Origin of the sequence: Companilactobacillus sp. FL22-1, from assembly GCF_043951805.1 — a bacterium.
In the GTDB taxonomy this organism is placed as follows: Bacteria; Bacillota; Bacilli; order Lactobacillales; family Lactobacillaceae; genus Companilactobacillus.
Window position 1 is genome coordinate 173,015 of record NZ_JBINJY010000002.1, and the last position, 108,040, is coordinate 281,054.

The window sequence follows — 108,040 nt, forward strand, 5'->3', positions numbered from 1 at the left end:
TAATAATTCTCCCCAGCTAATGGCATAAGTATTGGCCGAATCATTGTGGATTTCCTCAGGATCGACCAGTTTGGTGGGCTTACGAAGTCGGTCTAGTTCCTCTTTAAGTGTCGTGGGGACGGCTTGCAACTGAACTTCAGCTTTATCCGAATGCCCAGCTGTTTCAATTTCTAGTTCAGTCAGATTGAATGGTTTGAGGAAGAACCACTGATTAGTAGTGATATTTTGAATTCGATCATAAGGCACATGATTGACTTTTTTTTCGAAGATACCAGATATGACGATAATCTCGTTAGTCGTGATCTGATAAGTGAACATCAGGTATCTCAAAAAAGTTATTAATAAAATAATTAGAGCAATTGCAATAATAATCAGCATTATCCAATTCTTGGCTTTAGTATTGATGATTCCTAAAATGGATAAGGCGATAGGAAAAATAGCGTCTTTAAAGGCATTGTAGAAAAAGAAAATTAAGGCGATAGGATGCAGGTGCACAGCTTTAGAGGTCATTTTGTGCCTCCTGTGCTAGTTTCATTTCAATTCTTTGAGGTTATCAGCTTGTGATGTCGCTAGACCGTCGATGTTACTGGAGCCAGCTGCAGTTACGATCTCGATTTTTTGCAAATCTTTGAGGCGTAAAATGGGACCTTGTTTCAAAGTAACGTTTTGAACTCTAGCAATCGGAATGATTGTCTGTTTGCGGAAAAAGAACCCGTGATGTAATTCTACCCGCGTTTCATCAATGAGATAAGTCCAGAAATTCCAATGATAATGAACTAAGGCCAACTTGACTAATAATGTGATGATAGAAATAATCAATAAGCCACTAAAAATCCAGGTCAGTGGCTGTTTCATGGTTGTCGGAGCTAAAACTTTCCAAATAAAGATCCCCACAGTAACAAGTAATAAAAAGAAAAAGTCGATCAACGCGTTAATGCGCCAAATAAATTTTATCTCACTCGGTAATTTTTCGATTTGATTCATAACTTTCTCCCAGATAATGTAGCCGTTTTGGTTAATTCTATCAAACAGCTGCTAGTCAAAGCAAAGATACTTGGTAGATGAGCATTAAAACATTATTCTTTACCAAAGAACTCTATAATGTAGATATTAACTACTTTTGAGAGACGAGTGGAGGTATTTAAATGGAGAAATTTGATACGATCATTATCGGTGCAGGACCTGCTGGTTTAGCTGCAGCTTACGATTTGAAGGCTAGTGGGCAAAAGGTAGCTGTCGTAGAAAACAATCTTTGGGGTGGAACTTGTCCTAACCGTGGCTGCGATCCTAAGAAAGTTTTGCTAAGTGGCGTTGAAGCAAGAGATCGAATGATTCAGTTGCAAGGAAAAGGTTTCACCGAAGTTCCATATGTCGATTGGAAAAAATTGGAAGCTTTCAAAGAAACGTTTACCGATCCGGTATCAGCTGGAAGTCGGGCTGGGATTGTCAAAGCGGGTATTACAGCACTTGATGGTCAACCTAAATTTACTTCCAAAAATACTCTCAAGCTCAATGGCCAAGCTGACTATCAAGCTGATAAATTTATCATTGCGACTGGTCAACGTCCAAGTTATTTGAATATTGCTGGTAAAGAACATCTTTTGTCGAGTACCGATTTTCTGTCACTCAAGGCAATGCCAGAGGATATTACCATCATTGGGGCAGGATATATTGCATTTGAATTAGCTACGATTGCTAATGCTACTGGTGCAAAAGTTCATATCATTCATCACAATAACCGCCCATTAAAAGAGTTTGATCAAGACTATGTCCAGGAACTAGTCAAGCAATTAGAAAATAAAGGGATTGACTTTAATTTTAATGTTGATACTAAATCTATCGAACAACAAGCAGATGGACAGTATGCAATCAAAGCCGATGACTTTGAATTAGTGACTGACCTGGTAATCGGTGCGACTGGCCGGATTCCCAACGCCGATTTCTTAGATTTAGAAAAAGCTGGCGTCGAGTATTCCCGTCATGGAATTGAAGTGAATGCGCGGTTACAAACGACTAATGAAAATATTTATGCAATCGGGGATGTCGTGGCGACAAAGCAACCTAAATTGACACCAGTTGGTGGATTTGAGGCTAATTATGTCAGTGATATTTTAACTGACAAAACTGATAAGGACTTGGAGTTGCCACTGATTCCGACAGTTGTCTACGGCAGTCCTAAGTTAGCAAAAGTAGGAGTTCAAGAGAGCAAAAATGTGATTGATCAAGATGTTACAAGTTGGTTCACGTACAGTCATACCAATAAACCTAAGGCAAAGGTCAGAATCGTTTTAAATGATCAAAAACAAATTATCGGTGCAACCTTGTTAAGCAATGAGGCTGACAATTTGATCAACCTCTTGACAATGGCCATCAAACAACGGATGACGCATGCAGATGTAATAAAAGAAATCATGGCATATCCAACTGCTGCTTCTGATTTGGAATATTTAATTTAAAAAGTATAGTAAAATGATCGTGATAAATTATCACGATCATTTTTTTAGGAGCAAGGTTATGTATCGTCACGAGAAAATTACCACCAAAGGTTTGCCAATGGAGTTTGTCATTCATACTGAGCATTTGAAAAGCCAAAATATTTTGCGCCACTGGCACCATGCATTGGAGATTGACTATCTTGTGAGCGGCAGAGCAAAATTTGTTGTCAGTGGACAAGAAATCGTGGCAAATTCAGGTGATCTGGTGATCATAAATTCCAACGAAATTCATTCGGTGCAGCCATTATATTCCAAGCAAGATACGCTAGCTTTGACCTATTTACTGCCATATGATTTTTTAAAAGCGGAATTAAAAAATTACGATAATGAGTGGTTTACTGTCGATCAGAATGTATCAGCAATAGTGAAAGATGATTTATTCAATTATTATCGAGACTACTTAGCTACTCAAAAAGGTCAAGAATTGTTATTGAAGAGTGATATTTATCGAATCATTTATGATTTACAACATTATTTGGCAACAGATCGGTCTCAAGTACTCAATATTCCAACTTTGCCAACCCTCCATAAATTGTCACAAGTTATTGCTTTTGTTGATCAAAATAGTGCCGAAAAATTGACCCTTAAACAAATTGCTCGAAAGGTTAATCTCAGTGAAGGATACTTATCTCGAGCTTTTAATAAACAGATGGGGACTAGCGTAATGGCGTATGTTAACTTGATTCGATTAAAAAATGCTTTTGAAATGCTGACAAACTCGAAAAGAGATATTGAGACTATTTCAGATTTAACGGGTTTTGCTAATCCTAAGTCATTTCGTAAAATCTTCGTGAAAGTTTATAAAACGACACCGGGTAAGTATCGTAGAAATTTGCAAAGGTCAAAAAACGACCTAAAATAGGTTTGGATAAAACGCTTACAATCAGTGTTGAAATTGTATTATTTACTTGTTCTTAAGCAAAACTATTGAGCTTTTAATGGAGGAAGATAAATTGTTAAATACAAAATTGACACTTATGCCTAAAGAAAAGGTTATTAATGCAGACTATCAAATGAAACTAGTTCCAGGATATACCGATGAGGGAAAGCTTTCCGCACAGTCTAAAAAGGAACTGGAAGCTATGATCAAACCAAGTAACGGCGGCTTTGAATCAAACGATTCTGGTGAGGTATCAGTCGAAAGTATTCGAGCCGCCATGGGCTACAAAGAGGCAAGGCACACTAATCAGAATCAGTTAAAGATTGTTAATACCGAATATGAAAAAATCAAGGTAAGAACTTATGTCCAAACTCAATTGGTAAAGCAAATTCTACCAACAATAGTTTTCATGCATGGCGGTGGTTTCTTTGGCGGTAGTCTGGATAATGTTGAACTTCCTTGCGAAGCTTTAGCAGATTATGGAGCAGTTAGGGTCGTTTCGGTGGATTATAGTCTAGCTCCAGAACATCCATATCCACAAAATCTGCTAGATTGTTATCAAGTTTTGAATTATTTAGGTCAACACAAATCTGATTTGGGAATCAGTGACTTGATCGCTATGGGCGACTCAGCTGGTGGAAATCTAACTTATGGTTTGTCGTTGCTTGACCGTCGACTAGGCAGTAATTATCTTGATAAAGCAATTGCTCTTTATCCTGTAACGTATCAAGGCGATAATAAACTACGTCGACAAGAGTTCGATTCCCCCGAACCACTGATTGGTCAAGAGAATCCAGCAGATATTAGAACTTTTGTTAATAATTTTAATAGCAGCAACAATTTGATTAACCAATGGTATTTAAGGGATAGCGATAAAGAAAGCATCTACATCTCGCCTTTGAATGCACCGGAAGACCTATTGAAAAAGATGCCAAAAACGCTCTTTATGGTCGGAGAGTTTGATCCTTTAAGACTTCAAGGCGAGGCCTTTTATAATAAGATGAAATTAGCTGGTGGCGATATCACTTATATTCGTTATAACGGTATGACGCATGCCTTTATGGACAAAGTGGGTGATTTCATTCAAGCCGACGATGCTTTGATGGAAGCATTAAAGTTTATTTTGAATTGATGTTTATGTTATTATGATGAACGAAAAAAACGATGGCCACTTTTGGTCATCGCTTTTTTTGCAACTTAAAGTTAATTAATCTTCTTGGTAACCGTTCAAATGTTTTGATTTGAAGTTCCAGGCATCGCTGATCACTTTTTCAACATCATCATATTTTGGTTGCCATTTCAAAATGGTTCTGGCCTTTGTCGAGTCGGCAATTAAAGTACTTGGATCACCAGGACGTCTTGGACCAATTTTGGCGGGAATCTCTTTTCCAGTAGCTTTGCGAGCAGCCTCAAGGATTTCCTTGTTGGAGAATCCATTTGAAGAACCGAGATTGAAGACATTGCTGTCATTACCTGAACGTAAGTATTCCATAGCCAAGCGGTGTGCTTCAGCTAAGTCTTCTACGTGAACGTAATCACGGACATTGGTACCATCTTTAGTGTCATAGTCATCGCCAAAAATCGTCAACTCATCTCTTTGACCAGCAGCTACTTGTAAAACAACTGGAATCAAGTGAGTTTCAGGGTTGTGGTCTTCACCGATTGAGCCATCAGGTTTAGCTCCACCAACATTGAAGTAACGTAAAGCTACGAATTTGATACCATAGGCGACATCGCACCAGTGCATGATCTTTTCCATAGCCAATTTACTTTCACCGTAAGGATTAGTTGGGACAGTTGGATCAGTTTCTTTGATAGGGATTTGTTTAGGCTCACCATAAGTAGCCGCCGTTGAAGAGAAGACGATGTGTTTAACACCGAAATTATGCATAACTTGTAACAAAGTTATCATGCCATAAGTGTTATTATCGAAGTACTTTAAAGGATCTTTCATTGATTCAGGAACAATTGAGAAAGCAGCAAAATGAATTACATCAGTGATGGATTCGTTTTGGAAAAGCTTGATCAAAAACTCTTTATCACGAACGTCTCCTTCATAGAACTTGGCCTTACTGTTGATGGCTTGAACATGACCTGTTGACAGATTATCTGCTACAATGACGTCGTAGCCTAGTTCACATAGATGGTCGACTGTATGTGAACCGATGTAGCCGGCACCACCTAAAACAAGAATACTCATAAAAATACCTCCAGATTCGTTTATACTTCTATATCTATGATTCTATTATAGCGTATGTTAGGGTGTTCCAATTTAGTAAAGTTAGTAAATATTGATTTAAATATTGATTTAACTTTTATAACAAAAAGTTTTAAAATTAAAATTATATATAAATACATTGAAACGGAATGAAAAACATGAAGAAATTCTTTTCAATTTTTGGCACAGTTCTCTTAATTCTAGTAGCATTGGCTTTGATTTTTAATCAGCCAATCAAAGAATTTGCAGTTCAGAGGATTGCCAACCAGAACCTAAACTCACTGACCGCCAAAAAGGCCGCTGAGAATGCTAAAAAGAGTGGGGAGTTCGACTTTAAAAAAGTTAAACCGATCTCGGCTACCCAAGTAGCAAAAGCTTCCGTCAACAATGACGCCGCTGTAATTGGCAAAATGGCTGTCCCATCAGTTGGTTTGAAGTTACCAATTGTCGTTGGGTTAAGTGACGATGCACTCTCAACTGGTGGTGGCACGATGAAGGAAAATGAGAAGATGGGGAAGTCAAATTATGCTTTAGCAGGGCATTATATGACTAGTAAAGGCGCTTTATTTTCTCCACTGGAAAACGCTAAAATCGATGACTTAGCATACATCACCGATATGAAACGTGTTTATGTCTATAAGATATTCTATAAACAAATCGTACCGCCAACCGCCGTTTATTTACTTGATGACGTAAAAGGTACGCCACTGTTGACCTTGATTACTTGTGCTGATGGTGGGACGAACCGCTGGGCTCTGCAAGGTACGCTTGTTTCAACCCAGCCAGCCAATAAAAAGACTTTAGCAGTCTTTTCTTAATAATTGCTTAAAAGAAACCTTGCTTCTGATCATTTGTAATTTCTTTTTAAATGATGAGCAAGGCTTTTTTTTTCGGCTCAAAAATTGCTATAATTAACTAATTGTTAGTAGGTGATGGATTGACTTTAATAAATTGGGAAAAGCGAAAGAATCCCACAGAAGAAGAAATAAAGAAATTTTCAACTGAGAATCACGTTGATCCAATAGTAGGGGAATTACTGTTGGAACGTGAAATAACTGATCCAACGGCGATTGCAACCTTTTTACATAGTGATGCGACCGAACTGCAAGATCCTTTTTTATTGCACGATATGGATAAGGCCTTAGAGCTGATCGATGAAGCAGTTGAGTCAGAGGCCAAAATTGCTATTTACGGCGATTATGACGCTGATAGTGTAACTAGTACTTCAATTATGAAATTGACCTTGCAAAAGCTTGGTGCGAAGCCAATATTTTACATTCCAGATCGTTTCAAAGATGGATATGGTCCTAATATGGCCCGTTACCAGTTCTTGGCTGATCAAGGCATCGATTTACTGATCACAGTCGATAATGGTGTTGGTGGCAAAGATGAAATCAAGTATTTAAAAGATCAAGGTATCAAAGTGATTGTGACTGACCATCATGATTTACCAGCAGAATTACCAGAAGCTGACGCGATTGTTCATCCATCGATACCAGGTTCAGAATATATTTGTCCTTATCTATCAGGTGCCGGAGTAGCTTTTAAGATTGCTGACGCTTTGTTGGGTGATGAAGCCTTAGAATTGATTGATTTAGCCGCAATTGGGACTGTCGCTGACGCAGTGGCCTTAAAAGGTGAAAACCGTGTGATTGTGACTGAAGGGTTGAAACAGATGCAAAAGAACCATCACGTTGGTTTAACGGCACTGTTGAAAAAATGCAAAGTTAAGCTCAGTGATGTCAATGAGGAAGATATTGGCTTTAAAATTGCCCCTCGAATCAATGCTTTAGGCCGATTAGAGAATGCTTCGTCCGGAGTTGAACTGCTGACCACTGGGGATGAATCGTTTGCTAAAGAGATCGTTGATGAAACTGAAGAGATCAACCTGCGACGTCAACAATTGGTTCAGAGTGCCTTTAATGACGCTCAAGCGCAAATTGCTGCTCAAAAAGAGCATGATATCATCGTTTTAAAAGGAAATGGCTGGCATCAAGGTGTCCTAGGAATCGTAGCAAGTAAGACGATGGACCAAGAGAATAAGCCGGTTTTAGCCACACAGTTTGATGATAATAGCGGAGTTATGAAAGGTTCTGGCCGCAGTCCGGAAGGATTCAATTTATTTACAGCGCTGAATAAGTATCATGATTTATTCACAGCGTTTGGAGGACATGCTCAAGCGTGTGGTTTTTCGATTGAAGAAAGCCAACTGGATAAGTTAACCGAAGCCTTGCAAGCTGAACCGAAGAATCAAGGTTTTGATCCCCAAGCTCCAGTTATTAAAAATTACGATTTGGACTTAAAGATTGCCGACTTAAATTTTGATTTGATTAAAAAAATTCGCCAATTGGCTCCCTTTGGTATGGGTAATCCTAAGCCAGTTATTAAGTTACAAAATGTAGAACTGGAACAGCCTCAAGCAATTGGTAAAGATGGAACTCATTTGAAGGTTAATGTGTCTGACAATCATAACCAAGTCAACGCCATTGGCTTTGGAATGTTTCAAAAGCGGGCCGAAATGAGCAGTCCCTTATGTGATGTCTATGGAGAACTAGGAATCAACGAATGGGCTGGTCGCAAAAATTTACAATTGATGCTTGATGACTTCCAAGTTTCACCACAAGCACAAGTAATTACCGATTTGAAAGAAGTTTATCTAGATTATCGTAATAAGCGCCTTTCGACGGCTATTTTGAATCGATTTGACTGTATTGTCTTTTTTAATGATGTTTACTATGAGGCTGCCAAACGCTCGAAGGTAACAGCCCAGTTGATCAAAGCCGATGAAGAGTGTACTGGAAAAAATATTTTGATCTATGACCGACCTCATAGTCTGGATTTGTTCCAAAACTTTATTAAACAAAATAAAACAGAACACACGGCTTTATTTTTCCATACTGATTTGACACAACGGTATCTAAAACCTGATATGTTAAAGATGAAGAAACTTTTGAAATACCTATATAGCCATCAGAATATTACGATGGAAGGGATGGATTTAGTCGCAAATTTCTTAAATTTAGAAAAAGTCGACGTAGATTTCTATTTAAAAGTGTTTTTTGAGTTAAATTTTGTTAAAATGGTAAATGGCTTTGTTGAAAAGGCAAATGCTTCACAACAACGCGAATTGATTGAATCTCCGACTTACTTGAAGAGATTACAACGCAATGATGTGGAAAAAATATTAATTGAATCCAACTTTGACGATCTCCTATCTTGGATGAGTGATTACGATTGCCATGGTTAGGTTGAATGGGGAATTTATAAAAATGGATATTGATTTTAAGAAATATGTTGCTAATGTTCAAGATTTTCCAGAACCTGGTGTACTATTTCGAGATATTTCACCATTGATGGCTGATGGTAAAGCTTACGCTGCAGCAACCGATAAGATTGTTGAATATGCCAAGAGTCGTGGTGCAGAAATGATTGCAGGACCAGAAGCACGTGGCTTCATAGTTGGTTGTCCCGTTGCTTATAAGATGGGAATTGGTTTTGCACCAGCTCGTAAAAAAGGTAAGCTGCCTCGTGAAACAGTTTCTGTTTCATATGACTTGGAATATGGTCAGGCTTCACTTTACATGCAAAAAGATGCCATCAAACCAGGACAAAAAGTTTTAGTTGTCGATGATTTAATGGCCACAGGTGGTACATTAGCTGCCACAATCAAGTTGATCGAAAAATTAGGTGGAATCGTAGTTGGAACAGCCTTTTTGATCGAATTGACTGATTTACATGGTCGTGACAAAATAAAAGGGTATGACATGTTTACTCTGATGCAATATTAATTTAAAATAGATTTGTAGCAATACAAATCTTTATTATGGAGAGTTGGCAGAGTGGTAATGCATCGGACTCGAAATCCGACGAACCTGTTTTATAGCAGGCGCGCAGGTTCAAATCCTGTACTCTCCTTAAGTATTTACGATAAACCTTGATATATCAATGGCTATGAAAATAGAGTGCACATATTGTGCACTCTATTTTTGCTTTACCAATATAAGTATTTTTTTCGGGCTTGGGTATTAAGGTTATCATCATTCTTTAATTTCTTTATTGCCAAAAAATTTGTCGATTTGTTTACTGGTCTGTGTTTACCATTGAGCGGTTAAATTGGTGACATTAGGTAGTCTATATATTTTGGTCCAATCGTCAAAATATCCTTTGAAAACAGTACTACCAAAATCAGTAGATTGATTAGCAGTTTTATTCAATTCATTAAAGTTCAGCTTCTTTTTTTATTTTGAATCCTGCTTTTTATTTAAAGCGACGGTTATTATGAATATCAAAATAGCTGGTTCTAATTTGCCATGTTTTACCACGCTTAGTAATAGATGCCATTGTAAATTTTTCCAGTATGCTATACTAAAGGGGCTAAAAAAGCGTAAAAGTCCAATCTAGTATAGATTTCGTTTAAGCTATATCCCGTTTACTTTAGTCGGTTGGGGGGTATGGCTTTTTCATTTTGTCTTTTTAATTTAGTTTAAAAGTCATTGATCCAAGTTTTTTACCTGTAACCATATTTTCAGCCGTTAGTTTAACTGGAGTTGTAGTGTCATCAAGCTCATAAGATACAGCCATTTCAACTGTTCCACCAACTTTGATTTTTTCAGATTGGCTGTCAATAAACTTTTCATCTGGCAGACTACCAACGTTTAATTCATTGACAGAATCCTTATTGTTATCCTGAACAGCTTTAAAGATTGAAATCCAAGAGGTATTTGGATCCAAGTCTTTGGCCTTCTTATTATGAACCTTGAACCAAAAAGCCAAAACTGGTTTTTCGCCATACTCATTACCAGTTTCGCCTGGTTGAATCACTTTTGTTTGCGTGATTGTAATGTTGTAATCCTTTGTAACTAACTTGTTGTTCTTGAAATATGTAGTTGCTTTCTTTTTAACAGCGACGGTTTTTGTATCATCAGACGATTTAGATGAAGTACTGTTGCCACTAGAACAACCAACTAATGTTGAAGCTAAAAGTATAGTTAATCCCGTTAATGCTAAACTTTTGGTTTTCATAGTTTCCCCCAAAGAATATATTTCAGCTTTTTTTGTCATCAGTGTTTGGACATTTTCACTATAACTTATTCGTGGTTAAACCATTGTTGAGATTGAATCGATAACCTTAGTAGGTAACACTAATTCCAAGTTTAATACGATACGAGACTGTAGCTTTCCACATATATATTTCAGACACTTCAAAAAATCAGTAATATCTCAAGATATAGTAATACCAGTCTTGTAGTAAGCAATGATACCATCTAAATTGACAATCAAGCGATATCCATAATCATGGTAATTACGTTACTGAATTAAATCATCGGGGGTTTATATTTACTGATATTTCCGGCGGTAGTAGTAACATGTCCGATTTTTTCAGCAACGTTATGAAGAGGGTATGGTTAAAGTTACGACGATTGGTTAATAATCCTATATTGACAACTGTGAGGACATCTACCTCCTTGGTATTGTGTTGGTGTATATGAAATTAGTTTTAGATTCGTATTTTGTAATCGTTCTGTCAAGTCTATTTATATATGATCATCAATTTTTATATTATCTTTTGTAATAAAGTCAATGTATTCTGTTATTTTTCTAATTGTAAAAATATCAATGTATTTTACAATTGGGGGTTTACATTGTGTATTAGTCTTAAAAATTTTAGTGAAATTCATTATCAGTCTCGGTTGTGCTGTAAGTAGACGGTGTAACCACCAGTATCGTAAGATTTGTCAGTTGTTGAATATTCAAAGGGGGTTCCGTCATTTAAGTATACAGTTTGAGTGACTTTAAAAATGGGATCATCTTCAGCACAATTTAGGTATTTCATGTCTTCTTCAGTAGGTTTTGCAGCTGAAAAATTTCGATAGGCTGCACCGATAGTTAAATTTAGATTTTTTTGGATATATTCATAGATTGAGGAGTGTAGAACATCTTCGGTAATACCTGGAATAATATTAACGGGCATTTTTGTATATTCTAATCCCAGTGGTTTATCATCAACAATTCTCAATCTTTTTAAATCATAAATTGCATCTGTTGCCTTGATTTTTAATTTGGCTTGTTCATTTTCGTCTGGATATCGTAAGTTAAATTGTATTATTTTGCTTTTAACTTTGTGTTTGTCTCCAAAAAGACGTGTTGTACCAACATATTGATCCATTCCGATATTCATATTGGCAAGACTATCTGCATTTCCTTTAACAAAAGTTGCAGACCCCTGTTGACTGTAAACAAATCCACGTGACTTAAGAATTGCTAAAGATTTCTGCAAAGTCATCCGACTTGTAGAATATTCTTTGGCCATTTTTTTTTGGTCTGGCAGTGGTTCTCCGGACGGATAATATCCGGATTTTATTTTCTTTATAATATCGTTAGCAATGTCTTGATATTTGGACATGGTTCATTCAACCTCAGCTTTATTAATACTTCTATAATACACAACTTAGGCAAGTTTGAAAACTTGATAATTCAAATCAAGAATGTGGGTTTATAAGTCAAATGAAAGCGTGTACACTGTGTCTTGTAAAAGGAGGAGATATTAAAATGAATGAATTGAGAAAAGACTTTTTATGGGGTAACTCAACATCCAGTATGCAAACTGAAGGTGCTTATAACGAGGGTGGTAAAGGGAAATCTGTTTATGATATTCGTGGAGCATCACCCGATGCTTCTGATTGGAAGGTTGCCATTGATGAATACCATCGTTATCCAGAAGATATCAAATTAATGAAAGATATGGGAATGAACTGCTATAGATTCCAAATTTCATGGAGTCGTGTTAATCCTGAAGGCGATGGTGAATTTAATGAAAAAGGTATCAAATTCTATGATGATTTAATCAATGAACTATTGGCCAATGATATTGAACCCATGATTTGCTTATACCACTTTGATATGCCTTTACATCTAGCACAAAAGTATAACGGATTTGTTAGTCAGCATGTAGTCGACTCATTCATTCGTTTCGGAAAAGAAATGCTTAAACGTTTTGGTAATCGAGTTAAGTATTGGATCACATTTAATGAGCAAAATCTTTATAGTGTTCCTGAAGCGTTTAAAATCAGTGGGTACAAGGGAGATAATTCAATTCGTGACCTTTATCAAATTCAACAACACGTTTTCCTTTGTCACGCTGCTATTGCTAATGAAATACATGAAAATTATCCAAATCTTCAAATTGGCGGTATGTTGGCTTATCAAGAGGTTTACCCAGCTACAGCTTTACCTACTGATGTTTCAGCAACACGAAAATTCCTAGAGTTTGCTGATAATAACTTGATACGTCTATTTACTGAGGGAAAGTATTCCACTGAAGTAGTACATTATATGAAAATGCATCATCTTGAGGATATTTTAGATCCTGAGGAAATGGAGATCATCTCAAAGACTACAAGTGATTTTATTAGTTTCAGCTATTATTCAACTTCAACGATTGACAGTACTTTGATACCTATTAATACATGTCCAAATTTTTTTGCCATAGAAGGGCATAAACCAAATCCATATCTTTTAACTAACGAGTGGGATTGGCAAATTGATCCCGAAGGATTCAGAACTGTTTTGACTACGATTTATAATGAGACACACTTACCAGTCTTCCCAATTGAAAATGGTATTGGTGTTAGTGAAAATTGGGATGGAAAGAATCCTATCCAGGATGATTATAGAATTAAGTATCATCGTGATCATATTCAGGCGATGAAGGATGCTGTTAGGATTGATGGAATTGATGTTTTAGGTTATCTCGGTTGGGGATTGATCGATATTCCTAGTTCTCAAGGTAATATGGAAAAGCGTTATGGGATGGTTTATGTAAATCGTGGTAATCATGATTTGCGCGATATGAAACGTGTCCCAAAGGAGAGTTTCAATTGGTTTAAAGAAGTTATTAAATCCAATGGAAATGTCCTCTAAAATTATAAAATGGAGCAAATAATTGTACTTGCGTAACTTGTTTCAGAAGATAGGGGGAAATAAGAATGGAAGATACACGGAATAAAGGACAAAAGTTTTTAGATAAATTTGCTGCCGTGTCCGCTCGGATTGGTTCAGAAGTTCATCTAAGATCATTAAGAGATGCTTTTGCAGTTATTATGCCATTGTTCATTTTGGCGGGTGTAGGTGTTTTAATTAACAATGTTGTATTTCCAAAAGTAGCAAGTGGAACAACCTTAGCTAATTTACAAATATGGGGTACTTTAATTTCTAACGGTACTTTGAATATTGCGGGGTTAATGTTAGCCCCAGCCATCGGATATTGTTTAGCACGAAATAAGAGTTACAGTAATCCAATTGCAGCGGCAATCATTTCATTAGCTAGTTTAATCATGACAATGCCAATAACTTTGAATGTTATTCCTACAGGCGCTAAAAAAGCCGTTGATATCACTGGTGCATTGTCATTTGCCAACCTTGGGACAACAGGGATGTTCAGTGGAATTATTGTTGGACTTTTAGCTACCGAACTATTTATCAAACTATCAACTGTTAAACGTCTTCAAATCAATTTGGGTGATAACATCCCACCTGCAGTGTCATCCTCATTTAATTCATTGATTCCAGCTATTTTAACGGCCAGCATCTTTGCTTTGATTGCAACTTTATTAGCAGTTTTTGGGAATACTGATTTGGTTACTCTGATTACAAATGTGATTCAAGAACCATTACGTAAAGTTAATACTAGTTTATTTGGAATGTTGTTTATCTATTCAATTGGTAATTTTCTCTTTACTTTAGGTATTCACCAAACAGTTATTAATGGAACCTTGCTCGATCCAGTACTTTTGATTAACATGAATAAAAACACAGCAGCCTTTGCTGCGGGACATCAAGCTCCATATATTTTAACTAATACTTTCCGTGATACCTTTGGAATGATGGGTGGAACCGGTTCAACCATTTGTTTGTTAATCGCTATCTTCCTCTTTTCAAAGCAGAAATCGGGTCGTGAACTTGGAAAATTAGCTGTTGCACCAGGATTATTTAATATTAATGAACCCGTGATATTTGGTTATCCAATTGTCTTCAATATTCCAATGATGATTCCATTTGTTTTGACACCAGTTATTGGAATTTTGATTGCTTACTTTGCAACTGCTGTTGGATTGATGAATCGAGTGGTGGTTATGGTACCTTGGACTACACCACCATTGTTGTCAGCATATTTAGCCACAGCTGGTGATTGGAGAGCGGTTATTGTTCAAATAATTACAATTATTATTGGTGTTTTCTTCTATTTACCATTTATGAAGATCAGTGAACGTGTTCAAGCAAAACAAGCTGAACAATCTTTGGAATAAAAATATATAATATGAAGTTAAAATCGTATTTTTAATCTGAATATCCCTCATTAGTTTAGACATAGGCCAAAACTAATGAGGTTTTTTCAGTTGGTTAAATAGTAATTCTTTCCTTTTTATTCTCCCCTTAAAAAAATTCTTTACTATTTGAAAATTTTACGAATGTAATTCTTTTAGGCCTAGTTTAGAGTAGCTTCAATTGTACAATGATCAGTCTTTTAAAAGAACTTATTAATGATAGTGCATTGTATAATTGGTTTTTGCAAAACTATAAAAGCTTTTTTAAAACAGCATAAAAAAATCCTTTTTGGTTGTCAGATAAAAATGTATTATTTCATCTGACAACCAAAAAAGGATTATCGCAAAATTGTTTTTTTTAACAAATTCAACAAAGATAATAATTCAATCACTGAGTAAAATATATCAAGACAAGGTCTAATTGTTTTGCTTCCAAGTGAAATCTTTATTTTCCAAATATTTTGATCTGCCAATATAGTTACCATTACAGAAAACTACGACTGCCAGGCCGTCCATATAAGTACTCTGATCGAAATTTTTGATCTTATCCGCAATTCTAATGGTAAAAAGTTGAGCTTCGGAAACAACGGTATGTTTTTTCTTGGCTGACAAATTATTGAAACTTTCCGTTACGTATATTTCAACTTGTTTGTTCTGTAAATAGTGAATACTTTTAATAAATTGAGACCATTTTTCGTGGTCTTTTTTTTGTTGAAGTTTTAAATCGTAAAGTTGTTGACTAAGACTCTGATTAATCTTTTTAAGTTTAGCGTAGACTGGATCAAATTTTTCATTGGTAGTTGCAGCTTGAACCGTAACTGTTTGCCAAGGGTATGAGCTGCAGAACATCATGATTAAACAAAAGCATACTGCAATCCCTGTAAATTTCTTTTTCATTAATACTCTCCTAAATATTTGAGTTCAGTATAGCTAATCAGAGTAGTTGATGCCATCCGAATTTAGTATGCACAAATATTTATTAAGTAAAAAGATAATATAAAAAGACCATTCATTAAGATGGTCTTTTTATCAGAAAAGGGATAATGCGATTGAATAGATTTTTCTAGTTTTTATATATAAATATCCCTAAGACAAATATATCACACAATAAATATTCCGAAAAGCCTGTCAGAATAAAAAAACCACTACCGGGTAAGTAGTGGAATTGTTAGAAGGGTTATCTATAGAAGAATAGTACTAATGAGAATTTTGGTTGTATTATTGCATATTTTGGGTTTCTTCTAACAAAACTTATTATATTACAACCTATACAAAATTAGTAGTATAAATTATAAAAAATATCAATGAAAGTGTTTTAACAATTTAAAAGAAATCGAGAAAAGATTTCCAATGATGTTTTATTTACTTTTTGGTTTGTTTTTTTAATGTATCTTGAGCTTTTAAGTCAATCAGATCCTTTCTTAATTTTCGATTTTCCTTTTCGATTTTATCCAATTTCAAAAGAATCTTATCTAACTTGTCTTCATTTTTTTTATCTTTTTCAGTTGTGACGTAATTCGTGATCGTACTGGTCAATGTTCCGATAAATCCAATTCCGACTAGCATCAAGGTCACAGCAGCGATACGTCCAATTAAGGTGCGTGGAGCCACGTCTCCATATCCAACGGTTGAGGCCGTCACGATTGCCCACCAAAACGAATTACTCAGCGATACACCTTCTGCCAGGGAATAGGTCAAGGCTGCTGTGATCAGAACAATTCCACAGATGATAACTAAATAAATGAATCCATTGATTTTCAAAAACTTTTTAGCGTTCTTTTGAAGTTTTCCAGCTGTGCCAATGAAACGTACTAGTGTGAAAAACTTGGCAAATCTTAAAACGTTGACGACACGAAAGATCCTAAAACCGTTAAAAATGGTATTGAAAGGTAAAATAGCTAACAAATCAACAATATTATGCTTAAAAAATTCGATTTTATTCTTGGCCAAATACAATCGTCCAAAATAATCAAATGCGAAGATCAATAAGGTGACAATGTCGATTTCAATGTAGGGCGAGCGGGAAATATCAAAACCTGGTAAGTAATTTAAGATCAGAATCGTCAATGACGCCAGTCCAGCTAAGACAATTACTACGTAATAACCATCTGAGTGTATAAATTTATGGAATTTTTGCATTTTTACCATTCCTATCGAGTTACTTTCTAATTTGTAATATAGCACGAACTAATAAATTTCAACCGTTTTTTGTTAAAAATTATCAAATCAGGAAGCAAATTAACATATTTGTTTTACGAAAACATAAACAACAAAACTACCCAAACCAATGTTTCAAACCGTCGCTGTTAGTCTAGAATCTGGCTGATGTGCTAAAATTACAATCATGAATGTTTTGGGGGAGGAGTCAAGCATGAAAAAAATCGTTACAGGTATTGTTGCCCATGTTGATGCTGGCAAAACTACATTATCAGAAGCCATGCTTTATCAATCTGGTGCCATTCGCAAGGTGGGACGAGTCGATAAAGGTGAGGCCTTCTTGGACCCAGATAAGTTGGAGAAAAAACGTGGTATTACTATTTTTTCTCATCAGGCCAATTTAACTTATCAGCAATTGCAATTGACTTTATTGGATACCCCAGGTCACGTTGACTTTTCTGCCCAGACGGAACAAGTTTTATCGGTACTTGATTATGCAATACTAGTTATTTCGGCGACTGATGGGGTTCAAGGATATACGAGAACGCTCTGGAATCTATTACAACGGTATCAAATTCCCACCTTTATTTTTGTAAACAAAGTCGATATTGATTCAGTCGATGCAGTCCATGTTTTGGACGATATTCAAAGTCAACTTTCTCCGGGCTGTATCGCTTTCAACAGTTTAGAATCTTCGGCAATGCCCACTGATTCTTTAGAAGAAATGGCAATTCAAGACGATGATGTTTTAGAGTCATTTTTGAACCAAGGGACTCTTACTGAAACGACTATTCAAAAATTGATTCAGGAACGAAAAGTTTATCCGGTCTACTTTGGGTCGGCCTTAAAGCTGATGGGTGTCAATGATTTTCTGAACGGATTAGAACAATGGACAGTTGAGTCCACGTTTGCGACTGATTTTTCGGCTAAGGTATTTAAGATCTCTCATGATGAAAAGAATGAACGTTTAACTTGGGTTCGGGTGACTGGTGGAGTATTGCCGAATAAAACGGTGCTGGTAAAAGATCAAAAAGCCAATCAATTGCGAGTTTATGATGGTGCTAAGTATGCCACTACCCCTGAGGCGACAACTGGGATGGTCTGTGCAATTACTGGGTTGAACGATACTTATCCTGGACAAGGTTTGGGAAAAGCCAAAGATAGTAATAAACCAGTGCTCCAGCCAGTCTTGACTTTTACCGTTGATCCTCAAGGAAATGATATCCAAGTATGTTTAAAGGCCTTAAGAGAGTTAGAAGATGAAGATCCGTTGTTACACGTTGTCTGGTCCAATCAATTGCAAGAAATAAGAGTTCAAATAATGGGTACGGTGCAACTAGAAGTTTTGCAACAAATTTTGTTGGACCGTTTCCAACTAGCGGTCGACTTTGATCAGGGCAGTATTCTTTATCAAGAAACAATTACCGATTCAATAGAAGGCGTAGGTCATTTTGAACCTTTGCGTCACTATTCAGAAGTTCACTTGTTGATGGAACCACTAGCTGCGGGCAGTGGCTTAGTCTTTGATTCCGATTGTAGTTTGGATACTTTAGCTAGTAATTGGCAACATCAAGTGTTGACTAATTTAGCCACTAAAGAGCATCTAGGAGTTTTGATTGGGGCTCCAATTACCGATATGAAAATAACTTTGATCAATGGCCGAGCCAGTAACGTTCATTCGGTAGGTGGAGATTTTCGAGAAGCAACTTGGCGGGCAGTTCGTCAGGGGTTGATGATGTTGAAACAACGTAATCAGTGTCAATTATTAGAGCCTTGGTATCGGTTCCGACTATTGGTTGATCAAGCACAAGTTGGTCGAGTAATGAATGATATTCAACAAATGAGTGGGACTTTCAATCCACCAGATTCTGCCACAGCTGATCAATTAGTTGAAATAACTGGTTTTGCGCCCGTTTCCGAAATGCAAGGGTATAGTCAAAAAGTTAATGCCTTTACTCACGGAATGGGCCAATTGGAATGTATTGTAGATGGTTATCGTCCTTGCCACAATGCCCAAGAAATTATCGATCGAACTGACTATCATCCCGTCGCTGATTTGGAAAATACGCCAGATTCTGTCTTTTGTGCCCATGGAGCAGGATACCCAGTTGCCTGGAATGACGTCCCACAAATGGCACATGTTGGTTATTCATATGCTCAAAAGTGATTCTGAACAAAAATTTTGCCTGGTTTCGATGTAAAAAATAATCCCAGTGAGTTTCACCAATTTTTGGTGATCCACTGGGATTTTCATTATTCTAGGCGACGATTAAAAGATTGATATCAGTGTGTTCGGAGACGTAGCGGGTAACTGAACCAACGAATACTCGGGTAAAAGGACTAGTACCCGTTTTACCCATAACGATTAGATCAATACCGTTCTCCTTAGGAAAATCTACCAAACGCTCCCTAGGTTCACCCTCTAGTAGTTGTACTTTGGCCTCTAAATTAGTAGCAGAGACCAAGTCAGCGGCTTTTTTCAAGTCACGTTGGGCAGCGGCTTGTAAATCTTTTGTTAGACCTGGAGCATATGAAACACCGACATTAATTGGCAAGTTGGCAGTGTTAACTACTGAAACCAAGTAAAGTTCAGCGTCGAAATGTTTTGCCAAATCGATTGCGGCATTTAAAGCATTATAAGCACTTTGACTTCCGTCAATGGCGACTAAAATCTTCTTATACATATCATGAACCCTCCTAATCTACTAATTAACCAAATTTTACCAATTTTCTGGCTGATTTGTTAATAAATATCCAAATAAATTAATAATATTTGTTATACTATTTCTTAAACAAGGACAATTTTTTAGGGGATTATTGTTATGCAAACTAGGGACAGATTGGAATTCATCAAGCAAGAATGCCAAATTCGCTCTGAATTACAGAAGATACAGTTTGCTCATTACTTTTCCAATAATTTTATGGAAAAAAATACGCAATATTTCTGTATTGAAGAATTCTTCGAAGCACTTGGCATTACAAGTCAGGCTGCATTGGAAAGATTGCCAATGGAAGTCTGGGAACGGCACGTACAAAAGACCACTGTTTTTGATTCTTGGCAGGAAATGCTCAATACGGCCGGCCAAGAGTTTGCTATGAAATATTATCATTAAAGTTCAAAAGCCGCTTGATTCAGTTTGGAATCAGACGGCTTTTATAATCTTCTTAAGATGATTCTTGGTGTTCTTTTTTCAACATCTCATCAACGGCATGTTCGTTATGAGCTAGCCAGCCACAAGCAGCAGCTGCAATGGCGCCAACGAGGTCGTCCAAGAAAACATTGATCTGACCAGTTGATTTGTCATTCAAATGACCTAAGATACCATGTTTTAACTTATCGACATAACCATAATTAGTGACCGAAACCGAACCGTAAAGACTGGCTAAGGTGATGGCCAAGTTCTCGTCGATTCCATAGGTTGACTCGTCAGTTTGCATGATACGTTGCATTGGTGCTGATAGTAAACCTTTTTCGGCTAGGATATCCAATTCAATTCCCGTCATGATTGCATTTTGAGCTTCACGTTTGTGGAGCACTTTGTTAATAGCGTGAATCGAAATTTCTTCATCTAATCCATCAATGTAGTCTTTTTCTAAAAAGATAACGATCTCGGCGATATCTTTTAACTCAACGCCACGTTCTTTTAAGTTTCTGATGATGTGTTCATAATATTGTCTATCTTGTTCTGCAAATGATACCAATTGAATTACTTCCTTCGTATTTATTTTTCGGAGTCCCATTCAGCCTTGAATTCATCAAGAAAATCGACCATATATTGATGTCTTTGTTCGGCAATACTTTTAGCTGTTGGGGTATTCATCATAGCAGTTAATTTCAATAATTTCTCGTAAAAATGATTAATAATAGTCTCGTTATTTAAATTACGGTACTCGGCCTTGGTAAAAGATTCTCTTGGAGAAATTTTTGGGTCGTAGATGACTTCGGAATTGGCTCCACCGTAATAAATAGCTCTAATAATACCGATTGCACCAATGGCATCTAAACGGTCGGCATCTTGGACGATTTGGCCAGCTAAGGAGAGCTTGGGTGGATTATCAGACAGCGACTTGCTAAAGGATAAGTTGTGGGAGATATACATTATTTCCTGGATCTGTGCTTCTGAAAGTCCGATTGATTGGAGAAATTGTTTGATTTCTTTCTCTAAAGCCGCTGGGTCAGCTACTAATTTATCGTCAGCTACATCATGCAAGTAGGCGGCTCCCAAGGTTATTAAATGATCAGCAGGTTCTGTTTTCAAGATTTTCTTGGCTGTCTTGATTACTCTTTGAATATGGTCAAAGTTGTGTCCGGTTTTGTCCGTGTGCATTTTCTGATAAGAAAAAGTCTTGATTGCCTCAATTTGTTCGGTTGGAGTCATTTCTTAATCCCTCTTTTAGTTAATAATTATATTGTGGCACAAATTGTATTATTTTAAAAATAATAGTAAATATTTGTTAGAATGGAACTGTATAAACAGACTGTTGCTGTTGGCAATTATTGACGGTTTGATTTATAATTAAAACAGAACTTAGGGAGGCCTAACAAATGAATTATATTAATAAAGAAATACCAGATTTCAATGTTGATGCATATCAACAAGGCGAATTGAAGCAATTCAAGAAGTCAGATTTGCTCGGTAAGTGGTCGATTATTTTCTTCTATCCGGCCGATTTTTCATTCGTTTGTCCAACAGAATTAAGTGATCTGCAAGATTCATATCAAGATTTTCAAGCTGCCGGTGCTGAGATCTATTCGGTATCAGTCGACAGTCAATTTGCACACATGTCATGGGCAGAGACGACCGATACGATTGGTAAGATCCAATACCCAATGTTATCTGACCAAAAACACCAATTAGCAGATTTCTTCAATGTGCTTGATGAGGATAGTGGTCAAGCTTATCGTGGGGTCTTTATCGTCGATCCTAAAGGTATTATCAAGTCATACACCGTTAATGCAATGGGAATTGGACGCAATGCTCAAGAAATTTTACGGACTTTGCAAGCAGCCCAATTCGTTGAAAAACATGGTGATAAAGTATGTCCAGCTAACTGGCATCCAGGGGAAGACACTTTGAAACCTGGAGCAGATTTAGTTGGTAAGATTTAATTTAACAATTTCTTGAACCTTCAAATATTTCCATAATTTTTAAAAAGAACTCTTTTGATTTCATTCCGGAATCGAAAGGGTTCTTTTGGTGTTATAGCGATACGGTTGGACCAATTTTTGTTCGTTATAACAATATGTTGTGTAGGAATTTAAAAAAAATCAATATCTTGTATCGAATGATAAATTCCTGTTTACTAGGGCAAGTAATCGCTTTCGTTCGATATGGCACCATTACATTCAAATCTGTCACGACCAAATTGGAGGAAATTGGTGGTATGATTTTAAATGTCGATTAAATTGATATTTCGAAATAAATCAATTTGAGGGATAAATAAAATTAATTGTTTTGGGATATGAATACCACAAGAAAATGTTCCAATTTCAATTTAAGAGGAGAAGAAACAAATGAGTATTTTCGATCCAAGATGGTATGTAGAGCAGATGAAACACTGGAGTTTCAGAAGTTACATGCTACTTATGTTTGGCTTGGGGGCCATTACTGCTTCAACACTAGCACATTCTATTACTGGTATCGCAATTTGGACTTGGTTAGCTGCCTGTTTAGGTTTTACTTGTACGATTGCCATTACTAATGCTAAACCATTGAACGGTGTTTTAGGTTTAGTTTCAGCCTTAATTTATATCTACGTTGCTATCAGTGCTAAAAACTTCTCAGATGTTGTTTTGCAACTTAGTTATATTATCTTATTAGATATTCCTGTTTTAATCAGTCCACAATGGGCTAAAGACGCCGAGAAACATATTCATGGTCTAACGGCGAAAAAGTGGTTCAATACAGCGGTGTTCTTTTTCGTTGCTTGGGGCTTGCTATATTTGATGGATACACATTTGTTTATCAGTCCTAGACCTGTTACTGACTCTGTTGCAGCAGCAATTGGCTTTACAGGTGCTCTTCTATGTACCTTACGTTTCCGTGAACAATATTATTTCTGGACAGCTCAAGGTATTATGTCAATCGTTCTTTGGGGAATTACTGCTACTCAAGGCGATGCCAGTCCAGTTATGTTCCTAACTTATATCATGTACTTTATGAACGATATAATTGCTTTCTTTGATTCACACATCCACTGGTTCCACAAAGATGCGACAGAGAATCGTTTACGTGATGAAAAACTTTCTCAAGAACAAGTTCAATAAGTCTTTTAGTTGCAATTAAATTACCTTTTAGCTTATGATGATTTAGCATTGATCAATAAGAATAGGGTAGTTTATTATGCATGTGAAAAAATTTGTAAAAGTAGCTCTGGGCGTTACGATCGGAGTCTTATTAGTCGCTGATTTGGGCGCTAGTGGCTATATGTTTAATTATGCTTTTAGCAAGAATGGCTATAGCAGCGAAGTTAAAAGTAAAATGAGCAAAAATAGTCTGTGGTTCGCTGACCAAAAGCAAGAGATATGGGAGCAGACGACTAAAGATAAAGTCAAATTGAAGGCACGTTATTTGCCGGCCAATCATCAAACTGCTAAGACCGTCGTTGTAATTCATGGTTTTGGTAGTGCTAGTAAGTATATGGGAACGTATGTCAAAATGTTTCACGATGCTGGCTATAACGTACTGGCACCGGATACTCGTTCGTTTGGGATGAGTGGCGGTAAATATGCCGGATACGGCTGGAAAGATCGAACCGATATGGCTGAATGGATCAATATGATCAATCAGAAGTTTGGTTCCAAGTCTGAAGTTGGTTTATTTGGTGTCAGTATGGGTGCTGCCACCGTTATGTATACCTTAGGTGAGAAGCCTAAGAACGTTAAGTTTGCGATTGAAGACTGTGGTTATTCAACTATTTCCGGTGAATTAGATTACCAACTAAAAGAAATGTTTAATTTACCAAGTTTTCCAATCGTACCGACGGCAAGTTTGTATGGAGATGCATTGGCCGGCTATAACTTTTATCAAGCTAGTACCAGGGAGACTCTGAAGAAGAGTAAAGTTCCATTATTCGTTATCCACGGGTCAAAAGATACTTTTGTTCCAACCAAGAATGCTTATCAAAACTATGATTATGCTAAAGGTCCTAAGAAACTTTGGATCGTAAAAGGTGCAGGTCATGCAGAGTCATTGAACGTTGCTGGACAAGAGTATATTACCAATGTGACCAATTACGCGAAGGAATATTTTCAAAAATAAAACCGAATAATTCAAATACCCCTTGATTCAGAAAATTGAATCGAGGGGTATTTTTACGTAGTTTGGTTAGGAATGCATAAGGTAAAACCTTATGAAACTTATTTTTGTTTGAGGATTTTTTCCAAGGGACTGCGAGGAATCGATTCTTTAGGTACTTTCTTCCAAGAGATCACTTGTTGATGCTTTTGATTAAAAGTCACTTCTAGAAAATTATCATTCTTGATGGGGCGGCCTAAGGCGCTGTCAAATTTTAATAGTTTTTCATTGCCATTTTTATCATAGCCGGCTTGCTTATAATCAAATTCATGATAATCATTACCTGAACTATCTTTTTCAATTATTTCTTTATATGATTTTCCAATATAAGTGTAATATGCATCACCACTATAATTAGGTAAATACCATAATTCATAAAGGGCTGCGGGTATTAATAAAATAATTATGGTTATGAAAACAATCCAGATTTTCTTTGTCATGACCATTCCTCCTAGCTTAATTGGAATAATATCACAACTAATTAGGGAGGAGTGCTAACGCTTTTGTAAGGTGTTTAACCTATTATAGGAAGAAATTTTCCTGATAATTGTCGATCGTATCATGATATTTGATGGTCAAATTCAACTGTTGTGCCTTTGATAAGTTGAAATAAAGTACTTGTTCAGCTAGAATTCTTTGAGGTTTCCAAGGTGAAATTAAGTCAGCTGGCAAGATCTCATCGATAATTACAGCTGCCTGACCGACATTTTTAATTGCCAGTTGCTGGTTACTTCGTTGACAAATCAAGTAAGGACGGGTGTTTTGGTACAAAATCTTATTGCGACGTTTTAGAGCATTAGCAATTTTGAATAGGGCAATGGAGCCTAAGATTACACCAACAATTAGACTGACGGCGATTACACAACTATTGATTATAAAGATTATTTGAGTGGCAGATTGCATCTTGATCACTTCCAAAATTTTTATTAATTTCAGTATTTCACATTTCAGTCAATCTTACAATTCCGTCACATGAAACTAACGGTTTAGTTATAGTTTGATTTTCTTATTTACAGCCGGGCACTTTCCCTAGATAATAGTAACCGATAGATGTCAGAGATATTTATCAAATAAAAAAAGTACATGCAATAGTTATGTTGACTCCGTAACTAAATATGTACCATTATGTAAGAGAATGTAATGGTATGTAAAAAAGCCTCTATATCAGACGATATAGGGGCCTTTTTGTCGTAATATTTTGATTCAAGTATGTAATGCCGTGTAAAAAATGTACCGATATGTAACTCTATGTTGTCACAATGTTGTCACGGTTATTCATTTTTATTATTCTCTAAATCATTAGAAATGTTATCCACCTTTTGCAATGCTTTTACCATTTTACTATCTGATTTATTTGTTGAGTGAAGATAGGTATTGATAGTTGTTTGCAAGTTTTTGTGTCCGAGACGTTTTTGAAGGTCTTTGAAAGTTAAATCATAATTATTGTCCAGGAGAAGTGTACCGTGTGTGTGACGGAATACATGTAGTGTAACGTTATGATCTAAATCAATGGCCACGTTTATTTTCTGTTGCCACCTTCTCCGAACTTCGAGAGAAAAATGGGATTTAGTTTTAGGATTCATAAAGATTAATTGATTGCTTAGATCATCGTTTGGATTATCCTTTTTTTGCTGTTTTTTCCATTCTTCTAAAATAGATAATGTGACAATCGGAAACTTATTTTTAAATGATGGTATTAAAATTATTAATGGAATTACAATGGCAAAGATAGCTATAGAAGAGTATTTACCTTTAGAATATACTTCAGGATCTATGTTTGAATAATCGGAGAAAATTATAATCTTTTTATTTGTGTATAATTAATCATGAAATCAATAATTGGGGGGACGTAATGAAAAAAATAGTTTCGAATATTATTGTACAATATGTGCAAAAGAAGAACTCCAACACATGGACGACAATTTTAAACCGAATGATTCAATAATGGTTTGTAAATTTTTTGCAATGGGGATTATAACTATTATGACATTTTTTGGAACATCTATTGGTGTAATGTATTCGGTCACTTCAGGTTATTTTCAAAAAAGTACAGGTAATAGAACTGCGGAATGGTCACATGCTTTTAATAATGAGACATCATTTTATATTAGTCAACTGCTGGGTGCATCTTTTGTTGCCCTTGTACTATTGGCAATTGTTACTGGAATTATTATTGCGATCCAAGAAGATGACAAGAAGAAGCATGACGTTATAAGAAAGGAATTACACAAAAGATATTTGATTGAATCTCATAGTGAATTAATTATGAAAAATGACAAAAAAATAGTTAGCAAAAAACTGCTAACTAGCAATATCTAATTTGTTCAACTCATAACCAACTGATTTTGAAATCGAACACCTTTGGTCACCTTTGACGTATTAAACCCTACATAGTAGGAAGGAACTCCCCCTATCACTGGTATTAATTGATTTTTCAAGCCTTTGTAAAATCAAAAATCAGTTAGTCCTAATCGTTGTTATATCATCGGTTAGAGTTTTTTTCTGTCTCAAAACCAATTACCCAGTGTTCTAGATATTTGTACGTTTTTTTTACAACTCTTCACACCTTTTAACTTCAAATGGAATATATCAATACATTCCAATTAAATATCAACATGAATCAGGATATAAAGGCTGATTTAAGTATAAATTATTAGGGGTTGTAATGAATCTTATAAGGAATATGCTAATTGTATAGGCTACGTATTATCTTTTGTTGGGAGAAACAATAATGTCCGAATGTCATTGTAAATGCAAACAAAAAGAAAGAAAGTATATTGATTATTCTGATGAAGAATTAAAATTGAAGCTAACTGTGAGTCCTATATCTTCGTATTATTTTTCGTTAGCAACCCTTGGATTGGCACTGGTGTTGGGAATTATAGGTTTTCTTAATTATATTCCCTCCAAACCAACTGCATACAAAATAATAAAGTATCAAAAATACTCTACGATTAAACCAATTGATGTTTCAAAATCAAGTGACGTGATAAGTAACGTATTACTTTTGTTTGTTATATTTGCAGTGGGGCTATTGTTATTAGTGGGAATATCTGTATATGTGGAAATGAAAAAAAGATCTGATATATTTTATGAAATACATCAAAGAGAACAAGATAAGAAGGACAAGTGCTGTAAATAACTGCAGTTAAATTTTTTATGAACAATATTTCAACTAAGAATAGGAAGAAACAGAACAGATTTATGCTTATGTTGTTACTGGTGTTGTCACGAAGAACTAATATCTCTTAAATCACTGATACAACTACGATTCAGTAATCCGTTCAGAACTCCGTAACTAGAATGACCGTCCGGAACGTCTGGACGGTTTTTTTGATTTCTGAGAACAACCTTGAGATAATCCTTTCGAGGTGATGAAATATGACAATATTTATGAAGATTTTACAACAAATTCCCAAAGATATTTATTTCCCTAATTTTTTGGAAAGTGCCTTATTAGTATCCTTAGTAGTCAGCCTGGTCCTGTTCGTAACAATTAAACTCTATGAACAACTCAAAAACCATTCAGCTTAATCAGAAGCTGAATGGCTTTTTTAAACTCGTTTAGTTTTGACCCAAGTATTTTGTCCAATCACTTGATGGTAAAGCGACATCAACAGGCTAAAGAAGAGAATAACGTAAACGTATGATACTAAAGCGATGGCTAAAAATAGGTGGCCAGCATGTAATCTTAAGTATGATACATCTGCCTTGTTAATAGTCAGATGATTTTTGTGAGTTAATCGTAATTCTCTTAGGTAAATCAGTGAGAAAATCGTTCCAAAGAATAGACCGATGATGGCTGAAGCAATTAACGCTACGACAATAAATTCAGGGTTTTTGTCATGGCTTAAAATCGAAGTAATGGTGAGATAAATAATACTGAAATCAGCGAGGAAATTTAAAACTGGATTGAAAAAGAAGAAGTAAGTATCCAGTTTTTGCGGTGTAGACATTTCCTTAGAAGTAACGATTCGCTTGAGGTATTTCCAACAATTCAAGCCCCCTTGTGCCCAACGAGATCTTTGAACAATCAACTTCTTAACGCTTAGTAAGGCTTCTTGGGAGACGTATGCCTCACCGATATAACGAATTTTTAGACCTTTTAATTCTAACTGCAAAGTTAATTCATAGTCTTCGAGTAAAGCGTTGCCCCAAGGGATGTAACCTAGTTTGGCAGTGACGGTGGAGTAGCGGAAAAATTGAGCATTGCCACATAGAGCAACCGCACCAATGTTTGATCTGAGGATCTGGGTTAGATGATTGATAATAAAAAATTCGATATCTTGGAACGTTTGCAAGACTCTTCGTGGCGACTTCATTTTGACTCTCAATTGAACAGCATCGGTGGTATTATCCAAAAAAGCTTCATTTAATTTGTCGAAACTATTAGGGCTTAAAACACCATCTGCATCAATTACACCAACGATACATTTGTTGGGATCAAGTTGCTGTTCTTGAATATAATTGGTGACAAAAGGCATGGCTGCGTTTAAAACATCCCCTTTGCCGGTTCTGGCGTTTGGTTTCTGACGCTGAATAATAGCTATTGAATTACCCAAAGCTTGAATCTGTTCCAAAGTATCGTCATCAGAATCGTCATCGATGGCAATAATTTGTTTTCTGCCAGGTAGATTGCTTAAATTTTTAAGGGTATTCTGAATAACTTTTCCTTCATTCAAGCAGGGGACAAGGATGAAATAAAAGAATTCATCAGTTGGAATATTCTGCGAGTTGGAGTTCTTTAGTTTATTTTTTGAAGGTTTTTGTTCGTTAAAATAGATGAGTAACATTAGGAAACATTGAATCATAAAAACCGCTGTTGCTAGCAAATAAAAAAACATATCTGACACCTCCTAGAAATTTTATCCAATACTGTTATATTTCTAGGGAATAATCAAATAATTTATGTAGGCATTTCGTCTTGAGAATATGAAGTAATTTATATGTTTTGAAATCGGTTAATATTGGTATAATTATATTGTGACTTATGGAGGGGGAAAAACATGACGACTTTAGTTGATGTGGCAAAAAGGGCGAATGTTTCAAAAATGACTGTTTCACGGGTAATTAATCATCCGGAAAAAGTCACTGATGAATTGAAGCAGATGGTCTATCAAGCAATGCGCGAGTTAGACTATCACCCCAACATGATAGCAAAGGCTTTGGTAAATAAAAGTACTCGGATTATCAAGCTTTGCATTTTGGAAGATATCGATACAACCGAGCCGTACTATATGAACTTGATGATTGGTATAGCCAAAACTTTAGATCTACACCAGTACTCGTTGCAGCTAGTCACAAGACGTAACTTTGATATTGGTAATTGCGATGGTTATATTATCACCGGTATGCGTGAAAAGGATGTTGATTGGATCAAGAAGTTGCAGAAGCCAGTGATTATGTTTGGCGAAAATCGTTATGGTTTTGATTATGTTGATACCAACAATAAAGCAGGTGCTTACAAGTTGGCCCAACTCGCCTTGGAAAAAGGTTATGATCGTCTGATCTATATCGGAATCGATTCGAAGGAATCCTTTGAATATTCTCGTGAAGCCGGTTATTTGCAGCAAGTTCAAGAAAAGCGAATGATGCCTGAATTGCATCGTTTTGGTAATCACAGTCATTTGGCAGAGGAATTTGTCGAACAGAATTGGGACAATATTACCGAGAACACAGCTTTTATCTGCGCCTCTGATCGGTTAGCAATCGGAATTGAACGTGGTGTCGTCCGTTGCGGCGGGAAAATTCCTGAAGAATTCGGAGTGACTGGATTTGACGGAGTTTTTCTAAATCAAGTCGCCTCGCCTAAAATTACGACAATCAAACAGTCGATTATCGAAATGGGCAGTGCTTGTGGTGAAAATCTGCTGGATAAGATCAACTCCAACGCCAGTCAAGGTTCGCTCGTCTTTGAACCTAAAATCAGTTTGGGCGGTACTTTACGAAAATAAACTGTTACCGATAACATACAATATAGCCTTGCTTAGGTGAGGCTTACTTTTTTATACTGGACTGTAAGGGTTTACACAAAGGGGGCAACTTGTTGTGAATTGGTATGATCAAGCAATTATTTACCAAATTTACCCCAAAAGTTTTCAAGATACCAATGATGATGGTATCGGGGACTTGCCTGGGGTTACAAAACATTTAAAGTACATCAAAGATATGGGATTCAATGCAATTTGGCTTAATCCAATCTTCGTATCTCCACAGATAGATAATGGTTATGACGTTTCTAACTATTTTGCGATTGATCCTATATTAGGGGATACGACCGATTTTTCAGAGCTGGTGTCAAAAGCTCATAAATTAGGTCTGCATATCATTTTGGACTTACCGATCAATCATACATCTGATCAACATCCTTGGTTTAAAGATGCTATCAATGACGCTCATAGTATCTTTAAGGATTATTACATTTGGCATGATGCAGTCGCTGGTCATGAGCCTAATAATTGGGGTTCATTTTTTGGAGGCAGTGTTTGGGAACAAAATCCTAACAATTCTCATGAGTATTTTTTTCACTTGTTTGACAAAAAGATGCCTGACTTGAACTGGAAAAATCCCGAAGTTCAAAAGTCGATTGCCGATATTGCTAAATTTTGGATCGACAAAGGTGTAGATGGATTCAGACTCGATGCTTTCATCCATATCGCCAAAGCCAATTTTGCACAAAATTCTTTGATCGCTAACGAAAAGTTTCCAATTGATGATACTTTTTATGCCAAGTTGCCAGCCGTTAAGGATTATATGAGCGGTTTTGTGAAAGAATTGAAACAATACAAATCTGATGTCTTTTTGTTCGGGGAAGCTTCTTCTGCCAAGGCTAGAGATGCGGCAGAGTATACTCGAAAAGATGGCAATGTTTGCGATGTAGTGGTCAACTCCGATAATTATGGGGAAGTCTTTGATGATAGTAATCCTGACATTCCTAGATTCTTCCAAGATCGGAAGTTGTCGTTAGATTCGTTGAAGCAAACCTATGTTGAATGGGAAAGTATCTTGAACGATGTCAGTTTACCAACTTTGACTTGGGGAAATCATGATATCAGTCGAGTGCTAGATCGTTTGAACCTGCCGATTGAAAATGAACGAGTCACTAAAATGTTAGCGACATTATTGTTCTTACAACGGGGTATACCAGTTATTTACTACGGGGAAGAAATTGGCATGCACGGGCTGAAATTTGCTAAAGTTGACGATTTTCAAGATCAAAGAGCAGAAGATTTGATCAAGAGTCTCCGCCAAAAGTCATATAAAGATGAAGAAATATTGCACTATTTGAATGGACAGGATGAAATGACTGCCCGTGGACCAATGCAATGGAATGCTACCAAATATCATGGTTTCTCCAATGTACAGCCATGGAATTGGGCACTAACTGATGAAAATAACGTTCATCAAGAAAAAAATCAGCCCGATAGCATTTTGAATTACTATCAGCAAGTTTTGAAGTTGAAAAAACATCGTTGCTTTACTAATGGTCAATATGAATTGTTGCTCACCGATCCGCAAGTATATGCCTACCTAATGGAGACAACAAATACAAAAGGTATCGTAGTAGCCAACTTTTCTGATCAAAAGAAGCAATTCAAACTGCCTAAAGCAGTTTGGAAAAAAGTATTAACTAATTCTGCGGTTAAACATGTCAATGAAACGCTTGAATTAGAACCTTGGGGTTGTTGTGTTTTAGAATCAAAAAAATAGTGGGGTGTTACAATGGCTAGTCAGACGGATATAAAACTCAGAAAAACGCAAATATACTGTATTTTCGTAAGAAATCATACCAAAAAAGGAACTTTGATGGCACTTGAGCCAGATTTGGATAGGATCAAGCAATTGGGAACCGACTATATTTGGCTCATGCCAATTTTCCCAATCGGTAAAAAAGATCGAAAAGGTAAGTTAGGCTCACCTTATTCCATTAAAGATTATCGGGCCATCGATCCTCAACTTGGTACTTGGCAAGACTTCCAAAAAATCGTTAAATCGATCCATGACCATGGGATGAAAGTGATGCTAGATATCGTTTATAATCATACTTCTCGTGATTCAGTTCTTTTACAAGTTCATCCAGAATGGTTCTTACATGACAAAGATGGCAATCTTTATAACAAGAATGAAGACTGGACCGACGTTGCCGAATTAGACTATTCACACCGGGCTTTGTGGAATTATCAAATCGAGACGTTGAAGCGTTATGCTAAAATCGTCGATGGTTTTAGATGCGATGTTGCGCCACAAGTTCCAATTGAATTTTGGAAAGAAGCTAGAAAAGAAGTCTGCAAGGTGAACCCTAAGACAGTCTGGTTAGCTGAATCTACAAGTAAAGACTATATCAAGGCCTTAGGTGAGAAAGGTTTCCACGTTTCTTCCGATGAAGAACTATACAGTGCCTTTGATATGACCTATGACTATGATATTGACCAAATTTGGCGTTCATACGTCAAAGGCGATATACCTTTGCAACAATATGTTGATGCCTTGAATAATCAAGTTAAGATTTATCCAAGCAACTATATTAAGATGCGTAATTTGGAGAATCATGATCAACCACGGGCCCACAGCATGTTTATTAATGAAAATGACATGTACAATTGGACTGCTTTTTCCGAATTCCAACAAGGTTCAACTCTAGTTTATGCTGGACAAGAATATGGCTTTAAACATACACCAAGCTTATTTGATTCTGATAAGTTGGATTGGGATAGTGCCAAGATGAATCTAAGCTCCCTGATCTTACGGATGCATCAATTGAGCCAAAGCGACATTGAAGTCAGTGGTAAATATCAAGTCGAAGCTCTAGAAAATGACACTGTCAAAGTAACTTATCGATTAGGCAACATTTATCGAATCGGTTTGTTTACCTTGAAGGGCATGTCAAATGATATATCAGTCGAGTTGCCAAGTGGCAGTTATACAAATATGTTGAACAGTTCCTTGATTGACGTCACAAATGGTATAGTTCATTTGGACTACGATCCAATCGTGATACAAGGGGCAATTGAATAAAATAATAAAAATTGGTCGATTCAATTTAGAATTGACCAATTTTTTTGTCCATTTTTTGATCAAAAGCAAAGCTGTTATCGGTAACATCAAGAAAGCGGTTGCAAACAGTCGGTTTTAGAAACATAATGGAAATCGTAATAAAGAAATATTATTTTTATTAGGGGGCTTTGGTAATGAAGAAGAACTTCTGGAAGCGTTTTGGAAAACGCGTGGGAGTTATTGCTTTGGCAGCCGGTGCAGCATTTATGTTGGCAGCCTGCAGTAACAGCTCATCCTCAGGTAAGGATGTCAAGATTACAATTCTTCAAGGAAAGGTTGAAAATAATAAGCAATTTAAACAAATTGCTAAAGAGTACGAAAAGAGCCATCCAAATGTAAAGATTGAAGTTACATCAATCGGTGGTGGTACTCAATACGATCCAGTTTTGAAGACCAGAATTTCATCTGGTAACGCACCAACAATCTTCAGTTTGGCTGGTCCAGCTGATGTAAAGCAATTTAAGGCTCACGAAGCTGATTTATCAGACACGAAAGCCGCAAAGGCAGCACAACCAGGAACATTGGATGCTGTTAAGAACGACCAAGGTAAGACCGTTGGACTACCATTCAACGTTGAGGGTTATGGATTTGTTTACAACAAGAAAGTCTTTGAAAAGGCTGGAATCGATCCAGAAAGTTTGACAACAGTTGACAAGTTGGAAGCAGCTGTTAAACAATTGGATGCTCAAAAGGATCAATTAGGTATTAAAGGTGTATTTGCACTTCCTGGTAAGGAAGCTTGGATTATGTCTGACCACTTGCTAAACCTTTATGTAGCTCAAGACTACAACGGTAATGCTCAAAAGCTTTACAAGTCAAAGACAATGGCATTTTCAAAGAATGCTGATATGAAGACAATGCTTGATCTTCAAAAAGATTACTCAATCAAGCCAGTTATGCAAATGGATTACTCAGCACAAGTTAACCAATACTTCTCACAAGGTAAGACAGCTATGATTCAACAAGGTGACTGGATTTACCCAACAGTTGAAGGTATTGATAAGAACTTTGCTAAGAACGATATTGGTATGATTCCAATTCCTGTACCTGGTGAAGAAGGCAAATTACCAGTTGGTACATCACTATATTGGGCTGTTAATAGTCAAAAGTCAGAAGCAGAACAAAAAGCTGCTAAGAACTTCCTAGATTGGCTATACACATCTAAAGCTGGTAAGAAAGATGTTGTTAATACATTGCACTTTGTTCCTGCATACAAGGGTTACGACAACTACAAGATGAAAGATCCATTGACATCAGTAGTATTCAAGTACTCACAAGAACACAAGACAACTGGCTGGGCATTCCCAGGATACACTGGTACTTCATGGGATCCAGACGTTGCACAACCAAATCTACAAAAGTACTTATCAGGCAAACAAAGCTGGGATAAGACAGTTCAAAATATGAAAGATGGTTGGGCAAAGCAACAAAAATCATCAAGTAATTAGATTTAACAAAAGAGGGCAATGAATATGAAAAACAAAAGTCTTTCATTCTGGTTATTTTTAACACCAACCCTCGTTGCGTTAGCTTTGGTTGTATTTATTCCCGTTCTTGAAGGTTTATTCTATTCATTTACTGATTGGGACGGTTTGAGATTCACCAAAGTAGTAGGATTTCAAAATTACATAACATTATTCCAAGATAAGGCGTTTATTAACGCCTTTTGGTTTACAGTGGGGTTTGTTATTGTCACTGTTATCATGCTTAACGTAATAGGCTTGGGACTAGCATTATTAGTTACACAAAAGTTTAAGGGAAATAATTTCTTACGTACCATTTTCTTCATGCCAAATATGATCGGTGGTTTGATCTTAGGTTTCATTTGGCAATTTATCTTCACACAAGGCTTCCAAGCATTAGGTGATGCCTTGCATATGAATTGGCTTCAAAACTGGTTGACCAATGAAACAACTGGTTTTTGGGGATTAGTTATTGTTACGGTATGGCAAATGAGTGGTTACATCATGATCATTTATATCGCCTATCTACAAAATATTCCTAATGAAATCATTGAAGCCGCAAAGATTGACGGAGCTTCAGCTTGGCAACGTTTCACAAAGATCACGTTCCCAATGATTGCTCCAGCATTCACAGTTTGCATGTTCTTGACTCTATCAAATGGGTTCAAGATTTACGATCAAAACTTGTCATTGACAAATGGTGGTCCATACAATTCAACACAAATGTTAGCTATGGATATTGTTAATACCGCTTATAACTCTGGTAACTTTGCTTTATCAGAAGCTAAAGCTATTATCTTCTTCATCATTGTTGCTGCTATTTCACTATTGCAAGTAGCCTACAACCGTAAGAGAGAGGAGGATCTCTAATGAATAAAAAAGGTAGAGTTGGATTAGGTATTCTCGGAGCTTTACTAGGAATTCTCTGGTTGTTCCCATTTTACTTGATCGTTACTAATTCATTCAAAACACCAAAAGGGATCTTCGCATCTGTTCTTTCGTTCCCACACCCAAGTACAGGCGATAACTACGTGAACTCGTTTAAAGCCTTGAACTTTATTGGTTCATTAACGAATTCATTCATTATCACTGTCTGCAGTGTATTGTTGATCATTCTTTGTTCATCAATGGCTGCATATGCATTACAAAGAAATCACAGCAAGTTGAGTGGCGGAATCCTAATGCTCTTTATCTCAGCTATGTTGATTCCATTCCAATCAGTTATGATTCCTTTGACTGCTAACTTTGGTGCTGTACACTTCTTGAACATGTGGGGCTTGGTAATCATGTATCTGGGCTTTGATGCCAGTTTGTCGGTCTTCTTATACCAAGGTACTTTATCAAGTATTCCTATTGCGATGGATGAATCAGCTGAAATTGAAGGAGCAAGTCGTTGGCAGATTTTCTCAAAAGTTATCTTCCCAATGCTTTCACCAATTACAGTTACAGTTGCTATTTTGAACATCATTGCGATCTGGAATGACTACTTATTGCCATCACTTGTTTTACCACAGGCGCAATACACAATTCCTCTTCAAATGTTCAATTTCTTCGGTGAATATACTAAGCAATGGCATCTAGCTTTGGCTGGTATCACACTTTCCATCATCCCTGTAATCATCTTTTATCTATTTGCTCAAAAATGGATTATCAAAGGTGTTACTGATGGTGCTGTTAAGTAGAAAAATAGAAAGGACGAACCGTTGTGATCAATTTAAAATCAAAAAATGGACAGAAACTGATTGCCAGTGGGAATTGGTTAATGTCACTCATTAGCATTAATTTCTCTTTCTTCCTATTAAACTTTTCGGTTATTTTGACCGCAATCGTGATGTCGAATCTAAATTTCTCGATTACGTACAGTATTTTGTTAGTGATTCTGTGGTTGATGATCTCAGTTTTCACAATTCCCGGATTGGTTGCTAGTTATGCGGCCGTCCAAGATTGGCAAACTAATGGAAGTGTTAGCTTTTTCAAATACTTTTTTATAAAATGGTTTGCTTTACAAAAAAACTATCTAATAAATTTTGGATTAGGTTTAGGCGCAGTCTTGTTCATCGTGTTGAATAAGTTGACGATTGGTAATCCACAGTGGCATATGGCAGTTTTGATCTTTACATTCGTATTTTTCATGCTGTTAGTAGCGACGGGATTTCAATTAGCAACTAATAAATTTTCCAACATCTTGACTCTATTCGTCGAAAAACCTTTACCAATAATTATCTCAGTAATAGTATTTTTAATCTTGATCTTAATGAATTTCGTTTTGCAATTGGCTTTTCTAAGCGTTATCTGTAGCGTATCGCTTCCAACGTACGTCTCTTATAGATTGCTTGGTGGTCAAGTAGCCAAAAAGGATTGACTATGGGTGTGGTGGACACATCTAGATTAGTAAGATTAAACTTATTTGTTAGCTGAAAGTCGAAAATTTTTAAGGAGCGTTAAAAATGGTAAAAATTAATTTGGAACACATTTACAAACGCTATCAAGGTAATACTGACTATTCGGTTAGTGACTTTAACCTGGACATTAAAGATGGTGAATTTATTGTCTTTGTTGGACCTTCCGGATGTGGTAAATCCACCACATTGCGTATGATAGCTGGTTTGGAAGACATCACAAAAGGTGACTTTAAGATGGATGACAAAGTCATGAACGATGTTTCTCCTAAAGATCGTGATATTGCGATGGTTTTCCAAAACTATGCTTTGTATCCACATATGAGCGTATTCGATAACATGGCTTTCGGATTGAATATTCGTAAGAATGATAAGGAAGATACTAAGAAACGTGTTGAAAATGCAGCCGAGATCTTGGGTCTAACACCTTATCTTCAACGTAAGCCAGCTGCTCTATCAGGTGGTCAAAGACAGCGTGTTGCTTTAGGACGTGCCATCGTTCGTGATGCAAACTTGTTCTTGCTTGATGAACCATTGTCAAACTTGGATGCTAAGTTGAGAGTACAAATGCGTACAGAAATTGCTCAATTGCACCAACGCTTGGGACGTAACTTCATCTATGTTACTCACGATCAAGTCGAAGCTATGACAATGGCCGACCGAATCGTTATCATGAGTGATGGTAAGATTCAACAAGTAGGTACTCCATCTGAACTATATAGTAAACCCGCTAACAAATTCGTAGCTGGATTCATTGGTTCACCTGCTACTAACTTCTTTGACGTTAAACTTGAAGACGGCAAGATTGTTAATGATCAAGGTCTAAATATTGCAGTACCTGAAGGCCAATATAAGGTTCTTGAAAAGAAAGGCTATGTTGGCAAGGAACTTACCTTTGGTATTCGTCCTGAAGACGTCCATGCCGAAGAAGTTGCTATTCAAACTTTCCCTGATGCTTTAATTAATGCTAAAATCCAAGTTTCTGAATTGTTAGGTGCGGAATCGATTCTTTATTCTAACCTAGGCGGAACCGACTTTATTGCCAAAGTCGATTCACGTGATCATCATAAACCTGGTGACGAAGTTCAAATGGCTTTTGAAATGACAAAAGCTCACTATTTTGACAAAGATACTGAAGAAACGATTCTTTAAAGATTTTGAAGGGTAATTAGGTATTTTTACCTAGTTACCTTTTTTTATAGGAGGTGTACTTAATGCAAAGGATTTTTGAAGTAGATCCTTGGAACGTTGTAACTCACAAGCTAGACAAAGAGAACAAACGTCTTCAAGAGAGTTTGACCAGCTTAGGAAATGGTTACATGGGGATGCGTGGTAATTTTGAAGAAGATTATTCGGGTGACAGTTTACCTGGAATTTATTTAGCCGGAATTTGGTACCCTGACAAGACTCGTGTCGGTTGGTGGAAAAATGGCTATCCAAAGTACTTCGGAAAGGTTATTAACGCAGTTAACTTCATTAAAATGAATTTCTTGATCGATGGATCAAAGCTTGATCTTTATACCGACGAGATTACCGATTTTACCCTTGATTTGAATATGAAGGATGCCACCTTGAATCGTTCATTCATTGTTGAAAAGAACGGCAAGAAGGTAAAATTCACTTTCGTAAGATTTCTCAGTGGTGCCCAAAAAGAATTATCAGTTCAAAAGGTAACCTTTGAAAACTTATCCGATTCTAATATTGATGTTAAAGTTACTTCATCTCTTGATGCCAATGTTAAGAATGAAGATGCTAATTATGATGAACATTTCTGGAATGTTTTAAATATCAATGAAAACACCTTGGTGGCAGAAACCAAGGAAAATAATTTTGGTACACCAAGATTTACTTCAGGAATGCAAGTCGGATATGTAACCAATTTATCCGAAAGTGACTATAATGTAGCTGATTTTGAAACAAGTAAGACTTTTGAGAAAGTGTTGAAACCTGCAGAAATAGGCACGATTGAGAAGCGGGTAGTTGTCTTAACTTCTCGTGATTACAAAGTTGTCGATGATATGCTTGATGCTTTAGAAGGTACATCAGCTAAAATCAGTCGAACTTCTTATGAAGATCTCTATGCAGCCCACGAAAATGTATGGGCAGAGCGTTGGAATCAGTCTGATATTAAGATCGACGGTGATGTTGATGCCCAACAAGGTATGCGTTTCAATCTCTTTGGTCTCTTTACAACTTATTCTGGTGATGATTCACGATTAAATATCGGACCTAAAGGCTTTACCGGTGAAAAATATGGTGGGGCAACATATTGGGATACTGAGGCATTTTGTATACCAGTATACTTAGGAGTTTCTAAGCCAGAAGTTGCAAGAAACTTATTGATGTATCGTTACAATCAACTTGATGGTGCCTACGTCAATGCTCAACAACAAGGTCTTAAAGGGGCATTATTCCCAATGGTAACGTTTAATGGTATCGAGTGCCATAACGAATGGGAAATCACTTTTGAAGAGATCCACCGTAATGGCGATATAGCGTTCGCAATTTATAATTACACCCGTTATACAGGCGACAAGTCCTTTGTCTTGAATGAAGGTAGCAAGATCTTAACGGAAATCTCTCGTTTCTGGGCAGATCGAGTTCACTTCAGTCAACGTAACGGTCAATACATGATTCATGGCGTTACGGGTCCAGATGAGTATGAAAATAACGTTGATAATAATTGGTACACTAATTTCTTAGCCAAATGGACTTTGAAATATACCTTGCAGACTTTGGATGAAGTTTCAGCTGATCAATCAAAGAAATTGGCTGTTTCTGATACTGAAAAGAAACACTGGCAAGATATTGTCGACAAAATGTACTTACCATACGATGAAGACTTGGGAATCTTTGTTCAACATGATGGTTTCTTGGACAAGGATATTCAACCAGTTAGTGCTATTCCAAAGGATCAATTGCCAATCAACCAGCATTGGTCATGGGATAAAATCTTGCGTTCTCCATACATCAAGCAAGGTGATGTTCTTCAAGGAATTTGGGACTTCATCGATGATTTCTCAGAGCGTGAAAAGAAACGTAATTTTGATTTCTACGAACCATTAACAGTTCATGAGTCAAGTCTTTCACCTGCAATTCACTCCGTTTTGGCAGCTGATTTACATTATGAAGAGAAAGCGGTTGCTTTATATGAGAGAACCGCTAGACTAGACTTAGACAATTATAATAATGACACTGCTGACGGTTTGCATATCACTTCGATGACTGGTGGTTGGCTAGCAATGGTTCAAGGTTTCGCCGGCATGAGAGTGCATGACGATGGCTCCTTAAGCTATAAACCATTCTTGCCAAAGAAATGGAACAGTTACTCATTTAGACAAGTCTTTAGAGGTCGTGTAATTGAGATCGAAGTCGATAATGCTGGACCACATTTCAAACTTATTTCTGGAGAACCACTAGAAATTAAAGTTTTTGATGAATCGCAACTGTTAAAATAATTGTAAAAATTCGAAGTGTCTGAAGATTGGATTCAGACACTTTTTTATCAAAGGGAGCTTACTAAACATGACTAAATTTGAACAAATTAAGGGATTCTTGTTTGACCTTGATGGTGTCATCGCGAATACTTCTGCTTATCATTCGATTGCTTGGCATCAATTGGCTGATAAGCTCGGAGTCACTTGGAGCGATGAATTGGCTAACAACTTAAAGGGTGTTGGCCGGATGAATTCTCTTAACTTAATTTTAAAGTATGGCAATAAAGAAAATGAATATACTGAGGAACAGAAAGAAGCTTTTGCCAAAGAGAAGAACGATAACTATTTGAAATTACTGGACCACTTAGATAAATCAGAGATTCTACCTGGTATGGAAGATTTCATTAAGGATTTATCGGATCATCACTACTTGATCTCTTTAGCATCATCTTCAAAGAATTCACCAATGGTCTTGGAGAAACTAGATTTAGCCAAGTACTTTGATGCAAAAGTCGATCCAGCTACTTTGAAACATGGTAAACCAGATCCAGAGATCTACACTCGGGCTGCAGAAGTTTTGAACTTGAAGCCAGAAGAGTGTATCGGAGTGGAAGACGCTTCAGCTGGTGTCAAATCTATCAATGGTTCTGGCGCTATCTCTTTGGGGATCGGTGATCCAAGAATTTTGAACGAAGCTGATTTGAATTTCAAAGATACTTCTGAAGTTACATTAACTAATATCAAGCGGGCTATGGATATGGATCTGCTTGAGAAAGCTGGGGTAGAGTCAAAATAGTAGTCGCAAAAACAATTTTTGGGGAAATTGCAGGACAACCTGTTTATCTCTACAAGCTAACAAATAAAAACCAGACGAGCATCAGTCTCTTAAATTTTGCTGCTACTTGGCAAGACTTTGAAGTGACTGAAGCTGGTCAAAAACGTTCTTTGATCGAAAAGTTCACAGATTTAAATGATTATATTCAAACACCCTACGAGGTCGGTAAAACGATCGGTCGAGTAGCTGGTCGAATCGGTCAAGCACAGTTTAATATCAATGGAACTGATTATCAGTTAACGCCTAATGACGGAGCCAATATTATCCACAGTGGTGATCAAGGATTACAAATGCAGCTGTTTGATGCAAAAGTAAATTCCGATAATTCGGTGACTTTTTCGCACACTGTCAAAGATGAAGATGACTTTCCTGGAACTTTGAAAGTTGAAGTCCAATATAGCCTGAACGATGACGATGAAGTCACTATCACTTATCGTGGTCAAACAGATCATGACACTTTGTTTAATCCTAGCTGTCACGTTTACTTCAACCTCGGGGCAGAAAGTATTAAGCAACAGCAATTGCAAATCAATTCCAAACGCTTTTTGGATATGGATGAGCATAAATTGCCAACCGGAAAAATCTTGTCAGCCACGAATGCTTATGACTTTAAGCACTTCAAAAAAATCGGTCAGGGTCTAAAGCAGCTCAAGCCGCTGGATAAAGATGAATTTGATAATGTTTATCTAGTTCATGATAAGGCCGCTACTTTGAAAGATGATCAGCGGGCAATCGACTTTTATACTGATCGTAACGGTTTGGTCATCTTCACTGCCAGTCCGACTGCGCAAAATGATAGTGGACATGATTTTAGTTCGATCGCCATGGAGTTGATGACGTTGCCAGATGCAATCAATCACGACGACTTCGGGAACACGATTCTTTTAGCAGGTCAAAAGGTGAGTTACACAAATAAATTCAAATATCGAAGATTAGATTAGAGGGATTTGATGCGAATTGAACATGTTGGGCTTTTTGTTAGAGACTTGGAAAAAACAGTTGAATTTTATCAAGAGTTTTTTCAAGCTCAAGCTTCCGATGAATATCACAATCCAGTGACGACTTTTTCATCACGATTTTTAACTTTTCCTGATGGAGCAAGGTTGGAGGTCGGTACTCGTGACGACTTGAACCGCCATCATGAGAAAGGTTATCCGTTAGGTTATATGCACATTGCCTTTTCACTAGGTTCAAAAGAAAAAGTTGATAGCTTAACTGAAAAGATTGAAAAAGCTGGTTACAAGCATCTTAGTGGTCCTAGGGTGACTGGTGATGGCTATTACGAAAGCGTCGTCTGTGATCCCGAGGGCAATCAAATTGAATTAACGGTTTAAAAAAATTTGCAGACATCTATGATACTTTAACTGCGATAATCCTTTTGTGGTCGTCAACTGAAATAAGATAATTTCAGCTGATACCATGAAAGGATTTTTTTAGTCTCGGTCAAATTTTCTGGTAAGACTTTTTCTAAGAATTGTAACTTAATAAAAAAGTACCCCGTAAAAGTCAGATTATTATCTAACATTTATGGGGTACTTCAAAACATTTATAAATTCGATAAGGCAATTTTATGCATCTTTTTCAGTTGCAAAATCTTCAAGCTTTTCTAATGAATCGATCATTGCCTGATAAATTTGAGGGGTTGATTCGTTAAAAAATAATTTATTTAAATCGTTATCGGAAAGAAATTGATTTCTAGGCAATTGTGAGGTCAAAGCGACGGTGAATGAAAACTTAGGATGAAATTGGCGCAGATGATAAAAAGTCCTTGCGGCGGCGTGATAGTCTAGCAAAGGATCATTTTTCAAGCATTGTCGTAACAAATTGTCATAAACATCACCGTAATGCAGGAGCCAAACTAAGAAGTCATTAGTTGAAACGTGTTCTAGTGTGATATCCTTTTTTGAATACTGATTGAGTTTGGTCAATATTTGATTATTTTGAAGCCAAGCTTTAAAAATCTGAAAGTAATTGTCAATCGCTTTATTTTCACCATTGCCAATGTGTTCTAAGCCAGCCAAAGCGTTCATTTGCGACAGCAGAGCAATTTTATTAAAATCGTGTATTTTCATCGAGGTACTCCCTTTGGATATTGCCTTTTAAATTATAAGTTTTTTTCTAACTTTTTCCAATCCTAATTTTAAGAAAAAAACACAAAAATAGTAAACGATTACAAATACTTTGTTACAATATAGAGGATAATTATTTAAAATAAATCGAGGAATAAAGTAATGCCAAAATATTTAGTGTTTATGGATTTAGATGGAACACTGCTAGCTGATCACAAAAATATTTCTGTTCGAACCAAACATACGATTGAGAGCTTACAGCAGCACGAGGTAACATTTTATATTTCGACCGGTCGGATGTATGAATTAGCCAAGATTACGCAACAGCTTTTGAATTCTAATGTTAAAATGATCACTTCAAATGGGGCGGTATTTGATGGCCCTAATGGACGTGAAGTGGTTAAAATGGGTAAAGCCGCTGTGGAGAAAGCTTTTGAGACCACGCAGCTGTATCAATTACCAATGATGTTATTTACACCCAGTAAAGCTTATTTCACGGAGAAAATTCCTCGCTTCATTGCACAAAATGCCGGTAACTTTGATGAAGCTTTCGGTTATCGAGAGTTGTATAGTTTGGTAGAATTACAAGAAGTTGAAGACCAAATAACGAATGGGGTCGTCTTGTCACGTGGTGATTTAACAGAACTAGCTGATGTCAAGGAAAAACTGCTAGCAAGTAAACTCTTACGTGTTTCCTCCTCGAGTGTGGATAATCTTGAAATGATCCCTTTGAGAACCGATAAAGGTTCGGCTGTGAAACGAATTCAACTAGAAAATGGAATTGATTCTGACCATACTTTTGTTTTCGGTGACGGCTTGAATGATGTTGGAATGATGAAGCAAGCCAAGTATTCGGTGGCAATGGGAAATGCGTTACCAGAGGTTAAAGAAATTGCCAATTTTGGAACTGATACAAATATTAATGATGGTTTAGCCAAATTTTTAGAGAATTTTTTTAAAGAAGAATTGTAAATAACCAATTTTTTATGACTGAAGATACGCTCGAATTCTAATCGCAGAATCGGCGTATTTTTTTTAAGGTCGATTGTTTTGTGAGTCAATTATTTTTCGATTGGAATTTTCTTGGACGATAAACTGATGAAACAAGGTAATAAATTGGGGGTTGGTCAACATGTCTGAATGTTCAGCGTTAGAGCCAGTCAAAGTGATCAGTGTGTACAGTTTGACTTGATTTTGGTAGATATATTTACCAGAATCAACGCTGCTCAAAGGAACGATTCCATCGTCGAAGTATTGCTTTGTACCGGCAACGGAGTAGTAACTCATATTGCTTGGCAGGTTTTGGCGTCCCTTGATCAGTTGATTGAGCATTTCAGTATGATTATCAGGGTTAGTTTCCTCAAAATTGAACGGAGCACCAATAGTCATCAAATGGTTGATTTGCAGGCCTGTCTCATCAAAGTAATCTTCGAGAAAATAAGTCCAGATCAAAGCACCATTTGAATGGCCGAAAGCGTCGAAACTATGAAATTGATATTTCTTCCTTAATTCGTTGAAAGCAATGTTGAACCAGACGACTTGTTTTTTGATATTGCTGAAGCCATCACCACTATTTTGAAAGCCAACTACGATGAAGGGATGTTGGTCGTGACTACGAATGCTGCCACTGTACGTAACCTGATTGTTGGTCTTAACAGTGATTTTTAAAACACTGTGATTTTCACCATACTTTTGATCGACTGCTTTGATCAAACCATCGAGACGGCTAGCATTAGAATCGCTTCCTGGAATCATTATAATTGGCGTCATGACTGCGTTATAACGCCCCGACAAGGCACTGACATTTTTCTTTGTCCAAATATATGAAGGTATTCCCAATAGTAAAAATATCAGGATTGCAATCAATAAGCTTTTTAAATTCTTATTCCGACGTGTTCTGTGCATTGATTTCGCCTTCTTCAAGACTATGACTTATTTAACAACTTGATTGTAACTTATCTGTCGAAAAATAATTCAAAAAAAGTATTTGAACCAATAGTTATTTTTGAGTATCAAACATCGAATCTTTTGTCGACACAATAAAAAAACTAGAGCTCTTTGAACTGATATCAATGTTCAGAAAGCCCTAGTTTTTTTAGCCTGGATATTTGTCCTGAGCTAGTTGTTTAAAATACAATTCGGCGGATCGAGTGATCAGATTTTCTTGTTCAATAAAGGATAAATCGGATCGCTCAATCGGAACTCGTCGTTTTTCATTACCCATAAACCGCTCAAAAGCGGGCATATCTTGGGCGTCGACCCAGTCGCCGGGCATATCGACTCCCAAGAAAAAGCCTGGCACATAACCGAACTTGTCAGCTAATTGCAACGCCTGTTCTTTAGTAAAAGAAGCTCTTTCGGAAACAATTTTTTCAACTTTGGCAACATCTTCGCCCAAATATCTTGCTACATCATCAAGACTGTGCAGGTCGGTCTTATTATCATTGAAGATATCATTGAATTTGGTTTGCATGTGATATTTATAAAATGGCATGATATTACCTCCTTTTTAAAAAGTAATTAGAGCGTATTTTAGTTTCAGTTTGAGTAAATGTACAGCATATTGGTTTAAAATTCGACTTTTGTCTAGCCACTGTTTTTTTTAATCGATCTTGCGTTTGGGATTCAAAAGATTCAACGGGTCGAATAAATCCTTGATTTGGTGTTGCAGCTGATCGACATCGCCGCCTAATTCGGCATAGTTCCACTGATTCTTTAACATCCCAACGGCATGTTCTCCAGAAATTGTCCCGCCTAATTCCAGCGTTTTTTGAAACATTTTTTTGAGGACGGTGATAACAGGTTCGGGAACTTCGGTAATTGAAGTTGACCAAACAATCGAAGGATGAACGTTGCCATCGCCAGCGTGTCCCGCCGTGTAGATTTTGAGATTATATTCCTGACTCAATTCTTGGATATAATCCATCAATGGTGCAAGTTGTGATAGGGGAACGGCCATATCTTCCATGATATGATTCGTCCCTTCAAAGATAGCTGGCAGCATATCTTGACGTAATTTTTGCAGTGCCGCTTGTTTTTGCTCATCGCTTGTCACAGTGATGTGCCCCGCGTGATGGTCGTTTAAAAGCTTTTGTATGACATCCATCGCTTCTGGAGTTCCATTATCCAATTTGAAAATCAACATTGAACCGTGATCTTTAGCATAGTCAGTTCCTTCGTACTTGTCTAAGGCAACGACAGTATTGGCATCGAGAGCTTCGAGCATCGTTGGGTAGACGCCAGAGATTCTAATGTCGGCCACGGCTTGCGCTAATGAGGTCATATTGTCGAAAAAGGCGATGCCCATAACTGAAGTACCTAGTGGAATTGGTAACAGCTTAACAGTTATTTCAGTGACGATCCCTAAAGTTCCTTCAGAACCAATGAATAGTTGAGTTAAATTGTAACCAAAAGCTTGCTTTAATGTTCGACCGCCTAATTTGATTTCACGGCCATCAGCTAGAACCACTTTGATACCTAAAACATTGTCTTTGGTGGCGCCATATTTAACCGTACTCATCCCGCCAGCATTGGTATTAATATTGCCACCGATTCCGGAAATTGGTTTTGAAGCCGGGTCGGGGGCGTAAAACATGCCTTGTTTTCTAGCAGCTTTATCCAGTTCACCGTTGATTACACCAGGTTCCACGACCGCTAGAGAATCAGCACGACTGATTTCTTTGATGTGATTCATACTAGCGACGGAAAGAATAAAGCTGTCTTTGATACCATCAGAGCCAATCACGGTACTGGTGGCTTGGTCTTGAGGCACGACTGGGATGTGAAATTTGCGGGCGGTCTTCAAAGTACCTTGAATATCTTTTACCGAATGTGCATCGATGACGGCTAAAGCCAGACCGCTATCATCATCGGTGAGATTTTTGTTAAAGGAATATTTTTTAAATCAGCTTCATCAGTCAAAATATGACCGTCTTGAATATTAGTTTGTAAATCTGCAATAACTTCCTGATGTGAAAAAGCACGAAAAATTGTCATATTATCACTTCCATAATTACTCACTTGATATCTGCGCCATCAGTTTAAGATGATATAAATAATTGTTCAAATAAAAGAAATGGTCTGACAAGCAATGAGAATTTTTTGACTCCCAAATTATGCCATTTTGTCATTTTTGATTAATTCCAAATAAGCAAGTTTATAGAATCTACCTCATGATCTGAAGTATACTGTCGACAAATACTAAATAATTTTTAGCAGAGGTGCAATCATGTCGATTGATACAAAAAAATTAGTCTTTGGATTGGATACCTTTGGTGATGTGGCTTTTAATGACGCTGATGGATCAAGAATGACTTCACGGCAATCACTTCAAAATATTTTGTCAGAAGGTCAGTTGGCAGACCAATTAGGAATTGATGTTCTGGCATTAGGCGAACATCATCGCGAAGAATATTCCATTTCTAGTCCAGAAATTATGTTGGCAGCTTTGGCTTCAACTACTCAACGAATAAAATTAAGTACCGGTGTGACCGTCCTCAGTTCTGATGATCCAGTTCGTATATACGAAAGGTTTGCCACACTAGATGGATTGTCTAATGGTCGGGCCCAGATAATGTTAGGTAGAGGTTCTTTTACAGAGTCATTTCCACTGTTTGGTTTCAACTTAGAAGATTACGATGAATTGTTTGAAGAAAAGTTGGCACTCTTCAATGACTTGATCACACAAGATACAGTCACTTCCGAAAGCAAATTTACCCAAAAGTTAGACAATGTCAGAGTTTATCCGCGAATTGAAGGACATCAGTTACCAGTTGCCATCGGCATTGGTGGCACGCCAGAGTCAGTTTTGAGAACCGCCAAATATAACTATGCTTTGATGATTGCAATCATAGGTGGCGAAGCAAGTCGGTTCAAGCCCTATATTGATTTGTATCATAAAGCGGTTGAAAAGTATGGCAATCAACCGCAACCAATTGGCGTTCATTCACATGGAATCATTACTGAGACTGATCAAGAAGCTTATGATATCGGCTGGGACTATATTAAGCAAAGCATGGACAAAGTAGGTCTTGATCGTGGCTGGCCAGCGATGACTAAAGAACGTTACGACTTTGAAGTCAATCAAGGTGCGTATTACGTGGGTTCAGTTGAAACTGTGGCGCAAAAAATTGCCAAAACTATTTCAGAGTTAGGAATTCAGCGTTTTGACCTAGTTTATGGTACCGGCGGTCAATTGGAAAGTGTACGTCGCAAAACGATTGAATTGTATGCCACAAAAGTTATTCCGAGAGTAAAGGAAATCTTGGTGCAGGAAAATGAGTAAACCAGTTATTGGAATTATTGGTGCGGGTAAATTAGGACTGACGTTGGCTAAATTAGCACTTGATTCTGGCTACGTGGTCAATATTGCTGGTTCTGGTCAACCTGAAAAAATCGAATTGGCCATCAGTGTCTTGGCACCTGGTGCTGTTGCTATGACGGTTGCAGAAGTATCTTAAAAGTCAAATATCGTTATCTTAGCGTTACCGTTGAGTAAATATCGCACACTTTCACCAACGCTTTTGAACGGAAAAATTGTAATCGATGCGATGAATTATTGGTGGGAAGTCGATGGTTCAACGAATACTTTTTATGATGAACAGACGACATCATCTGAGAATGTGCAAAAATATTTTTCGAAAAGTGTCGTCATTAAAGCTTTTAATCACATGGGATATCATGATCTCGCGGCGATGCCTCATCAAAAAAGAGTGATCGCCTATGCGGGAGATGATCAAGCGGCCTTAGAACAAGTCGCTGAATTGATCACTGACTTTGGTTTTGTGCCTTATTTATTAGGATCATTACATGAGACTACAGCATTACAACCAGGTGGAGTTTTATTTGGAGTTAATCAAGATCTAACTGGAGTTAAGAAATTATTAAAGCAATGAAATGATTTTGCTCAAGACTTTTTTGAAATTTTGTCTTGAGTTTTTTTATTTTTAAAACGCCAACATAAAGATATTGTTATTAACAAATAAATATGATAAACTCTTTCAGCTTTTATAAGTTGGAGAGGGGGGACTTTTATGGATAAGGAAAAAAGTCTGGTCGCTAATTGGCGGGGGAATATTTATTTGTTTTTGACGGGACAATTCTTGTCGGGAATCACCAGTATGGTCGTCCAGTATGCCATCATTTGGTATTTAACTAAGCAGACTGGCTCGGCAACTGTCTTGAGTATGTCAACTCTTTTGGGGATGTTGCCAATGATTCTCTTGAGTCCTTTAGTTGGTCCATATGTTGACCGAACTAACAAAAAGGCTTTGCTGATCGTACCTGATATTATTGCAGCAATTGTCGCAATAATTTTAGCTTTAGTGGGATTTTTGACAGCTGCATTTCCCATTTGGTTAGTTTTTATTTCGCTGGTGATTCGGGCTATCGCTCAAACTTTTCAGATGCCAACGATTCAGTCAATTTTACCAACTATGGTACCCAAAGAGCAGTTGACTAAGGTTAATGGACAATTGGGGATGGTTCAATCAGCTAACTATATTATTGCTCCAGCTTTAGGAGCCTTTCTATTCTCGATCATTTCGATGCCAGTATTGATTTTGTTCGACGTTTTAGGTGCAATTGTCGGCGTAAAGATAATTCTTTTCGTGAAAATCCCTGAGAATCCTCAAATTGACGAACCTGTTCATGTCTTGGCTGATGCAAAGTTTGGTTTGAAACAATTGCGGGCAAAAAAGGGACTTTGGTACATCACGCTGATGGGGACAGTCTTCACGTTACTGTTTATGCCGGCTGTCAGTATGTACCCCTTAATGACGATGTCATATTTTAAAGGGACAGTTGCACAGGCAGGATTGATTGAAATGATTTACTCTGTTGGTGCCTTGATTGGTGGCACGATCATCGGCTTTTTTGGTAATTGGTCAGATCGAATTAAACCAGTCTTATTGTCAATGGCAATTTTAGGTATAACGATGGGTGTCAGTGGTTTTTTGCCCCAGAATTATACTGGATTTCTGTGGTTCTTTGGACTGAATGCGCTTGCGGGCATTGCGGCACCATTTTTTAATACCTTATTGATGGCGATCATTCAACAGAGCTATCCCCCCGAACACTTAGGGCGGGTGTTAGGTATCATGAATTCCTTGATGAGTTTAGCCGGACCAGTCGGCTTGATTTTTGCTGGCCCTTTGGCTGATAAAATTGGTGTCAATAATCTGTTTGTTATTGCGGGCGTTGGTACGATCATCTGTGGAATTTTTGTCTTAGCCAATAAGACGACGCGAACTTATGATATTGAATTACAAAAATCAGACAAAATAAAAAGTGTTCATAATAAATAGAATTCAAAAATTCTAAATATTACGGAACACTTTTTTTGATGCATTATTTAGTGACTAATTGTTGCCGAATTCTCTTTTCTTCACCGACAGCAATCACTGCTAAGACGATGATACTTAAGACGACTGCCATGTAGAAGACGATAAAGGTATCGTTCCAGCCGTGTAAGTTTTGACCAAAAAGCGATAAGCCATTCGCCTTGGGATCAGCAATCGACGCAAAACCAACTTGCGCCATCAAATCACCAAAGATGTAAGCGAAGGTACCTGTTAGCCCATCGGAAACATTCAAGGCATTTTTAGGAACAAAGCTGATGACGGATACACCAATCAAGAGTTGTGGGCCGTAAATCAACATACCTAAGAAGAAGAGCGAAGTATTGATCATCACAGGTGTCGTTCCATAGCGGTAACCTAAAACGACAACAGCGGTCAGTGCTAGGCAGATAATTGAAACAACAGCTCGACGTCCCTTCAACAGATCAGAGAACCAACCCCAGACAACACTGCCGATGATACCGCCAAGTTGGAACAATAATAGGGTGTTGGCACCTTGAGCGACGGTAAAGTGTAATTGTTGAACGGTGTACAATGGAGCCCAGTTGACGATCCCGATTCTAACAACGTAGACAAACACATTGGCAATACAGAGCAACCAAACCCAAGGACTTTTCATAACGAATTTTTTGAAAATTTCCCATTTTCCCATTTGGGAAGCTGTTTGGTCAGCTTGAGAAATATTTTCGCCAAAAATCACTTCACTAGGGTCCCAGCCTAGTTCCTGCGGATCATCGGCACCAAAGAATAGTCCCCAAAAACCGATGATCAAGCCAATGATAGCAGGGAAGATGAACATTCCCCCGACGTTGCCACTAAAGAGATGATTAGCACCCCAAAGGGCAATAACTCCGGCTACCGCACCACCGAATTCGTGTGAAATATTCCAGATACCAATATAACGACCTCGAGTGGTGGTAGTAGTCCAACGTGAGATAGTTGACAACGAAGCTGAACCACCTGGTGATTGGAAGATACCATTCAGTGACCAAAGTACCAGAATCAAACCAACTGGAGCTTGATTCATCAATAAGGCTACCCCGATGATTAAAGTCATGATTGCAGCTAAAATCAACAAAAATGACATAAAGCGCTTTGTATTCTTACCGTCAACGATGTAACCTAAGACGGTTTTACCAATACCATATGCTAATGAGAAACCATAACCGATCCAACCTAGGGCAGTGGTTGAGATACCTTGTTTGACTAGCAAAGGTTGGGCGGCTGATAAGTTATTTCTGATCAAGTACATACAGAAGTAAACAAAGAAAACGACTGAAAATGATTTTAGAAATTCTTTCAACCAACGACTTTTTTGTTCATCGATTGAAAGTCCTAATTTAGCAGGTCGTTTTAAATCAAAATAATGTAACATGTAAAACATCCCCCTCAATAAACTTCACAATTTAAGTATAGGTCAAGGTGAGTAAAAGAAATCATTTCTTAAATATAATTAAATGAAAAAAATTGTAAAAATTTCACCGACCAGACTTAAACAATAATTATTATAAATTATCGAACCAGTTCGATAACAAGCTTTATTAGGAAAAAAATGGAGTTGATGAGCTTTAAAAAAGTGACTTTTTGGGGGAATAATTAAATAATTTAAAAATGATTCCTTAATTAAATTATTATTATCTAGTTCATATTTTTACTATTTTGTTACATTTTTGTTTCTAATATTACTTTTAATACACAGATGTGTGACTTTTAAACCAAATAAAAAAAATTGCCATATACTTTTCTCTGTTGCGTGGGCAACAAAAGGGAGAAGAGATTTATGGTTTTAAAAAGAAGGTTTATTGCGGCTTTGACCGCTATGATGGCATTAGTCTTCTTGTTCTGCGGGGTTACGACCGTAGAGGCTGCCAGAACCGATATGGTGGATGTTTCTAACTATAACGGTGATATGACGGTGGCTAATTTTCAAGATATGGCTAATAACTATGGGGTAAAAGCCGTCGTTACTAAGATTAGTGAAGGTACTTTCTTTAAGGATAGTACCGCCGCAAATAACATTGCTACAGCCCAAAAAGCTGGGCTTTATATCAATGGTTACCACTATGCTCATTACAGTTCAGTTGCTAGTGCGATTGCCGAAGCTGATTATGCAGCTAAAACAGCGCAAGCAGATGGTCTGCCTCAAGGTTCAGTCTTGGTGGCTGATGTAGAGAGTTCTGAACAAAGTGTCAGTTCTACTTCACAAAATGATGCTGATAATGCAGCCTTTATGAATGAGGTCGCTAAATACGGTTATCGTTCAACTATCTACACAATGGGTTCATGGGTCGGCAACGTTATGACGGTCAGTCAAGGTTGGATTGCTTCATATCCTTATGATGCAACTAATCAAAACTGGTACACGACTAACCATGGTTGGCAATGGTCGAGTTCGTATCAATTTAGCGGCAGTTACGGTAACTTTGACGTTTCTCAGCTTTATGATACGTTCTTTACTAGTTACCAATCACCAACGGGCAGTTCCACAGGTACCAACACTGACTCAGCTACGACTAACAACTCCAGTTCAACAACTGGTTCAACTACTTCAGTGATCAACGTGAAGAATACTTCAGGCAGTTTTGTACCACTAGTAGCGATTGGCAGCGATGGTTCAGTTGAAACTTTAAGCAATCGAGCTTTGGCTAATAACTCCTCTTGGCAAACTGACCAAACTAAGACAGTTAATGGCGTAACCTATTACCGTGTCGCTACGAATGAGTGGGTCGCCGCTCAATATTTGATCAATTCAGGATCGGCAACTGATAGTTCCAGCAATATGGACGTGATCAAAGTCAATAACAGTAGTTCCAGTTTTGTTCAATTAGTCGCTTTGCAAGCTGATGGCAGTATGACAACCATTTCTAACCGAGCTTTAGCTAATAATAGTTCCTGGGCAACTGACCAAACTAAAGTAGTCAATGGCGTAACCTATTATCGTGTTGCTACGAATGAATGGGTAGCTGCAAGTTATGTCGTCAAATAAAATATACATGAAATTATTCAAGCAAGCTGGATAACACGTCTAGCTTCCGAGCATTAATGTAAATAGAGCGGTAACTCAAAATCGAGTTGCCGCTTTATTTGTCGTCAGGAAAAAGTTGTACTTTTGTTCATAATATAAAAATAATTATGCCGTATTGTCTTTTTTCGACTGGAAAAATCCTTAATTCAAGCCCTAGTGCTATAATAAAAAAGCTTATCGAACAAATAGAATTATTTTGTGCTACGGAGGATTTCAATGCCGATTCATGTCAAACAGTTTAAAAAATTTCTCTTGCCCATTATCATTTTGCTATTTATCTGTACTATCGCCATTGGATCATCGCCACTATTTAAAACTAATCCGTGGTGTGATACGAATGCGATGTTCACGATGGGACGGGCGATGACACATGGCCTCGTTCCTTATCGAGATATCATTGATCAAAGAGGGCCACTGCTCTATTTACTTTTTGCCTTAGGATCATTGATCAAGAGTGATAATTTTTTGGGTATTTTTTTGATTCAAGTGGTTAATATTTTGATCGTTTATGCACTGACTTGGAGAATAGTTCAAGTGATGAAAATTAGAGTATTGCCAAGGCCTTGGTTAGCTTTAATAGGTCCAATGGTACTTCTATCTACCAGTGCTTACAGTTTTGGTGGCTCGCCGGAAGAATTTGCGTTTACTTCAATTCTGTATTTACTTCTGGTTGCGATTAAATTTAAACGTCTAAACGTGATTCCTGACAAGACTTTTTTCTGGCTGGGACTCAATCTAGGGATTATTTTTTGGAACAAGTATTCAATGATTGGTGCCTATGTCGTTTTTTTCGTAATTGTACTAATCTCTTTCTTAAGAAAAAAAGCGTTCAAAAAATTGTTGATAGTTACTGAGTGGTCATTAGCGGGATTTCTCTTAGTTACTGGCTTGATTTTGTTATATTTTGTAATTCACCATGCCTTAGCAGATGCCTTCAATATCTACTTTATCCAAAATATGACGCGGTACGGCTCTACAAATCAAACATTGTTAATGAAACTGTGGTCGTTGTTATTACTGATGGCTCAAGCAATTAAGGATCATCTGATTGTTGCGACGATTATCATGCTTGGTTGGGCTAAAAGTATTGCGGACAAGAAGTCAATTACAATAGAAGTGGCAATGTTTCTGGGATCAATACTATTCATTGCCGTGCAACATTGGGTCAATACTTATTACAATTTGGTTTGGATCGTTTTTTTGATTCCGGCCTTACTTAGATTCACAAGGTTGATTCCAAGAAAACTCAATCAAGGATTTGTAAAAACAATTGAATTGTTATTAGTCAGCGCCGTCATTTTTCTACCATTAATAAATAATGAAGATTTAGGAAAATTGATCGTCCTAGACAATCGTGTTTCGTTTAATTCTTTAGAACAATGGAAAGCTCAACCAAGGTTTGCTGAAGTGATGAAAAAAACGCAAGCACATCCAACTTTATTGATGATAAATGATTTAGATGAAGGCTTTTTCTTAGCAGCGGGGATCGTTCCAACTACTAAATATTGGCAACAGCTCAATATGTCATATTTGCAGTTGCCGGAAATGTATCAATCGTTTAAAAATTCGATGCGAGATAAGAAGACCGATTTTGTCATTGTTAAATTAAAAACTATGCCTGCTTCTGGGGCTGAAGCACTAAAGCAACAGATTGCTACTTTTGTCGAGCCACATTTGTATCGGACTTTAATGAAAAATTATCGAATTAAAGCCGTTGCTCAAAATAGTCCTGACGAATCATATGTGCTTTTATATCGAAAATAAGAAGCCGACTTAAAAAAATTTTCATAAAAAAATCCCAGTGGGTCAACCATCATTGATAAAACACGTTACATTGATGGTTAACTTCACTGGGATTTTTGCTTGTGTGGAGATTCAATAATAATTTACTTGAAACTTTTTTAACTCTTAAATTTATCTTCTTAGCAGATCTTGTCGCCAAGGCTGAGCATCTTTTCACGACGTTGTGCAGCTGTTTCTGGTTCAACGTTACGCCAGTCAACAACAGATAAGCCACCGTCAAGAATACCTGAATTGTCCTTTAGAGCTAGGGCATTGTGCCATACAGAGATGTTCAAGCCATTAGTCATCAAATCAGCATCGTTTTCAGATGTGTGTAAATCTAAACCGGCATTGTTTTCTAGGTCAATTGTGTAATTAGGATCTTCATCTTTTAGAATAACTAATTGGAACTTGTCGCCAATAGCACAGCTACCACCAAGGGAAGAGTACTTATTAGAGCCATCGTCAGTTGTTAAGATCATAATTGCATCTGTTGGAACATTTTTGTTTGCTAAATATGTTTGTGCTTCTGGTTTAATATCGATTTTCATGGTTAGAGGTCCTTTCCAATACAATATTTTAAAGTGTTTTGTGCAAAATCCTCTTGCACAAAACCTTTATTACATTATTTAATTTATACCCTTTAGAGAACATCTGCAACCATTCTGCTCACAATTTGAAATTATTATATTTCATTTTTGTTAAGTAAGAAAGTATATTGTGAATATATAAAAATGGTATTTACTATTTTATGAAAGCGTATTAGTATGAGGTTGTATTTAGATGTTATAAAGGGGAGGTTTGAACATGCAAACATACAAACGCCTGAACCGGACGTTGCTATGGATATTGGTGATTGCCTTTTCAATTTTGATTGCCGGGGGACTTTTGATTTTTAAGAATGAAGCTCCCAGACCTTCAAAGATTGTCAATGAATCGGGGCAGACAATCGTCACCAAAAAGCAACTGCTTTCTGGTCAAGCAATTTATGAAAAGTATGGTTTGACTGATTACGGAACTTATTTAGGGAATGGGACTTACTTTGGTCCAGATTATACAGCACAGTCACTCCATATCTATCTTTTAGGGATGAAGGAATACTATGCTCAGAAACAATTCAAGACTAATTTTTCTGCCTTGGATACGCAACAAAAGGCTGGTATTTCTGGCTTAGTTAAAAAGGAGATTCGTGTTAATCGGTATGACAAAAACGATGATCAGTTAGTTTTGACCGATGCTCAAGTGGCTGGATTAAAACACCTGACAGCTTATGATCGTCGACAATTTGTTAACAATCCTCACGAAGCAGGACTACCGGAAAACATGATTCACAATAACACCGATGATTTCATGTCACACGGTGATAAGATCGATCAATTATCGTACTTTTTCTTCTGGGGGGCTTGGTTGTCATCAACTAATCGTCCTGGACAAATTTATTCATATACTAACAATTGGCCATATGATTTAGATGCGGGCAACATTATGACTAGTCAGGCGATGATTTGGACCGCTTTGTCAGTCGCAATTTTGGTTGCTGGTGTCGGAATTGTTATTTTCATCTATAAGAAATATCATTTTGACATGCAATTCAATGAATCATATGCTGATATACCAGAAATTAGGACTGACGAACCAATCAGTGTTTCTCAACGAAAGACCGCTAAGTATTTCTTGATTGTCATGCTGATGTTTTTAGTCCAGATTTTACTGGGTGAATTAATGTCGCACTATTATGTTGAAGATAGTTTCTTTGGCTTGCAATTGCAGTACATTTGGCCATTTAACTTGGCTAAAACTTGGCATTTGCAACTAGTTATTTTCTGGATTGCTACCGCTTGGTTGGCAACAGGAATCTACATTACTCCACGAGTCTTGGGTCGAGAACCAAAACATCAAGGTGTCCTAGTTGATATCTTATTCTGGGCCTTGATTGTCGTTGTTGGTGGTTCAATGCTTGGTGAATGGGGTTCTACTTTAGGCATTATCAATAAAGACTGGTGGCTCTTTGGTCATTATGGCTGGGAATATGCTGAAATGGGTAAGTTCTGGCAAGTCTTGTTCATCATTGGGATGTTCTTGTGGATTGCCATTATGTGTCGTGGTTTTATCCCGGCAATCCGAATCAAGAAGAATTTGGATCGTTCAAGATTGTTGCAATTATTGATTATTGGTTCAATTGCTATTCCAGCTTTCTATTTGGCATCACTCTTCATTTTGCCAAACTCACACGTTACTTTCGCCGATTATTGGAGATGGTGGATCGTCCATCTATGGGTTGAAGGTATCTTTGAATCCTTTGCCGTAATCCTAATCGGTTACTTGATGGTCGATATGAAACTAACAACTATCAAATCGACTATTCGAGCTTTGTATTTCCAATTGATCCTCTTACTTGGAACTGGTGTTGTCGGAATGGGACATCACTATTTCTGGGAAGGAGATCATTCGATCTGGTTAGCTCTAGGTTCTTGTTTCTCCGCTTTGGAAGTAATCCCACTTTGTTTGTTAGTTTGGGAAGCATACACGCATTATCGGGTTTATAAAGATAGTCACAAAGACTTTCCATATAAAGGCACCTTTATGTTTCTTGTCTCAACCGGATTGTGGAATGCTTTAGGAGCCGGTGCATTAGGATTCTTGATCAATGCACCTGCAATCAACTATTTTGAACATGGTACTCAATGGACTTCCGCTCATGCTCACGGGTCAATGGCCGGGGTTTATGGCTTCTTCTCGGTAGCTATCATGCTATTTGCGATCAGACATCTGACAGTCAGTGATTTTTGGACTGAAAAAGTTGAGAAGTGGATCAAATGGGCATGTATCACCATGAATGTTGGTTTAGCTGGCATGGTCTTCATCACCTTGATGCCACTTGGTTTCTTACAGCTAAAAGATGCACTAGAGAACGGTTATTGGCATGCTAGACAGTTGAGCTTTTATCGGGCACCGCTTGAAAAAGGTTTGACCATTGCTCGGTCCGTCCCTGATGTTATTTTTACCGTCGGAGTGGTAATCTTATTAGTAGTATTCTTCAGAGCAATGTTCCATTTGAAGAAAGCTTCAAATAAGTTGAATCCGATTGATTACGATATTAAATAAAGAGGGAAAAGTTATGTCTGATACAAAAGAAAATCCATACTGTCATGCAGGTATGGAATGTCACACTGGTTGTCGTTGTGCAAGTAGCGATGGTATTTGTCACTGTCCAATGATCAGTGATGAAAAATGTGCCTGCAATGGCTACTGTGGAATGAAAAAATAATTGCTTTAAAGAGAGCAGGACAAAATACGTTTGCTTTTTAGCATCAATGTAAATAGAGAGGTAACTCGACTTGGGGTTGCCGCTCTATTTGTATTAAAAGCAAAAATAGTTATATCCAAGTTTCAGGAGGTAGAAATGTTAGCTGCTTATATTGATCAAACTGGCGATCTGGATGAAATAAAATTTGGTGAAATAGCTGATCCAATAATTAATGAACATGAAGTTTTAGTAGAAATTACGGCCGTTTCCGTCAACTTCGTCGATACTTTCGTTCGTTCAGGTGGTTTTCAAACGAAGTTGAATTTTCCATTCGTTTTAGGACGAGATGGTGTCGGTGTTGTCAAAGAAATCGGTCAAAAAGTGACAGATTTTCAAGTCGGTGACCTGGTCTGGACAAATAGTATGGGCTATGATGGCCGAGCCGGAACTGCCAGTCAATTGGTTGCTATTCCTAGTCAACGACTATTCAAGATTCCCAATCAAGTTGATCCAATTAAATTGGTTGCTGCAGTTCATTCGGCTGCGACAGCGGCAATTTTATTGACTGATATTTTAAAGGTTGAAGCTAAGAAAAATATTTTAATCGAGGGTGGCGCTGGTCACGTGGGAATTAAATTAGTTGAATTGGCTAAGAGTTTAAACTTACAAGTTGCTACGACTAGTAATACGAAAGATTTTGACAAATTCTCCTCTTTTGGTGCAGTAAAAGCTTATGATTACCACCAACCAATTTCTCAAATTAGTCAAAAGTTCGATTATATTGTCGATACTTCGGGCAATGTTGATTTACAGATGAATCTCAATCAGTTGAAATTAGGCGGGCAGATTGCTTTGATTACCGCTCCTAGTGATAATCAGTTTTCCTTTGATGTCCGTCAGATGTATACTCAAGATCAGGCCATCAAGGGCTTCGTCATTAGTCATGCCCCTTTGTCACAACTAAGAAAAGCTGCAAAGTTGTTAAATCAAGCTTTTGCTCAAGGTAAATTGCTCGATGATAAAATTGTCCAACTACCGATGGCCCAAATGAAACAAGCTCAAAGTATGTTATTGAATCATCAAACGGATGGTCAAAAGATCGTTTTAACTTGGAGATAATGATGAAAAAAATATATTTTCTCTGTACCGGTAATTCATGTCGGAGCCAAATGGCAGAAGGTTTTGCCAAACAACTCTTAGGGAATGACTGGCAAGTCGCTAGTGCGGGAATCGAAAGTCATGGGGTCAATCCCTTAGCCATCGAAGCAATGCAAGAAGTAGGAATTGATATTTCGACAAATAAATCGAAGCTGATCGATAATGACTATTTGCAACAATGTCAACTCGTAGTGACACTCTGTGGTGATGCAAAGGATCGTTGTCCAGTAACGCCAAAAACAGTTCGAAAATTGCACTGGCCTCTAGCTGACCCCGCACAAGCAAAAGGAACTAAGGCAGAAAAAATGTTAGTTTTTCGCCAAGTTCGGGATCAGATTGAAGCAAAAATCTCGCAATTAGCTCAAGAATTGAATCGCTAATAGATATAAAAAGTATCACAAAAAAGCAATCAGACTCCTCAATTGAGGATAGTTCTGATTGCTTTTTGACTTGATAAATATGTGTAAGACAGATTATTATCAGCAGATTTGATCGCCCAAGGTAACCATTTTATTGAGTCGTTCCTTTTCGGTTTCAGGTTTAACATTCCGCCAATCGATAATCGACAAGTTACTATCAAGGATACCGGTCTTGTCCCTTAAGGTGAGGGTATCGTGGTCAAAATCAATGGTTAGATTGTCACCAACTAGATATTCTTCAAATTTAGACATACTAAGTTGATAACCAGAGTCATTTTCGATCGTTAGATTAAAATTATCGTCGGGCTGATTTAAGATGATCAGCTGAAATTTGTCAGCTAAATCACAAGTAGCTCCGACACTTGAGTACTTGTTGGAACCATCGTCAGTAGTCAGAATAACAACGCTGCCAGTAGGAATTTTGTCGGCCAAAAATTGTTTAGCATTATCAGTAATTGTAATTTTCATAATAATACTCCTCTCTGAAAAAAGGTTTAGAAAAATTAACTCGTACAAAACTTATTACATCTTTAATTTAGTCTTGATTTAGTGCATTTGCAAGTCACTTGCTTGGATATTTTTAAATAAATCTAAAGCTTAATTAAATTCAATGAAAGTTATATTTTTTTTGAAATAATGGTTTTATAATTAGAACGTTCTGAGGAAGAGGGGGTAGATCAATGGATCGATTGTTGAAATTTACAACCTGGGTTTATGGTAGTAAAATGATGCGCATTATTCGTGATACTCTCAAGATGATGTTTCCAATTATCTTATTTGGGAGTTTTGCGGAAGTTTTGCAAGTCACTTTCTTAACACCGACAGGTTTCATGGCTGTCTTGTTCGGTATCACTAAGTGGTTGCCGTTTCACAAAGACTTAGCGTGGGGTATGGGGGTGATTTATCACTGTACGATCGATATGGTAGCAATTTATTCTGCCTATGGTTCGGCTTATTTCACGGCCAAAGTTTATGGACGTAAATCTTCAGCGGCTGGGGCGATGGGACTGTTAGCATTCTTAATTGTCGCTTATCAACCTAATCAAGATGGGTTGTTGAATTTCAATCCGCGTTTGATGTCAAATGGGATGTTCTTTTCCTTAATTATTGGCTATCTCTGCGGTCGGCTGATGGTCAAACTAGTCAATCTTCAAAAGGAAGAGTTATTTCAACTCTTGAAGCCGGTAAGTATTATTATCCTTAGTGCTGCAATCGTTAATTTGATATTGGGCTTTGTTGGCCGATTAGAGATTCCCAGTTATGTGGCAACTTTTGTAACCGAACACTCACAAGTTAATTCTTTAATGTATGTCTTGGGGATGGGATTATTGACCAATGTTTTATCATGGTTAGCAATCGGTGGACCATTCATACATGCACCATCTTTCACCGATGCAGCTTCTTTAGCTAATATGAATGCTGCTTTGAAAGCAAAATCAGTTTGGAATGTACCTTTTAAATTTACCGATACGACCTTGTATCATAGTTTTGCCAATTTTGGTGGGACCGGGGTTATGTTAGCCTTGATCATTGCCATATTGATTTTCTCCAAGAAAAAGGTCAATCGAAATACTTCTAAATGGGCCATTTTTCCCGCAATTTTTAACAATAATTATCCGATGATGTTTGGGATTCCAGTTTTATTTAATCCAATCATGTTTTTCCCATTTGTTTTAGCGCCATTTTTTAATATGCTGGTGGCAGCGTTATTCTTGTCATTGCGTTGGATGCCGACGTCAGCCTATCCAGTGCCATATGGGACTCCTGGGCCTTTGATTGCCTTTATCGGTACAAACGGTAATTGGTGGGCTTTTATTTTCGGAGCCATCCTGATTTGCTTAGACGTTTTGATTTACATGCCGTTTGTCAAATTGGCAGATAAAACGATTGAGGAGGTCGGCGATGATGATGAAGCAGTACAAGCGGTATAAAAAGTGGATTTGGACGATCGTTGGGGTGTTCATTTCCACCGTCTTAGTTATCATGTCTTTTCAATGGACTCAAACTGAAGTCAGTGAATTGATGCGCTGGCATAACTCAAAAGTTTCTCCAGTCATTATGATTCCTGGTAGTTCGGCCACAGTCAATCGTTTCGACACCTTAGTCAAGAAGCTCAATAAGGGCAAAGCGAAAAAGGATCAACACAGTCTTTTAAAAATCGAAGTAATGAATAATGATAAATTGAATATCACTGGTCAGATTAGAACTGGTGACAATGAGCCAATAATCGTGGTCGGTTTTCAGAATAATGCCGATGGCTACAGCAACATTAAACAGCAAGCTAGACGTTTTAATATCGCATTCAAGTACATCACCGATGCGTATCGATTCAATAATTTCAAGGCGATTGGACATTCGAATGGCGGCCTGATTTACACCTTGTTCTTGGAAAAATATTTTTCAAACTATTCAGACCGTGTGACCCTGAAACGTTTGATGACAATTGGTTCGCCATATAACTTCAACGAAAATTCCGTTCATCATAAGACCCAAATGTTGACGGATTATATTGCTGACCGTAAGAATTTACCAACTAATATGGATGTCTACATTGTTGCCGGGACCGAAACTTATAATTCCGATGGCTTAGTGCCACTGGGCAGTGTGGTAGCCGGTAAATATATTTATCAAGGACAAGTTAAGCATTTTACAACTATTTCCGTATCAGGGTCAGATGCGCAACATTCCGATTTGCCCCAAAATGACCAGATCATTGACTTGATCAATCGATATATTTTGGATCCAAGTTCTAAACAATCGCTAAATGGAAAAAGCAATATGAATAATCAGCCAAAAAATCCTTAGATAAATTAATCATCTTTTTCAGGTTTCGTTCGGTTTAGATTAGCACAAAATAATTTATTGGTGCTGGGCTGGATTGTTACTAGCTTTTCGCCAGTTTTGATAATTAAAGAGAACATCCGTGTTTTAGAGATAAAACGGGATGTTCTTTTTTAATTGCACTTGGAATCGCTTACTTAGAATGGTATAGTTTTGATTGTACCGCCGTACCAGTGAGAAACAGCGACTATTTTAAGAAAGGTATATATCAAATGAACGAAGAATTTGCCAATTTAAATGAAGTTAAATCAGAGATTATCAATCTATCAGCCATTTTAAGTTTGCCAAAGGGGACGGAAGCCTTTGTCAGTGATGTCCATGGCGAATATGATGAATTTGCACACATTATGCGTAATGGTTCGGGAAATACTAAACAGAAGATAGCGGAATTGTTTACCGGCCGTTTGTCGCCTATGAGTCAGAAAAAATTGGCTTTTTTGATTTATTATCCTTCCGAAATTCTTGCTAAGACTAAGTTAGCAATTAATGACGATGAGCAAATGATTCAGTGGTACATGGATACTTTTAATAATTTAATCGAGATGTTGAAGTATACCGCTAATAAATATACCCGTTCGAAGGTTAGAAAAGCACTCAACCCAGATTTTGTTTACGTGACGGAAGAATTGTTATATGCCGATACTAACGCCGAAATGAAACAATTGTCTTATCAGGAAATCATGAATAGTATCATTAAATTGAACATGGCCGATGCCTTTATCATTGACACTTGCCATTCGATTCAGAGATTGGTTGTGGACCACATTCACATTATCGGCGATATTTATGACCGTGGACCACACCCGGATTATATTATTGAACACCTAGTTCATCACTGGAAAAACTTTGATTTTCAGTGGGGGAATCACGATATACTTTGGATGGGCAGCGTGGCCGGTTCTAAACTATGTATGTTAAATCTCTTAAGGATCTGTGCCCGGTATGATAATCTGGAAATCTTGGAGCAGTCTTATGGAATCGACCTCTCTAAAATTCGCTTGTTGGCAGTCGATAACTATCAGCCTCTGGCCAGTTTTACCCCTAAATCCGATACCGGTAAAAAAATCAGTCCGGCACAAGCCGCGGTTGATAACCGAATTCAACAGGCGGCTGCCATTTTACAATTTAAACTCGAAGGCCAAGCCATTAAACGGCGTCCCGAATTTAAAATGGAGAATCGACTTTTACTTGATAAATTAAGTTTTGATCGAAAAGAAATCACTATCGAAGGCAAAAGCTATCCCATCAACAACGGTTGTTTTCAAATGGTTGATAGTCAAGATCCTTATCAATTAACCGCCAAAGAATCAGCTACGATTGACGATTTGATGAAACAATTCATGTCCTCAAAGAAGCTGAAACAACATATTCAATACTTGATCGACAATGGTTCAATGTATTTGAAGTATAATGGTAATCTCTTATTGCATGGCTGTGTTCCGGTAGCAGAGGATGGTGAATTACTTGCTTGGCAGATAAAAGGTCATTCCTATGCCGGGAAGGCACTGTTTGACTATTTTGATCGAATAATTCGGCAGGCTTTGGATCATCCGACTACCGCCGATACTTTTGAAAATGATGTTATTTGGTATCTTTGGACTGGCAAAATGTCACCGTTATTTGGCAAGGACAAGATGACGACCTTTGAACGATATTTTATAGATGATAAACGACTGCAAATTGAACGGTTAAATCCTTATTACTCATTACGTAAAGCATCGTGGTTTGCGGATAAATTATTTGAGGAATTTGGCTTGACATCGGAGGGCCATATTATCAACGGTCATACGCCTGTTAAAGCTGGAACGTCACCCATTTTAGCCAATGGTAAGATTTTTGTGATCGACGGAGGGATGTCTAAGCCTTATCACAAGACCACAGGAATTGGTGGTTATACGCTGTTATCAAATTCCTATGGCCTCCAATTGGTCACGCATGAACCGTTCACCACGAGAAAAAAAGCTATTGCAGAAATGACGGATGTTGTTTCGACTAAGCGGGTGATTGAACAGTCTGTTAAACGAAAGACCGTCGCCGAAACTGATATAGGTCAAGAATTGCAACAACAGATGAATCAGTTATTGAAACAATTAGCTAAATGATTTGAATTTAGGTATTATCGAGATAAACCAAAAAGGCACAGGATTCTTCTTTTACGAGAATCCCGTGCCTTTTAAATGATAAATTTAATCTAAAACCTCTTTGGGTTTAAGACTGTTCTTAATTTTATTTTGAGCTAAATATGGATCGTAATGTTTACCTAAGAATAGCGGAACCTTTTCTTCGACCACATCACTGAATTCCAAACCGAACCACATAGCAGGCGACAAAGTAATATTTTGGAGCAAAAGTCGTCCACCAATCAAGAAGCGGTCAAAATTATTCATATAATCTTGAGCTCCTAAATCTTGGAACTGCTGATTTTGAATGATGAACTTGAAAGATCCAGCCCGACGATTTGGCAAAATTGAGTATTCTGGCGTTTGATCATCAATGATCTTTTTATCTAAGAGGGAATTGATGATCTGACGAATGTAGATGTTAACGTGTTGCGACTTCTTAAAGCCGAGGTTCAAATTAACATTGACGATATTTCTAGTTCCCATCATATCAACTGTGTAGTTGCATTCGTAGGGGGCATCAGTTTGATTAACGCTGATAAACCAGTAAACTTTAGCCCGTTTAGGATCTTGATCAAGAATTGAATAGATGATGGAACGTTTGCAGGAATAATCTTGATTCGTCTTGTTCATATAAACTAGATTAGTCGCATATAGCGGAATCGTTTTGTCCTGACTGAGCTTTTCAATCTGTGGCACAAAGTCACTCAAACAAACTGATTCACTTTCACCAAGGTAGGCGTCACGTCGTTTGTTGCCAAAGAACCAAACTATCATTACCAACAATATAGCAGTCGTGATAATAACGGTGACATACCCTCCGTGGATGAATTTGATTAGACTGGAGATTAGGAAGAGCGATTCCAAAATGGCAAAGAAAATCACGAAGACGGTTGCTAATAAAGGACGCTTTTTCATAATCAAGTACTGATGCAATAATAAAGTCGTCATCAGCATGGTTAAGGTGATCGCCAAACCATAGGCTGCTTCCATATGTTCGGAAGTCTTAAAGCCCCAGACGACTCCCAGTGTGATTGCACAGATGATCCAATTGACAGCGCCGATGTACAACTGACTCTTGACTTGGCCAGGGAACTTGACACGCATCTTAGGCAAGATTTTTAGGCCAATTGCTTCTTGTACTAAAGTAAATGACCCCGTGATTAAAGCTTGGGATGCGATGACAGCAGCAATTGTCGCAATCACGATGGCAAAAAATTGAAGACGGTTAGGTAACATTGCATAAAAAGGATTGATGCTCTTAACGCCAGCAAATTCTGGACGATTGTAATTAGTAATTACCCAAGCGGCTTGTCCTAAGTAGTTTAAAGTTAGCATGGCATAGACAAAAGGCCAGGTGGCATAAATATTTTTCTTACCAACTTGTCCCATGTCGGAGTACAAAGCTTCTGCACCAGTAGTTGCCAAAAAGACACTACCCAGGATAAAGATTCCCACATGATTATCAGGACTGGCGATAACTTTGATCGCATAGATGGGAGAGAGGGCTTTTAGAACAGAGAAGTCTCTAGTCAAGTTAAGTAAGCCCATTAAACCGATAAAGGAAAACCAAATCAACATGATTGGCCCAAAAGAACGACCAATTTTTTCAGTCCCGAAAACTTGAATAAAGAAAATTGTTAATAGTATAACTGTAACGATAATCAAGACCATCCCTTGATCATTCGGGAAGACAAAATTGCCAAAAGACTGGCCTTTGATTCCTTCAATCGCAGACGTAACGGTCACGGCCGGTGTCAAAGTTCCATCCGCTAATAACGCCGCGCCACCGATCAAAGCTGGAATTATCAACCATTTTGCTTGTGACTTGATCAAAGCATAGAGGGCAAAGATCCCACCTTCACGATTGTTATCTGCTTTCATAGCAATTAAAACGTATTTAACAGTCGTAATCAGCATTAAGGTCCAAAAAATCAGTGAAACACTGCCGATTATATAATCAGGCCGACTTTTTGACATCGTACCAGCATCTTTTAGGATGGCATTCATAACATAGAGTGGTGAAGTACCAATATCACCGTAAACGATACCAAGAGTAATCAACATCCCCCATTTGGTGCAGGATGTCGTCGTGGTTCTTTTCATTTTATATACCCCTCGATTTCTTGAAAATAACCATTTATTTCTTTAACGAAGATTAAAGATAGTACTTTTAAATCCTTTTTTCAATAACTATTTATAAAAAGATTAGGCATAAGATTATAACGCCGCTTTAAATCTTCAAAGAAACCGCTTGAAATCAAGTAATTTTTTCTTAAACGCCGTTACGTCTCACCGATATTTATTTTTAAATTAAAAATGTTTGATTGGTGGTAAACACTGTTATAATCGCAAAAATATTGTAAAAAAATTAATTATTTTTGTTAAGCAATTTGTAGTTAAAAAATTAATAAGCCTCTATTATTGTGGTTGAAAAAAGAGGTTAATGTCATGAATAAAACAACAAAGCAATTAATACTTAATAAGATAGTAGAAGAAATGCTAGTAAAATTGAATGAAGTTATTAGTGACCCTGAGTTAAAAAAGCGGCCTGATTTATTTCAAATTTTGAACAAAGATATTGTAATCTTAACTAAGACTAAAAATATCGATCGAATCGCACCGCAACTTTTTCAAGAGATCAGCTTAAAGTACATTGAGGATCCTAACAATTTCCCTAAATCTCTGATCGAATTATATTATTGGGCTCGAATCGAGACTAATAAGTACGATGGTTTAGCATGGAGTACAGTACAATCTGGAACTGTTTGGCTGGAAAATTAAAGAATTAATTGCGTCCATCAATAATTCCCCGTATAATGCAAGCTAGACTACATTTAAGAAATGAGGATTATATATTTGATTACTGTTAGTGACGTTAGTTTGCACTTTGCCGATCGAAAGTTATTTGAGGATGTAAATATTAAGTTTGCTCCGGGGAACTGCTATGGCTTGATTGGTGCTAATGGTGCCGGCAAGTCAACATTTCTAAAGGTTTTGTCAGGCGAAATAAAACCTTCCACAGGTTCTGTCAAATTAGGACCCAATGAACGTTTAGCTACCTTAAAACAAAACCACTTCGATTATGATGATTATACAGTTATGGAAACGGTCTTAATGGGCCACACAGAACTTTACCAAATCATGCAAGAAAAAGATGCTATCTACGCAAAACCAGACTTTAGTGAAGAGGACGGATTGAAAGCGGCCGATTTAGAAGCTAAGTTTGGTGAAATGGGTGGCTGGGAAGCTGAAGGTGAAGCTTCTCAAATGTTACAAGGCTTGAACATTCCGGAAAGTTTGCATCAAGTTAAAATGAACACTTTAACTGCTGGTCAAAAAATTAAAGTCTTGTTAGCTCAAGCATTATTTGGACAACCAGATGTCTTGTTACTTGATGAGCCTACCAATGGCTTGGATGTTGAGTCGATCGACTGGTTGGAAGAATTCTTGATCAACTTTGAAAACACCGTGATCGTAGTTTCCCATGATCGCTACTTCTTGAACAAAGTCTGCACATATATGGCCGACCTTGATTACAGTAAGATTCAACTTTATGCCGGTAACTATGATTTCTGGCAACAATCATCCGAATTAGCTCAAAAGATGAAGCAAGATCAAAACGAGAAAAAAGAAGAAAAAATCAAAGAATTACAAGACTTTATCGCTCGCTTCTCAGCCAATGCGTCTAAATCAAAACAGGCAACTTCACGTAAGAAGATGCTTGATAAGATTACTTTAGATGATATTCAACCTAGTTCGAGACGTTATCCATTTATCAAATTTGTGCCTAACCGAGAAATCGGTAATGATTTGTTAAAAGTCGATAACCTTTCGGCAACGATCGATGGCAAGAAAGTATTGAACAATGTCAGCTTTATCTTGAACAAAGATGACAAGGTAGCCTTTTTAGCCAAAGATGATATGAGAACGACAGCACTTTTCAGAGTCTTGAGTGGTGACTTAGTTCCCGATTCCGGTACGATCACTTGGGGTGTCACAACCAGTCGAGCTTATTTACCAAAAGATTTCAACTCCATGTTTACTGAACCCACACCAATTATTGATTGGTTGCGTCAATTTGCCGAAAAAGGTGAGGACGACGATACTTTCTTACGAGGTTTCTTAGGAAGAATGCTCTTTTCTGGAGATGACGTAACTAAGCATGTGGATGTTCTTTCCGGTGGTGAAAAAGTTCGTGTCATGCTGTCGAAGATGATGTTGCTCAAGGCAAATGTCTTGCTGTTAGATGATCCAACCAATCATTTAGATTTGGAATCAATCACGGCTTTGAACGACGGTTTGATCGACTACAAAGGTTCAATTCTATTTGCATCGCACGATCATCAATTTATTCAAACAATTGCCAACCGTCTGATTTATCTCACCAGCGATGGGGTAGTTGACCGTGCCGATACAACGTATGATGAATTCAGAACTAATCCGCAAGTTGAAAAACAAATTGCTGAATTAGACTAAATATATTTTCAAGAAAAATTATTCACTTCAAAAAAATCTCAGTGAAGCTAATCGTCCCAGATGATTAGTTCATTGAGATTTTTTGGTGTATTTTTAATTAATTCAAAGTTATTTCGTAAGCTTTTTCATCTCAAGGATACATTTTCTTCAAACTATTGACGCATTATTTTAAGGTAGACTAAATATTTGGATGCTAAGATTTGATCATAACTTAAAGAAAACCAACGAATAAAAAATAAATTTGTCGGAAAGGAGTGTTGTCGATGCGTTGGATACCATTATTCGTTATCTTGATCTTATCGCTGCTCTGTGGAATCTATCTGTTTGATAATGTCAAAGATATCGTTAAACGAAGAATTGCCTTTTTAAGCCTCATCTACATGACCCTGTTAGGAACGATCTTATTCACACCATTTTCTTTTGATGGAGTAGGGGTTTACGTCATGCCTGCTGGAACCGGCAGCGTCAATTTATACCATATTTATTATGACCTTGGTTTTGTCGAAAACATTGCCTTGACTGTTCCTTTAGGATTTTTATTGAAGCGTGCTTTTAACAAGATTCCTTGGATCACAATGGCTCCAATCGGTTTAATGATTGGGGCGACTATTGAAACGATGCAGTATTACTTATCACACTTATACCTCATCAACCGTACTAGTGATATCAGTGATGTTGTTGCTAACGGAATTGGCATTGTTATTGGTGCAACTTTAGTCTTAGTTTATCGCTATGTGGTGGAAGAAGATTTACTCAAGAAGCGAATTTAATTTGAAATTCAGTCCAGACTAACATTGATTGAGATAAGCAATCCCAGTAGATTTAACCATTAAAAAGGTAATCTACTGGGATTTTTTGCTGGACTAGTTTGAAAAATCACAGAAAAAATCCACCTGCCTAAGCAAGTGGATTCAATAATTAACTTGTAATTTTTAAGACCCGAATACGGATGAATTTACCAATTTCAGTGATTATGAGGACGACTAATCCCGCCATTATTGGAATCAACCACCCATAATAGAAGTTGACGTTAGTCGTGTGGAAGATATCCTGCATGAATGGTAGATAGATAATTCCCAATTGCAGGACAATCAAGATACCAATAATGTAAAAGGCCATCTTATTCTGGAAAAAGTACTTAGAGATGACCGGATGATTATTTCGCAGGTTAAACAGATAGAAGATTTTCCCAAAAATAATGATATTTAAGGCTACCGTACTACCAACTATTTCTGGCAATCCTTGACTCGTCAGGAGATCAAAGATCCAGATACCCAAACCGGCAATCAGAGCAGAAACGTAGATGATTTCAAAGGTATCGAGTTTGTTCAATAGTCCCGCTTTAACATTTCTTGGACCACGAGCCATGATCCCGGCTTCTGGTGGTTCAAAGATGAAAGCAAATTGAATAGTTAAGGCTGAAACCATGTTGATCCAGAGTAGTTGGGCTGGATATAGTGGCAAGTCTTGGCCTAAGAGGATACTGATAACTACGATTAAACCTTCGGCAAAACTGGTTGGCAATAAGAAACGAATGGTTTTACGAATATTGTCAAAGACGTGACGTCCTTCTTTTACAGCGACAACAATATCAGCAAAGTCATCATCGGCCAGGACCATATCAGCGGATTCTTTGGCAACTTCAGTACCTTTAATACCCATAGAAACACCGATATCAGCTTGTTTTAAAGCTGGTGCATCATTCACTCCATCACCAGTCATGGAGACGACGTGACCATTCGCTTGTTGAGCCTTCACAATTCGCAACTTATTAGCTGGAGTCGTGCGGGCAAAGACGTTATAGTCATCAATCTTGCTGTTCAGTTCTTCGTCTGACATAGCATCGATTTCTGGTCCGGTGATAGCTTTGACAACCGAATCGAGGTCCAATTTATTAGCAATGGCGGAGGCTGTGTCAGGGTGATCACCAGTGATCATTTTGACCTTGATGCCGGCCATGCGTAATTCGTGGATCGACTTTCTCGCTTCTTCACGAGGAGGATCGATGATTCCGACCAAACCAGAAAACATTAAATCTTTAATCTTATCTTTATCGATTTCAGAAACACTCTGATCGACTTCTTGGTATGCTAAAGCAACCACACGCAAACCTTCGGCTGCCAAATCTTGCATACTTTGATTCCAGTATTCACTCTTCGTTCCAATCTTTGAAAGCGACATAATCGTTGAAGGCGAACCTTTGACCATCAGCAATCTTTTACCATCGACCATTGCTAAACGAGCCGAGAATCTAAAGGCCGAATCAAAAGGTAAGGAATCGATTTCTGTAACTTCTGGATCATGTCCAGTCATTTTTCGATAGAGCGTTGTCAGGGCACCATCGGTTGGTTCACCATTCAACTCCCAGCGATTATTTTCAAAATGCAATTGAGCGTCAGTCGTTTGACCAGCGATTGTGACTAATTCTTTCATTTGTGGGTCGGCTTGCCAATCAAAGTCTTGACCGTCTAATTTCAAATTACCAGAGAAATCAACTCCACCGTCAGCACCATAACCGACGCCAGTTACCGTAAAAGTATGTTTAGGAGTGATAACCTTTTTGACCGTCATTTCATTTTTAGTCAAAGTTCCGGTCTTATCACTGTTAACTATATCAACAGCTCCTAGAGTTTCAACGGCTGGAAGCGACTTGACGATAACTTTTCGTTTAGTCATCTTCCTAGTTCCCATTGCCAAAACGACCGAAGTACTTGCGGGTAGCCCCTCAGGCATTGAACCCACGACCATTGTGATCACTGAGATCAATAGCATTGGTAGGGAATAAGTATCGAAAATGTAACCGAAGATAAAGAGAATTACCGCAGCAATAACGATTGCAACTGATAGGCCAAAACCTAATGAGTTCAAGTTCCGCATCAATGGTGTTGGACGACTTTTAACCGATTCAACCGAATCTTGAATTTGACCAATTTCGGTTTGGCCAGCAATTGCCGTCACAATCCCTAATCCTGAACCACTAGTTACAGCAGTGGAGGCGTAGACCATATTACGGCGTTCAGCCAATGGTAACTTGGATTCAGAAATTGCTTCTTCAATTTTTTCGATAGGATTGGTTTCACCAGTTAAGGCTGATTCTTGCACACTTAAATTGTCTGCAGAGATCAGTCTCATATCGGCCGGTACTGCATCCCCAGCTTCCAAGTTGACTAAGTCGCCAACTACCAATTCTCTCGCATCTAATTCCAGTTTTTCACCATCTCGAAAGACAAAGTTCTTGGAGACTAACATTTCCCGAATCTTTTCCAAAGCATTGCCAGCTTGTTGTTCTTGAATGTAGCCAATGATGGCATTGACAATAATGACCAAGCCAATAACAATTGAATCCGAATAGCGATGCATCAAAAAGGTCATGATAGCAGCGGCCGCTAAGATGTAGATGATACTATTGTTGAATTGTTTGATGAATTGGATAAACTTAGAAGTCTTTTTGATTTCTAGTTCATTAGGTCCATCCTTTTTTTGTCGAGTTTTGGCTTCCTCAATGGTTAAACCATCAACCAAATTAGTTTGGTACTTTTGGGTTAATTCCGAATCGGTCAGTTGCCAGATTTCTTTTGAGCTTTGTATCGGGACGTGATCCGAATCAGAGTCTTGAGAGCCCTTAGATTGATAGACGTTTTCGTCTTGCATTAAAAAAATTCCTCCTGTATTAAACGAATATTAAAAAACCTCATGGTATTTCTAAGAAACATTATAAGGGAGAAGCCTATTCTAAAACAACAAGAATAATGAAAATTTGGAATAAAAATATTTGTTTTTAGGGATATTGACCAATCAGATTCAATTGCTGACAGTCAAATTTTAAGTGAACAATTTGACGTGCAGTTGCTTGAGAACGTTTACAATCCATGATATGGTATGTCGCGGATAGATAAAAAATCACTCAAGGAGGCATTACATGAAAATTGGTATACCAAAGGAACTCAAAAATCAAGAAGAGCGCGTGGGGATGACACCTAGTGGCGTTAAGGAATTGGTTCAACATGGCAATCAAGTTGTAGTTGAAACATCTGCTGGAATTGGTTCTGGATATACTGATGAACAATATAGAAAAGCTGGCGCAAAGATCGTTGATGCTCAGACGGCTTGGGATAATGAAATGATCATTAAGGTTAAAGAGCCAATCGAGGTTGAGTATCAATACTTCCAGCCAGGACAAATTATTTATACTTATTTACACTTAGCTGCCAATAAACAATTGACAGAAGCGATGTTAAAGAGCCATGTGATTGGAATCGCTTACGAGACCATGGTCGGTAGAAAAGGCGGCTTGCCTTTACTTTTTCCAATGAGTGAGATTGCTGGACGAATGGCAGTCCAAGTTGGGGCACACTTTTTAGAAGAACCTCATCAAGGTAAGGGTTTGTTGTTGAGCGGTGTCCCAGGAGTTAGACGTGGAAAAGTTGCCGTTATCGGTGGTGGAACAGTCGGTTTTAATGCTGCTAAGATTGCTATCGGTATGGGTGCTGACGTGACAATTTTAGACATCGACGCCAATCGGTTGGCAGAAATTGAGAATATTTTCAATGACAAGATCCACACTTTGATGTCAAACTCGCAAAATATCGCTAAAGTAGTCCAAGAGTCAGATTTGGTGATTGGAGCCGTTTTGATTCCTGGGGCAGCCACGCCAAAATTAGTTACCGAAGAGATGATTGCCACCATGGAACCAGGTTCAGTGGTAGTCGATATTCCAATCGATCAAGGTGGTCTATTTGAAACTAGCACTAAAGCAACGACGCATGACGATCCAATTTATCTGGTTCATGACGTGATCCATTATACCGTTGCAAATATTCCAGGCGCCGTTCCTAAGACTGCGACTGAAGCTCTTTCAAGTGTGACCCTGCCTTATGCAGTTAAAATTGCAGCTGAAGGATTTGAAAGTTCAATTAAGGATTCAACAATCGCTACTGGCGTGAATGTGTTCGATGGTAAATTAACTTCTCAAGCTGTTGCCGATAGTTTGGGTTTGCCTTTTACTTCAATTGCAGAACTTACAAGCATGGTTGAGAATCAATAATAAAGAAACTTGTTTTTTACATTAATGTAGAAAACAAGTTTTTTTTGTCAGCTAGGTTTAGAGCGTTTTTAATAATGGAATATTAATGGATGATATATATGATATACTATAATTGAAAGCGATTCCAACCTCGACAGGCTAGAAGACTTGTCACCATTTGGATTGGATAGGTTGGAAAAAGCCACTAAATTAGTTAGTGGTTTTTTGGTGTATCAGTAATTTCATCATCAACAGAATAATTATTCATCGAGGGGTAAAAAACATGCGTAAAATGCGGCTGACAGGGATAACTATTATATTGGTAGTGTTGAACTTTATTTGGATATTTTGGTTTTCTCAACCATTAAAGATCAATGCCTTAACCACAGATGATCAAAACGCAATTGCTGAACATCCTGGTGGCTTGAATATCAAAGATTATTTTACGATTGACAGTTTTAGCTATACGAAGGATTTCCCTTTCACAGTTAATTCCGCCAAAATAGCTGGTAATGATGATGTCTTAGTACTGACGGATGGACCGGGAAAAGATGTCAAAGGTAGTTACGGTGCTATTTGGGGAAATAGTTCCAAGTTAAACTACATGAATATTAATGAAGAACAAACTATTTCCGCCTGGTTATATTTTGGCCCCGATTATAATTCTGACGAACTCTATAACGGTCACGGAATGACTTTAACGCTTCAAAATGACGATCGAAAAACTAAGTCGATTGGGATGGGATTACAGGGATTAGGTGCTTATGGTTACGACAAACACTATAATTTCACCGTGGCTGGCTTCACGACCCGAACCCCACCATCGGTGGAGTATGTTTTGAATACAGCTATTAAAAATAGCATATCGCTTGAATTCGACACTCAACGTAGCGATGTTAATGCATCAATTGAAGACCCCGCAACTACAACCAATGGCCGTTCCGGTATGCCAATTACTTTATCAGAAACGATGATTTTAGGTAATGGTAATGGTACTTATTCACTAAATGGATATGATACTGCCAGCACCCGTTCCATTAATATACCAAGCGTTTTTCCTACCAATACCGCCTTAGGTGCCAGAGGAACATATGGTCATATTGCTTTGACGTATCCAGGAATAATTGATTCGTATTATAAATATCCGATTACAGATTACGACAATACCAAGCTCTGGAAGGGATATGAGGAAGCTCCTTCAATGTTTCATATCGATTCGACTCCGGCTAATTTGATTGATGATCAAAACTTAGAAGGTCGTAGTTTGTTGTGGCATCATTTAACTTTCAAGTGGATTCCCCATGACGACAAAAAAGCTACTATTAAGTATTCGTTCAATGATAAAGATATTGACGGAAAGGAAAATTTTAATACTAAAGGAAACTTTTTCCAGCGAATTGATAAGGAAATCACAGTCGATCCGAGAATCTTTAATTCTACAGATGGAAAGATTCTCTGGGGCTTCACTGGTGCTAATGGTTACACGCCTGGTGTTGCAAGTAAGATGGTGGTTTTTGAATCCATTCCAGCGATGGCTACTGGAAACGTTGAGGCCACGATTACTAACTTGGATAATGGCAAGACGGTTACCGAAGCTGATAATTATGTTCCTCATGGCGCAAATTTGGAACTCGACTATAAGGTTGAATTCGTTAAAGGGCGCGATAATTGGAAAGATATTAGTGGAAAAATCCAATTGCCAAAACATGTTAATTATCCGGCAAATAAGGGGATCTTAGCAACAATTGAGTATGAGGACGGTACCAAGGAATATGTTTATTCTGCGTTAGGCGAAAATGATGAAACCATCGGGGCTCCAATTAAAAAGCCATTGGGAAATATTAATGGTAATACCAACAATGTTGCTCACGTCAAGATATATGGTGTGGCCACTAATGATAGCGACCAAGAGTATCATATTGATGAAGAACCAGCCGTCTTCACAGGTTCCAATGCGATTGCATCAACAAATTCACCTAGCTTCATTATCGGAACGCCAAAAGATTGGACACTGAATTTAGCTGGTGGAACAGAACTTGAAGTACCATATCAACCTGATGAATCGGTAGTCAGTTTGCCAACTACTTTATCCTATAGTGACAATCATGCTATTGGTGAAAAGGATGAATTTAGTTATACTCTAAAGATTTCAGGGGTAGATAAAGCATATCAAGTTACCAAAAATGTTGACCCAGCAACAGGTAAATTGGACTTGAATTTAGTCGATATTGTTGGCGAAGATTTCTGGAATATTTTCACAGAAAATTCAACACATACAGTTACCGTTACAGCCACTGATCGAGATAATATTAGTTCTAATTCAATTGAGTACACGATTAATGTTGTACCGAATAGATTACTGAGCCTAGAAGTCTCGCCAAACCTTGAGTTCAAGACAATTACTAACTTTAGTCAGGACAAGATTTTAAATCGAATCAATGATTATGATGTTATCGTCAACAGTTTGAAAAATCCTTGGACTTTAAGTGTCGCATCGTCTGAGCTGACCGATAATGATGGTGATATTTTTAATGGTGGTCTGATCTACAATAATAAAAAAGAGATATTTGATTTAGATGAGGGGTATGTGAAAATCTTATCCGATAAAAATTCTTATGGTCCCCAGGCCGTTCCCATCAATGTGGCTGATCTGTGGAAGAGTGATACAGGATTATTATTGCAACAGATCGGTAATAACCAAGCTGGTAAATACGATGGTACCGTTTTCTGGCAAGTTGGAGATTATATGGAAAACCTTTGATATAAATTCGTCAGTAAAAAAACTCTATTCTCATTTGCACTGCTATACAGCAGTCAAATAGGATAGAGTTTTTTTAAAATTTTGGATCTAAACTTACTTTATCGTGTTGGTAGATAATTTCTACTGGCACGATTTTTTTGGTGCACTCAGCATGGGTGCTAACTTGGTTGACTCGGCTAGAAGTATTGGATAACAAACAGCATTTAGAAAAGTTTGTTGATACTATTATCCTATTTTGTAGTAATTGATTCATTCAATTTTTAGCAAATTTTTAAATCGAAATCGAGTGTACAAGTTATTGATGATATAAGATAGATGATAAATATCGAAGACTAGATCCCAAAAGCCAATGAAATATGGAAATACAATACGTAAATTGAGTTAATAAATTTATATTTTTTATCTTATTTGTAGTTATATGGTTATCAAATACATAGTATGATCGTTGATTATCTTTCAAAAACGAATTTTCTGTATTTTTTAAGGGAACCATTGACACAAAATTTGACAGTGAGTACTAATAATTACCAAAAATGGATAATAAATAGGCCAGTTAAGCAAGTGGTACCCCAGGTATGGCATGATCGACTATTTAGTTAAAGGAAGGGATTTAGCATGAAAAAATTCGTAAATAAGCCTTTATTTTTTATTACAATTATTTTAAGTATTTTGGCAGGATTAGAAACACCATTTAATGTTGTTACTTATTCTTATATATTTTATTTAATTAGTAACAAATCAAGTACATTAATTTTTCCTTCTGTAGTGGTGATTATTGTAGGCTATGGTATATTCTGTACTTTAAATTATACAAAAAGTGTTTTTATAAATAAAAACGTATACTCGATTAACAACAATATAAAATATTCATTTATGATTGACAAAATTTCGATGGTAAATCCCGATGAAAATGAATTTGAGTCTACAAACCTCTCTTTTTTTATGAATGATCTTAAATTATTAGAGGATAATTATTGGAGACAAATCTTTTCATTACTAAGTGGTTTCATAATGACTGTGGGAACATTGGGGTATGCTTTATATAGCAATGTATACATTACACTTGTGTTTTTAGGATTTATGATCTTACCAACGATTGCACCTAAAATATTCAGTAAAAGTATTCAAGAAAAAACAAATCAATGGTCAAAAAACAATCAAAATTTATCATTAGTCGTAAAGGACTTATTACACGGATCATTATTATTAAAAAGATATAATTCTGTGTTTGGTTTCTCCGAGAGACTTAAATCCTCAATTTCAAAAATGGAGAATTCTAATGCAGAATTGAAAAATAAAATTGCTCTTTCTAATAATGCCATTACATTTTTACTATATATCTGTACATACTTACCAATTGCAGTAGGTATTTATTTTACAATAAATGGGACAATTACTTTAGCTCAATTTGTTGCAATTCAATATTCTTCTTCATGGATTTTAAATGGATTTAATTCAATAGTTCAGGGATGGAATACTATTAATAGTACAAAAGACATTAGAAAAAAATTATTGAAACTACCTCAAAATAAGAAGCCTTCACTGGTGAACAATTCAGAAAACTTTGAGAGATTGAGCGTTGAAAATGTATCATTTAAGTATTCTAATAACAACGTTTTTAATGATGTATCTTTTGATTTAAGAAATGGTGACCATATTTTGATTAAAGGTAAGTCTGGAGTGGGGAAATCAACACTATTCAAATTAATTCTTGGGGAAGAGAAAAATTATTCGGGTAAAATTACAATTAATGATCATAGCTATGACAGATCATTTGCCTATAATATCTTTGGAATAGTTGGTCAAGAACCCATAATCTTTGAAGATTCGCTCAAAATGAATGTGACATTAGGGAAAGCTGACAGTAGTGATGAGGAAGTTATAAGTGCATTACAAAAGGCCGGGCTGGAAAAGTTTGCATCTAAGGATGGATTATAGTTAAGGATAAGTGAAAATGGACATAATTTGTCAGGTGGTCAATTAAAGCGAATTGAGATTGCCAGGGCGTTATTTTTCAATAGGCAGATATTATTGATCGATGAAGGAACTGCCTCGCTCGATGAAGAGACCGCAAATGAAATACATGATTCGATTTTGAAAAATAAATCTATTTCCGTGATAGAAATTGATCATCATATAAGTAATGAAACTGAAGGTCTGTATAATTCTGTCTTTGTGTTAAAAAAGGATGGGCTCATTCCAAGTTCATTAGATTAATAATTAAGAATTGTCTTTAAAAAAATGTATCCAGACTTTTATTATAATGAAAGAAATCAAAATTATTTTTCAAGTTACATGCCTAGTAGAAATACGATGCTCAAAAAGAAATTCGTTTTAAACCCTTTTATACGTTTAAATATCTCTCAGTACTTCAGAAAGCATTGGAGTATTCTAAAACGGGGAGATTGCTTGATTTGAGGTTAAAGCTTTATAACCCTGACCATTTTGAATGGGGCGGAGTTATGTTAAATAGCTGATTTTCTCTGAGGTTGTAAGCCTTTATCATTAGTTAGTACCTCAAATATAGGAAGAGTTTATTTTGCTTTTATAGATGGTTGATAATATTTAAGTAAGGGATGTTAATGGAGATAGGGTTAAGTTTAATGTCTGAAACTATCATGATGAGTATTTTACGATCGAACCTTTGAAGATATATTAAACCAGAAAAACTAGTCAATGATTTACCGTGTTATAAAAGAAATGTAAATAGTAATCAAAGGGAAGAAGTAGATTTGTTCTAAAAATATATCAATCATTTTTTTCAAAACTTTTTCCCATGTTCTAAAGGAACCAGAGGTCAAGATTACAAAAATCGCATCAGTCCGATTTGAAGTACTTCATAATTGTTAGACAAGAAATCTAACGTTTATGGAGCTTTTTTTATATGGTTAAATATAGTTCAAAATTAAAAGCCGAGGTTGGTTATTTACCAGTCAGTCATGATAAAGCCAATTTGTTGTTTCAATTAATAAACGCTCGTTATGAGAGAAATTCCACCATCATCACTGTCAATAGTGAGGTTGAAAAATTTCACGACCCAACGATAGCAGCTGCCATTTTGAACCAGTTGGTCCATCATGCGAACGTTATAAAAACATCGGTAAATCATACCGATTAAAAGAGTAAAGATAGCGTCAAAAGCCTATATTTTTAAACCGCCATTTTTCAACAATTTAAGACCGCATTTGAAAAAAAAGTCCATATCTTTATACAATTCAACATGTTTGAATTGTATAAAGATATGGTAAATAAAGTGTATTTAAGGAATACAATACTGATATACGAAGAGTTCAGTATCTAAAGATATGTTGCGTTAAAAAAAAGATATGACATTGTTAAATGACACCGATTACAATAATATTTATAACTGTAAACAATTTTATTATTTAGGAGATACAATATGTTCAAAAAGTTATTCCATAAGCAAAATACAGACTTTAATATATACAGTCCAGTTAATGGAACTTCATACGATATAACAAAAACGCCAGATGAAGTTTTTGCTCAAAAAATGTTGGGTGATGGTTTTTCAACATCGCCAACCGACGGAAATATCTATTCACCGATAGTTGGAACAATAGTTTCTTTATTTCCAACTAAACATGCGGTGGGGATAGAAAGTGATAATGGCGTTCAGGTTCTTGTCCACATGGGTATTAATACAGTTGAATTGAAGGGTATTCCATTTGATATATATGTAGAAGAAGGAGATAAGGTAAATAGTTCTACAAAAATTGCGACAGTAGATTTAGATTATTTGAAAAATAAAAATATTAAAGACGATATTGTCGTCGTATTTACGAATATGGATAAAGTTAAAAAAATTAATATCAATAGTTATGGAACAACATCAGCATCTGATCAGATAGGATCATATCAAGTTAACAAGTAATGCTATTCCTTGCTAGCCGAAGGTAGTCTATGATACTTTTCTTGATATTTTTTGTAAAAGAAAGATATGTTATTGAAACCTGAATTTTCAGCACACTCACGTATAGAACTATTAGAGTTTCTTATAAGTGATTCTGCTCTATCTAAGCGTAGATTAATTAGCAATTGGGAGAATGTTCTTCCAGTTGCTTTTTTTATTAATGTACTTACATAGCTTGAATTGTAGTTAAAATGGTGAGCAATATCATCCAAGCTTAATTTTTGATAATTTTGATCAATATATTGAAGAATCAATAACACATCAGAATGAGATTTACTTGTTTGTTTATTGGTTTGATAATTGAATATTCTGACCAACATCGTGAATAGAATCGAAATCAAATTTTCAATAATTTTATCACTTCCGATTCCTGGCTCTAAATGTTCTGTAATAATCTGGTTTATGATCAACCTAATTTTATTATCTTGTGAGTTTTCAAAAACGATATATTGATTGTGACTTTGTGACTCTGATAAGGCATTAAGGACAAAATCGAAAACGATTCCACCGTTGTAGTTGTCTTGACTAATTTGTCGGAGAAAATAATCTTTTTTAACCAAGATGTTAATTATAATATCATCTACACCAGTATTATCTATTGAGTGTGGAACATCAGTATCAACTAAGCAAATCTGTCCTTTGGTTAATTTTACAGTATTTCCGTCGATTACTTGAGTACACGATCCAGAATAAACGTAATTCAGTTCAATGAAATTGTGTACATGCAGTGGAACTGGGACAAATCGAGTATGTTTGACAATGTTGAAGCTTTGTCCGGTAGGAATCAAATCTAAATCATCAAAAATGTAGGCTTCTTTTCCGTTAATTTCCGTCTTTTTCAATCTATCGTAATAGTCGGCGGAAAGCTGGCTATTTCTTTTTTTATAATATTCCTCTCTCGTTGTCAGTTTATGCAATCTCTTATAAACGTCGGTAATTTCCATACGAATTCCTCTTTCCAAAGATATGTTATATATTCTATATCCTTATGACATTATATTAAAGCGCTTTCTTTTATAAAATGTAAGAGTAATCAATAAATCAATGTATTTAAGTTTAAGAGAGGTACATCATTTGAAAGTAATAAATAATCTTATAAGCCAAAAATATGATAACCACTTGTTTCCATTCGTTTGGATGCACGGAGAATCTGAAAATACTATAAAAAAGTATATTCAAAAGATAAATGAAACTGGCATTAAAGCAGTATGCTTAGAGTCCCGTCCACATCCAGATTTTTTAGGTGAGAAATGGTGGAAAGATGTTGAAATAATAATAAAAGAATGTAAAAAGAGAAAAATGAAAGTATGGTTCTTTGATGATCAACATTTTCCAACAGGATATGCCGGAGGGGCGCTTGAAAAGGTTGAGAATGAGCATTTAAAAAAAACTTTTTTGGATCAATCTCAGTTGGATTTTTCGGGGCCGATGAAGAACAGTACGATTATGGTCAATTGGGCCACCGGTAACCGTCCTCATATTATGAGCGTTGGAAAAGAATCTGATGTGAACTTAGAAAAAGACACTAACAAGAATAAAACAGTCGCGGTTCTTGCTGCCCCCAAATTGGGCTATAAAAAAATTCAAGAAGATAAGATTTTAAATTTAACAGATAAAGTAAAGAATGGTGTCCTGTATTGGGATATTCCAGCTGGTGATTGGACAATTACGGTAGTATATATAACTCACGAGGTAGGTGAGCAAGCAACCTCCGGTTACTTAAATCCGTTAGTTCCCGAAGCAACAGATTTATTATTGAATAATGTTTATCAAAAACATTTTGAACATTTTGGTCAATATTTTGGAACAACAATTGATGGTTTTTTTCCGATGAACCTCGATTTGGTAATGTGAAGGGTCCGGATGCAATCATTGGTAAGAAAAAAATGGCATTGCCTTGGGTTGAAGGTTTAGAAAAAAAAATTGCCGACAAATTAGGGATGAATGTGTCAGATGTTATCAAACTATTGCCACTATTGTTCAATGGAGAAAGTCCCTTAGCACATGAAATTCAATATTCATTTATGGACTTAGTTAGTTCACTTTACAGTATTAATTTTTCAAAGCGTATTGGAAATTGGTGTAAAGCACACAACGTTAAATATATCGGTCATGTAATTGAAGATAATAATGCTCATGCTCGATTAGGATATGGTTCTGGACATTTCTTCAGATCGATGGTTGGACAGGATATGGCAGGCATTGATATAGTTTTGCATCAGTTATTGCCAGAACATAATAATGGCTATTTTAATGCGATGACATCAACGGGATGGGACGGGGAGTTCTTTCATTATGCATTGGCAGAGATGGGAACATCCTTAGGACGACTTGATCCTAAAAAGCATGGCAATACAATGTGTGAAGTGTTTGGAGCGTTTGGTTGGTCTGAAGACTTAACATTTATGAAATGGATTGCAGATCATATGTTAGTACGTGGAGTTAATAATTTTGTTCCACACGCATTTTCTATGAAAGAATATCCCGATTCAGATTGTCCACCCCATTTTTATGCTCATGGCAAAAATCCACAATATAAAGGGATGGGAGAACTTGTCTCATACATGAACAAGGTATCAACAATCTTTAGTGGTGGTGAACACGAATGTAACACTGCAGTTCTTTATCATGGCGAAGCCGAATGGTCGGGAAAAAGAATGTTAGATCAAAAGGTAACAAGAAAACTTGATGAATCACAGATTGGATTCGAGATTGTTCCGTCAGATTACATCATTGAGAGTTCATTAACGAAAAAAGCAACGTTTATTATTAACAAAATGAAATTCAACAATTTGATAATTCCATATAGTGAACGTCTTCCAAAAAAGCTTATATTAAAATTGATTCAATTAGAGAAAAATAACGTTAATATCTTGTTTATAGGTGGTCTACCAAAGGGTATTAGTGATGATTTGAAGAACACATCATTATTGAATGAGTTAATTGAAAGGTCTTCTTCAATTGAATTATCTGATTTGATAAAAAATTTGAATGATCTCAAAATTATCCGTCTTAACTCCAAGTCATATACCCCATGGTTAAGGTTTTATAGTTATAAGCTACACGATGGTTCTGTTCAGATGTTTTTTAATGAAAGTACAAAGGTAACCATTTGTAAAAAAATAAATTTAAAGAAAAAAAATTGGAAAATATATGATCCCACTTTAGATAAAATAATTGATCCGGTAATTAATGAAGATATTCTTAATATCAAGCTAGAACCATCACAAACGTTAATTATTTTTCAAGATGATTCAGAAAAGAATGATGATTATTCATATAGCAATATTTGGGAAACGTCACTTAAGGATAATAAGTGGGACATAACATTCGATGGGGTTGGACTGACAAAAAAAGCACCAATAGAGATTAAAAGCAAAGGCCTTCCTTTGTTGGGGCTCGGTGACGAATATTGTAATTTTGCTGGAACAGTCTCGTATTCAACGAAAATTAATATTTCTAAAAATAAAGCAATAATTTATTTAAAAGATGTATCTGGATTGCTTACAATTTCTGTAAATGGAAAACAAGTCGGAAGCCGAATCGGAACTCCATATGTGTATGATATAAGTTCATATATAAAAAAAGGAATAAATGACATAACTATTACTTGGACAAGTAGTTTGGGGAGGTATCAACGGGATTATCTCTCACAATATTTGGTCTTAGGCCCACTTGGTATTACAGGTGATGTAATTGTAAAAGAGTTTGATTTCTAAAAAGGAGCCCTTAACATACATCTAAAGATATGTTATATATTAGCAATTCAAGTGTCATTGTTGAGATTGTTGAAAGCGCTTATATTTAATGAGTGAAAGGAGAAAGAAATGAACAATAAAATTCATCAAGGTGGTGCCTGGTATGATACTACTGGTAATAGAATTCAAGCACATGGCGGCAGTATTTTAAAAATTAAAGATACTTATTATTGGTATGGGGAAAACAAAGAATTGACAGTGCCAGGTAGTAATATTTGGCAAAATGGAGTCAATTGTTATTCTTCTAGGGACTTTACAAACTGGAAATTTGAAAATACTATTCTAAAAAGTTCAGATGATCCAGATAATCCATTACATCCAACAAGAATTATGGATAGACCACACATTATTTTTAATGAAGCTACACAAACATATGTTATGTGGATGAAATTAGTTGGTACAAAAGAGGAACCTCATAATTGGAATTATCAGTATATGGGTATTGCAACAGCAAAACATATCACGGATGACTTCAAACTTGTAAACAAAATTGTTCCTTTAGGAATGAGCAGCGGGGACTTTGATCTTTTTGTCGATGATAATCAAAAAGCATATCTTATTTTTGGGAAAGTTCATACTGAAATTATTGTTGCAGATCTAACAAAAGACTATTTGAATGTTACCGGTGATTTTACAAGTCATCTTCATTTCATCGGTCCACCAATTGCTCGAGAAGCACCAGCTGTTTTTAAAGTAAAGGATAAATATTATCTCTTTACATCTGGAACAACGGGATACTACCCAAATCCAACATTATTAGCAGTTTCCGACAATATTCATGGGCCTTGGTACATTGCGGGAAATCCTATAATTGATGATTTAAAAAAAGATTCGTTTAATTGTCAATTTAGTAGTGTATTCCATGACACTGACACTCATCAATTAGTTGCAATTGGTGATCGATGGGTTCCTGATCAAAATGCAACGGTTGAAAAAAGTTCCTGGAATATAAACACAAGTTTATCTGAATATGTTTGGCTTCCAATATCATTTGGTAACGAAGGTCTTCCTGAAGTGATTTGGCAAGACGATTGGAATATGAATGACTTATAAAGGGGGAAATTACAATGGATTTAAATGATATGGCTACCGAAATAGTAGATGCAGTCGGTGGTAAAGAAAATATTCAAGGCTTAACGCATTGTGTAACGAGATTAAGATTTGTTTTAGTTGATGAATCAATTCCTGATGATGCACGAATTAAAAAAATTAAAAAAGTTATGGGTGTCATGCGTGCTGGCGGTCAATACCAAGTTATTGTTGGTAGCATTGTCAATGATGCCTATGATGCCGTTGAGAGGGTGTTAGGTGGAACTACATCGGCTGCCGATGCTGAAGTGCCAGAAGATTATGAAGTCGCACCGAATACATCAACGAATAAAAAGGATGAATTAAAAAATAAATTTGCCAAGGCAAAGGCAAAGAACAACACAACATTATTTAATAGAATATCTCGTGCTATGGTTAAGATGATCTTCCCGATCATCCCAACAATGGCTGCAGTCGGTATTTTAAAAGGTTTAATGTCAGTGACCTTGTTATTTGGATGGTTAACTACTAAAGATGGAACATACATCCTTTTAACGAGCATTAATGATGCATTCTTGTATTTCTTGCCAATTATTATTGCAGTATCTGTTTCTAAGGCAATTGGCTCCAGTCCATATATTGGTGTCGCAATTGGTGCCACACTGGTCTTACCGGCAATTGTAACGGCGACAACGAAAAATGTAAATATGAGTTTCTTAGGTATTCCTGTCTTACTAAAATCTTATGGTAATTCTTTGTTCCCAACAATGATTAGTACGTTGTTGGCTGGAAAATTTGAAAAATACTTAAAGAAATATATTCCAGACTATCTTGAATTCCTTCGTATCATGGTTATTTTGATTGTTATGGTTCCCTTCACGTTTATCGTCATCGGACCGTTATTCACACTCGTAAGTAAATGGCTTGCTGCCGGAACAATGGGTATTTATAATCTTTCTCCACTAGTTGCTGGTGTATTATTTGGTGCCTTTTGGCAAGTTATGGTTCTATTCGGTCTCCACTATGCTTTCATTCCAATTTTGACTGATATTACATTACGTGAAGGATCTAATGCTTTTAATCCAATTTTAGGTCAAGGCGTTTGGGCACTAGCTGGTGCAGCACTTGGATTTGCTTTGAAGACAAAAAATAAAGAACTCAAGGCAACAGGATTCTCGGGCATGACCTCAGCATTATTTGGTGTAACTGAACCAAGCATCTTTGGTATTGCTTTACCATACCGTGTACCATTTATTAGTGCCATGATTGGTGGTGCCGTAGGTGGATTGCTATCTCCAATTTTGAAAGTTAATCAATATTATCCAGCCGTTGCCGGTGGTATTTTAAGCTTTGGATCATCAATGAATCCAAATGGGAATCCACAATCCGTAATTGGTTATTTCATTTGTTTCTTCGTAGCATTTATTATTAGTGCAATATGTTCATATATTCTTACGACAGATAAGAAAATCGCTGAAATTAATGGTGGCGAATTACCTTCTGATAAATAATTATTAGTTTTTTTGCATCAAGATCAAAGGAGTTTATCTATGTCAATAATTAAAGATTACAAGGATGCGACAGCCAGTTCCGAGGAAAGAGCTAATGATTTGCTTTCTAAAATGACCCTTGTTGAAAAAATAGCTCAATTAAGTTGTTACAATCCAAAGGATAGAAGAGGTCCAAATTTAGACAAGGATTTTATTCACGGAGTCGGTTCCGTCGCATTTCTAGCTGCAGCGTGGTATAAGAGTCCGAAAGAAGTAACAGAGAAATTAAATGAATATCAACGTAAAGCCATTTCAAATAGTAGATTTGGGATTCCTGCACTATTTCAAGTGGAGACCTTAACTGGGGGACTCATTCCAGGAGCAACCAGTTTCCCGTCAGGTATTGGCCGTGGCTCAGCCTGGAATCCAAACCTTGAGAATCAAATGGGTCAAGTTGTCGGAAAAGAGATAAGTTCATTTGGAATTAGACAGGCTTTATCTCCCGTATTAGATGTTAGTCGTGATCCAAGATTTGGTCGAGAAGGAGAAAGTTACAGTGAAGATCCGACTTTAGTTTCCGAGTTGGGAACTGAATTCACAAAAGGGGTTCAAGAAAAGCATCATACAATTGCCACTGCCAAACATTTTATTGGCTATCATGGTGGAATGGCTGGAATTCACGCAGCACAAGTCGAGATACCAGAACGTGAATTGTGGGAAACGTATGCAAAGCCATTTAATGCTGCAATTAATCAAGGAAACCTGATTTCAGTAATGAACGCATATAGCTCTGTTAATGGGGAATCAGTTTTAACTTCAAAATACCTGTTACAAGATAAGCTTAGAAAAGAAATGAATTTCAATGGGCTCTTAGTGTCAGATTATGCTTCTATGGAAGAATTAGTGACCAGATTACATTTAGCAAAAGACTTTGATGAAGCGGCCATTAGAGTATTGGAAGCTGGATTCGAAGTTGAATTGCCATCGCCAGTTCTGTTCAATGAACGACTATTAAGATTGGTTAATACTGGAAAGATTAGTGAAAATCTGATTGATTGTGCAGTTCAAAGACTTTTGAAAATTAAATTTGATTTAGGACTCTTTGAACATCCCTATGCTAATAACGATACTATATCTACTAAAGATGACTCAAAGGCCAGAAAAGTAAGTCTTAATTATGCCCGAGAATCAATGGTTCTTTTGAAAAATGATGGTATTCTTCCGTTAAAAGAGGATCAATTAAAGTCAATTTCATTGATAGGACATCATATTAAATCAATCCGTAGTTTGTTTGGCGGTTATTCCTATATGAGTGTCTTGGAACTTGCAATGGGGACTCGTAATACTATGGCTGGGATAGGAAAAGATGATGGTTCGAATAATAAACCAGTTGAAACATATCCTGGAAGTAATATCGAACTGGAACATCCTTATCTTGAAAAGGCTGCAAATAAAATCTATAAAGGATGCCATAATATCTTTGACGAATTTACATACAAGCATCCGGATATAAATTTCAAATATAGCTACGGATTCCCTTACGCTGGAAATACACATGAATATTTTACAGAAGCATTAGAAAATGCGGAAAATACCGACATTTCCATTGTTACAGTAGGTGGAAAATATGGTTGGGGCACCTCTTGTACAACAGGAGAAGGAATTGATTCAGCAAGTATTAATTTGCCTCAGGCTCAAGAGGATTTTTTAAATGAGTTAGGTAAAAGAGGACTTAAATTCATCGTGGTTCATCTTGATGGGAGACCTATTTCAAGTGATGCCGCGGACAAATACGCTTCTGCAATAATTGAAGCATGGAGTCCCGCTCAATTTGGAAGCGTTGCGCTAGAGGAAACTATTTTTGGAAAGAATAATCCTAGTGGCAGACTTCCCGTAACAGTTGCCTATTCTGCAAGCCAGTTACCCTTAATCTACAATCACGACAATGGTTCAAGTTATGATGTCAATACTCAAACTTATTTTTCATCATATACAGATCTATCACATGAACCCAGATATTATTTTGGATATGGACTTTCTTATTCAGATTTTGAATATGAAAATCTATCAATTAAGGATAAATCCATCAACGCTGATGAACAACTACAGTTCAATGTGACTATTGAAAATACAAGTGATGTGGACGGACAAGAAACAGTACAAGCGTATCTCTCTGACGAATACGCATCTATGATGCGCCCCGTAAAAGAGTTAATTGGCTTCAACAAGGTCAATTTAAAGGCACACGAATCAAAAAAGGTTTCATTTAAATTAGATGCCTCTCAACTAGCATTTTTAGATAGCAAAATGAAGTGGAAGGTGGAAGCTGGAAAATTCAAATTATTGATTGGATCATCTTCAAATGATTTAAAACTAAGTGATGAATTTGAAGTAATGAATAATCAATATATTAAACGTTCAGAACAAAAGATGTGGGCGGACACATCAATAAATTAGGATGAAGGGGAATTAAAGTATGGATTCCAAAAGAACCATTCTTCTTGGAAGGTTTGCAATGCTTCTATCAATCCTAATGTATGTATCTTATGTTCCACAGATAATAAATAATCTGTCTGGAAATTATGGAAATCCGATACAACCACTATTTGCAGCCGGAAATTGCATTTTATGGTGTTTATATTCATTATTAAAAAAATATAAGGATTGGCCAATATTCTTAGCAAATTTACCAGGTATTGCATTAGCGCTGATTGCATTTATTACAAGTGTTCATTAACCACATTAAAACCAACTTAAAATCAATTTAGGTTGGTTTTTCGTATATTAATTAAAAGGAAGAAAATACTCGTGATGCAGAAAAGTCTCAAATATAAAGAAACAACTTTTACTATTAATCCATATTGGGTAGACCCAATAGTCGATTTCAATACATTATCTGATAGACCCTTAGCAATTATATGTCCTGGTGGTGCATTTAAATTTCTATCTGATCGTGAATCACAACCTATTGCGTTTAAATTTAATTCAATAGGGATGCACGCAATTGTTTTGAATTATTCATTGATTTCAGAAGAAAAAAATGTTTTTCCAATAGCACTGCAAGAACTGGCTACAACACTTAACTGGGTATACTCGCAAAGGAATGAACGACATATTGATGTTCAGAAGGTGGTTTTAATTGGGTTTTCTGCTGGTGGCAATGTAGTTGCCAATTATAATTCTTTAATGATGAATCCAAGTCAAAGAGAAAAAATATTTCCAAACAATATTCTTATAGAGCCATCTTCAAATATTCTTAGTTATCCAGTTGTTGACTTAACAATAGGATGGCCTAAAACAAATAATGCCCGTAATGAAATAACTTCGGAACAAGTATATTGGCGTGCTGAAAAAACTCTTACAAAAATGGGTAAACCAACTTTTATCTGGCAAACAGTAACAGACGAATTGGTACCTGTTCAGAATTCTTTGTTATATGCTTCAAGAATGATTGAACTTGGAATTAAATGTGAATTGCATTTATTTGGCTCAGGTAATCATGGTTTATCTTTAGCAACTTATGTTACTCAAGATAAAGGGTATGCTTCTCAAGTAAGTGAGAATGATGCTATTTGGTGGGACTTAATGACAAATTGGTTGAAATTACAAAATATTTTACCTAATAAATAATTAATTATAAATCAATATTGTTGAAGAACATCATTCATTGAATTACTATTTAATATGATTCAAGAAAACGATTGTCAGATTTAAAACAAAAAATAAGACAAACTAAAAGACCCAAATCAATATATGAAGTGCTCCTAAAGTTGATAGACATAATTTAACAACTTTAGGAGCATTTTTTTATAACCAAATACTCCTCAGAATTCAAAGTTAAATTAGTAAATGATTATTTTGATGGTAAGAAGTAAATAATCGACCGTATTGCTTTCCAAAGATCAAAAAAGACTTAAGATCATTTCATCTGAGAAAAAATCGTGCCAGTAGAAATTATCTACCAACACGATAAAGTTTAGACACAAAAATTAGAATAGAGTTTTTTTAAATTTTCTTTTTGAATAAGTAAAGCGCAAAACCAAGTGTTAACAATCCAAGCAAGCTATATATTCCAGCAGCTTCTTTAGTTCCTGTTTGTGGAAGTAAAGAACCCTTTTTGTCTGTTGAGTTAACCGGAGTGTTTGGTTGTGAAGGAGTACTTGGAATTAGTGGATTGCTTGGTAGACCTGGAGTTTTTTGATCATTTGATCCCGTTGGATTCAGAGGAGTCTCAGGATGCTCCGTCTGATTTGGAACAGACGGAATGGTTGGAGTAGTTGGAGTGGTTGGTGTAGTCGGTACGTCAGGATTAGTAGTTGTCTCAGGTGTATGTGTATTGGTAATTTGGACGCCACCATCAACTACATCGAGATTAGAAGTGTAACCGGGCACTGTGACCTCTTTAACAGAATATTGAATATCAGTATTGTTGCTCTGTTTGTCAAGTTTATCCCACGTGTACGACCAATTATTTTGTTCGTTCAAAATAACTGGAGCACCACTATTTTTGCCATCAGCGGTTAATTGAACTTCAACTTTAGTAGGACGTAATTTGTCTTTATCGTTATCGTCATTCCAACGTTTGGTAACGGTAAAAGAACGTTGATTGGTTGTCGGAGTAGTTGGTGAGTTCAGCGTATTAGTGATGACTTGGGACAACGAAAGTAATTTAAGATTTTTATCTTTATTATAATTTACTTCACTAGAATTACTTTTATAACCATTTGGCATTGAAATTTCTTTAGCGGAGTATTTTATTTCATTATCGCTAGCATCGAATAGAGGCAATCCCTTAAAAGTATAGGTCCATTTATTATTGCTATCTAAAGTAACAGGATCACCAACAGGTTCATTATTTTTATTAAGTTGAATAAGTTGAATTTGAATAGACTCTGGTCGGTCAGAAGCATTGTCATCAACCCATTTTTTTGTCACAGTAAATGGTACTGCTAGTGTGTTAGTTATAGTCTTATCATAATCATTACCATTATTGATGGTTTGGGTTGAAATGTAATTATAGGGTTGGTCGATCTCAGATACATATAAATAAGGATCTGCATTTGAAATTGGAAGGGAATTTGACCACTCATTATCGTCATTTAAGCTAATTGTCCCATATGACTTGTGATTTCCATCGTAAACACCGACGGTAATTGAGCCAGGACGGTTTTTGTAGTTGTTACCGTCGTGCCAGATTTTTTTAACCTTCATTTCCGGTAAAACATTTTTTATATCGTAGTTAGTTGGATCAGTGATTGCTATGAAACCGTCAACTGGTTCCTCACTGACAGTATAGTGATATGCGTCTCCATTTTCGTCATATTTAGGTAAGTTATAGAAAACGTATGACCAGTTGGTATCTTTCGTAACAGTTTGAGAATCTTTCTTTTTACCATTACAATTCAAATCAACGACGATTTTTTCGGGGATTGCAGTACCACTGGGTACTTTCCATATTTTGTGACCCATAATAGAAGTTATTTCATCAGTGCTTTTAGCATCGCTTCCAATTGTAGTTGTAGGTTGATTGATAGTGATGTTCTGGATTTCGTCGTGATCAGAAAGCAAATCACCGGTGTTAGCGTATGAAGTAGACTTATTATCTGGATTGGTGATTTTAGTGTAATAAGTGATAATGGCTGTCTTTTCAAGATTTCCAAAATTGATAGTAAAAGTTGACTTGTCCGCAGCAATGGCTGGTTTCAAATCTTTAAATGCATTATCGGTATCATTAGTTAAGTTACCATTGCTGTCAGTTGAAGCAGAGTTAACTTTTATTGGATGATCTTGATCGGTTAATAACTCTTGGTTTGGTCCAATTGTATCTTTGTACGAGGCGTTGGCAATTGTTTCACCTTTGTAGTTGACTCTGACGGTCCAGAGAATAGTATCGCCGGATCCAACGTAACTACCGTACTTGTATAAAACTTCAGTTGGGGAAGGAGTATTGCCTGTGCCAGTATCAGTTCCCGTGCCCATACTGTAATCGGGATTGTCTGGTGTCACTGTTCCTTTGATATTCCAGTCTAAATGGATAGGATTTTCAGTAGAAACTTCATTCAAATTCCAATTGGTGCTGACATAGAATGATCCAGATACGGGTCCGTTTTTAGACAAAGTCTCGGCTTCTTGATTAAATGTTATCGTTACAGTTCCAGATCCGATATCGCCACCTTTTTTTAAGGTAGCCGTGCCAATTTGTTTACCATTAGTTAAGTCATAAATTGGTTGTCCCTCAGTGATATCGCCAGTAATTGTCAACTGTTCTGGAACAGTTACATTCATGGTGTCGTTGGCGTGCACACCTGAAGTTGGAGTTTTAAATTCCCAATAAGCTCTGATATCTTCATATTTCCCAAAACTTGACTGCGATTTCCCCTCGGAATTTTGTAATTCCGCTTTAGTAATTAATTCGCTGCCCCAATCTTTGCCAGCTGTTCCGGCTGAATTACTATCATCAGTAGCTTTAACAATATTTACTGAACTAGTCATAAAGATAGACAAAATTATGATTAGCAGACTAAATATGTTATTTCCCTTTTTAAACATATTTAAAATCTCCCTCAATATTAAAATAGATAAGTCTTATTCGACAGATAAGAACTATTACAATTATTATAATACTATTATTTATATCCTCATAATGTAGATTTGAGAAAAAATTATAGAGAATTGATTCAATTAATTTGATTAATATGATAAAAAGGACCAATTGATATAAATATTGGTAAATTAATTAAGTTGTATCAAGAATTATTGTATTGATAAAAATCAGACAAATTTAAAAAATAAAATCAAATATCGATAGTTTTTAAAAAAAGCTGAAGATTCGACTGATACAGTATTGTATCAATCGATTCCTCAGCTTTTTGGTTAAATAAAAGTTCTAAATTGTTTAATGCGTAAATCCATAAGTTTTAATTTCTTTAGGTTTGTGGAATAGAATGTGTGAGTTTTTTAATTCTTTAATTGCGGCATGAAGGTCTTCAGTAAAATCATAGGCCATATTCATCCCAAAATCAGAGCGCACAACCAGACGTTGGACAATTTCTTTATCCAAATTGGCTGGCAGTGGGTAAGCAGGTACTTGCCAACCGTTCATCAAGAGACGATCAGACAAATCATAAAGAGTCCACTCTTGTGCGGAATCGTCTTTTAATTTGTAACAAATGATTGGTAATTTTGCGCCGTCATTGACCATCTCGAATAGTCCGGTTTTGTTGATCTCAGAAGCTAGATATTGTGCAACGTCATGGGTTCTGGTATGAATCAATTTGTAGCCATCGTAACCATAGCGAATGAAGTTGTAGTATTGGCCAATCAATTGGGATGCACTATGCGAGAAGTTGATTGCCATTGTTGGCAATTCTCCACCCAAGTAACTGACTTTAAAGACTAGCTCTTTAGGCAAAAACTGTTTATCACGCCAAAGTATCCAACCAACGCCAGGGTAGACTAAACCATATTTATGACCGGAGGAATTGATTGAAACAACATTTTTGAGACGAAAATCCCATTTAAAGTCTGGATTCATGAAAGGAGCATAGAAACCACCCGATGCGGCGTCGACATGGATATAAATTGGAAACTTACTATTTTTATTGTGAGCTTCAACTAGTTTATCTAGTCCTTCAATATCATCATATTGGCCGGTATAAGTGATTCCCAAAATTCCAACGATTCCAATCGTATAATCATCCACATAATCCATGACTTTATCTAAGTTCATTGACATGTGATCTTTGTCCATCGGTACAGTTCGCATTTCAATATCCCAGTAAACACAGAACTTTTCCCAGCAAACTTGATAGCCGGAACTGATGATTAGGTTAGGCTTTTGTGCATTGACATCGAGACCTTGTTTTTCAGCATTCTTACGCCACTTAAATTTCATGGCCATTCCACCAAGCATGCAAGCTTCAGAAGAACCAATCGTTGACGTTCCCATATACTTTTCCTGAGGATCTGCGTTCCAAAGGTGGGCAATCATATTGACACAACGGTTTTCCAGATCAGTTGTCCGGGGATATTCGGACTTGTCGATGGCATTTTTGGAAAGAGTTTCACTCATTAATTTTTCGGCTTCTGGTTCCATATAAGTTTGACAAAAAGTTGCCAGATTCAAACGAGAATTACCTTCATCTAATAATTCATCTTTAACTAATTCATAAGCTTCTCGAGGCTCGATTCCTTTTTGATTCAATTGATATTTGGGAATGTCCTTGTCCTCAGCTGCGGAGCCAAAAATTGGTTTTAAAAACTTTGATTCACTTTGACTGTCTTTTCCATAAAGCATGGCCATAGCAATCATCTCCTAATTAGTTTTGATTAATGCCTTAGTATATCTTCAGGTTTATCAGGAACCGAATCATATGACAGTTCATTTTTACCATGAAAAGCACAAACAATAAAGGAAATTATCAAGATCGTAATTAAAACTTATGCCTAAAGTTGTTTGATAAGCAACCACTTCACGGCACTTATAAGAGTATAAAAAAAGAAACCTACCGATTAAAGTATGTTTCTTAGAAATAAGTCTTTACCAATACAATCTAAATTAGATCTTCAAAGGTTGGCTTATGTAATAACTGTTTTATAAAATGTATTATTTTAAGTTCGAGAAGAGTGTTGCTGTTTGGTAAAATTACGTCTGACAAAATACTTTCTGATTTCTTCAATTAGGAAGATAGGGATAGGAATCAAGAATAAGAAGACCCAATCTCTTAATTGCAGAGGTGCTGTATTGAAGACAGATTGAACACTAGGAGTGTAAACCAAGACCGCTAGTAAGATGATTTCAAAGATAATACCGACCCAGATTCTGGGGTTACTGAAGATGCCTAGTTTAAAGACCGAGGTATATTTGGTACGACAGTTGATGGCAGCCGCAATCTGACAAAAGATAATCGCTGCTAGAGTCATCGTTGTTGCTCGATTATAGCCGATACCGGTTGAGAATAAATTCTTAGCTGGCCAACCATTCTCGATATTGACGAAGAAATAAGCCAAGGTGGAGACTAGAGAAGCCATGCCACCATACCAAGCAAAGGCCTTGATAATCAAATTCTTGTTCAAGAGGTGAGAATTTCGTGAACGAGGCGGTTGGTTCATAATACCAGGTTCAGGCTGTTCGGAACCTAATCCTAATGCTGGCAACATATCGGTTCCCAAATCGACAGTTAAAATTTGTAAAACAGTCAGTGGCAAAGGAATCAATCCTCGACTGAGTAAGAACAAAGCTGAAGGGACGGCTTCGGGCATATTAGAGTTGAAGATATATAGTAGGAACTTTTGAATATTGCTATAAACAGTCCGACCTTCTTCAACCGCGGCCACAATGGAAGCAAAGTTGTCATCGGTTAAAACCATATCAGCTGCATCTTTAGCAACATCGGTGCCGGTAACTCCCATAGCAACACCAATATTCGCTTTTTTCAAAGCTGGAGCGTCATTGACACCATCACCAGTGGAAGCAACAATTTCTCCCATATCTTGAAGAGTGGAGACGATTTTATATTTTTGTTCAGGAGCAACTCGGGCAAAAATAATTTCACCTTTTAAAGCTTCTTTTAGCTGATCAGAATTCATCTGATCCAATTCAGCTCCCGTGACGACTCGAGCCTGATTACTAGTAATACCAATTTTTACAGCAATGGATTTGGCTGTGATTTCGCTGTCACCTGTAACCATCACAATCTTAATATCAGCATTGTGACATTTTTTGACAGCATCATAGATTTCAGGACGAGGAGGGTCAGCCATGACAGTAAGGCCTAAGAAAATCAAGTTTTCTTCGGTATTGTCAATCTTTAGATTATCAACTTGGTACTGGTCCGCTTCTACAACTCGATAGGCAAAAGCCAGTGACCGCAAGCCTTGGGTCGCAAAGTTTCGATTAGCTTGATTGATTTTTGCTTTATCGTCGTCAGTCAAAGACCGAACTTGGCCATTGATCTGGATCTTCGAGCATTTTTTCAGTAGGTCACTGAGCGATCCTTTAACAGCAAAGAAAAGCTTATCATCCTGTTGATGAATCGTGGTCATACATTTCCGATCTGAATCAAAAGGTAATTCCTTAACCCGTGGATTCTCTTTGGCAGTTTCAGTAGCGTTTAGGCCAGCTTTTTGTGACACGATTACTAAAGCTGCTTCGGTCGGAGTGCCTAAAATCTTGGGTTTGTGAGTGTCTTTTGCATATTCGATCGTCGTATCATTGTTAAGTGTTGCTATTTTTAATAATTGACTGAGATCAGGGTCAGTTTGAAAATTGAAATCTTGCTGGTTCTTTTGAATTTTACCGTTGTTTACATAACCTTGACCAGTAACGGTATATTGTGCATTAGGTAACCAAATATGATTGACGGTCATTTGATTTTGAGTCAAAGTACCAGTTTTATCAGAACAAATAACTGAAGTTTCACCTAAAGTTTCGACACTATTCAAATCTTTTACAAGGGCATGTTTCTTAGCCATTCTCTGGACACCTTTAGCCAATGACAAAGTGACAGTAGGTAATAAACCTTCGGGAATAAAGGCTACGATCATACCTAATGAAAAAATAAATGATTTGGCAATGGGGTTGTGAACAAAGAGGATTGCTGCAATGAAAAAGATCAAGCCAAAGCCAATTGCAATAATGGAAATTTGTTTCGTTAAACGATTTAATTCGAGTTCTAGGGGGCTAGCTTCCTTATTTTGTTTTTGAGTCAAGGAAGCGATTTTACCAAATTCAGTATTCATCCCCGTTTTCAAAGCCACAGCCTTGGCTGTTCCGGCACCAACCGTAGTTCCAGCATACACTAAGTCCGATTCCGAAAACTTTCCTTCACCGGCTACGAATTTAACATTTTTTGATTCGGGGACAGTTTCTCCAGTTAAAGCAGATTGGTCAACTTGAACTGAAGTAGCGTCTAACAGTCTGGCATCAACCGGAACTGCATTACCAGCTTGTAAATCAAAAATGTCTCCAGGGACTAACTCAGTCGCATTGACTTGTTCGACTTTCCCGTCACGATGAACTTTAGTATAGGTAGGCAACATTGCCATTAATGAGTCGGTAGCTTTGGCGGCCTTAAATTCTTGCCAATAGCTGAACAAACCGTTGATAATATTGACTAGCCAGATAGCAATGCCTAATTCCAGTGATCCACTAAAGATAGCAATAAAACCACTGACCCAGAGCAAGATTGCCATTAGACTGGCAAAGTTTTTCAGAAAAGTAATTAATTGTGATTTCTGCTTGCTACGGTGAATTGTATTTTGACCATATTTAGTCAGACGCCGTTTGGCCTCGGAGTCGGTTAAGCCGTTAACATTTGTCTTAAAGTCTGTCAGTAACTGATTGATTGGTTCAGTTGCGAGATTAACTTTTTCAGATTGAATATTTTTCAATTTAATCACCAACTTTGTAAATACATAGAATATTTGGTTCTCAATATCCCTTATTATAAATCTGTTAAGACATTTTGAATGAGATAATTATAAATATTTATACCTAAAAATGATTATTTGGCCAAACTGCAAAAAATATTTGGAGAATCTTGAAATAGTGATTATCGCGGTGAGAAATTTAGAACCGTAACCTTCACACAGATTTTTTTAAACTTAGGTGTAGCGTTATATCGATGAAAAAACTTAATAATGCAATTATTTGTGTTTGATTTTTGATGATTGGCTGTTAATAATATAGGCCGATGAATTACTAGTTCATCAACACACAAATGGATACCAGATTATTATGTCAACAACTAAGCAAAATATTTGGTTGCAAATTAACGAGGATCTTCAGTGATCTTGACCATTAAGAATGGTTGATTCACTGAAGATTTTTTTATTTTCTGAAAAATTCTCAGAATAATTTAATTTTTTGTATGTGGAAGGCCTGTGGCTAAATAGTTAAGCTAGCTGTATTAATTCAGGAGGACAAAACAATGACGGCCATGACACTAGGCGCAATTTTTAATTTAACAACTTTATTGCCAGCACTGATCAACCAGTTTGGTTCATTGGTATACGTGGGTTTATTCATCATCATCTTTGTAGAAACAGGTTTAGTTTTTTTCCCTTTTCTACCCGGTGATTCACTGCTCTTCTTGAGTGGTTCAATTGCAGCCATTGCTAACCAAGGACTGAACGTCTATGCCTTGATTATTCTTTTGAGTATTGCGGCTATTTTAGGCGATTCAACTAATTTTGAAATTGGTAAACGGTTTGGAAAGTATTTGACGACGAGTGAAAAATGGATGAAACGCATTAATCCTAAACATTTAGAAACAGCTCGAGCATTCTTTCAAAAGCATGGAAATAGCGCTATTTTTCTGGGTAGGTTTGTTCCTATTGTTAGAACATTGGTCCCATTTGTGGCTGGTGGTAGTGAAATGCCATATTACAAGTTCATAACTTATAACTTTTTAGGTGGGATCTCTTGGGTCCTTGTCGCAGTCCTTTCGGGATATTTCTTTGGCAATATTCCCTTAGTTAATCAACATTTTGAGTTGATTATGGTGGCAATTGTAATTGTTTCCTTATTACCAGTTGCCATTGTCAGCTTAAATGAACGAAACAAGGTCAAGAAAGAAGGATAAACAAAGTGATTTTTGAGAAAAGAAAAAATCGTGGCATTGAAAGTTTTAGTTTTTGTCTAGCATTTATATTTTTATTGATTGCGGTGAAATTGAATGCTGACTGGTTAGTTAGCTTAGATTCAATGATTCAAAACATTACCACAATCATGACTGATTCATTTTTAGCAAAGATTTTTCAGTTTATGGCGGTTCTTGGCAGTCCCGGAGTAGTTGTAGGAATCAGTCTGTTGATTGCAATTATCTTTTTGGTCAAAAAAGAAGATGTTACTGCACTTTGGATCACCTTTACGATTCTTGGTGGCGATATGATTGCTTTAATTTTTAAAGAAATTGTTCGTCGTCCTCGGCCATTGCACGTTATTGGCGGTGAATCAGGTTTTAGTTTTCCAAGCGGCCATGTATTTGGAACCACGATTTTGGTATTGATCATAATTTATATCGTTGTACCAAGAATTAAAGGTTATGAAAATCGGTTCGTCTTAACCAACATTATGTGGCTTTGGTTATTATTGATGGCAATTTCAAGAGTTTGTCTGCGAGCTCATTTTCCATCTGATGTAGTCGGAAGCATCTTATTAGCTACCGGTTGGTGGAAATTCGCTCAGATTCTTTATCTGAAATTTTACGGTTTAGCTAAGGACACAATTGACCGAATTCGTTTGATGTTGGCAAAATAGATTCAATTATCTCAAAATCATTTTTGTGATATGATAAAAAGATGATTTTATGGAGGTAAGTGGATGACGATTAAATTAGTTGCCTTTGATATGGATGGAACGTTCCTAAATGATAAAAATACTTATAACCACCAACGATTCGGTGAGATTTTAAATAAACTACGTAATAAAAATATTCGGGTCGTTGCGGCCAGTGGCTCTCAATACCAACGGTTGCAAGATCAGTTTAAAGAATTTAAAGAAGAAATGGATTTTGTTTCCCAAAATGGAGCGGCAGTTTATAGTAATGATCAACCACTTTTGATTCAAGCAATACCAGAAGAAGCGGTCAAAGCGACCTTGAAGATTATCAATCGTCAATTTGCGGCAACTGATATTGCAGAACATTTGGTAGTCGGTTTGAAGTCGGCTTATGTTGACCAAACGATTTCTCAAGCTGCTTATGATTTGACTTATCATTACTATAATCACTTACAACGAGTTGAGGACTTGCCGTTAGTGACCCCGAGCAGTTTGCAGGATCAAATCACAAGTATCGGCGTTACATTCCAGCCACATGTAGATATCGTAGCAGCTATCAATGACTTGAGAAGTTCTTTGCCAGTTGGATTATCTAGTCAGACATCTGGTTATAATACAGAGTTGATCTGTGAGGATTCGGTTGATAAAGCTACTGGTTTGAGCAAGTTACAAGAAAAATTCAATATTGCGGACGATGAAATTATGACTTTTGGCGATAATGAAAATGATTTGAGTATGTTGCAACTGACGCCGTATGGTTATGCAATGGCCAATGCTTCAGACAAAATCAAACAACATGTTAAACACTTTACTGATACAAATAACGACGAGGGTGTCTTGAACGTTTTGAGCCGTTTAGTCTAAAAAAAAGTATCTTCAGATTTTTACAATAGTCTGAAGATACTTTTTTTTTTGACAAGAAGTGATTCCAGCGATTATTCGTTGAAAACATTTTAACAGTTAATTGTTTTTTGATTCGGTGTAATAAACAGTCACTTGGATGTCCTGAGGGTAATTACCAAACTGATGTCCAAAAATAGTCAGGCCGTGTGGAGATCCGCTTGGTGGCAAGGTCTCAAAGGCTAAACGTAATGGAGCTTGATTAGATATTTTTAGTTGGGACAAGTTGACGTCAGAGATTTGTTTACCATCAACACCAGTGTTTTGATCGGTGATTCGAATATGCTTTAACACACCATATTGACTATAATCTTTATCCCACCAACTAGGAGTAAGTCGGCCCCGAACATCGGAAAAATTACCGGGTACTGTAAAGGCACCTAAAAATTGGTTATTTATATAGCATCCAATTGATGAGGGCCAATTGTTATTAGAACGAGGGAATTCGGAAGACATTTCCGCAGATATTTCGAGCATTTTAGGTTGAATATTTGGAGGTAGTTCATTGGGAATCTGATACTCAATTCTTCCTTTCGTAAACCAAAGTAACTGGGCTTGAAAACGATCAGGCAATAAAAAAGCATTGGGATCATCAAACTTACCAATTACCCTAGAGTCATCTGCTAGACCACAGCTAGCCGAGACGTTTTGAATCGCAAAGTAGTTACCCAAAGGGATTGAATAGGTCAATCTTTGATATTTGGGGAATAATAATCTAGGTAGATGAATATTAATATCTTGAACTGCTAATTCCAACTTGTTTTGACGATCATCATCAGAAGCTTTTTTTACTATGAGACCGGCATCTAACAATTGTGCCAAATTCTTTGAGATCGCCGACTCGCTCAAGGACATCTTTTTAGCTAATTCAGAAGCTGTGGTAATACCTGAACCGATATTACGAATGATTTCTAAACGGATCTCTGAACCTAATGCTCGATAAACTGGCAATGCGTGGTTGCTAACATCTAAATCCATAACATTTTCCTTTCCATTTTGGTTAACTATTTCAAATATCAAGTAATCGATTACATTGATATTTGACTTTTTAGTAAAAGCGTCAAAGTAGTGTTGTAATCGGTTACATTCAATGTTAATTTAGAACTGGCCAAAGATATTATAACATATTTAGTTAACTAAACCATTAAGTGTCTGGGAGGGCGAAAAATTATGGAAGTACAACACGGTCATGTTAATGAACATTCTTCTGAAAATAAATGTCCAACTCGGCTAGGGATGGCTTTACTAGTCGGCCCTGCGGGTTGGCTTGGTGCTTATGTTGGTCTTTCTGCAACATTATTACCTAGTCGTATTGGTGCGATTGATCCAACTAATAAAGTTGCATTGGTAGCATTATTCTCGACAGTTGCGATGATTGTTTCCGCAATTGCTAATATCGTTTTTGGAGCTCTATCTGATATGACGAGAAGCCGTTTTGGTCGGAGAACTCCTTGGATCATTGGGAATTCAATTGTTTCAGGTTTATTTTTAGTAGCACTAGGTGTTTCAAGAAATATCTGGATGATGCTGGTAATGTGGGCCTTATTCGAAATTGCTTCTAATGGAGTTGTGGCACCTATGGTTGCCCAAATTTCTGATCGTGTACCAAAGCGCTGGCAAGGATCAATTTCTTCCTTCTATGCTGTTGGTATGTCAGTTGGTAATTATGGTTCAGGTGTTATTGCTGCTCAATTTTTAAACAATGTTGTTTCCGGTATTATTTTCTTTGCCATTTGGACAATTGCTCTCGGGTTGATTTCAGCTTGGTTGGCTCAAGAACCAGGTAATCAGTCTGATCAAGAAACTAAAGTTTCTATGAAAGAGATTCTAGCTAATTTTAAAGTTCCTACCAAAGGCGCCAAAGATTATTATTTAGCTTTAATCGGTAAATTGTTGATGGTAACCGGACAATATATTATTGTCGGATATCAGCTTTATATTTTTAAGGACTACATGAAGTTAAATGCAGCAGCGACCGCAAGAACTTTGACTTTAATGTCAACGGCCTTAATGATCACCGGTATTTTTTGCCCAGCAATTGTTGGACCAATTGTTGATAAATTACATCGGGTAAAAGGCCCAGTTGCTATCACGACAATTATGCTTGGTGTTGGTGCATTTCTTCCATTCTTGTCTCGTTCACCTTGGACAATGATTGCTTACGGTGTTATTGCCGGTATCGGTATGGGCTGTTACAGTTCCGTCGACCAAGTTCTTAATATTCAAGTTTTACCAAATAAAGATAATGCTGCGAAGGATTTAGGTATTATTAATCTTGCCAATACCGCAGGGATGGTTTTAGGACCAATTATTGCGGCCATTATCATTTCAAATTGGGGATACCAAGCAATGTTCCCAATTGAAACTGTAATCTGCATCATCGGCGGTGGCATTATTATGATGATCAAGAGTGTTAAATGAGGGAGTAGTTTGCGATGACAAAAAGAACGGAATATCCACGTCCACAATTTCAACGTAAAGAGTGGACTAGCTTAAATGGAACATGGAACTTTGCTTTTGATGATAAAAATATTGGTTTATCGAAAGAATGGTTTCAGAATCCAGAGTTTGACCAAAAGATTGAAGTACCATTTGCTTATCAAAGTAAATTGAGTGGAATCAACGAATTGGACCCACATGATGTGGTCTGGTATCAAAAGGATTTCGAATATTCAAAACAAGAAAACCAAGCTTTATTATTACACTTTGGTGCGGTCGATTATACTGCAACCGTTTGGGTCGATGGTGAAAAAGTCGGTCAACACGTTGGCGGTGAAACAAGTTTCTCATTTGATATTACGAATTATTTGAATTCTGAAAGGAGCCACTCATTAGTCGTCAGAGCTGAAGATTTAACTACTAATGAAGAACAACCACGTGGCAAGCAAAACTGGGTTGGACACAGCTTCTCGATTTTCTACACCGGGACAACGGGAATCTGGCAGCCAGTTTGGCTTGAACCAGTAAATGTTGAACGAATCAAAGATTTGAAGTTCATCCCTGATATAGATGAAGGAACAATTAGAATTATGGCTGAACTGGAGGAGCAACATCGAAATCCAGTTAATGTCACAATTCGTTATGATCAAAAAGAGATTTGCCGAGTTACGGTCAAACCCGAAGCAAACCATGTTGACATGACCTTGAACCTCTTTGATCATCATATTTTCCGCACAATGTTTCATAATGATGGTTGGACTTGGACGCCAGACCATCCAGTCTTGTTCGATTGTGATGTTGAATTGAGATCAACTGATGACCTAGTACTGGATCATGTAAGTAGTTACTTTGGGATGAGAAAGATTCACACTGAAGACGGACAAATTTATCTCAACAATCGTCCACTTTATCAAAAACTAGTGCTTGATCAAGGCTATTGGCGGGAGGGATTATTAACAGCTCCCAGTGATGATGCCTTTAAGAAAGATATCGAAATGACTAAGGAGATGGGCTTTAACGGTTGTCGGAAACATCAAAAGGTTGAGGACCCAAGATTTCTATATTGGGCTGACAAATTAGGCTTCCTAGTTTGGGGTGAAAGTGCAGCCGCACCAGCCTTTACTGCAAAATCTATTCAAGAAGTAACTGACGAATGGCAAGAGATCATCCAACGTGATTTCAACCATCCAAGTATTATCGAGTGGGTTCCAATCAATGAAAGTTGGGGAGTTCCTCAAATTCACTCTGACCATCAACAACAACATTATGCTCAAGCACTTTATCATTTGGTACACGCCCTTGATTCGACCAGATTAGTCGAGTCAAATGATGGTTGGGAACAAACCATTACTGATGTCTGTGGCATTCATAATTATGCCCAAGGAAATAAAGATGAACCTGAAAAATATGCTCATTTTGTCGATTCATTAGCAGATTGGCAGCGTCTCGTAGCTCAACCACCTGGTGGCTGGAGAACTTTTGCTAAGGGATACAAATATCAAGGTCAACCAATAGTTTTGACTGAATGTGGTGGAATTGGTTATAAGAAAGCTTCTAATGATGCTGGTTGGGGTTATACATCAGTCAGTTCAGATGAAGGTTTCTTGAATGATTACGGTCGAGTAATTAAGGCCATTGCTAAGTCGCAAAGTTTAGTAGGTTTTTGTTACACCCAACTCTGTGATGTTGAACAAGAGGTTAATGGATTATTAACTTATGACCGAGAATTCAAAGTCGATCCAAATAAGATCAAAGCAATTAATGATTTCTTTGTTCCCGCTAGTGTTAAACCTTTCGATGATAAAAAATAGTCAATTATTTCATTAAAATGTTCCATAATTGTTAGATATATAAAATCCAGCAATTATGGAACATTTTTTGCGATAAAAACTGTGGTGTTGGATATTGTTGCTCATTTTAGAACAACTTAGGTAAACAAAATTCTTTTTATTAGTCATGATGGTTGCGTTTACAGAAATAGTTCGCTAGAGTATTAAGGTAAACCTAAAAGTTGAGAGGGTATTAATATGTATAAAATGATTGTCTGCGATCTTGATGAAACGTTAATGAATGATGATGGAACTCTATCAGAGAAAAATGCGGCCGCAATTCAGGCAGCCACTGCTAAAGGAGTTCATTTTGTTCCCAATTCGGGTCGTAGCTATACGTCCTTTCAAAATGATTTAGAAAAAATGCATTTGAAAGACCAAGTCAACGAGTATTCTATTTCTTATAATGGCGGATTGGTTTTGGAGAACAAGAATAACAAGCCCTTGATCATCAATGCTATGCCATTTGAAACTGCAAAAGCTGTTTTTGAAGTAGGTGCTAGTAATTCAAAAGCTGATACGCACGTCTATACTCAAGATAAACTCTACATTTATCATCCAGTTAAAGATGACACGGATTATTTAGAGAATCGAGGCGTTTCCTTTGAAGTAATGGAAACACCTGACTTCGATCGTTTTAAAGATCAAAATATTATGAAAGTTATCATGGCTTTGCCAACAATTGAAGAACGCAAACAAATGCGTACCGCTGTCGAGAGTAAAGTTGACCCTAGTAAATTAGCGACAACTTTCTCTTCTGGTCGTTACGTTGAATTCAATCCAGCGGGGATCGATAAAGGTAGTGCAGCGATTCAATTGGGTGAAAAGTTGAATATTAAACCGGAAGAAATTATTGCAGCCGGTGATAATAGTAATGATTTGCCCATGTTACAAGTGGTTGGTTTACCGGTTAGCGTTGCTAATGGGATTGATACTGTTAAAAAAGCCGCTAAATATATCACTACTGCCGATAATAACCATGATGCTTTGGCAGAAGTTATAAATAAATTTGTTCTGTAGAAAAACTTTTTTCCACACAAAAACATCCTAGTAAACTGATCTTCTTTGAGGGTCAATTTTACTGGGATGTTTTTCATTTTGGGAAACTATCCAATTATTTTGTTTATTTGTTCGATCTCATCTGCAGAAAACTTTAAGTTATCTAAAGCCTTTAAGTTATCATCTAGATGCTGATTATTAGTCGTACCGATAATCACACTGGCAACGACTGGGTCTTTTAATAACCAAGCCAAAGACATTTGACTGAGCGTTTGATCACGATTCTTGGCAAAGTCGTTCAAGGCATTTAATTTCTTGACCAGGGCAAGTGGTCCATTGTCCAACAAACTAGCATTAGTATGATGAATATGAAAATCCTGTGGAATTTCTTTCAAATAACGGTCGGATAATAAACCTTCACTCAATGGTCCATAAGCAATCACGCCAGCACCGTTATCTTGTAATAGTTTTGCTAAACCGCTAGTTTCAACGTGATTGTTCAACAGATTTAAGCTCATTTGATCGAGGACAAAAGGAGTTCC

The 108,040-nt window shown here is 36.8% G+C and carries 89 protein-coding genes, 1 tRNA gene and 3 pseudogenes (1 of these 93 only partly in view); 64 read left to right on the plus strand and 29 right to left on the minus strand.

Annotated elements, in window-relative coordinates:
• On the minus strand, positions 1-510 hold the start of the coding sequence (locus tag ACG72T_RS02350) for a PH domain-containing protein (protein ID WP_395264371.1). The gene continues 915 nt to the left of window position 1, outside the view; 510 of the gene's 1,425 nt are visible here — the first part of the coding sequence; the start codon lies at positions 508-510; its stop codon lies off the left edge, out of view.
• Positions 511-531: 21 nt separating this feature from the next.
• Positions 532-984 carry a PH domain-containing protein gene (locus ACG72T_RS02355; protein ID WP_395264372.1) on the minus strand — a complete coding sequence of 151 codons (453 nt, stop codon included), beginning with the start codon at positions 982-984 and terminating at the stop codon, positions 532-534.
• Between the two features lie 161 nt (positions 985-1,145).
• Here ACG72T_RS02355 and ACG72T_RS02360 point away from each other — a divergent pair, with 161 nt between their 5' ends.
• From ACG72T_RS02360 to ACG72T_RS02370, 3 genes are all read left to right on the plus strand, one after another.
• Entirely contained in the window at positions 1,146-2,456 is a 1,311-nt protein-coding gene (locus tag ACG72T_RS02360) for a dihydrolipoyl dehydrogenase family protein (protein ID WP_395264373.1), read from the plus strand.
• Positions 2,457-2,514: 58 nt separating this feature from the next.
• The gene (locus ACG72T_RS02365; protein WP_395264374.1) at positions 2,515-3,357 is read left to right on the plus strand and encodes a helix-turn-helix domain-containing protein; all 843 of its coding nucleotides are present in this window, start codon (positions 2,515-2,517) and stop codon (positions 3,355-3,357) included.
• A 91-nt stretch (positions 3,358-3,448) separates the two neighbouring features.
• A complete protein-coding gene (locus ACG72T_RS02370) occupies positions 3,449-4,507 on the plus strand; it encodes an alpha/beta hydrolase (RefSeq protein ID WP_395264375.1) in 1,059 nt (352 codons plus the stop codon).
• Between the two features lie 75 nt (positions 4,508-4,582).
• On the opposite strand, the gene galE is transcribed toward ACG72T_RS02370, so the two are convergent.
• Entirely contained in the window at positions 4,583-5,575 is a 993-nt protein-coding gene (gene galE / locus ACG72T_RS02375) for a UDP-glucose 4-epimerase GalE (protein ID WP_395264376.1), read from the minus strand.
• Between the two features lie 176 nt (positions 5,576-5,751).
• On the opposite strand from galE, the gene ACG72T_RS02380 reads away from it, so the two are divergent.
• The 4 genes from ACG72T_RS02380 to ACG72T_RS02395 all read left to right on the plus strand — a co-directional run bounded on the left by ACG72T_RS02380 (position 5,752) and on the right by ACG72T_RS02395 (position 9,508).
• On the plus strand, positions 5,752-6,411 hold the full coding sequence (locus tag ACG72T_RS02380; protein ID WP_395264377.1) for a class A sortase: 660 nt from the start codon (positions 5,752-5,754) through the stop codon (positions 6,409-6,411).
• A 101-nt stretch (positions 6,412-6,512) separates the two neighbouring features.
• Positions 6,513-8,840 (plus strand): single-stranded-DNA-specific exonuclease RecJ, encoded by a 2,328-nt coding sequence (gene recJ / locus ACG72T_RS02385; RefSeq protein ID WP_395264378.1) that lies wholly within the window; start codon positions 6,513-6,515, stop codon positions 8,838-8,840.
• 22 nt (positions 8,841-8,862) lie between these two features.
• Positions 8,863-9,381 (plus strand): adenine phosphoribosyltransferase, encoded by a 519-nt coding sequence (locus ACG72T_RS02390; protein ID WP_041501792.1) that lies wholly within the window; start codon positions 8,863-8,865, stop codon positions 9,379-9,381.
• A 37-nt stretch (positions 9,382-9,418) separates the two neighbouring features.
• Positions 9,419-9,508: transfer RNA gene (locus ACG72T_RS02395), tRNA-Ser, on the plus strand.
• A gap of 558 nt (positions 9,509-10,066) precedes the next feature.
• Here the strand turns inward: ACG72T_RS02395 and ACG72T_RS02400 are convergent.
• The gene (locus tag ACG72T_RS02400) at positions 10,067-10,615 is read right to left on the minus strand and encodes a DUF5067 domain-containing protein (RefSeq protein ID WP_395264379.1); all 549 of its coding nucleotides are present in this window, start codon (positions 10,613-10,615) and stop codon (positions 10,067-10,069) included.
• A 658-nt stretch (positions 10,616-11,273) separates the two neighbouring features.
• On the minus strand, positions 11,274-11,996 hold the full coding sequence (locus tag ACG72T_RS02405; RefSeq protein ID WP_395264380.1) for a GntR family transcriptional regulator: 723 nt from the start codon (positions 11,994-11,996) through the stop codon (positions 11,274-11,276).
• Positions 11,997-12,142: 146 nt separating this feature from the next.
• Here ACG72T_RS02405 and ACG72T_RS02410 point away from each other — a divergent pair, with 146 nt between their 5' ends.
• The gene (locus tag ACG72T_RS02410; protein ID WP_395264381.1) at positions 12,143-13,513 is read left to right on the plus strand and encodes a glycoside hydrolase family 1 protein; all 1,371 of its coding nucleotides are present in this window, start codon (positions 12,143-12,145) and stop codon (positions 13,511-13,513) included.
• 65 nt (positions 13,514-13,578) lie between these two features.
• Positions 13,579-14,898 (plus strand): PTS sugar transporter subunit IIC, encoded by a 1,320-nt coding sequence (locus ACG72T_RS02415; protein ID WP_395264382.1) that lies wholly within the window; start codon positions 13,579-13,581, stop codon positions 14,896-14,898.
• Between the two features lie 435 nt (positions 14,899-15,333).
• Here the strand turns inward: ACG72T_RS02415 and ACG72T_RS02420 are convergent, their stop codons facing one another.
• Positions 15,334-15,813, minus strand: coding sequence for a hypothetical protein (locus ACG72T_RS02420; RefSeq protein WP_395264383.1), 480 nt, complete (start codon positions 15,811-15,813; stop codon positions 15,334-15,336).
• Between the two features lie 465 nt (positions 15,814-16,278).
• Entirely contained in the window at positions 16,279-17,055 is a 777-nt protein-coding gene (locus tag ACG72T_RS02425; protein ID WP_395264384.1) for a potassium channel family protein, read from the minus strand.
• Between the two features lie 232 nt (positions 17,056-17,287).
• On the opposite strand from ACG72T_RS02425, the gene ACG72T_RS02430 reads away from it, so the two are divergent.
• Positions 17,288-19,240, plus strand: coding sequence for a GTP-binding protein (locus tag ACG72T_RS02430; protein ID WP_395264386.1), 1,953 nt, complete (start codon positions 17,288-17,290; stop codon positions 19,238-19,240).
• A gap of 91 nt (positions 19,241-19,331) precedes the next feature.
• Here ACG72T_RS02430 and ACG72T_RS02435 read toward each other — a convergent pair whose 3' ends face one another.
• Positions 19,332-19,757, minus strand: coding sequence for a universal stress protein (locus tag ACG72T_RS02435; RefSeq protein ID WP_395264387.1), 426 nt, complete (start codon positions 19,755-19,757; stop codon positions 19,332-19,334).
• Positions 19,758-19,895: 138 nt separating this feature from the next.
• On the opposite strand from ACG72T_RS02435, the gene ACG72T_RS02440 reads away from it, so the two are divergent.
• Positions 19,896-20,186, plus strand: coding sequence for a hypothetical protein (locus tag ACG72T_RS02440; protein WP_395264389.1), 291 nt, complete (start codon positions 19,896-19,898; stop codon positions 20,184-20,186).
• A 52-nt stretch (positions 20,187-20,238) separates the two neighbouring features.
• Here ACG72T_RS02440 and ACG72T_RS02445 read toward each other — a convergent pair whose 3' ends face one another.
• Both ACG72T_RS02445 and ACG72T_RS02450 read right to left on the minus strand, forming a co-directional pair.
• Positions 20,239-20,775, minus strand: a complete 537-nt coding sequence (locus ACG72T_RS02445; RefSeq protein ID WP_395264390.1) for a phosphatidylglycerophosphatase A — start codon at positions 20,773-20,775, stop codon at positions 20,239-20,241.
• Positions 20,776-20,795: 20 nt separating this feature from the next.
• On the minus strand, positions 20,796-21,452 hold the full coding sequence (locus tag ACG72T_RS02450) for an HD domain-containing protein (RefSeq protein WP_395264391.1): 657 nt from the start codon (positions 21,450-21,452) through the stop codon (positions 20,796-20,798).
• A 167-nt stretch (positions 21,453-21,619) separates the two neighbouring features.
• Here ACG72T_RS02450 and ACG72T_RS02455 point away from each other — a divergent pair, with 167 nt between their 5' ends.
• From ACG72T_RS02455 to ACG72T_RS02465, 3 genes are all read left to right on the plus strand, one after another.
• The gene (locus ACG72T_RS02455) at positions 21,620-22,183 is read left to right on the plus strand and encodes a peroxiredoxin (RefSeq protein ID WP_395264393.1); all 564 of its coding nucleotides are present in this window, start codon (positions 21,620-21,622) and stop codon (positions 22,181-22,183) included.
• Between the two features lie 405 nt (positions 22,184-22,588).
• Positions 22,589-23,341, plus strand: coding sequence for a nicotinamide riboside transporter PnuC (gene pnuC, locus ACG72T_RS02460; protein WP_395264394.1), 753 nt, complete (start codon positions 22,589-22,591; stop codon positions 23,339-23,341).
• A gap of 76 nt (positions 23,342-23,417) precedes the next feature.
• Positions 23,418-24,335, plus strand: coding sequence for an alpha/beta hydrolase (locus tag ACG72T_RS02465; RefSeq protein WP_395264395.1), 918 nt, complete (start codon positions 23,418-23,420; stop codon positions 24,333-24,335).
• Positions 24,336-24,433: 98 nt separating this feature from the next.
• On the opposite strand, the gene ACG72T_RS02470 is transcribed toward ACG72T_RS02465, so the two are convergent.
• The 3 genes from ACG72T_RS02470 to ACG72T_RS02480 form a co-directional block, all read right to left on the minus strand.
• Positions 24,434-24,811 (minus strand): YxeA family protein, encoded by a 378-nt coding sequence (locus tag ACG72T_RS02470; protein WP_395264396.1) that lies wholly within the window; start codon positions 24,809-24,811, stop codon positions 24,434-24,436.
• A gap of 82 nt (positions 24,812-24,893) precedes the next feature.
• Positions 24,894-25,283 (minus strand): hypothetical protein, encoded by a 390-nt coding sequence (locus ACG72T_RS02475; protein WP_395264397.1) that lies wholly within the window; start codon positions 25,281-25,283, stop codon positions 24,894-24,896.
• Between the two features lie 359 nt (positions 25,284-25,642).
• Positions 25,643-26,173 carry a tyrosine-type recombinase/integrase gene (locus ACG72T_RS02480; protein WP_395264479.1) on the minus strand — a complete coding sequence of 177 codons (531 nt, stop codon included), beginning with the start codon at positions 26,171-26,173 and terminating at the stop codon, positions 25,643-25,645.
• Between the two features lie 109 nt (positions 26,174-26,282).
• On the opposite strand from ACG72T_RS02480, the gene ACG72T_RS02485 reads away from it, so the two are divergent.
• From ACG72T_RS02485 to ACG72T_RS02495, 3 genes are all read left to right on the plus strand, one after another.
• Positions 26,283-26,690 (plus strand): hypothetical protein, encoded by a 408-nt coding sequence (locus ACG72T_RS02485; RefSeq protein ID WP_395264399.1) that lies wholly within the window; start codon positions 26,283-26,285, stop codon positions 26,688-26,690.
• Between the two features lie 412 nt (positions 26,691-27,102).
• Positions 27,103-27,513 carry a hypothetical protein gene (locus tag ACG72T_RS02490; RefSeq protein ID WP_395264400.1) on the plus strand — a complete coding sequence of 137 codons (411 nt, stop codon included), beginning with the start codon at positions 27,103-27,105 and terminating at the stop codon, positions 27,511-27,513.
• 239 nt (positions 27,514-27,752) lie between these two features.
• Positions 27,753-27,905, plus strand: a complete 153-nt coding sequence (locus ACG72T_RS02495; protein ID WP_395264401.1) for a hypothetical protein — start codon at positions 27,753-27,755, stop codon at positions 27,903-27,905.
• A gap of 20 nt (positions 27,906-27,925) precedes the next feature.
• Here ACG72T_RS02495 and ACG72T_RS02500 read toward each other — a convergent pair whose 3' ends face one another.
• On the minus strand, positions 27,926-29,215 hold the full coding sequence (locus tag ACG72T_RS02500; RefSeq protein WP_395264402.1) for a glycosyltransferase family 2 protein: 1,290 nt from the start codon (positions 29,213-29,215) through the stop codon (positions 27,926-27,928).
• A gap of 162 nt (positions 29,216-29,377) precedes the next feature.
• Between ACG72T_RS02500 and ACG72T_RS02505 the strand changes: the two genes are divergently transcribed.
• The 12 genes from ACG72T_RS02505 to ACG72T_RS02560 all read left to right on the plus strand — a co-directional run bounded on the left by ACG72T_RS02505 (position 29,378) and on the right by ACG72T_RS02560 (position 42,893).
• Entirely contained in the window at positions 29,378-30,325 is a 948-nt protein-coding gene (locus tag ACG72T_RS02505) for a LacI family DNA-binding transcriptional regulator (RefSeq protein WP_395264403.1), read from the plus strand.
• Between the two features lie 94 nt (positions 30,326-30,419).
• Complete coding sequence (locus ACG72T_RS02510; protein WP_395264404.1) at positions 30,420-32,081, plus strand: alpha-glucosidase; 1,662 nt, start codon at positions 30,420-30,422, stop codon at positions 32,079-32,081.
• A 96-nt stretch (positions 32,082-32,177) separates the two neighbouring features.
• Positions 32,178-33,386 carry an alpha-amylase family glycosyl hydrolase gene (locus ACG72T_RS02515; protein WP_395264405.1) on the plus strand — a complete coding sequence of 403 codons (1,209 nt, stop codon included), beginning with the start codon at positions 32,178-32,180 and terminating at the stop codon, positions 33,384-33,386.
• Positions 33,387-33,559: 173 nt separating this feature from the next.
• Positions 33,560-34,873 carry an ABC transporter substrate-binding protein gene (locus ACG72T_RS02520; RefSeq protein ID WP_395264406.1) on the plus strand — a complete coding sequence of 438 codons (1,314 nt, stop codon included), beginning with the start codon at positions 33,560-33,562 and terminating at the stop codon, positions 34,871-34,873.
• A gap of 24 nt (positions 34,874-34,897) precedes the next feature.
• Complete coding sequence (locus ACG72T_RS02525; protein ID WP_395264407.1) at positions 34,898-35,758, plus strand: carbohydrate ABC transporter permease; 861 nt, start codon at positions 34,898-34,900, stop codon at positions 35,756-35,758.
• The gene (locus tag ACG72T_RS02530; RefSeq protein ID WP_395264408.1) at positions 35,758-36,570 is read left to right on the plus strand and encodes a carbohydrate ABC transporter permease; all 813 of its coding nucleotides are present in this window, start codon (positions 35,758-35,760) and stop codon (positions 36,568-36,570) included. The genes ACG72T_RS02525 and ACG72T_RS02530 overlap by 1 nt, the downstream gene beginning before the upstream one ends.
• Before the next feature lie 23 nt (positions 36,571-36,593).
• Positions 36,594-37,250 (plus strand): hypothetical protein, encoded by a 657-nt coding sequence (locus tag ACG72T_RS02535; RefSeq protein ID WP_395264410.1) that lies wholly within the window; start codon positions 36,594-36,596, stop codon positions 37,248-37,250.
• An 85-nt stretch (positions 37,251-37,335) separates the two neighbouring features.
• The gene (locus ACG72T_RS02540) at positions 37,336-38,439 is read left to right on the plus strand and encodes an ABC transporter ATP-binding protein (RefSeq protein ID WP_395264411.1); all 1,104 of its coding nucleotides are present in this window, start codon (positions 37,336-37,338) and stop codon (positions 38,437-38,439) included.
• A gap of 62 nt (positions 38,440-38,501) precedes the next feature.
• Entirely contained in the window at positions 38,502-40,745 is a 2,244-nt protein-coding gene (locus ACG72T_RS02545) for a glycoside hydrolase family 65 protein (RefSeq protein WP_395264412.1), read from the plus strand.
• 67 nt (positions 40,746-40,812) lie between these two features.
• Positions 40,813-41,520, plus strand: a complete 708-nt coding sequence (gene pgmB / locus ACG72T_RS02550) for a beta-phosphoglucomutase (RefSeq protein WP_395264413.1) — start codon at positions 40,813-40,815, stop codon at positions 41,518-41,520.
• A gap of 26 nt (positions 41,521-41,546) precedes the next feature.
• Entirely contained in the window at positions 41,547-42,500 is a 954-nt protein-coding gene (locus tag ACG72T_RS02555; protein WP_395264481.1) for an aldose epimerase family protein, read from the plus strand.
• Positions 42,501-42,509: 9 nt separating this feature from the next.
• Positions 42,510-42,893, plus strand: a complete 384-nt coding sequence (locus ACG72T_RS02560; RefSeq protein WP_395264414.1) for a VOC family protein — start codon at positions 42,510-42,512, stop codon at positions 42,891-42,893.
• A gap of 234 nt (positions 42,894-43,127) precedes the next feature.
• On the opposite strand, the gene ACG72T_RS02565 is transcribed toward ACG72T_RS02560, so the two are convergent.
• Positions 43,128-43,631, minus strand: coding sequence for a hypothetical protein (locus ACG72T_RS02565; protein WP_395264415.1), 504 nt, complete (start codon positions 43,629-43,631; stop codon positions 43,128-43,130).
• Positions 43,632-43,790: 159 nt separating this feature from the next.
• On the opposite strand from ACG72T_RS02565, the gene ACG72T_RS02570 reads away from it, so the two are divergent.
• Positions 43,791-44,600, plus strand: coding sequence for an HAD family hydrolase (locus ACG72T_RS02570; RefSeq protein WP_395264416.1), 810 nt, complete (start codon positions 43,791-43,793; stop codon positions 44,598-44,600).
• A 63-nt stretch (positions 44,601-44,663) separates the two neighbouring features.
• Here ACG72T_RS02570 and ACG72T_RS02575 read toward each other — a convergent pair whose 3' ends face one another.
• The 3 genes and pseudogenes from ACG72T_RS02575 to ACG72T_RS02585 all read right to left on the minus strand — a co-directional run bounded on the left by ACG72T_RS02575 (position 44,664) and on the right by ACG72T_RS02585 (position 47,624).
• Positions 44,664-45,533 (minus strand): alpha/beta hydrolase, encoded by an 870-nt coding sequence (locus ACG72T_RS02575; protein ID WP_395264417.1) that lies wholly within the window; start codon positions 45,531-45,533, stop codon positions 44,664-44,666.
• A gap of 190 nt (positions 45,534-45,723) precedes the next feature.
• Positions 45,724-46,122 carry a hypothetical protein gene (locus tag ACG72T_RS02580; protein ID WP_395264419.1) on the minus strand — a complete coding sequence of 133 codons (399 nt, stop codon included), beginning with the start codon at positions 46,120-46,122 and terminating at the stop codon, positions 45,724-45,726.
• A 108-nt stretch (positions 46,123-46,230) separates the two neighbouring features.
• Positions 46,231-47,624: pseudogene (locus ACG72T_RS02585) on the minus strand (FAD-binding oxidoreductase).
• 232 nt (positions 47,625-47,856) lie between these two features.
• Here ACG72T_RS02585 and ACG72T_RS02590 point away from each other — a divergent pair.
• From ACG72T_RS02590 to ACG72T_RS02605, 4 genes are all read left to right on the plus strand, one after another.
• The gene (locus ACG72T_RS02590; protein ID WP_395264420.1) at positions 47,857-48,912 is read left to right on the plus strand and encodes an LLM class flavin-dependent oxidoreductase; all 1,056 of its coding nucleotides are present in this window, start codon (positions 47,857-47,859) and stop codon (positions 48,910-48,912) included.
• On the plus strand, positions 48,905-49,087 hold the full coding sequence (locus ACG72T_RS02595; protein WP_395264421.1) for an NAD(P)-binding domain-containing protein: 183 nt from the start codon (positions 48,905-48,907) through the stop codon (positions 49,085-49,087). The genes ACG72T_RS02590 and ACG72T_RS02595 overlap by 8 nt, the downstream gene beginning before the upstream one ends.
• 30 nt (positions 49,088-49,117) lie before the next feature.
• The gene (locus ACG72T_RS02600; protein WP_395264422.1) at positions 49,118-49,522 is read left to right on the plus strand and encodes an NADPH-dependent F420 reductase; all 405 of its coding nucleotides are present in this window, start codon (positions 49,118-49,120) and stop codon (positions 49,520-49,522) included.
• Positions 49,523-49,660: 138 nt separating this feature from the next.
• Positions 49,661-50,932 carry an MFS transporter gene (locus ACG72T_RS02605; protein ID WP_395264425.1) on the plus strand — a complete coding sequence of 424 codons (1,272 nt, stop codon included), beginning with the start codon at positions 49,661-49,663 and terminating at the stop codon, positions 50,930-50,932.
• Positions 50,933-50,975: 43 nt separating this feature from the next.
• Here the strand turns inward: ACG72T_RS02605 and uhpT are convergent, their stop codons facing one another.
• Positions 50,976-52,361, minus strand: coding sequence for a hexose-6-phosphate:phosphate antiporter (gene uhpT / locus ACG72T_RS02610; RefSeq protein WP_395264427.1), 1,386 nt, complete (start codon positions 52,359-52,361; stop codon positions 50,976-50,978).
• A gap of 405 nt (positions 52,362-52,766) precedes the next feature.
• On the opposite strand from uhpT, the gene ACG72T_RS02615 reads away from it, so the two are divergent.
• Together ACG72T_RS02615 and ACG72T_RS02620 are read left to right on the plus strand one after the other, a co-directional pair.
• Positions 52,767-53,972 carry a GH25 family lysozyme gene (locus ACG72T_RS02615; RefSeq protein WP_395264429.1) on the plus strand — a complete coding sequence of 402 codons (1,206 nt, stop codon included), beginning with the start codon at positions 52,767-52,769 and terminating at the stop codon, positions 53,970-53,972.
• A gap of 255 nt (positions 53,973-54,227) precedes the next feature.
• Complete coding sequence (locus ACG72T_RS02620) at positions 54,228-55,775, plus strand: teichoic acid glycosyl transferase (RefSeq protein ID WP_395264430.1); 1,548 nt, start codon at positions 54,228-54,230, stop codon at positions 55,773-55,775.
• A gap of 158 nt (positions 55,776-55,933) precedes the next feature.
• Here the strand turns inward: ACG72T_RS02620 and ACG72T_RS02625 are convergent, their stop codons facing one another.
• Entirely contained in the window at positions 55,934-56,344 is a 411-nt protein-coding gene (locus ACG72T_RS02625) for an iron-sulfur cluster biosynthesis family protein (RefSeq protein ID WP_395264431.1), read from the minus strand.
• 256 nt (positions 56,345-56,600) lie between these two features.
• Between ACG72T_RS02625 and ACG72T_RS02630 the strand changes: the two genes are divergently transcribed.
• The 4 genes from ACG72T_RS02630 to arsC all read left to right on the plus strand — a co-directional run bounded on the left by ACG72T_RS02630 (position 56,601) and on the right by arsC (position 60,578).
• Positions 56,601-58,898, plus strand: a complete 2,298-nt coding sequence (locus ACG72T_RS02630) for a nitric-oxide reductase large subunit (RefSeq protein ID WP_395264432.1) — start codon at positions 56,601-56,603, stop codon at positions 58,896-58,898.
• A 13-nt stretch (positions 58,899-58,911) separates the two neighbouring features.
• The gene (locus ACG72T_RS02635) at positions 58,912-59,061 is read left to right on the plus strand and encodes a hypothetical protein (RefSeq protein ID WP_395264433.1); all 150 of its coding nucleotides are present in this window, start codon (positions 58,912-58,914) and stop codon (positions 59,059-59,061) included.
• A gap of 135 nt (positions 59,062-59,196) precedes the next feature.
• Positions 59,197-60,159 (plus strand): alcohol dehydrogenase catalytic domain-containing protein, encoded by a 963-nt coding sequence (locus tag ACG72T_RS02640; RefSeq protein WP_395264434.1) that lies wholly within the window; start codon positions 59,197-59,199, stop codon positions 60,157-60,159.
• A 2-nt stretch (positions 60,160-60,161) separates the two neighbouring features.
• On the plus strand, positions 60,162-60,578 hold the full coding sequence (gene arsC, locus ACG72T_RS02645; protein WP_395264482.1) for an arsenate reductase (thioredoxin): 417 nt from the start codon (positions 60,162-60,164) through the stop codon (positions 60,576-60,578).
• 99 nt (positions 60,579-60,677) lie between these two features.
• On the opposite strand, the gene ACG72T_RS02650 is transcribed toward arsC, so the two are convergent.
• On the minus strand, positions 60,678-61,085 hold the full coding sequence (locus ACG72T_RS02650; protein ID WP_395264435.1) for an iron-sulfur cluster biosynthesis family protein: 408 nt from the start codon (positions 61,083-61,085) through the stop codon (positions 60,678-60,680).
• Positions 61,086-61,297: 212 nt separating this feature from the next.
• On the opposite strand from ACG72T_RS02650, the gene ACG72T_RS02655 reads away from it, so the two are divergent.
• From ACG72T_RS02655 to ACG72T_RS02665, 3 genes are all read left to right on the plus strand, one after another.
• Positions 61,298-62,548 (plus strand): PTS transporter subunit EIIC, encoded by a 1,251-nt coding sequence (locus tag ACG72T_RS02655; RefSeq protein ID WP_395264436.1) that lies wholly within the window; start codon positions 61,298-61,300, stop codon positions 62,546-62,548.
• The gene (locus ACG72T_RS02660) at positions 62,520-63,422 is read left to right on the plus strand and encodes an alpha/beta hydrolase (protein ID WP_395264438.1); all 903 of its coding nucleotides are present in this window, start codon (positions 62,520-62,522) and stop codon (positions 63,420-63,422) included. Before ACG72T_RS02655 ends, ACG72T_RS02660 begins: the two co-directional genes overlap by 29 nt.
• Positions 63,423-63,670: 248 nt before the next feature.
• A complete protein-coding gene (locus ACG72T_RS02665) occupies positions 63,671-65,560 on the plus strand; it encodes a fructose-1,6-bisphosphatase (RefSeq protein WP_395264439.1) in 1,890 nt (629 codons plus the stop codon).
• Positions 65,561-65,644: 84 nt separating this feature from the next.
• Here ACG72T_RS02665 and ACG72T_RS02670 read toward each other — a convergent pair whose 3' ends face one another.
• Positions 65,645-67,684 carry a KUP/HAK/KT family potassium transporter gene (locus tag ACG72T_RS02670; protein ID WP_395264440.1) on the minus strand — a complete coding sequence of 680 codons (2,040 nt, stop codon included), beginning with the start codon at positions 67,682-67,684 and terminating at the stop codon, positions 65,645-65,647.
• Positions 67,685-68,029: 345 nt separating this feature from the next.
• Between ACG72T_RS02670 and ACG72T_RS02675 the strand changes: the two genes are divergently transcribed.
• The 3 genes from ACG72T_RS02675 to ACG72T_RS02685 all read left to right on the plus strand — a co-directional run bounded on the left by ACG72T_RS02675 (position 68,030) and on the right by ACG72T_RS02685 (position 70,827).
• Positions 68,030-68,362 carry a bacteriocin immunity protein gene (locus ACG72T_RS02675; RefSeq protein ID WP_395264441.1) on the plus strand — a complete coding sequence of 111 codons (333 nt, stop codon included), beginning with the start codon at positions 68,030-68,032 and terminating at the stop codon, positions 68,360-68,362.
• 75 nt (positions 68,363-68,437) lie between these two features.
• The gene (locus ACG72T_RS02680) at positions 68,438-70,057 is read left to right on the plus strand and encodes an ABC-F family ATP-binding cassette domain-containing protein (protein ID WP_395264483.1); all 1,620 of its coding nucleotides are present in this window, start codon (positions 68,438-68,440) and stop codon (positions 70,055-70,057) included.
• Between the two features lie 263 nt (positions 70,058-70,320).
• Positions 70,321-70,827: a VanZ family protein gene (locus ACG72T_RS02685; protein WP_395264442.1), complete on the plus strand. Its 507-nt coding sequence runs from the start codon at positions 70,321-70,323 to the stop codon at positions 70,825-70,827.
• A 148-nt stretch (positions 70,828-70,975) separates the two neighbouring features.
• Here ACG72T_RS02685 and ACG72T_RS02690 read toward each other — a convergent pair whose 3' ends face one another.
• On the minus strand, positions 70,976-73,708 hold the full coding sequence (locus ACG72T_RS02690) for an HAD-IC family P-type ATPase (protein ID WP_395264443.1): 2,733 nt from the start codon (positions 73,706-73,708) through the stop codon (positions 70,976-70,978).
• A 268-nt stretch (positions 73,709-73,976) separates the two neighbouring features.
• Here ACG72T_RS02690 and ald point away from each other — a divergent pair, with 268 nt between their 5' ends.
• The 5 genes and pseudogenes from ald (at position 73,977) to ACG72T_RS02715 (ending at position 81,733) form a co-directional block, all read left to right on the plus strand.
• The gene (gene ald / locus ACG72T_RS02695; protein WP_395264444.1) at positions 73,977-75,101 is read left to right on the plus strand and encodes an alanine dehydrogenase; all 1,125 of its coding nucleotides are present in this window, start codon (positions 73,977-73,979) and stop codon (positions 75,099-75,101) included.
• Between the two features lie 262 nt (positions 75,102-75,363).
• Entirely contained in the window at positions 75,364-77,841 is a 2,478-nt protein-coding gene (locus tag ACG72T_RS02700; RefSeq protein WP_395264446.1) for a hypothetical protein, read from the plus strand.
• A 615-nt stretch (positions 77,842-78,456) separates the two neighbouring features.
• Positions 78,457-80,058, plus strand: a pseudogene (locus ACG72T_RS02705) (ATP-binding cassette domain-containing protein).
• A gap of 697 nt (positions 80,059-80,755) precedes the next feature.
• Positions 80,756-80,967 (plus strand): annotated as a pseudogene (locus ACG72T_RS02710) (ATP-binding protein); the annotation flags it as partial.
• A 274-nt stretch (positions 80,968-81,241) separates the two neighbouring features.
• On the plus strand, positions 81,242-81,733 hold the full coding sequence (locus tag ACG72T_RS02715; protein WP_395264447.1) for a PTS glucose transporter subunit IIA: 492 nt from the start codon (positions 81,242-81,244) through the stop codon (positions 81,731-81,733).
• A 2-nt stretch (positions 81,734-81,735) separates the two neighbouring features.
• Here ACG72T_RS02715 and ACG72T_RS02720 read toward each other — a convergent pair whose 3' ends face one another.
• Positions 81,736-82,716, minus strand: coding sequence for an AraC family transcriptional regulator (locus ACG72T_RS02720; RefSeq protein ID WP_395264448.1), 981 nt, complete (start codon positions 82,714-82,716; stop codon positions 81,736-81,738).
• A gap of 130 nt (positions 82,717-82,846) precedes the next feature.
• Here ACG72T_RS02720 and ACG72T_RS02725 point away from each other — a divergent pair, with 130 nt between their 5' ends.
• The 7 genes from ACG72T_RS02725 to ACG72T_RS02755 all read left to right on the plus strand — a co-directional run bounded on the left by ACG72T_RS02725 (position 82,847) and on the right by ACG72T_RS02755 (position 91,679).
• Entirely contained in the window at positions 82,847-83,626 is a 780-nt protein-coding gene (locus ACG72T_RS02725; RefSeq protein ID WP_395264449.1) for a hypothetical protein, read from the plus strand.
• Complete coding sequence (locus ACG72T_RS02730; RefSeq protein WP_395264450.1) at positions 83,623-85,491, plus strand: hypothetical protein; 1,869 nt, start codon at positions 83,623-83,625, stop codon at positions 85,489-85,491. Before ACG72T_RS02725 ends, ACG72T_RS02730 begins: the two co-directional genes overlap by 4 nt.
• Before the next feature lie 108 nt (positions 85,492-85,599).
• Complete coding sequence (locus ACG72T_RS02735; protein WP_395264451.1) at positions 85,600-86,583, plus strand: family 43 glycosylhydrolase; 984 nt, start codon at positions 85,600-85,602, stop codon at positions 86,581-86,583.
• A 14-nt stretch (positions 86,584-86,597) separates the two neighbouring features.
• On the plus strand, positions 86,598-88,070 hold the full coding sequence (locus tag ACG72T_RS02740; RefSeq protein ID WP_395264453.1) for a PTS transporter subunit EIIC: 1,473 nt from the start codon (positions 86,598-86,600) through the stop codon (positions 88,068-88,070).
• A gap of 39 nt (positions 88,071-88,109) precedes the next feature.
• Entirely contained in the window at positions 88,110-90,506 is a 2,397-nt protein-coding gene (locus ACG72T_RS02745) for a glycoside hydrolase family 3 N-terminal domain-containing protein (protein ID WP_395264454.1), read from the plus strand.
• Positions 90,507-90,525: 19 nt separating this feature from the next.
• On the plus strand, positions 90,526-90,786 hold the full coding sequence (locus tag ACG72T_RS02750; RefSeq protein ID WP_395264455.1) for a SemiSWEET family transporter: 261 nt from the start codon (positions 90,526-90,528) through the stop codon (positions 90,784-90,786).
• 74 nt (positions 90,787-90,860) lie between these two features.
• Positions 90,861-91,679: an alpha/beta hydrolase gene (locus ACG72T_RS02755; protein WP_395264484.1), complete on the plus strand. Its 819-nt coding sequence runs from the start codon at positions 90,861-90,863 to the stop codon at positions 91,677-91,679.
• 375 nt (positions 91,680-92,054) lie between these two features.
• Here the strand turns inward: ACG72T_RS02755 and ACG72T_RS02760 are convergent, their stop codons facing one another.
• The 3 genes from ACG72T_RS02760 to ACG72T_RS02770 form a co-directional block, all read right to left on the minus strand.
• On the minus strand, positions 92,055-94,553 hold the full coding sequence (locus tag ACG72T_RS02760; RefSeq protein ID WP_395264456.1) for a Cna B-type domain-containing protein: 2,499 nt from the start codon (positions 94,551-94,553) through the stop codon (positions 92,055-92,057).
• Positions 94,554-94,944: 391 nt separating this feature from the next.
• Complete coding sequence (locus ACG72T_RS02765) at positions 94,945-96,345, minus strand: glutamate decarboxylase (RefSeq protein ID WP_395264485.1); 1,401 nt, start codon at positions 96,343-96,345, stop codon at positions 94,945-94,947.
• A 314-nt stretch (positions 96,346-96,659) separates the two neighbouring features.
• Positions 96,660-99,440 (minus strand): cation-translocating P-type ATPase, encoded by a 2,781-nt coding sequence (locus tag ACG72T_RS02770; RefSeq protein WP_395264457.1) that lies wholly within the window; start codon positions 99,438-99,440, stop codon positions 96,660-96,662.
• A gap of 539 nt (positions 99,441-99,979) precedes the next feature.
• On the opposite strand from ACG72T_RS02770, the gene ACG72T_RS02775 reads away from it, so the two are divergent.
• From ACG72T_RS02775 to ACG72T_RS02785, 3 genes are all read left to right on the plus strand, one after another.
• Entirely contained in the window at positions 99,980-100,633 is a 654-nt protein-coding gene (locus ACG72T_RS02775) for a VTT domain-containing protein (protein WP_395264458.1), read from the plus strand.
• Between the two features lie 5 nt (positions 100,634-100,638).
• Positions 100,639-101,310, plus strand: coding sequence for a phosphatase PAP2 family protein (locus ACG72T_RS02780; RefSeq protein WP_395264459.1), 672 nt, complete (start codon positions 100,639-100,641; stop codon positions 101,308-101,310).
• Between the two features lie 63 nt (positions 101,311-101,373).
• On the plus strand, positions 101,374-102,195 hold the full coding sequence (locus ACG72T_RS02785) for a Cof-type HAD-IIB family hydrolase (RefSeq protein ID WP_395264460.1): 822 nt from the start codon (positions 101,374-101,376) through the stop codon (positions 102,193-102,195).
• Positions 102,196-102,291: 96 nt separating this feature from the next.
• Here the strand turns inward: ACG72T_RS02785 and ACG72T_RS02790 are convergent, their stop codons facing one another.
• On the minus strand, positions 102,292-103,209 hold the full coding sequence (locus ACG72T_RS02790; RefSeq protein ID WP_395264461.1) for an ArsR/SmtB family transcription factor: 918 nt from the start codon (positions 103,207-103,209) through the stop codon (positions 102,292-102,294).
• Positions 103,210-103,401: 192 nt separating this feature from the next.
• On the opposite strand from ACG72T_RS02790, the gene ACG72T_RS02795 reads away from it, so the two are divergent.
• From ACG72T_RS02795 to ACG72T_RS02805, 3 genes are all read left to right on the plus strand, one after another.
• Positions 103,402-104,652: an MFS transporter gene (locus tag ACG72T_RS02795; RefSeq protein WP_395264462.1), complete on the plus strand. Its 1,251-nt coding sequence runs from the start codon at positions 103,402-103,404 to the stop codon at positions 104,650-104,652.
• Between the two features lie 14 nt (positions 104,653-104,666).
• On the plus strand, positions 104,667-106,481 hold the full coding sequence (locus ACG72T_RS02800) for a glycoside hydrolase family 2 protein (protein WP_395264463.1): 1,815 nt from the start codon (positions 104,667-104,669) through the stop codon (positions 106,479-106,481).
• 216 nt (positions 106,482-106,697) lie between these two features.
• Positions 106,698-107,519, plus strand: a complete 822-nt coding sequence (locus ACG72T_RS02805) for a Cof-type HAD-IIB family hydrolase (RefSeq protein WP_395264464.1) — start codon at positions 106,698-106,700, stop codon at positions 107,517-107,519.
• 86 nt (positions 107,520-107,605) lie between these two features.
• Here ACG72T_RS02805 and ACG72T_RS02810 read toward each other — a convergent pair.
• The coding region (locus ACG72T_RS02810) for an aldo/keto reductase (RefSeq protein WP_395264465.1) at positions 107,606-108,040 on the minus strand (435 nt) is incomplete at its 5' end.

Coding starts and splice junctions, on each gene's coding strand:
- ACG72T_RS02755 (WP_395264484.1), top strand. CDS start 90,861: ATGCAGAAAAGTCTCAAATATAAAGAAACAACTTTTACTATTAATCCA.
- ACG72T_RS02805 (WP_395264464.1), top strand. CDS start 106,698: ATGTATAAAATGATTGTCTGCGATCTTGATGAAACGTTAATGAATGAT.
- ACG72T_RS02595 (WP_395264421.1), top strand. CDS start 48,905: ATGAGTAAACCAGTTATTGGAATTATTGGTGCGGGTAAATTAGGACTG.
- ACG72T_RS02605 (WP_395264425.1), top strand. CDS start 49,661: ATGGATAAGGAAAAAAGTCTGGTCGCTAATTGGCGGGGGAATATTTAT.
- ACG72T_RS02700 (WP_395264446.1), top strand. CDS start 75,364: ATGCGTAAAATGCGGCTGACAGGGATAACTATTATATTGGTAGTGTTG.
- ACG72T_RS02685 (WP_395264442.1), top strand. CDS start 70,321: ATGCGTTGGATACCATTATTCGTTATCTTGATCTTATCGCTGCTCTGT.
- ACG72T_RS02430 (WP_395264386.1), top strand. CDS start 17,288: ATGAAAAAAATCGTTACAGGTATTGTTGCCCATGTTGATGCTGGCAAA.
- ACG72T_RS02390 (WP_041501792.1), top strand. CDS start 8,863: ATGGATATTGATTTTAAGAAATATGTTGCTAATGTTCAAGATTTTCCA.
- ACG72T_RS02545 (WP_395264412.1), top strand. CDS start 38,502: ATGCAAAGGATTTTTGAAGTAGATCCTTGGAACGTTGTAACTCACAAG.
- ACG72T_RS02450 (WP_395264391.1), bottom strand. CDS start 21,452: ATGACTCCAACCGAACAAATTGAGGCAATCAAGACTTTTTCTTATCAG.
- ACG72T_RS02415 (WP_395264382.1), top strand. CDS start 13,579: ATGGAAGATACACGGAATAAAGGACAAAAGTTTTTAGATAAATTTGCT.
- ACG72T_RS02495 (WP_395264401.1), top strand. CDS start 27,753: ATGACAATATTTATGAAGATTTTACAACAAATTCCCAAAGATATTTAT.
- ACG72T_RS02615 (WP_395264429.1), top strand. CDS start 52,767: ATGGTTTTAAAAAGAAGGTTTATTGCGGCTTTGACCGCTATGATGGCA.
- ACG72T_RS02360 (WP_395264373.1), top strand. CDS start 1,146: ATGGAGAAATTTGATACGATCATTATCGGTGCAGGACCTGCTGGTTTA.
- ACG72T_RS02470 (WP_395264396.1), bottom strand. CDS start 24,811: ATGACAAAGAAAATCTGGATTGTTTTCATAACCATAATTATTTTATTA.
- ACG72T_RS02570 (WP_395264416.1), top strand. CDS start 43,791: ATGCCAAAATATTTAGTGTTTATGGATTTAGATGGAACACTGCTAGCT.
- ACG72T_RS02735 (WP_395264451.1), top strand. CDS start 85,600: ATGAACAATAAAATTCATCAAGGTGGTGCCTGGTATGATACTACTGGT.
- ACG72T_RS02485 (WP_395264399.1), top strand. CDS start 26,283: ATGGACGACAATTTTAAACCGAATGATTCAATAATGGTTTGTAAATTT.
- ACG72T_RS02800 (WP_395264463.1), top strand. CDS start 104,667: ATGACAAAAAGAACGGAATATCCACGTCCACAATTTCAACGTAAAGAG.
- ACG72T_RS02435 (WP_395264387.1), bottom strand. CDS start 19,757: ATGTATAAGAAGATTTTAGTCGCCATTGACGGAAGTCAAAGTGCTTAT.
- ACG72T_RS02580 (WP_395264419.1), bottom strand. CDS start 46,122: ATGCCATTTTATAAATATCACATGCAAACCAAATTCAATGATATCTTC.
- ACG72T_RS02365 (WP_395264374.1), top strand. CDS start 2,515: ATGTATCGTCACGAGAAAATTACCACCAAAGGTTTGCCAATGGAGTTT.
- ACG72T_RS02625 (WP_395264431.1), bottom strand. CDS start 56,344: ATGAAAATCGATATTAAACCAGAAGCACAAACATATTTAGCAAACAAA.
- ACG72T_RS02530 (WP_395264408.1), top strand. CDS start 35,758: ATGAATAAAAAAGGTAGAGTTGGATTAGGTATTCTCGGAGCTTTACTA.
- arsC (WP_395264482.1), top strand. CDS start 60,162: ATGAAAAAAATATATTTTCTCTGTACCGGTAATTCATGTCGGAGCCAA.
- ACG72T_RS02420 (WP_395264383.1), bottom strand. CDS start 15,813: ATGAAAAAGAAATTTACAGGGATTGCAGTATGCTTTTGTTTAATCATG.
- ACG72T_RS02560 (WP_395264414.1), top strand. CDS start 42,510: ATGCGAATTGAACATGTTGGGCTTTTTGTTAGAGACTTGGAAAAAACA.
- uhpT (WP_395264427.1), bottom strand. CDS start 52,361: ATGTTACATTATTTTGATTTAAAACGACCTGCTAAATTAGGACTTTCA.
- ACG72T_RS02410 (WP_395264381.1), top strand. CDS start 12,143: ATGAATGAATTGAGAAAAGACTTTTTATGGGGTAACTCAACATCCAGT.
- ACG72T_RS02515 (WP_395264405.1), top strand. CDS start 32,178: ATGGCACTTGAGCCAGATTTGGATAGGATCAAGCAATTGGGAACCGAC.
- ACG72T_RS02775 (WP_395264458.1), top strand. CDS start 99,980: ATGACGGCCATGACACTAGGCGCAATTTTTAATTTAACAACTTTATTG.
- ACG72T_RS02540 (WP_395264411.1), top strand. CDS start 37,336: ATGGTAAAAATTAATTTGGAACACATTTACAAACGCTATCAAGGTAAT.
- ACG72T_RS02740 (WP_395264453.1), top strand. CDS start 86,598: ATGGATTTAAATGATATGGCTACCGAAATAGTAGATGCAGTCGGTGGT.
- ACG72T_RS02635 (WP_395264433.1), top strand. CDS start 58,912: ATGTCTGATACAAAAGAAAATCCATACTGTCATGCAGGTATGGAATGT.
- ACG72T_RS02490 (WP_395264400.1), top strand. CDS start 27,103: ATGTCCGAATGTCATTGTAAATGCAAACAAAAAGAAAGAAAGTATATT.
- ACG72T_RS02790 (WP_395264461.1), bottom strand. CDS start 103,209: ATGGATTTAGATGTTAGCAACCACGCATTGCCAGTTTATCGAGCATTA.
- ACG72T_RS02765 (WP_395264485.1), bottom strand. CDS start 96,345: ATGCTTTATGGAAAAGACAGTCAAAGTGAATCAAAGTTTTTAAAACCA.
- ACG72T_RS02715 (WP_395264447.1), top strand. CDS start 81,242: ATGTTCAAAAAGTTATTCCATAAGCAAAATACAGACTTTAATATATAC.
- ACG72T_RS02505 (WP_395264403.1), top strand. CDS start 29,378: ATGACGACTTTAGTTGATGTGGCAAAAAGGGCGAATGTTTCAAAAATG.
- ACG72T_RS02675 (WP_395264441.1), top strand. CDS start 68,030: ATGAATAAAACAACAAAGCAATTAATACTTAATAAGATAGTAGAAGAA.
- ACG72T_RS02455 (WP_395264393.1), top strand. CDS start 21,620: ATGAATTATATTAATAAAGAAATACCAGATTTCAATGTTGATGCATAT.
- ACG72T_RS02620 (WP_395264430.1), top strand. CDS start 54,228: ATGCCGATTCATGTCAAACAGTTTAAAAAATTTCTCTTGCCCATTATC.
- ACG72T_RS02565 (WP_395264415.1), bottom strand. CDS start 43,631: ATGAAAATACACGATTTTAATAAAATTGCTCTGCTGTCGCAAATGAAC.
- ald (WP_395264444.1), top strand. CDS start 73,977: ATGAAAATTGGTATACCAAAGGAACTCAAAAATCAAGAAGAGCGCGTG.
- ACG72T_RS02590 (WP_395264420.1), top strand. CDS start 47,857: ATGTCGATTGATACAAAAAAATTAGTCTTTGGATTGGATACCTTTGGT.
- ACG72T_RS02655 (WP_395264436.1), top strand. CDS start 61,298: ATGGATCGATTGTTGAAATTTACAACCTGGGTTTATGGTAGTAAAATG.
- ACG72T_RS02355 (WP_395264372.1), bottom strand. CDS start 984: ATGAATCAAATCGAAAAATTACCGAGTGAGATAAAATTTATTTGGCGC.
- ACG72T_RS02400 (WP_395264379.1), bottom strand. CDS start 10,615: ATGAAAACCAAAAGTTTAGCATTAACGGGATTAACTATACTTTTAGCT.
- ACG72T_RS02500 (WP_395264402.1), bottom strand. CDS start 29,215: ATGTTTTTTTATTTGCTAGCAACAGCGGTTTTTATGATTCAATGTTTC.
- ACG72T_RS02640 (WP_395264434.1), top strand. CDS start 59,197: ATGTTAGCTGCTTATATTGATCAAACTGGCGATCTGGATGAAATAAAA.
- ACG72T_RS02795 (WP_395264462.1), top strand. CDS start 103,402: ATGGAAGTACAACACGGTCATGTTAATGAACATTCTTCTGAAAATAAA.
- ACG72T_RS02785 (WP_395264460.1), top strand. CDS start 101,374: ATGACGATTAAATTAGTTGCCTTTGATATGGATGGAACGTTCCTAAAT.
- ACG72T_RS02720 (WP_395264448.1), bottom strand. CDS start 82,716: ATGGAAATTACCGACGTTTATAAGAGATTGCATAAACTGACAACGAGA.
- ACG72T_RS02520 (WP_395264406.1), top strand. CDS start 33,560: ATGAAGAAGAACTTCTGGAAGCGTTTTGGAAAACGCGTGGGAGTTATT.
- pgmB (WP_395264413.1), top strand. CDS start 40,813: ATGACTAAATTTGAACAAATTAAGGGATTCTTGTTTGACCTTGATGGT.
- ACG72T_RS02380 (WP_395264377.1), top strand. CDS start 5,752: ATGAAGAAATTCTTTTCAATTTTTGGCACAGTTCTCTTAATTCTAGTA.
- ACG72T_RS02405 (WP_395264380.1), bottom strand. CDS start 11,996: ATGTCCAAATATCAAGACATTGCTAACGATATTATAAAGAAAATAAAA.
- ACG72T_RS02575 (WP_395264417.1), bottom strand. CDS start 45,533: ATGCACAGAACACGTCGGAATAAGAATTTAAAAAGCTTATTGATTGCA.
- ACG72T_RS02525 (WP_395264407.1), top strand. CDS start 34,898: ATGAAAAACAAAAGTCTTTCATTCTGGTTATTTTTAACACCAACCCTC.
- galE (WP_395264376.1), bottom strand. CDS start 5,575: ATGAGTATTCTTGTTTTAGGTGGTGCCGGCTACATCGGTTCACATACA.
- ACG72T_RS02750 (WP_395264455.1), top strand. CDS start 90,526: ATGGATTCCAAAAGAACCATTCTTCTTGGAAGGTTTGCAATGCTTCTA.
- ACG72T_RS02650 (WP_395264435.1), bottom strand. CDS start 61,085: ATGAAAATTACAATTACTGATAATGCTAAACAATTTTTGGCCGACAAA.
- ACG72T_RS02630 (WP_395264432.1), top strand. CDS start 56,601: ATGCAAACATACAAACGCCTGAACCGGACGTTGCTATGGATATTGGTG.
- ACG72T_RS02690 (WP_395264443.1), bottom strand. CDS start 73,708: ATGCAAGACGAAAACGTCTATCAATCTAAGGGCTCTCAAGACTCTGAT.
- ACG72T_RS02425 (WP_395264384.1), bottom strand. CDS start 17,055: ATGCAAAAATTCCATAAATTTATACACTCAGATGGTTATTACGTAGTA.
- ACG72T_RS02440 (WP_395264389.1), top strand. CDS start 19,896: ATGCAAACTAGGGACAGATTGGAATTCATCAAGCAAGAATGCCAAATT.
- ACG72T_RS02660 (WP_395264438.1), top strand. CDS start 62,520: ATGATGATGAAGCAGTACAAGCGGTATAAAAAGTGGATTTGGACGATC.
- ACG72T_RS02670 (WP_395264440.1), bottom strand. CDS start 67,684: ATGAAAAGAACCACGACGACATCCTGCACCAAATGGGGGATGTTGATT.
- pnuC (WP_395264394.1), top strand. CDS start 22,589: ATGAGTATTTTCGATCCAAGATGGTATGTAGAGCAGATGAAACACTGG.
- ACG72T_RS02745 (WP_395264454.1), top strand. CDS start 88,110: ATGTCAATAATTAAAGATTACAAGGATGCGACAGCCAGTTCCGAGGAA.
- ACG72T_RS02465 (WP_395264395.1), top strand. CDS start 23,418: ATGCATGTGAAAAAATTTGTAAAAGTAGCTCTGGGCGTTACGATCGGA.
- ACG72T_RS02665 (WP_395264439.1), top strand. CDS start 63,671: ATGAACGAAGAATTTGCCAATTTAAATGAAGTTAAATCAGAGATTATC.